Genomic DNA, 115,343 nt, shown 5'->3' on the forward strand with positions numbered 1-115,343 from the left:
ATGGATAAGTCTACTGGTGAACTTATTACCCTCACTCCAAATTCTAATAATACGGTTCAGCCAGTCGCGCTAATGCGACTTGGTGTTTTCGTCCCAACACTCAAATCACTGAAAAATAGTAAAAAGAATACGTTATCAAAAACTGATGCGACCGAAGAGCTGACGCGTTTGTCCTTGGCCAAAGCGGAGGGTTTCGACAAAGTCGAGATCACAGGTCCGAGGCTGGATATGGATAATGACTTTAAAACTTGGGTGGGTATTATCCACTCCTTTGCCAAACATAAAGTGATAGGCGATAAGGTTCAGCTATCATTCGTTGAATTCGCCAAACTCTGTGGGATCCCATCGAGCCAGTCCTCACGCAAACTCAGGGAGCGCATCAGCCCCTCACTGAAGCGTATAGCAGGCACGGTAATATCATTCTCCCGCACCACTGAAAAGCATACCAAAGAGTATATAACTCATCTGGTACAATCTGCATTCTATGATACCGAACGTGATATCGTGGTTCTGCAGGCGGATCCGCGGTTATTCGAACTCTATGAATTTGATAAAAAAGTACTTCTTCAGCTTAAGGCTATAAACGCGTTGAAGCGCCGCGAGTCTGCTCAGGCGCTATATACCTTTATAGAGAGTCTGCCAAAAGATCCTGCCCCTATATCGCTGGCACGCTTAAGAGCAAGATTAAGCCTGAAATCACCAGTATTCTCACAAAATCAGACCGTTCGCCGGGCTATGGAGCAGCTCAAAGAGATTGGTTACCTTGATTACACCGAGATGCAGCGCGGACGCAGCGTGCTGTTTAACGTACATTACCGTCGTCCCAAGCTCAAAGCACCTAAAGACGCTAGCGAAGAGAATCCTAAGCTGACTGGCAGTCCTGCAAGCCCTCCCGATCAAGAACTTACCGAAAAACTCCAGCTCCTTGAAAAGCTTGGCATCACCATGGACGACTTGGAAAAACTCTTCCGTAATAAGTAATCGAATAAGCGAGAACAATTAATCACACTTCAATTCTCATCGCCAGTGAGTACCGACGAGGTCAGTGCTTACTACAGCTTATACATATTATTTGGCGAGTACTTTTGCAAACCCTGTCCTTCGGTCAGCCGATCCTGGCTGCTATTTAGTCGCTATAGTTTATGTTTCACTCATCATTAGGTGATAATCCTCACTATAGCTTATGTATCAACATGCCAGAATTAGCTCTGCTCCCTATAGCTTATTTTTCTATGTTTGTAAGTGCTTGCTACCTCGTTGGCTAATGAATTAGTGGCTTACGTTAGGGAAGGGAGTGATATCTATTGAATAACATAAACTATAGCGAGATAGTAACTTGCTATAGTTTATACTTCTCGGCCTGTGGTTCATCTCACTCGCCATAACTTATGACATAAACTGTAGTAAGCACATGCTTGCTACAGTTTATATTTTCATTAAGACAAATGCAGGAAATAAGATGGTAATCATCCAGATGCAAGCAAAATGCCTCCATTTGCATCGGAATGAGCAGCCTATCTTTCGCTGAATTTACTCACTGGTAAGCATTGAGAGAACGCGAGCACGTAGTGATGCTGATGTTGTTCTGCATCGACCTTTGCGCGAGATAAGGGACAAGAGGTGGGCAGCATGGATGAAGGTATTACTTTATTAAACTTGGATAGCGCTAGTATCCTGGCAGACTAATCTCTATGCACCCGTGGTCTGCGCGCTGTTAACCGGAGGCTTGACCCCCTTAATCGATAAGATTCATGAAGATGCCAAAAACATGTCTCGAGAAAGTTTTATCCAGTTCCTGTGGCCAGGGGGGAGGATCAGTCTGCAGCAAACCCAACTCACGCATGCCTTTGTGCTGTTCCGCCTTTCGCTCGCAGTAATCATCGTCGGTATATCCCATCGTTTCGATCACCACAGTATGATGTTTTCCGCCCGACTTGCTGGCTGTAACTATGAAATCCGGCAGAACAAACCCTTTTTCGCCGTTCAGGGTCACTTCAAGATCAAAAAGCGGTTTTTCCAGACTCAGAGCCGGCGCATCAGGTTTTTTTGCAACCCAGCCCGCAACTTCAGCCAAGCTTTCGATGGTAGTGCGCTCAAGTCCGCTGTCGACTGGTACCGGACATCCACGGCGGAATAAGGCATGTGCATATCCTTCGCTGCAGATAACCCTGCCATCCATCCCCCGGCGAAAGGCCAGAATGACCCAGTAGGGGGGGCGCGCACCGTCCTGGGCTTCGCCATTAATACTTACGCCGCGCTCCGGACGAAACTGCAGCTCTCCGCCCGGCCAACAAAACGAGACTTCATCGCGGGTTACCTGATCGGACATAAAAATCTGAAAGAACATCCGCGTTTTGCCTGCTGGCCAGTGAGTGTCTGGACGCTCCAGTTCCTGCATTAGCTTTTCCTTGCCGTTCTCACTCATCGCTGGCGAAAAACGTACAATCTCCGAGAGTCTGCGAGCGTGGATAAATTCGATATTTTCGGCGACAGCCCGAAGTGCATTAATGGATTCCATCACTCCAGTCACAGGGAGGGGGTGTAACGTGGCCAGACGGTTAAGTCCTGCGTCCTCTATCAGCGAAAGCAGCAGGCGCGCAATACGCGAACGTCGAGTCCGGCGAGTACGCTCACCTGCCGGAGCGACCAGACGCCCCGGAGACTTAATCCTGGTTTCGGAGTCGTCAGGCGGCAAAAAACTTCGGTAACTGATACGCTTGCTGCCTGCTGTTTTACGGGTTCCAGAAGATGTAGCATCAGTATCTCCACTGAACGGACGGAACATCGCGCAGTCAGGCGCATGCTCATGGTTAAATCCGGCCAGAAAAAGAGTACCAGTGTCCTGCATCAGGTTAGCGCTGTTCATCGCCGGCGAATCGCCCGGCACACAGTCACACTGCAGCCAGGCTTCCCTTTGGCGCATTTCCAGGAGGATCTTTTCTGCCAGTACGTACTGATCACGCCCGGTAAAAATCCGCCGTCCGGACACGTTCTTTAGGGCGGTTTCTTCGTCCTTGTCCAGCCAGCGGATGAGACCACCCCGAGGTGATTTCTTACGGACAAGTTTCATGGCCATACAGAACAGTTTCCTTTTCTGTGTGAGTAAGTCGCTGATGGGATTGATGTACTGGAGATTAACACATTGAGCTGCTCAGTAAGGAGCGAGCCAGTTGTACATGACCATTATAATTAGTTCATAAATATCTAAATGAGATCTGTATGTTAAAAGAATTCTCAGTTTTCACTGACACTGCAACGCTTTCAGTATTTGACATTGATGCGGTTAAGCACAGAGTTCCTGATTCACCTGACTGGTGGACCATTGAGGAGAATGAGATCCTTGAAGTGAACAAGGGCAACATCGCTTTTCTTGGGTTGGGCGCTGATGGTGACTACATCGTTAAGGTGACGGAATCTGTTGAAGGTGAAGCAGGTACACTGAATCTGCACTTCCCGTCAGGCAACGTTTTTATCGGGGCAGGCGAGGACACGTCCGGAGGCGATCTGGAGCCCGACGGATCTGATGTCATCGAAGGAGAAACCTTGAGCTTTGCGCCTGGCTACTACAGCATGAAATATTCTCGCGCAGGAAATGTAATAGAACTTTGCTTTGAGCCGACCCGGGAAAGATATAATTCTGTAGAAGAGCCTGTCCGGATATAAAAGATGGAGCCTTATGTCCATTGACAGGTCATAGCTCCATCTAAATCGCGCTGACGCAGGGAGCCGTTAACGTATATCAGCCCCTGTTAATGCCCCTGAGTAAGGCGACAGCCTCTTCACCCGGCATTTCAAACCGGACGCGGTGGCGTGCGGCGACATCCAGGGCAAAGACTTTCGTATATACCTCCGTCGAGCTGACGGACTTGTGCCCCATAAGGGTCTGCAGGATCTTGAGGGGGATGCCGGCATACAGCATGTGCATGGCATAACTGTGCCGGAACGTGTGCGGGGTCACCGGCACGGAAAAGGTCACACCGTCTGCCGCTGCGGCCTCAACCGCCTCATTCAGCCAGGTCCTGACTGTCCTGTCGGTGATCTCCCAGATACGTGCCTTTTCCATTCTGCCGGTGCGCTTATTTCTCCGCTCCAGCGGGATCTTCAGCGTGGCCACCATCATCTCCAGCTGGCTGACGTAGTGGCTGTCGGACAGGGGAACAATCCTGTGACTCGTGCTGCCGGCCGGCGCACGGCCTGCCGTCCGGGCTGCCTTTTCCGTGCGCTGTTTCAGTGTGGCCAGCTGAACAAACGGGGAGGGGGACGTCAGGTTAAAATCAGCGCGCGTCAGGGCCAGCGCTTCGTTTATGCGGGCACCGGAATTCCACAATGTTGACAGCAACATCCTGCGGTGCAGATCCGGGACGTAATGAAGCAGGGCACTGACTTCCGGGGCCAGAAGGTACTTTGGCAGTTCCTCCTGAACAAGTGCCATCTGGCGCAGAGCCAGGGCTGCCGGATAGTCTATTGGTACCGGGAGCTGGATTCTCTCTGTGGCAGGCAGGTGTCCGTAAGGGGATGGAAAACTCATGATACCTCTGGTGTTTCGCCATTGTCTTCCGACAGCTTCTGCCGCTTAACCGGCGCAAGATACTGGTTTAATTCATCTAGCATAATCAGTACACGGCGACCCGTCTTACGGGGAAACATCCTCCGCATTTCAGGCGTGAGCTGCTTACGTTCCCATCCGTAAGGGAAAATAATGCTGTATCCTGGTTCTCGGTGCGCATCCCTGTGGTCTGGGCCTGCGACAATACGTGCAACTTCCTGATTCAGGCGTTCTCCGCGCCAGCCCCACGCCGCGAGTCGCTTGCGGATCCGGCCCACCGGAAAACGGTTATCGGAGTTGCGGGGGAACATGATTTTCCCGTCCTCATCCCGTCTGACCACAAACATATCCAGCGACTGCTGAATCAGCACATTCCGCACCGGAAAATGGCTGCGCATTTCTTTCATCATGCTGTGCATTACTCTACTCTGTATTGTTACGACCAGCAGCTGCACTGGTGCCTTAAATTCTGCCTTCTGTTATTTTCGTTCCAGACAAATCCCGCCGGTCACGAGATCGCCGCCCATTCCCATAATGTCATGAAAACCTGCCGGGCCTTCTCCTGGGAGGGCAGTTCAATCATATCCCCCTGCCGCAAATCGAGCTCTTCATCAACCGTTTCGTTGTCTCGCATATGCAACCGCCATCCCGTCTCCGGAGGCGCGTTCTGTATGGCCAGCACGCGTCCTTCCGGAGACAGCAGTTCGCGGAGGATGTAGCAGGTGCCAGTCCGGGTCAAATTCCGCAGGCACATCACGGGGTACTCCTGAACCAGCTGGTCATACACACATTCTGCAGTATGGAAGTAATTCCGGTCCGCCTTACAAAAAACACACATACGCCTTCCTTATTGAAAAATCCCGCCTACCATTTTTCCTGCCTGCCCGAATTCATTCAGACATAACCTGTCAGAAAGAAGCACCCTTTTGCTTGAGCGCTGTCATTCAGATCAACCCATCTCATGAGGACTTCAGCATTATTGCCTGACCTAACCCCTTGCCAGTCGACCATTGACCAGCCGTAACTTTCCGGAGTATGTATCTTTCTGGCAACGATATCTCCGCTTTCATCAAGTACGAGATATTCCCCAACAAAGACTTTTTCATCGTCGGTAGGACGTTTATTTGAAACGAGGGATATTGTTTTTTGACCATCAGCAATGAGGGTATCAATCATTTCCACATAATCCATTCGTTACCCCTTCTTATAGAATAGCCACTCAGGGTAATGATAACGCGCAGCACAATCAGCGGAGCACAATCCTGCGACTGTCACTCGAATGATTTTCACCTTACGCAATCATTACCTAACTGATAATAAGCATAAATATAAACACACAGGTAAATTACCGGATGACCGTTCCGGTGTGATCCGGTTTTCTGCGTATTCACGAATATCCGGAAGTGTACCACGGTCAGGGAACAAGCAAAGCGCCCTTTTATGGTGGTGGGCACCGGGGTCACGATCATGGCCTAAAACACAACATATGGAAGAAATAGCAGCTGATGATATGGCACATGTTGTGTTTCCGGGCCGGCGGGCAGCGGGTGACGATCTGCAGATCCGGAACTCACAGAAACCGGATCTTTGATAAAAATGAAGGAAGTAATGATAGGCTCGGCCATGAAGCCATAAACAGCTGGACAACATACGAACCGTATCCATTTTTAATAACGGTAATAACCGCGCCATCCGTTTCCCCGCGATCTGGATTTTGAGGGAGTGAGAAAACTGGAGATCGTCCGGCTTGTCCTGGTATTTACTCAGTATATGTACTCGTTCAATCCCTTTACATAGGACATGAATTAATGCCACCTTTGTATTTCAGCCACTTTTGGTGATTATATGGCAAAATTACAATAATCAGGAAGATATACTTCACGTTTTTAACGTGACTCACCATAATTAGAGTTATCACGGAGATATATATTCGTGACGACCTAACTATATAAACATCCACGCAAATATAATGTGGTTAAAACCCGAACCAAGGACAATAGAACTAAGTTTTATATAAATATAATACACCTAGAGTGCAACACATCTAAATAATAAAAAGAAGATAAAACAATCAAACTTTCTTTGTGACGTGGTTAACAAATTATAAATTGATATATTTTATTATTTGATATTGTTCAGCCTGGTAGTGGTAACCTCATGAGTAGATTGATATTAATTCAATGGATGGTTGCAGGGTAAAAAGAGAGGAATTGAAATGAAGAATGAAATGCATCAAGAAACCATAATATCTGAAATTGGTTTCTGTTGTTCTGATTTTACAGTTGAATATGCACTGTTGGTCAAGGATAAATGCTATGTTGCCTATTATGATGAAAATCATACTATAACGGTAGCAAGTCGTAATCCTGACGAGAAAACATGGAAGCTAAGCCATCCGGAAGGTGAATGGTTACCAGAAAAAAAACGATTTATGCATCAAACTGAATATGATAGCCACAATTACCTCACACTGGCAATGGACAGTAAAGGACATATTCATCTCTCCGGAAATATGCATAAAGACAAACTGGTCTGGTTCCGCTCAACAAAACCTTATGATATTCATTCTCTTGTTCAGAGGAAAATGACTGGAATAAGGGAGGGGAGTTCCACCTATCCGTTATTTTTCTATGGCAGAAATGGAGAGCTTTTTTTTCGTTATCGCGATGGAGAAAGCGGAAACGGTGATGATATCTACAACTGCTGGAACGAAGATGAAAATAAATGGTTCAGATTACAGGGCAATCCATTATTAAGTGGTGAAGAACTCAGAAATGCATATGCCCGTTTACCCGTCTTTGGTCCGGATAATCAATGGCATATGATCTGGATGTGGAGGGATACACCACACTGCGAAACCTGCCATGATCTTTCCTATGCACGCAGTCCGGATCTGCTCAAATGGTATTCGCACGATGGCTATCGTTTACCCGTGCCGATCACCTTGCAGAAGAGCGATATTGTTGATGGCAGTTCTGTAAAACACGGGCTGATTAATATGAGCCAGAATATTGGTTTCAGTGCCAAAGGTAAGCCGTTAATTACCTGGCATCGTTATGATGAAAAAGGCTTTTCTCAGGCCTGGATTGCCAGACCGGAAGGGAATAAATGGCTGATAAAACAAATCAGTGACTGGGAATTCCGCTGGGAGTTTAGTGGGATGGGTTCCATTCCTCCGGATGTCATTATCTCTGCACCCTATTTAAAAGATAATTATCTCAGTGTTGATTTCAGATTATCCACTGGCGAGAGTGGAAACTGGTTGCTGGATCAAGAAACATTGGATGTCATAAAGACTTTTTCAGGCCCTGTCTCACCTCTTCCTGAACATTTTTATAAACCTTGCGAAGGCCTTGATGCGGAGGCAAAAGTGCAGATCATACCTGAGCTGTATCAATCATCTCCATCTTATTTTTTGCGCTGGGAAGCGTTACCTATTCGAAGGGATATCTCTTCAGGGAAAAATATACGGCCAAGTATGTTAACACTGATAACTACCAAATGTTTCACGGAAGAGAAAGGAGATTAAAATGATTTCGTCAGCGTCAAAAAACGCTTACATGCGGATAAGCTTATGTTTGTTTCTTTTTTATTTTTCATGGTCAACAACGTGGTCATTTCTGGCTATCTGGCTTGGAGATAATGTCGGCTTTACCAGTACACAGATAGGCTACACGCTGTCTGTAAATGCGCTATTTGCGCTCGCAATAAAGCCGGCGTTTGGCTTCATCATGGATAAACTTGGATTAAAAAAATCTTTATTAACCTGCGTGGCTATTGCTTCGGTATTCGCAGCTCCATTTTTTATCTATGTATATCAGTATCTGCTGATGACCAGCATGGTTTTGGGCATGCTCCTCGGAGGGTTGTATCTGGGTACAGCTTATCTTGCTGGTGTACTGGTTTTTGAAACATACGCAGACCGATACAGCCGGGCATTCGGGTTTGAATTCGGACGGGTCAGAATGTGGGGATCTCTTGGCTGGGCAATAGCTTCTATTTTTGCCGGGCAGTTATTTAATATAAATCCTCACTTTAACTTTATCATCACTTCCTGTGGTGCAGTTGCTGTTTTACTCATTCTTTTTACCCTTAAAACACAGGGCGACGGCATTGACTGGCAGGCAGTGAATGCATCAAGAAAAGATCCCGTAAACCGCAAAGATGTCCGGATGCTGTTCCGGCATGCCAGTTTCTGGGTTCTGATGCTGTTTTATGGGGGGATTATCTGGATGATGCAAAGCGCAGAACAACAATTTCCACGTTATTTTGTGACGTTCTTTGCCGACCATCAGACAGGTAATGCCGTCTTGGGGTATATGGGATTTGTGCAGTCAGCATGTGAATTTTTGCTGATGTTCTCGATCCCTTTTCTGGTAAACCGGATAGGAGCCCGCAACGGTCTTCTTCTTGCTGGATTCGTTATTGGGCTCCGTCTTGTGCTGTCTGCCCTCGCAACTCATCCCTGGATGATTATTGTCATTAAACCGCTTTATGGTCTGGAAATGGCACTGTTACTGGTTTCAATTTTTAAATTTCTCGCCGAGCATTTCGATAAGCGTCTGACCGGAACCATTTATATGGTACTCGGATGCTTTAATTACCTCGGAATTACAGCAATAAATCCACTGGCTGGATATTTTTACGACAAGCATGGCTTCGCCTCCACATATATGGCTATGGGCTGCGCGGCGTGGTTAGTTACGCTTGCAGGGGTGAAGTTTTTAGGAAAACAAAAATCTTTATCGACGGAGAAATCAATGCACAATGCGACACAAGACGTTAACGCAATGAAATAAAAAATTATTTTTTAATATTAATGCCTTTCAACAGGACTGGCGTCACAACAAATTACGCTCAAATTTCAGGAGTAAAAATGAAAGCAAACCTGCCTCTCCTTTTTATTATCAGTGCTATTCATCCCATTTCAGCCTTCGCGGCTGGTGCGTGGATTGAAGGTCGTGAAGCTTTTAACACCGCCTCAGAGCAGCATGAATTTGTTCTGCGGGGAGGATATAACTTTGATGGTGGTGCAGGCATTATGCTTACTAATGCCTACAATACCGGTAAACTGGATCAGTTTAAGCACAGCTATAATGAACTCGAAGGATGGTATCCGCTTTTTAAGCCTACCACGGAGCTCACTATTTCACCCGCGCTTATTCTCACAGACAACGCTGATGGTTCAACTGTATCGCCATATGTTGATTTTAACTATAAATTTATTCCTGATTTTAATGTCACGTTAAGATACCGATACAATAATAAAAACTACGACAGCGTGGATCTTAATGGTAATAAAAATAAAGACAGCACACATCAGTTTGTTATGTACTGGAACCTCAAAATTAATGAAGAATGGGCCTATACTTTTGAACCGGATTATTTTATTCATGTTAAAGATTTCCATAGTAAAAACGGGAAAGATCATAACTGGGAGCTTAATAACAAGCTGACTTATACCCTGACACCACGGTGGAAGCCCTACTTAGAGGCATCATGGCTTGATCGATGGAATCAGTACGAACGTGAACAATATCGTTTCAGGGTTGGGATAAGATATTATTTTTAGGTAATTATTTGAGTCAGTAATGTATCCCGTCATAACGATGGGATACGCTATGCTTCATAGCAACATATTCAGAATGCACCGGCTATATCGTGAAGCAGATTGTTGCGGAGTTTCTGAGTGATCGCCACCGGAACTTACTTTTTTCGGATCTGAGTGCAGAAAAGTGAATGAAGGAAAAGTGAATTACTATTCAAGACATGATGTCATATTTATTTCGTGCGTGCTTTTTTATTCATGTTGATGCATTATTTCTATAATCCAGCAGCATTAAGGAAAAAAGCATCATGCTCAGCCAACTGACATTACGGTTTCCGAAAAAACTCATTGAGGGGCTCAAGTCCCGCGCGTCCGCCGAGGACACCTCGGTCAACGCCCTCACCGAACGCCTGCTCGACGGCGCGCTGAAGTCCGCCCCGCCGGACGATGCCTTTTTTGCCCTTCAGGCCGATCCGGGCGGCACGCGGGAGACGCTCTACCGGAAGGTGGTTCGCGGTGAAACCTTCGGCCGCCACTCCCTGAAGCCGGCCGAGCTGCGCTGGCTGTTTGTTCAGGCGCATGCGGCCTGTCAGACCGGCAGCGCGTTCATGAGCTGGTCCGCGATGGAGGCCCTGCTGGGCATCACCTTTGACGCTCTGATTTACGCCTCGGAAAACGGCATTCCCGTCGATACTTACTACATCAACCGGGCCTTCGATCTCGCCGGCGTGGACTACCGGGCCGAAACAGACGCCTTTATGGCGGCCATGCCGCACGGGGTGGACGCCACCTGGGCGGAGTTCCTGCTGCGCCCGCTTTCCTCCGGTGCCCTGAACCTGAACGCCTTTCCGGATGAAGCGATCGGGCGCATCTGCACGCCGGCGCGCCTGAAGGCCGCTTTCCCGCTGGTCGTCCGGGCGCAGCGGTCAGACGGGGAAAGCCTGAAAGCCTGGGCCGCGGCCACCGGGCTGGTCACGGACGATCTTATCCTGACGGCGGAGGTGGCCGACGTCACTCTGCGCGCCGAGATTCGCGGAAACCGGCTGCCACAGCTGCCCGGGCAGCCCTGGCAGGCGCCGCAGTTCAGCCTTTTCGTGATCGCCGGCCGGGTGTCGCTGGCGCTGGGCTGGGAAGTGTTCAGCGCGCTGGTCCGCTATATGCAGGCCCGCGCCTGGCAGGGGAGTACGGACAGGTGGAGCGCCCGCGACAGCCTGGTGTCCCTGTACCTGCCACACGCGGAGGGGGGCAGGGCGGTTCTCGGACTGGATGGCACCCATATCGCCATGACGACGGAGGAATACCTGCAGCTGGAAGAAGCGCTCCTCGACGCGGTGGCGGATGCTGGGGCGGCGCCGGTGCTGGATGAGCTGCGCGCCCTGTACGGGGATCTCTGACGTGCGCGCGGGAGAGAGAAGGGCCGGGCAGGATGCGCCGATTTCTGCCGATGACGACGATCGCTACGGGTTCACGGCGGTGGCCGACGGCCTGGCGGAAAGCATTCATGCGCTGGAGGATGACGCCGGAACGGTGATCGGTATTGAGGGCCGCTGGGGCGCGGGTAAAACCAGCCTGCTGAACCTGCTGCTCGCCCGCCTCAGAGCCGCGAGCCCGCCCGGCACGCACGTGATCCACTTTTCACCCTGGCTGAGCGGACCGGGTGGCAACCTTGCCGAGGCGCTGCTGCTGCCGGTGGCCGGCATTCTTCAGCAGGTCGAGTCGCAACGTGAAGAGGCTGACAGACGCCTGAGAAAGCGCATCGCGCGGTGGTGGAAAAAGCAGGGGAAGAGCCGCAACGCCGGCGCCGCCCTGAAGGTGCTGAAGTACGTGCAGCAGACCTCCGGCCACCTGGCGCCGCTGGCGGATCTTGCCGGCAACGTCGTACCGGGGTTTGGGCTGGCGGCAAAGGGCATGGACGCGCTGGCGAAGCTCGACCTCAGCGCGCGTGGTAAAACGGCCGCCGAGCTGCGCGGCGAGATTGAATCGCGGCTTGATGCGCTCGGGCTAACGTTTGTCGTCGTGATTGACGATCTGGACCGGCTGGAGCCCTCGCAGGCGGTGGAGGTGCTGCGCCTGGTGCGCTCGGTGGCGGATTTCACGCGCTTCCGCTACGTCATGTGCTACGACCGCGACGTGCTGGCGCACGCCGTTCATCAGGGGCTGGGCGTGCAGGACGGCCAGCTGTACCTGCAGAAAATCGTGCCGATCTCCTTCAGCCTGCCCCGACCCGAGTCGTTCACGCTGCGCAGACACTTCCGTGACGAAGCCACACAGCTTTATCGCGAGGTGCACGGCGACGCGCCGGATGCTGAAACCCTGTCTGCGCTGGAGCGGGCAACGGATGTCTATGGAGAGGCGCTGGCTACGCCGCGCGAGGTCGGTCAGGCGCTCAGCGCCATTCGCTTCCGCTATGCCGGCATGAAGGACTACGTCTGGTTCCCTGATCTGTGCCTGCTGCAGCTTATCCGCGTCACCAATCCGGCGCTTCACGACTGGGCCGAGCGCTACCTCTCGGAGCGCGCCATCGAGATGTCGGGTGACGCCACACTTGCGGATGAGGAAAAGCAGGAAATCACTGTGGCCCTGGACCACGCGCTGGCGCAGTTTCCCACTCACGCCGCCCGGTCCGGGTGGGAGCTGGGGCGGTGGGTGCCCGGGGTGCAGGGGCGCAGGGAAAAGGGCGTCGCTGCGTTTCAGGATGAAGACAAACACTCAGCCCATGCGGCTACGGCACGCCGGCGCCTGGCCAGTCCGGTGTACTGGCGCTACTACTTTGCCTTCTCGGCTCCCGGCAACGTGCTGTCTGAGGGCTACGTGCAGAATATCCTCCGCCTTGCCTCAGAGGACAAGGAGGCGCTGGCGAAGCAACTGCTGGAAAGCGTCACCGACAACGGCGTGTCGTCCCGCACCTGGTTTGAGCACATCCTTACGCGGCTGACGCCCGCGGTGACGCTTGCCGCAGGCGCGCAGGCGCGCGCTGGGCTGCTGGCTTTCCTGTTCGTTCACGCGGATGAAGTCATGCTCTACTACTACCGGCAGCGCGGCCTCATGTACCGATATCAGTCGATTGGGATTGAGGAACTGGCCACGCAGCTGATCGCACAGGCTCTGGACACCAGTCGTCCGGAAGCGCTAGCCATGCTGCAGGAGCTGCTCGAAGAAAGCGCCGGTTCGACGTGGGCCGCCATCTATTTTCGTGACGTGATGCGGCTGCACCGGGCGGCAGGTAACCGTCCGGGCATGGAAAGCGAAAAGTTCCTTTCCGCCGTTGAGCTGGAAAGGCTGCGTCAGGGAATGGCAGAAAAGATGTCGCCACCGGCGTTGGACCACGACGTGGATAAGCTGGACGAAACGGGCAGCTACCTCTGGGCGTGGCGGGACATTGCCGGCATGGAAACCGTGGACCGTTGGGTGGAAGAAGAGTGCAGCGAGGATGCAGCATTCCTGCTGTTTCTACTGTGTATGCGCTCTCCCGTAACCAGCAGCGACAGGGGGCGTTATTTCCGGCTCGATATCACTACCGCTGAGAAACTGACGGATCAGCCAGGCCTTTACAGGGCGAGGCTTGATGAGATTGTCGCAAAAAATGACCCTGCCCTTTCCGGCCTTCAGAACGACGTGCTGGAGGCTATCAGTAACGGCAGGGACTACTGAACCGACAACAGCAGCTAAGAGGCTTCCCCAAGCAGGTATTCTGGTACCAGAGCTGCGGGCAGCTACGTGCGCTGAGTGGCCGCGGTCATGGACACGATGCCCTGACGCGGCCCCCTCGCGCCACGGCGGCCTGGCGTAAATATTCGGCCAACTGACCGCGCCCTTCCGGATGCGTCACAGATCCGACGCGCTACTCTTCTGTGTTTCCCCTGCGCCCATGTTCAGACCCTATTTGCATCAGCAAAAAACATTTCCCATACGACCGCCATTTTCTCCGCTTGATGAAGATCCGCTTCTGCCAGAAATCGGATCTGAGTGGAAAAGAGAGAAACTAACATAGGCAGGACATATCCATATGTCAGGCATCTGCATATGTTATGCATATACACTTGCAAAGCATCTGCTTATACTAAGCATATGCGCACACCCGACGCATACTACCGTCCGGAAAGGTCCGGACTCAGGGAGAACTCATGAGAACCGTATCCATTTTTAAAAACGGCAACAACCGCGCCATCCGCCTTCCCCGCGATCTAGATTTTGAGGGGGTGAGCGAACTGGAAATCGTCCGGGAAGGGGACAGCATCATCCTCCGTCCCGTCCGGCCGACCTGGAGTTCATTCCTGGAGCTCGAAAAAGCCGATCCGGATTTTATGGCTGAGCGCGAGGACGTTGTCAGCGACGAAGGACGATTTGACCTGTGAACAAAACGTATATGCTGGATACTAATATCTGCTCATTCATCATGCGTGAGCAGCCGGAAGCGGTGCTGAAGCGCCTTGAGCAGACAGTGCTGCGCGGTCACCGCATTGTGGTCTCGGCCATCACTTACTCCGAGATGCGCTTCGGTGCAAACGGCCCGAAGGCCTCTCCCCGCCACGTGGCGCTGGTTGACGCATTCTGCTCCCGCCTTGATGCTGTGCTGCCCTGGGACCGCGCCGCTGTGGACGCCACCACGGAAATCCGGGTTGCGCTGCGCCTCGCCGGCACGCCAATTGGCCCGAACGACACGGCGATTGCCGGGCACGCCATCGCGGCCGGTGCAGTGCTGGTGACGAATAATATGAGGGAGTTTGAGCGGGTGCCGGATCTGATCCTGGAAGACTGGGTTAAATAGACTCAGTCAGATTTGAAGTAATAAAGGTCCGCTTTGTGCCAGATATAGTCATTCACACCCTGAGAGTTACACTTTTAAGTGATTCAGGGTACGCGCTTATTGGTTACGAATATTGTGCCAGAATCATGTGATTTGATGATTGCCGCTTTGCTTTCGAGCCAGTAAGTGCTCCACGTTCGCTAACGAATACTCAGGGCATGCAGAAAAACTGCTGACTATATTCTTTCGAAGAGCGTGGAATGCATACAAATCCCCGATAAAAGGAGTTGGTGATGACTGCGAAAGATCAGTTTGCTGCTCATGTTGGTCTGGACTGGGCGGATAAAAAACACGATGTCTGCGTTCAGTTTAAAAACGGTGATCGCATATTTCATGTGATTGAACATACGCCTGAGGCACTTGATATCTGGCTCAATGAGTTACACCAGAGGGTGAAAGGCAGGATTGCTATTGCCATTGAGCTGAAGAAAGGCCCGGTGGTTTATGCACTCCAGAAGTACCCATTTGTCACTGTTTTTCCAGTACACGCCTTGTCACTGGCCCGCTACCGACAGGCTTTCTGGCCCAGCGGTGCGAAGGATGATCCGCAGGACGTTGAGCTGGCATTAGACCTGATGCTACGTTATCCCCACAAGATAAAAGCCATTGAAGCCGACAATCCGGATATCCGATTACTCCAGCAATTAGTTGAGCAGCGCCGACTGCTGGTCGAAGACAAGCGTCGCTTTGTTAATCGGCTCATCAACACACTTAAGCAGTATTACCCCCAGCCCCTGGAATGGTTCTCTCATCGGGACAGCTCTCTGTTCTGCGAGCTAATCATTCGCTGGCCGAGCCTGCAACGACTCAAACGGGCTCGCAGCGATACTGTCCGTCATTTTATGAACGCTAAAGGTGGTCCTGCTGTTGCATATACCGAACAGCGGGTTGCAAGTATTGCCAGCGCTATTCCCCTGACCACAGATAAAACTGTCATCGAGGCAAATGCATTGATGGCAACAGCACTTGCATCCCAAATCAAACTGACAGGCGACCTAATCAGAACCTACGACGAACGTATTGAATCCTTATTCGATACGCTTCCGGATGCAGAACTGTTCAAATCACTCCCTGGAATGGGACCGTGTATGGGCCCACGGATGCTTGCCGCACTGGGTGATAACCGCGACCGCTTCAATAGCGCAGAAGAAATTCAAAACTACGCTGGCATCGCACCAGTAACCGAGCGAAGTGGTCAAAAATCCTGGGTACACTGGCGTTGGCAGTGCGCAAAGTTCGTCCGACAGACATTCGTGGAATGGACTGCGAAGACGGTTAACTCATCGTACTGGGCCAGACTTTATTACCAGGGCCAGCGAGAAAAAGGGAAATCGCATCAATCAGCTATCCGGGCTCTGGCGTTTAAATGGATAAGGATCATTTACCGTTGTTGGAAGACCAAAACCCGGTACGACGAAGCGAAATACTTGCTGGCACTGGAAGCGCGAAAGTCCCCCTTACTGAAGCCATAAAAAGCTTGTCGAATGTCTCAGGGCGTGAAGCGGACATTTCATTAATCGCATTGCCTGAAGTTTAGTAAGATGCCAAAAGGAAATTCATCATGGAGTTAGCTACAGGTAAAAGTATGGAAGCTCTGATCAAAACGTATATAGAAATCCTTAAAAGTCTTAACGCTCAAGCGTTTGCACTCATGGAGGATAAGTATTCAGGAGTATTTCTTCCTGTTCCCTCTGAAGAGTACTGGCACTCCCCGGTAAAAATCATGCTGGTTGGGCGTGAAACGGCAGGATGGAATACTGGAAATCATAAAAATAAAATTGCTCGGGTTCTGGGCCTGATGCCCAATATTACTGTCGAACATGTAGTTGAAGAAGCGGTAACTCGCTACAAAGAGCATCAGGATAAGTGCACTCCTAATACGAAATCACGAAGCCGTTTTATGCAGTATTATTTCTTGCTGGCGCGAAAACTAGAATTACCCCCTAAAGCAATAGTGTATGCAAATTTATTTGCATGGGATTATGACCGAAAGAGCCCACTGCTCCGCTCTGAAAACGAACTTCAGGAAATAGCGTCTGTTTCATTAAGGCTTCTGGCGACCCAGATAGGGCATTTAAAACCTGATTTTGTAATATTTGCATGTGGTTCACTAACCGACCATTTTATAAAGTGTTTATCAAATAAATATTTGGGCGGTTCTAAGACTCTATCAGTCACTCCTAAAAAAATATGGAAGTTTGAGGCTGGGGATGCGACCTGCTTCAGGATTGCTCATCCCAGAGCAACCTATGGGCATCAGGAGTTCAGGGCAGAGGTGATCGAACAGATTAAACAAGCGGCTGTACGCTTATCCTGTCATCGAAAGCAAAATTGCGAGTCTGAAGGAGCTTAGAGAAATGGAAAGCTGTCAGTCGTCATTTCTAATCGCGATGACATGTTCCCTTTTCTTTAATACACAGCAAAACTAATTATCCATGTGCCGACTCGATTGCTAACTTCCGCTCCTCGCTCACAGCGGAACTTTCACTCAGGTAACTTGTCCGCATTGTGCCAGGAGCGGACATTGCTAAGAACTGAACGTACTAAGCGGTGGGGGAGGTCAGAGCGGCTATGGCAAGTGCTGCATGACACGATAACCCACAATTATCAGCACCTCTCAATGTGGCAATTGTTGAAAAAAGTCCGTCACTTTATGGATACCGTCAGTCTGTTCCCAGGTAGAAAACATGGACTGACAAAAGCGTAGCGGTATTAGGACCACTTATTTAGATTATCCCTTGCGATTCATAAATTATGGTGACGGCTAAATAAGTCACAATTTAACAGGATAATTTTCGAATAACTTCGTTCTGAACTTCTGATGGTAAAGATTCAACCATATTAACTATAGCAGTAACAGTCTGTCTTTCTGTTGTCGTAAGATTGATGCCATCATCATCTCCGGTTGGCAATATAAAAATCTTGGCGTTTATGTGAAGCGTACGATTTGCATGGAAAAAAACTTCTTCCATAACTTCGTGAATTTCAGATAATTGTGCTTTATTTGGTGCCTGGCGGAATCGCTGGAGAACGCGCTCAGTTTTCTTACCATCAAGGTCATCAGCCACAAGATATGAATCAAAATCAATGTCTTTGTAGCCAATATATTTGCTCGGAGCGAAATACCACTTCATATTAACATAGCATGCATACCAACACCGTACAAAACTCAAACGCTCTGTCATTTCATGTTCTGGATACTTTTTAATTTCATCATACCAGTAGACAATGTTACGAACAGCTTCGGAAGGACAATCGATAAGTTCCATAATTTTAGGCTATTAACTCTGTGGGGTGTGCGATCACTCTATACAGAATTATGAATGCCGTCAATGGTTCATAATGTACATAATTTAATTGACTGATCTCTATGTCAATTTTATCATCAACGAGCCAGATGTTTTAAGCTCACGCGGTCGTGTCATGCACACAGACCTGAAAGAGCAGGAAGTTAGAAAGTAGGCATACACGTTTTAGTTCCACGTACATTGAATTACACCTGTTTGTGTAGTCAATTTGAGCAGACCACAAAAGTGGCTACTTCCGCACCTCGCTCATAGCGGACTGACCTGCTACCCGTTGATTAACGCACCACGATGTTAGTAATGTCTTCATAAGCCACATGAGGACATCCCCATGAAGAAGCGTTTTTCCGACGAACAGATCATCAGTATTCTCCGCGAGGCAGAAGCCGGGGTTTCAGCCCGGGAACTCTGCCGTAAGCATGCTATTTCAGACGCTACCTTTTACACCTGGCGCAAGAAGTTTGGTGGCATGGAAGTTCCCGAAGTGAAGCGGCTCAAGTCGCTTGAAGAGGAGAACGCCCGCCTCAAGAAGCTGCTCGCTGAAGCCATGCTGGATAAGGAGGCGCTTCAGGTAGCTCTTGGCCGAAAGTTCTGACGACAGACCAGAAGCGGGAAGCCGTGGAAGTCATGTGTGAGGCCGCAGGTCTGTCGCAACGTCGTGCCTGCAGGCTGGCAGGTTTGTCCCTGTCGACCTGCCGTTACTCGGCTCAGCGTTCGGCTGCTGACGCGCAGCTGTCTCTACGCATCACAGAGCTGGCACTTGAGCGCCGCCGCTTTGGTTACCGGCGCATCTGGCATCTACTGCGTCGGGAAGGCCTTCACGTCAACCACAAGCGGGTATACCGCATCTATCATCTCAACGGCCTGAGTGTAAAACGCAGGCGACGCCGCAAGGGACTGGCGACTGAGCGGCTTCCGCTTCTTCGTCCGGATGCGCCGAACCTGACATGGTCGATGGATTTTGTCATGGATGCACTTGCCAGCGGCCGCAGGATGAAGTGCCTGACCTGCGTGGATGATTTCACGAAGGAGTGTCTGACGATCACCAGGGCATTCGGGATCACAGGCGTTCAGGTGACACGTATTCTGGACAGCATTGCGTTGTTTCGTGGCTATCCTGCAACGATAAGAACCGATCAGGGCCCGGAGTTCACCTGCCGCGCGCTCGATCAATGGGCCTTTGAACATGGTGTTGAGTTGCGCTTAATCCAGCCGGGCAAGCCAACGCAAAACGGATTTATTGAGAGTTTCAATGGCCGCTTTCGGGATGAATGCCTGAATGAGCACTGGTTCAGCGATATTCTACATGCCCGGGCAATAATTAATGACTGGCGGCAGGATTATAACGAGTGTCGACCACATTCATCGCTGAATTACCTCACGCCGGCTGAATTTGCAGCGGGCTGGCGAAACGGGAAATTTGAAGAAAAACCAACTGACATTACTAACTGAAGGTTGTATCTAATCCTAGGGGCAGGTCACCCTTAAGCTAAATATTATCCTTTCATATAAAGCGCTTTCTCAGCGCGGCCAGTAAAAGAAAATCCTCTTTCTTTCATGAATATTTCAGTGCGTTATTAGAGACGTCCTCCATAAAAACAGCCTGCTGTTCTCCGGAATTTATGCCAGCTATCAATACTTGTTTGTACTGGAATCAGAATAATCTGTATATGCAGAATAATGGTGGTTTTCCGGGAAGTTTCTTATTGGTATATTTGCACCGCGCGCGCGTCGTTTGTATATGGCCTTTATTGCCGCTTCGCTACCTGACATTTCCTGATAGGGCTTAACCTCTGCGGAGGCTTCGCCGGCGGTAGCCATATTATGAAATTTCAGCCCTGCAATATGAAATTAACTAAAACTGCAATGAGTTTCTGCTGTGCGGCCGGAAGCGTGAAAGTATGCGTCATTTACTGCTGTGCTGTGATCTACGGGGCATAGCCAGATGGATGTCTCCGGCTCTGGTTTGCAGCGCATATACACATAGGGATGGAAGTTATGCTTAACCGAATCACCGTTCAGCTCCCGGTCGAGGGGCTGCTTTTCTGGAAGCTTACCGGGCGCGAGTCGCTGTCGGAGCCGTTCATGTTCACCCTGGCGCTGCTTGGGACTGACGCGCGTACCGACCGCAGCGCGCTGCTGGGCAAGCCGGTGACGGTGACCATCCCGACTCAGGCCCTGATGACGCCGCGTTACCTCAACGGTAAGGTGACTCGAGTTGCGGTAAGCGCGGTGGAGATGTCGGGTACCCGCTATGCGGCCTACGAGCTGACGGTGGAGCCGGACCTGTGGCCGATGCAGCGTGACCGCAATCTGCGCATCTTCCAGGGGCAGACGGTGCCGCAGATAGTGAAAACGCTGCTGGGCGAGAGCCAGGTGAACGTCGAGGAGCGGCTCTCCGGCAGTTACCGGGTCTGGGAGTACTGCGTGCAGTATCAGGAGAGCAGCCTCGACTTCATGAGTCGCCTGCTGGAGCTGGAGGGCATCACTTATCACTTCCGCCATGAGCAGGACCGCCACACGCTGGTGCTTACCGATGCCCCCGGCCAGTACAAGCCTTTTCCCGGCTACGAGGCTATTCCGTACCACGTGACGCCATCAGGCGGTACAACGGATGAAGAGGGTATCAGCCAGTGGGCGCTGCAGGATAACGTGACTCCGGGCATCTACAGCCTCGACGACTACGACTTCCGCAAGCCGAACGCGTGGCTGTTCCAGGCGCGGCAGAACCCAAAATCGCCACAGCCAGGGAGCATTGACGTCTATGACTGGCCGGGCCGGTTTGTGGAGCACGGTCACGGGGAGTTCTATGCCCGCATCCGCCAGGAGAGATGGCAGGTGGAGCACCGCCAGACGCGGGGCGCAGCGACAGCGCTCGGCATCGCGCCGGGGCACACATTCGTGCTGCACAACGCCCCGTTCTTCGGTGACAACGGGGAATACCTTACCACGGCGGCGCAATATCACTTCGAGGAGAACCGCTACGCGAGCGGGGCGGACAGCAATACGGTGCACGAAACGCATTTTGAGGTGATACCGGCGGACGTGCCGTACCGCCCGGCGCAGAAGACGCCGTGGCCGCGTACGTACGGCCCGCAGACTGCGAAGGTGGTGGGCCCGCAGGGCGAGAGCATCTGGACGGACAAATATGGTCGGGTGAAGGTGAAATTCCACTGGGACCGGCTGTCGAAGGGCGACGACACCAGCTCGAGCTGGGTGCGCGTGTCGAGCGCATGGGCGGGTCAGGGCTTCGGTGGCGTACAGATACCGCGCGTGGGTGACGAAGTGGTTGTGGACTTCATCAACGGCGACCCGGACCGCCCGCTGATAACGGGGCGCGTATACAACGAGGCGAGCATGCCGCCGTGGTCGCTGCCGGCGGCGGCGACGCAGATGGGTTTTTTAAGCCGCTCGAAGGACGGCTCGCCGGACAACGCCAACGCCCTGCGCTTCGAGGATAAAGCCGGTGCCGAGCAGGTGTGGCTACAGGCCGAGCGCAACCTTGATACGAGCATCAAGAAAGACGAGACTCACAGCGTCGGCGGTTCGCAGTTGCTTTCCATCAAGCAGGACTACACCGGCAAAGTGGAAGGAAAACACGAGCACGCGATTCAGATGACCCGCAACGAGCTGGTCGGCGGCCAGTACGACATTAAAGGCCAGGGGATGGTGACTATCTCTTCCGCAACAGGCATCCGTCTGGTGACGGGCGATTCCGTGCTGGAGATGGGCTCGAACGGCCAGGTCAACCTTTACTGTACTAAGTTTGCGATCAATGCCAGCGGTACGGGGCAAATCAACACCGGCGGTACGCTCGATCTGAATCTCAAGGATCCGGACAAAGCGACAAACGTGGCGCCGACACCCGCAGATATTCAGAACGAAGTGGCAAAAACTTTTACCCCTGACGGAGAAGGGCAGGCATGAGCAACGTGAAATATACGCTATCAGAAGGGACGCTGACGCTGCCGGAAGCGGTGCAGGATCGCAGCATGACAATATTGTCACTACCGAAAGCGGGCGCGTCGCTGGTGCTGACCCGTGCATGGGACGTGAAGCCTGGCGACGAAGAGGCGTACCTGAAAAGCCAGGTCGCTAAAATCAAACGCGACATGAAGAAGTTTACCGGCGGAGAGGTGCAGGCCACCCAGGTCGGTGGCCGGCCCGCACAGGAAGTCGCCCTGCGTTTTGAAAACCACGGCGTAACGGTTCATGAACAGCTGGCGACCACGATGCTTGACGATCATCTACTGGTGATGGCCATGAGCCGCACCGCGCCGTTTGATGAAGACGCGCTGGCGTTATGGGAATCCATTAAAGCGGGTCTGGAGTTTATGCCAGGGGAAGGAGCATAAGCGTGTCCCAACCGTTAGCTGCCCGTTATCAGGATCCACTCATCCATAGCTCTCTGCTCGCCGACGTTGTCAGCGGTGTGATCGAAGGGGCCATCTGTCTTGCCGCCTTTACCGCGGGTACGGCAATGATGACGACCGGGCTTGGCACGGTCGCGGGCGTTGCATTGATTGCCGTTGTCTTCACCAGCGGCGTCGCGGAGGAAGCAGGCGATATGGTCGGCCAGGGTGTCGATGCCGTGCTGGATTTCTTCGGCTGGCGTGGACCACCGGATGCCCTTATTACCAGTGGCTCGCACAACGTTCATATCATGGACCTCCCTGCCGCCCGTGCGGCGGGCACGGTCGATCATGATTATCTCAATACACCTATCCCGGAAGAGAGCTTTTCCGATAAAGCGAAAGCGTTTGCCATAAACACGGCCGTTACCATTCTCGAAGTGGCGCAGTTTACGCTGCACCCGGTTGATAATCTGGCGGCGGGAGTAAACGCGATTGCCAGCAGTGGCTGGCAGGGCGTGAAAAATTTTGCGGGCAGCGTCTGGGATAACTTAACCCAGCCGGTCGTGGCGGGGGCCAGCCCTTTTGCTAAAGAAGCGCCGCTGGATACCGTTGAGTGTACCAAAGGCCATACGGTTACTGGCGGTAGCTTCCTGGCGGAAGGCTCGAAAAAGGTGCTGATCAACGGTCAGCCTGCTTGTCGTGACGGCGATCGCAGTACCTGCGAAGCAAAGATAAAAGTTAAAGAGAACACGCGCGTGCGCATCGGCGGCGAGAGCATTGTGGTGCGCGATATCCGCAGCGGTGAAAATTTCTGGGCGCGGCTTATTGGTAACGCCATCGGCAGCCTCGGGCCGGGAATTATTCGCAATCTCAGTAAAGGCCTGCTGAAGACGATTTTCAGCCGCCAGATACTCAAGGCGTTTTGCTGTCAGCTCGCCGGCGATCTCGGAATGGGACTAGCCACGCTCGGGATGATCCAGGCCGGGAAGGTTGGCAGCGAAGCGCGCCACACGCAGCACCCGGTGGATATCGCCAGCGGTGCGAAAATTCTTGCGGGCGAGGAAGACCGCGATTTCACGCTCGAAGATCGTATTCCGCTTATCTGGCAGCGCATCTACAACAGCCGCAATCTCGCGACCGGTATGCTCGGCACCGGCTGGCTGCTGCCGTTCGAGACCCGCTTCTTCCGCCTTGAGGACAATACGTTTATCTGGCGCGATATGTCAGGCCGCGATCTGGGCTTTGGCGAGCTGACCCCCGGCGACGTGGTGGATTATCTCGAAGATGGTATCACGCTCTATTACACCGTGACCGGTACGCTGATGCTCCAGATGGCGAACGGTGAATACCATGTCTATGAGCCGGACCCGACGAACCCCGGCGAATGGCGCCTGTTCCGCATCTACGATCGTCACGAGAACTGTCAGCACTACGCCTGGGACGAGCACGGCAAACTGGTGCGGATTTCCGGTGACAATGAATCGCTGGATGTCGAGCTTGCCTATGAGAAACAGCATGGCCGTCTCGCCAGCGTACATCAGGTTTGCGCAGGCGAGCGCCGCCTGCTGGTCACTTACGGCTATAACGAACACGGCCAGCTAACCGACGTGACCGACGCCGACGGCATCGTCACGCGCCGCTTCGGCTGGGACCGCGCCAGCGACATGATGGGCTGGCACAGCTACTCCACCAACCTCAGCGTGCATTATCAGTGGCAGCCCGCCGCCGATGCGCCCAACTGGCGCGTGTGCAGTTATCAGGTGCTGGATGACCAGGATAACGTGCTGGAGCGCTGGCGCATCGATGCCGACGAGGCGAAACGCTGCGCGACGGTGAGCTGCGACGCGGGCTTCTCAACGCGCCACTGCTGGGATTTCCTCTATCGCATCACCGAGTTCACCGACCGCAACGGCGGCGTGTGGCGCTACGAGTGGGCGGACTACGCCGAACTGCTGAAGGCGGCCACCACGCCGGACGGCAGCCGCTGGGAATACGGCTACGACGAGCACGGCAACCTGACGGAAGTGCGCGACCCGCTCGGCAACAGGACGTTCACCACCTGGCACCCGGTTTTCGCGTTCCCGCTGAAGGAGGTGCTGCCGGACGGCGGCACCTGGCAGTATGAGTACAACGCGCGCGGCGACGTGGTCTCGCTCACTGACCCGAAAGGCGGCGTGACGCGCTTTGAGTGGAACGAGCAGGGCGACCTGGTGAAGCAGACGGACGCGCTGGAGAACACGCACCGTTTCTGGTGGAACGAGCGCGGACAGCTGGTGCGCGACGAGGACTGCTCCGGCAACCAGAGCCACCGGCTGTACGACGCGGCGGGACGGCCGCTGAGCGCGGGCGACGCCGAAGGCAACACCGACCGCTGGACGCTGAGCGCGGCGGGGCGTCTGCAGACCTGGCGACGGGCGGACGGCCGCGAGACGCACTACGAATATGACAGCGCCGGGCTGCTGTGCGGGCAGGACGACGACGGGCTGCGCGAGCGTAAAGTCACGCGCAACGCGCGCGGGCAGGTGGTGAGCGCCGCCGACCCGGCGGGTCATCTCACGCACCTGCGCTACGACCGCCTGGGCCGCCTGACGACGCTGATTAACCCGAACCGCGAGAGCTGGCGGTTTGAGTATGACGCCACGGGCCGGCTGACGGGCCAGCGCGACTACGCGGGCCGCCTGACGGAGTACCGCCACGACGCGCTGGGCCAGGTGACGGAGGTGATTCGCCATCCGCTGCCGGGCAGCCAGGAGGCGCCGCTGGTCACCGCGTTTGAGTATGACGTGCTGGGGCGCCTGACCGCGCGGGAAACCGCCGACCACCGCACCGAGTACCGTCACGACACGCTGTCGCTGGAAATTCGCCGCGCCACCCGCGCCGAATGGCGCACCGCGCTGCTGGAAGAGCGCGAACCGCAGTGGGACGCCGTACTGGTCTTCACCCGCAATGCCGCGGGCGAGCTGGTGAGCGAGGAGAACCACGGCGGGACGTTTGAGTACGAGTACGACGCGCTCGGCAACCTCAGCAGCACGCGTTTCCCGGACGGACGCGAGCTGGCGGCGCTGCGCTACGGCACCGGGCACCTGCTGGAGATGCAGCTGCGCCACGGCGGAGCGACGCACACGCTGGCGGCCTATGGCCGAGACCGCCTGCACCGGGAAATCTCCCGCAGCCAGGGCGTGCTCTCGCAGGAGACCCGTTACGACACCGCGGGGCGCATCACCCAGCGTACGGTGCTGGACGCCCGCCGGGAGCTGGTGTTCGAGCGCCGCTACCGCTGGGACCGCACCGACCAGATAGTTCAGCAGATACACACCGATACCACGCCGACAACGCCGGGTGAAAAATACAGCCAGTACCTGTGGGGCTACGACGCGGCGGGCCAGGTCACAAAGGTCGTCGAACCGCAGAAGGAAGAACGCTTCTTCTGGGACGCCGCAGGCAACCGTACCGAAGAACACCGTAACCCGGTGTGGCACAACCTGCTGCTGCGCCTCGGCGGGCTGAAGCTCGATTACGACGGGTTCGGGCGGCTCACGCGCCGTCAGGATAAAAGCGGCGTGGTGCAGCATTTCATGTATGACGATGAGCAGCGGGTAAAAGAGATTCGCTTTGAGGGGAACAGCGAGTTCAGCAAAGTGGAATACCGCTATGACCCGCTGGGCCGCAGGACGCATAAGGTGCTCTGGCGCTACGGTGATAAAGACCCGGAAACCATCCGCTTCGACTGGCAGGGGTTACAGCTGGCAGGTGAACAGAGCGACCGTGAGCCGGACCACTACGTCCAGTACGTTTACACCGAAGGCAGCTACGAGCCGCTGGCCCGCATCGACAGCGTCTTCGACGACTGCGGGATTTACTGGTACCACACCGAACTGAACGGCCTGCCGGAGCGGGTAACGGACGCTGACGGCCAGACCGTCTGGCGCGGGCAGTTCAGCACCTGGGGCAAAACGGAGCTCGAACTCAGCGTACCGCAGTGGCAGGTGCCGCAGAACCTGCGCTTCCAGGGGCAATATCTCGACCGCGAGAGCGGGCTGCACTACAACCTGTTCCGCTACTACGACCCGGTCGCCGGTCGTTACACCCAGATGGACCCGATTGGGTTAGCGGGCGGGCTGAATACCTACAGCTATGTGGGTGATCCTCTTACGGAGATAGATCCTTTTGGACTTGCGCCATGTCCAGTTAGAGAAGTCAATGGAGTTAAAATATATGGCAAAGGGCAAGTCGATAAAACGCCTGGCCATGATCAATTCTCAGAAGTTATTGCAAATAAACTTGCTATGAGTGGTAAGTTTAAAGAGATTTATTTGAACAGGTCTTATAGCTTTGCGCATGGACCTGGTGTTTCCGGAAGAAGACCTGACATTATGGCCGTTGATATAAACGGAAAAACACACTCGATAGAACTTGCATCAAAAACAGATATGGGCAAAAAGTTACCGACATTAACTACTCGGAACCAGACGGCAATGAGTAACCTCCCTCCTTCACAACAGGGCGAAATAATTCTGTTTAAACACCATTATGATGCTTACCATATTAAGTCTGTATTAGATGATTTGATTGAAAGTATATAGGAGTTAGCATGACTTTCGGTTTCGCTATTTATGGTACACAAGAGATTACACCTTCCAGTGCGCTTAATGAAGGTATTCGTTTTTTTGAAACTATAAAATCTGATATAAATGCACAAGGTTACTATGCGTTTCGAAGAGATCGAAGCCAAGAGGATATTGATTTTATAGAGAAAAGTCTGGATGAACTCAAATATGCGCTAGATAAAGGTGAAGCTAAAGATTTCCGGATTTATCATGAAGGTCTTAAGGGTACCCCCTGGGAAGCGGCTTTCGGATATTCAACAAAAACATTCGGAGGCTTTTTCCATATAAATATTCAATACAATGGTGATAGTCTTGAAGATTTATTTTTATTTTTAGAAAGGTTTTTTGAAAATAATGCTGCGTCTTATGCAATAGGCTATAAATGTGCCGATGTATATGATGCCTATCATTATGCAATTGGAGAGAATATGGTCAAGCTTTTTCCATGGGAAAATGCAATGGCCTTTAATAAAGAAGTTGATGGTCGATTTCAGGGGCAGGCAAGGTTTAATTCAACAAAATTACGGTTAGTATACCCCGTCAATGTCATTAATCCCTCTCATTTAGATATTATGATTGGCGAATCAACATTGTGCGAAGCCATACAAAAAAATGAATGGGGTATACTAAAAAAAATTAACAGTGTAAATGAGAAATGGTTTTGGATTGTTCAGGACAATCAATTGGAAAGTATAAACAATGAACTCGGGATGCATGGGGTTTTAATTTCTTGGAAAAAATGTAGTCCCAGAAGAGGTAGCAACAGGTTGCCGTAAGATTCATAATATATATTGGAATACATGAGTTATTCTTATCTTTAAGGCGGGGAGACCATTGCTGCACGGCCATGAATCGAGGAAAAGTGTGACAGCCTGCAGGGAGGCAGTAAGACCCGGAGACGCGGTCATCGGCAGGACGCTGGTTTTATTGATGTCCGCACCTTCAAGAATGGTCATCAGTATCCGTCCAAGTGCAGGTACAGGCTTCAGTTTTATCCGGCGACGTCTGCCCTCTTCAGCCCCCCCGCTGCCCACCTGACCGGGCGTGGTTTTACGGGTGAACAGATCGTCCGGCCCTGCAGGAACCAGGGGCGCTATGCGACCGTTCCTGCCGTCATCGCCACCGGCGTGTTTACCCGGCTTTTTAACATGGTACAGAGGGCATCCCTTATCATGCCGTGCCGACGTTTTAAGATGCCGGATGAAGGTCTTTTCAACCTTGCTGTTATACGGCCGTAAATCACCGGTAATGCAGTCACAGGCGATCAGCAGTTCACGCTTGTCCATTTCCAGCAAAATGTCAGCCGCTATTTTTTTTTCCTTCGCGGTACTCTGCTTACCCCCGCCGAACACATTTATGACAGCGCTGCGTTCATCGGTAGTGAGCGTTCGTACATGAAGCCCCCTGGGGGCATTTTTGCGGACCATCTCCATATCTGGCTCCGTGAGGTATCAGATTTGAATACAAGTGTAATACATAAGTAATCTTTTCATTTTTACTGACCGCTGGCCTGCCCTGTACGATGAGTCATGACAGCGCGTTCTAGTGCATACATACGTATGTCTCTGGTATTCATATTGTAATACATAAGAAATACAAAATCATTGGCAGCAAGCTTCATTGCTGTTCTGAGCGAACGGCTTCAAAGAGAATACTTATGAAATACAATGGTAATTCATTTGTAATTCATTTTCCGTTTGGAGTTTTCTGTCATTCGTATGGTTCTGGGGCAAAATGATTAGTCATCATCCCACGCGTCCCGGTGCCCTTCACAAAAATTACATCCGCCATAAGCGCTGAATTCACTCACCTCACTGCTGTAATAGCTGCAGTGTCCGCACTGCTCAAGCGCATCAAAATATGTCAGGCACGCGGTACAAAGATAACCCTCTCCGAATTCACAGACAGTATCATAACCGTCGCATTCGCAGCATCCGGCCGGCACTGGCGCATGGGCTCTCTCGTCAATTCTGTAGGAGGAAGTGTCCAGCATCCTGTAGCGTGTCTCTGCATGTCCGCAGTGCGAACACTTAAAATTGTCATCCCCGTCGTCGGATAGCAGAAGCGCAGGTGCATCGCAGCGTGGACAGTGAAATTGCAGCTTGCTCCCGCCTAACATTGTGCAGACCAGACAATGGAATGAAAGCAACCGTTGATTGTCATGCTCTGCAACCTGTTCCTGGATAACCGCTTTCTGCCCGCAGACATGACATTTACTTATATGGTGACCGGTCGACTTGTATGTCTTGATATCTTCTTTAATCTGCTCAAATTTTTCGGCAGCATAGAAATTATTCTGTGTCAGGAGACGGGTCTCATCTCTGGCCAGAAGATTTCCCAGCGCACCCTCGAACAGATCTCTCCAGTCATCCCGCATCAGTCTGTTGAGTGCAAACCAGGCGTTGGCCTGCTCAGAAAGAAGCCTGTTAATCTCTTCCTGGGTATAGGCATCATGATAAAAATGCACCACGCGGTTACGGTGCTTGCGAACGGCATTGAAGGCTGTAAGGGTTGTCTGGGGAACCGGTTTTTCCAGTACGTCCCTCAGCTTCTCACAGGACTCCTTAAAGGTGATCGACTGAAACTCTCCGGACACATAGTCATTCCGCCGGGTATTCCTTCCGCTGCAGACGAGCGTCCAGTGCTCCTGTGCCAGAGGCACTTTCAGCATAATTTCCACTGCCGTCCAGAAACTGACGACAGAGAATTTAGGCGCAGTTTTTAACTCCCTTATGGCCTTATCAAGAAAAGCCATGCCATTGTTTATCAGCGCCACGACTTCAGGAGACAGTTCCGGCGCGGGGTGATCTTTCCTGTTGTCTTCTTTCATACCGTCATCCATTCCTCATGCCAGTAGTCCGACCGGGAGTAGCAGCTTCAGACAGTTCCCGGGAAAAAGGCTGTAACTGAAATTCATAAGCAATACATTTGAATTCAAAAAAACTACATAAGAAATACATATGTAATTCTTTTTTATTCATTTTCACCGGCTTCATCAGGCAGTTTAAGGCTGTCCAGGATCTGACCGTCAACTGAGACGATTAAGTGACGCACGGCACTGTCAAGTCTGATAACTTCCGGATGACCAACCGCTACCGGTTTACCACTCGTCTGTCTGCCGTTGCGGTGAACAATATCGTGACGCACCCCAACAGCATGGTTCAGGAAAGCGCGCTCCTCAGACGGGAAGGTAACCAGCAGCACATCCCTGAAGAGCCCTCTTGCCATTTCCAGATTATGGAAAGAGAGGGAATCAATCGTGTCAGCAATCGTTCTGTCGATCTTATCCAGCGTAATGAACAGCCGGGACATGTCCAGCTTCATGTCATTCTGAAAGGGTTTATAGCGTTCCACAAACCTGCGTCTGATGGCCTCTTCCTGAACAGAGCGCTTCATGATGTCTGCGAGATACGCTTCCAGGGCAGTGATGATGCCCGAGTAACACATTCGCTGTAATACCTCATTACCGGGCGCGCTGTCAGAGAGCCTGCTGAAGTCTTCAAGCGAGGCCAGAACGCTGCGGCAGGGGAGGCTGGCCTTCGCACTGATTTCCTCAAGGTCGTGAAAATCATCAACATACCCGTTCTGAACCAGCTCGGTGATGTCCAGGGTACACGTCGTGTCGTCACTGAACAGACTCAGGACAGCCAGGTCATAAAAGCACGCATCACTGCAGGGAAAGTTGAAATCGCCTTCTGTACAGTAGGGTGACGCGAAAAAAGGAAAACTTATCATCACAGTGAGAAGGGGCGTGCCGGTTTCGCGCCAGTTACTCTCCCACGTTCCGCCGGCAGGCCAGGCTTTTGCGGTGGGAAGCAACGCCAGCCAGTCACGGAGTGTGGTACCGGTAATAGCGCCCAGCGTTTTCTCCAGGAACGGGATGATGTCATCGTAATATGCAGCGGTGCCTCGCTGTGATACAGCCTCATCCAGCTGAGACTGGAGGCTGGCGACTGCCCCGGCAAGCTGCTCAGTGAAGTGGGCGTCAAGTGTGGCCATGTCATAGCCCTGCAGCGCCATACGCCGTCGGATCTGTCCGGCCGTGGCACGGTAACCAATGAATGACCCTTCAGGGAATTTCTGCCCGCTGCCGTCCTGCTTTATCTCCCTGACACGGTCACCGGGCAGAAAAAACCAGATGCCGTAGCTGTTCTGCACCTCTTGCAGGGAAAACCCCCGACTTCAACACCGGACCAGGTGGACATAAACACTCCTTAACCATCATCAAAGGAAGAAGGCCGGTTACGCAGCAGCGCGACGGCCGCGGATGCGTCCAGTGTAAACCGGACCTGCTGACCGGCGGCCACGTCCAGCGCAAAGATCCGCAAATAAACCTCTGTCGACTCAGATTTTTCATGCCCGAGCAGCCCCTGCAGGATTTTCGGATGCACATGGCCATAGAGAAGGTGCATGGCAAAACTGTGCCGGAAACTGTGCGGTGAGATTTCCGTGCTGAAGAACACTCCGTCACGGCCGGCAACATCGACCGCGCGGTTCAGCCAGTTGCGCACGGTCCGGTCAGTGACCGCCCACACCGGCATCGCCCGGCGTTCACCGGTAATGGGGTCATCCTCAAAACGCTCTTTCGTGCTGGCGAACAGCCGGCGCATCTCGTCCACGTAAACCGGATCGGAGAGCGGCACCACCCGGTTGGCACTTTTGCCTTTCCTGGGACGGCCGCCGCCGGCGCGCCGCTGCTTGGCTGTACGGATCACCACATGGGGTATTTCGTCGTTGAGATGAAAATCCCGGCGGCGCAGCGCGAGCACTTCATTGATGCGGCCCCCGGTGTTCCACAGGGTGTTGATCAGGGCGTGCTGGCTCCAGTCGGGAAGGTAATGCAGCAGGGCCGCAATTTCCGGTGCCAGCAGGTAGCGGGGCAGGTCAGTGTAGTGCCGCGCCATTTCGCGCAGCGCCAGTGCCCGGCCGTAATCGAACGGGGCAGGTAAGTGATCACCCGCATGTGCAGGGTGAGCGGGATGCACAGTCAGCTGATTCATTAACCCTCACAACAGGGAGATGACGCTGCGTGAAATCTGGCAGGGAATCCCCCTGCCGGCGCTGTATTTTTCACGTAGCGCAATCTGGTTACGGTATGGCGCTATTTTCACCACTCCGGCGTCAGGCCGCTACTGAAAAAACCCGCAGAGCGGTGCGCGCTGATTTTCCGGTTTCTGGAAATATACCATAAAACGGAAATAAGTTTTTCAACGAGATGATCGTAAAAGGATCCGGAAAGGATCCTTTTTGCCTGGATAAGGGACTGCGGAGGCAGGGGAGGCACAACATATCGTGGCAGCGCGCGAAAATCCGCACAGGCGTACCGGTTGCCGGAAATAGCGGAAAACGGAAAGCGGAAGAAAGACGACCAGAGAAGATGCGGTCGTATTCACAGGTGTGGACATGTCGGACATTTTTTCGTTTTGTCATAACGGGGCCGTGTCGTATGGTGAGTGCATAACCCACTGACCTGTGAGCGAATGCAGCAGGTATGAACCTAATCCTCTGAAAATGGTATAAAAAATGGCTATACACAAGCTTTCGAAAACGTTTTACGACTGTCTGCAAATTGAATGGCCTTGCCCGAACTGCGGACAACTGACGCTGCAGATAAAAAAAGAAACGCTGCATCAGGCGCAATCGTATGAATCCCAACAATTATGGAAGGAAGAATGGTCTGAACCCGATATATTATCAGGTGTGTTTAGCTGTATGGCGGAATGCTACCGCCCACAATGCGGAGAAGTGGTGATCTGCTCAGGGACAAGTGGCAATGAAGAAGACTGGGATGAAGAGGGCCGACAATATTATCGTGTATATACGCCGGTGAACTTCGTTCCTCCACTTAACCCTTTCATAATTAATCAAAAATGTCCCCTTGAAATTTCAAAGCCGCTTGTTGCATCCTTTGATGTTTATCTGGCTCAGCCCGGCTCTGCAGCTAACCTTATTCGGATCACTGTCGAACGTCTGCTGACTGCCATCGGGGTTCCCGAGCTGAATGAAAAAGGCAAACGGATTGTGCTACATGATCGACTAGAAAAGCACCTGCCCGGCAACTATGCAGATTATGCCGGACCGTTAATGGCCATCAAGTTTCTTGGAAATGCCGGCAGTCATACCTATGACGAAGTTAAGATCAGTGATATCGAGGATGCATTTGAGATAATGGAATATGTCGTGAGTGATATTTTCTCAGAACGTAAAGAATCCATTGAAGTACTGACCAGAAGGCTAAATGACAGGTTCGGAAAGAAAGAATGAGACATTTGAAGGTGGTCGAGGTAGTGAGAAATATAGATTAAATAAGAAATAGTACAGGTACACTGAAAGAGTAAATATACAGAACTGATTATGGTTATATTCAGAACCTGTGTATACCGTTCCCGTTAATGTGAAGAGAGAGTATTCAGTAGATACAGATAGAAAAAGAAGAAAGAGGAACAAACTCAATCCAGCCTCATTTAGTACATGTTAATCACATTAGTCAACACCACAAACTAAAATATAAGTTTATTTTTGGTTAAAAATCGAGCAATCAAACCAAAAAAGGTATTGACTTCTTGATTTTAATTTCTGGAAGAAGTACTATGTATTTATTCTGAAGGACTGATAGAAACAGTCCAGGGTCAACAGACCAGGGCAACCCAGAATAATAATAATAACGTCAGGTGTCCTGTTGCTGTTGACTGAAATAGTCAACACAAGCCCCGGCGTTCGTCCGGGGCTTTTTTTTGCCCTTAACTGGCATCGCGCGATTTAATATTCCAGTATGAGCGGAAGGATTAGTGCGTCCAAAACAGGAATCTCATTTATGAGATAAGGAGCTTTAAATGAAGTAGATATTGATAGCAACATTATACCGGCGGTAATCGCCATTTCTTTAAAAACATCAAAAAAGGTTTCTCTAATGAAAACTTTGTATGTACGAAAAAATAAAGTCTTTAAAATAAACTTAATAGGAGAAGTATATGAATATTACAATAAACGTGAATACCCACCACTACCATGCGCCGGTTACGGTGGAGAACAGTCCTTCTGGCTTCCCCCATAACAGCCATGAACCTGAGCATGGTTCTGGCGGAAGTAAACCAGGCAAATCTGGCGGGAAAAAAGACTTCATTGTCGACGTTTTTGCCGGGGCTATCTTCGCGACCATCCAGAGTTTCTGGAATACACCAATGGTGGCCTGGGTTGTTCAGGTATTACACTGGGCTGGTTTACCAGAGGACCCGGCAGGTCTGGCAACAGGAATCGCCACATTCGCGATTGCTGCTTTTGTATGTACCTTACCTGCCGGCTGGCGTTGGTTAATGCGTAAGTTTTATTGCTGAAGATATGGTAAGGGTATTGTGGAGATACCCTGCCAACTATAATAGGGGGAGACTGATTAAAGATCAACCCCTGTTATTACAAAAGAAATACTGATGTATTTCAAAAGTAATACATCAGATGTTTTCTTTTATTGCTTTTAATACCTTTTCAGGTCCTGCACTTTGCGCGAGGTACAAGCCTGCACGCAAGAGCGTGGAAACGGTAATGTTTTTATGAGTAAGCGCCTGGATTTGTTCAACCAGCTCCTGCGCCAGCATTTTCTCAGCCGGAGTCATTCTTACCGTCTTCGGGCTTTCACCTGTTGTGTTCTTCTTTTTTGTGCTGATGTTAGTCAGGCGGCCGTTACTGCCGGGAGATGAACGGTCAGGCTTTACCATTGCAGGGCGATTAAGTTCTTTACTCATTTAGGCCACCTCTTTTTCAAACAGCGCTTCTATCTCACGCGCAAGCTTACGATAATCATTCAGCGCCATAGCGCTTTTCTGGTAGTAATAAAGCGGAACGCAGGATACCTGTGACTGTACAATCGCCTGGTCAGTTCTGATGCGTGTTTCAAGCATTCTTGGGGCAATACGGGGGTGTTCAGTCAGTGATCTATCAATGAAACTGTTAATTTTCTTGTTGGCAGCATTATAGTTATTACGGAATACGCTGAACTGAGCGTAATCCTGCTCAGATATTTCATCCATATAGTCGAGCATGATTTCAAGACCACTCAGCGAGAAACTTCCCCCGTCAACTGGAACGAGTACATGGTCTGCAATATAGATCGCATTGCCGGTTGCGATGTTCAGGCCAGGGGCGCAGTCAATAATGATGTAGTCATATTCATTACGCACTTTCTGCAGATGTCTGGAGAGAATTTTTTCGCGGTGGCTGCGAGTCAGTGACTGCTCAATAATTTTCTCAAATGACGGATCTGATGGTATCAGGTCAAGATTCGGTATTTCTGTATCGCCTGCAACTGCAGGGATAATGACGCTACTGATATCTAAACGGGGATCGTTGTACAAATCGCATATGGTTGGTCCAAACAGAGAATAATACTTTTTCCCGTTCGCCAGCACCTCAGTCGAGTTGGCCTGTTGGTCTGAATCAATCGCAAGTACGCGTTTACCGGAAAGTGCCAGTGTCACGGCCAGATTGGTGGCGGTGCTCGTTTTTCCTGGTCCGCCCTTATTATTCATAATCGCTATGATTTTGGTGGAGCGGGGTGGAGTTTGTAAGCCCATCAACTGTTCCTCTGTGAAGAAAGAAAAGAGTACGCCTGTCATTCAATAGCACTACTATAGCGATACAAATGTAATACACAAGTATTTCATAAACATTTGCCAGATAATTGTATTTGGGGTCAGTTTAGAATATAGAATTATTGTACGGTAAGCCTGTTCAGAAACAGGCTTACCTCTCGCAATAGGGGGCACCCTTATGCGATAACCATTTTTGTTAAAAATACCGCATCGAATAATTTATGAGGGAAACGATATGGCAAGGAGGCAGATTCTTTCTCTGTCGGAAAGAGAATCACTACTGGCATTGCCAGCTGATGAGATACGCTGACCCGAATGGCCTGTTTCAGTGAGCATGATGTGGCACTTATCAGTGCTCACCGTAAACCTGGCAGCCGTTGTGGTTTTGCCGCCCTTCTTTGTTACCTGAAAAATGTCGGCTTTGCCCCGGATAAAAAACCCCACCTTCTGATGAGTTGCTGAAGCATATCGCCAGCAGTCTAAAGCTTACCGGGGATCTCTGGCCTGCTTACCTTTCCGGCTGGGATACGACCCGGCGTGAGCATTTGACCGAACTGTACCGCTATCTTGGCGTAAAGGCGTTCACCGGTAAAATACAGCAGGAGTGTATTACGCACTTGTTGTCGATGCCGACGCGCACCGATAAAGATCTATTTTTAAATACAGGGCGAAAAGGCAGCTACGAAGAAGTCTCCCGTAGTTGCCTCTTTAGCATAAGATCATTGTGTGGAAAATATATTCTAATTAGATTATTTTAATTTTTGGAAGCACCTCATCCATTACTTTTACTCTTCCTTTTTCATTGATATGATAATGGTGCCAATTAGCTGATTTAGCCATGGCATCATCTCGTATCCCTTTCGATATGGCAAGCAAATCTGTATTCATCCATGAGAATATCCCTTCATCAACGAATTCATTTGATATTAATTCATAGTAACTATTCTTTTTAACGGCAACGTAAAGAGGGTATTTTCTTTCTATATTTTCTGCCAAGCTATCAAAAGATATTATTGAAAAATCATCTCTTTGCTGATTTCTAATTAATGAAGTCTTAAGGGCATTCCCCTCATATTCCGATCTGCGTCCATGAACCAATACGTATTTGAAATAGAAAGGATTTCTGGCCATATGAGCTGGCTCAATAAACCCTTGCAATGTATTGTTTTTAAAGTGACTTTTATTGGATTCTTCATCAATCCATGCTCTCCATGTGTTTATTTGCTGCAGCGCAGCATTAAAATCCGCATGGAATTCTGTAGATTTTTCCTTGAAATATTTTGAGGATGGCTTTTCTATTTCAACAAAAATCACATTCCAATTATCTGAGCTTTTTGCAAGATATACGAAATCTGGTTTATAATCACTAGATAATGGTAACTTTCTAAAAACGGTACAAAAATGAATCCCATGATTTTGCTCAAACTCTCTTGGGATAAACATAGTATTATTTTCTAAGTAATTTTGATATACTTGTTCTACTTGATTGCTATCAAGTAACTGCAAATATTCATTTCTTTTCTGCTCCGCTTCTTGACCATTCATGTACATAGCAGTTCCATCTTAAATTAGTTGGAGTCATATTTTGAGGAACCGAATTTTAGCGGCTAAAAAATTCTATCATGCCACGAATCGGTTCGGGGTTCTGTAACAGAAGGATTCCCTTTCTATATCATACCATTGATTCAGTTTTATTTTACCAAAAATGCTGTGTACAAAAAGATATGCACAAATGACTACGGTAAAAAAGGTCAGCGACTGTTGCACTAAGCTTTGACGCAGATTATGACCTGCTCCCCGTTGATTAATACACCGCGATGTTAGTAATGTCTTCATAAGCCACATGAGGACATCCCTATGAAGAAGCGCTTTTCCGACGAACAGATCATCAGCATCCTCCGCGAGGCTGAAAGCGGCGTTTCTGCCCAAGAGCTCTGCCACAAGCACGCCATTTCCGACGTCGCCTTTTAAACCTGGCGTAAAAAGTATGGCGGTATTGAGGTGTCCGAAGTTAAGCGCCTGAAGTCCCTTGAGGAAGAGAACGCCAGACTCAAGAAGCTGCCTGCCGAAGCCATGCTGGATAAGGAGGCACTTCAGGTGGCTCTGGGGCGAAAGTACTGACGACAGACCAGAAGCGGGAATCTGGGTATTCAGTTTCATACTCATGATGGTTTCTCCGTCAGTTTAAATTTCGTCTTCGTATCGCCTGACGGTTCGTTTTTTCGGAGTTGTTCTGTTTAGCTCGCGCACAGCGTTCATATATCATTGCAGAACAGGTCGTGACGGATAACAATTACTGTAAGTTGATTCGAAAGAGAAAGGAATCCAGGAGAAAATGTCAGAAGGCATTATCCTGACTAATCGCCCTTTAAACTGTGACGGTGAAATTATTTTGACTTAATTTAAAATTAAAAAGCCCGCATTTGCGGGCTAGTAATTTGATTAAATGGATTAGATTAGATCAAGAATGCTTTAATAATTCTCTTCTAGCCAATTCAGCCAGAAAGCCGCTTCTACTTGTGTAATCACCATTACTACTGACATATGTATCAATTCTACTTAATAAATTCTGAGGTAACGTAATATTTAATTTTACGGCTTTACCTTGATATTTAGAAGTATCTATATCAACGAGCCCCCAGATGCCGCCACGACAATCTTCATCATCTTTATAATCATTTATTGTACCAGCGTCAGGCACTTCTCTGCCTTTTTCACTCTGATACTCCAGATACGCATCGATGGCTGCATGAGCATCGGCGATTGCTTCGTCGATGTTATCGCCAGCAAAGTAGCAACCTGCAATGTCTGGTACAAAACCAGAGAACGTGCCGCTTTCTGCCTGATGTAAGTAAACTGGATATTTCATAGCCTTTCCTCTTTTAAAAAGCGGCGTGCGATTACACGCCCCCCTTACTATTTTTCGCCCAACTGCTTCAGTATCTTGTGTAATGTGCCTACAGCCAGATCCTTGGTCGGATGGGGTACCACTTTTGGATTTAACTCACCATCTTTTTCAAAGATATGATGAGAACCTTTAGTGCGGACATGAACCCAACCCGCCTGTGTCAATTTCTTTATTAGTTCACCACTACTCATTCATCACTATGCCTCCACGTAATCAAATCGTGGGTATTATAACCACCACAATTTGATGTGTCAAATTTATAGTAGGTATAGTGGTTATTATTAGAAGGGGAGGGTCAAAAGCTATGTATTTTAACAAGTTATAGAAAAAAGCTGGCCTAAGCCAGCTTTTTGAGCGCCAGTGTAATCATAAAAAATGCGGTACAACCATCAGTGCCAGCAAGATCAGACACAGAATGACTGTCAGCACTTGAGTTGTGAGAAGCGCATTTATGAAGGCCGTTAGCACTTCAGTCATAGCTCAACTCCAAACAAACGATATGGAGTACCGGCTCACGTTGACGTTGACGTCAAATTACCCAGAAGGTAACATTGACTTGTTATTGAGATAACGAATTACGTGAACAATGGTACGTTTTTCGGGCTAAGGCAGCGACTGCGAATCGTTGAACGAAGCAAAAAAAGAGAACCTTCGGGTTCTTTTTTTGCACCTTTCCTTAGCACGCAGCAGGTATCTTTTCTGACATGACATATTGAATCTGCGAAATCCAGTAATGCCATCTGTCTTCTTAAATCCTGCTGTTAGTCGATTTTACCATAACTGACATAGTGAAGTGGCTGTGTCAGTTGTAAAAGTTATGTATAACAATCAATCTGGTTACTCCCTACGTTCCTGTCTCGTTACTGTTACCCTTTGTCACTCTGATTTTTTTATTACCTAACGTCTAATCTACTATCTGGTCTGAGTTTGTCTTCACCCTGAGAATTGTCTGCCGTGTCGTTCTGAGCTCCCGCGCAATGCTACTGATACTTGCCCCAGACTTGATTCGTTCTAGTACGCTTTTTTTGCTCTTAATTTAGTACAGGTGGACGACCAAAGCGTTTACCGGCAGCTCTGGCACGTATGATGCCTGAATGGGTTCGTTCCAATAGCAGATCACGTTCAAATTCTGCTACCGCTGAAATTACCTGCATTGTCATCTTTCCGGCCGCACTGGTGAGATCAACACCGCCCAGAGCAAGGCAATGAACCCGGATATCTGATTCCGGCAGTTGCTGTACAGTCTTTCGCACATCAATTGCATCACGTTCCAATCGATCCAGTTTGGTGACAATCAATACATCGCCATTTTCCATACGGTCAAGCAGACGGGAAAAACCAGGGCGTTCACTGGCGGCCACCGAGCCACTGATTTGCTCTTCGATCAGTCGCTGAGGTCTGACGATAAATCCAGCAGCTTCAATTTCCAGTCGCTGGTTCTCAGTGTTCTGCTCCAGGTGGACACCCGGCAGTAGGCAAAAACGCGTGACATGAAGTTATTTCCTGTACGAAACAGGTCGGTTTCGTACGCAAAGTATACATTGAAATAATAAGGGAATAAGAGTAAAAAGTAGACAATGAGGTCAGAGCAGTTATCTCTTACTTTTGCAAAGGAGAATCACCATGAGTCTGAAACCTGGTCCTAAACGTATTGCCGAATCAACAGGGGAACCGGATAAACGCCAGCGCGATAATAAAAAAACTCCGGGCAATACTGATAAGCTGAAACCGAGTAAATCCTCAAATAAGTAAGCCAGTAATTTAAAGCCCTGCGGGGCTTTTTCTTCTTTCAGAGCGGCAGTTCTTGTTCACCCTACTCCACAAAATCACTTTACTGGTGCTCCGCGTTAGCGGCTCGTCAGAGCTGGTTACGAGCGTGTATGAATGTCTGTCCGTGGTCTTTGCTGACGCATCCGGCGACGGCTAACATGCAAGCTGTTATCCCTCGTCGGATTCCCGTTAAACTGCCCCGCGCTCCAGTTTCACTGAGTATCTAACCCTGACTTCTTATCAAAAATCGACCAGGTTTCAGGTTTATCCATCTTGTTTTTAATCAGGAAACATTCAATTTCTGATCTAATAGCAGGTGTTATTTCTAGAATATCAAGCTGTTCAGAAATGTTATATTTCTCTGGCTCGCCATTTAATTCACAACCTGCGCGATGTATAACTATTGTACTTAAAATCATCATATAGGGTGTTTCATCATAGAGGAATCCAGGAGATTCGGAGTTTTGCTCTTCGAAAAGCTCCATCAATCTTAGAATTTCATTTTTACACTCACCCTCTTTAGACATTAGTAAGGCTTTCCGTCTGGTTCCCTCTGATTTGAGGGACATGTCCGCCTTCTCCATAGCCTGTCGTTTTTGTGGATTTCCAGAGATTTTTAAACCACTTCTCTTCTTTTTACTCACCTTGAAACCTCATTTAAGATAATAATTTATCTATAATAAAGTAACGTAAATTTTAGTACAATGCGGAGAACGTTTTAACCCCGCCGGGATAATAATTATCTGCAATCGGCGACTTACTTTTGTTAAGAATATAACCTGACCTGTCGCAACTCCTTGTATACGTAGCAATTAATAATAAATTTTTTAAGTTAAATGCCGAAAACAGTTATTATTAATTTTCTATACAGTGCATTATGAACAGTTTCTGGTTACTGAGAGCGGCAGTTGATAACAAAGATAAAATGAAGGCAATGTTAATACTGCGGGATAAGCCAGAATCCGTTGCCCGTAAAATACTGGAGAAGTCCGGCGCATCTGTTCCGCCTTATAAAGGCAAAGCATTCTGGCGGTGGGCACAGGATTATATTATCCGTGCCTGCCGGCCTGATTCATCACGGGATAAATATCATGCACACACTGAGTGCGAAAATACAGGCGTTACCGGAACAGATCAGGGCCGGACTGAACTTAAGCCCCGCAGCGGCGGACTGGCTGAAAGTGCTCGCCCTGCTGGCCATGCTGGCCGATCACACGAACACACTGCTGCTGCCACACCTGCAGCCGGAACTTTACGCGCTGGGACGCATGGCCTTCCCCTTGTTCGTGCTCATCTGGGCGCGCAACGTGCTTCACAATCCGCACCGGCTCCAGACGCGGGCAAACAGGGTGTGGCTGTGGGCGATCGTCACGCAGCCGGTCTTCTCCTTCGCCTTTGCCGGGCACGACCCGTGGTATGCCCTCAACATTCTGTTCGTATTCGCCGGCGCGACGCAGCTGCTTGCGTGGTATCACCGCTTCCGGATGCGCGGTCTGGCTGCCGGGCTGGTTTTGCTCAGCCTGATGGTCTGGCCGCTGTCTTTCGCCAGTTACGGTCTGTCGGGGCTGGTTCTGGCTCTCTCGCTGGCAACGTTCCTGCATTCACCACCGGGACGCCTGTCCGGAGTGGCTGCCCTGATGGCGATCGTCGCGCTTATGGCGATCAACAGTCAGCATGCCACACAGGCACCGGCAGCGGTGGTAATACTGTCCATCCTGCCCACTTGTCTTCTGCCGGCCGCCGCGGTCGGTCTGGTCCGCACACTGACAGACGGCCGCGATCGGCGATTCATGCCGCCGAGGTTCTTCTACATGGCTTATGCCGGTCATCTCTTTATTCTTGGGCTGATAACCCGGCTATGCTTGCTGTAGACGCGGAACTGAATGTCCGGATGAGGCGCGTTATCACCGGAACGACATGCATATTTTAAAAGCGGGAGTGAGCCAGGATGACAATCTACAAAATAACGTATGAGCACAGCAGCAACGGGGAAACGCAGACAGAAGACGCCCTGCTTGAATGCGATCATGAGCCTACCAGCGAAGAGCTGGAGCACGCAGTCAGCTGGGACACGCTGAGGTTTCATCGACAGGGGCTGGCCAGCTGGGTCATCATATCGGTTGTTCCGGTGATGTGAGTTCTGTCCCGCAGTTGTTCAGACAGTGCCGGGTATTCAGGCACTTTTCTTCAGGGTAAGATAAACAAAAATAATATGTGTGGGTTCAGGAGGCAGCATGACCGGGTTTGAAAAAGACCTGATCGAATCAGGTTTTACGGAAAGGGAAGTATATTACCTCAACAAAAATATTGAGCGATACGGCTCATCGCTTCAGAGCGTTGTGACCGAGCTTGGTAAACGTTTCAGGGTTGTGCTGGGCATCACGCTCGGGGTTACGCTGATGTTCATCGCCTTAATCGCCTTTGCTGCAAGGCACAACATCATTTCCGGAGGCATTTCTCTGGCGATAGTGTTGCTAATCGCCTGGTTCTTTCAGCCTCCGGTCGTTACATACAAAGCATGGCGTTTTGAAAAGCAGCGCCTCAGTTCTTAGCCGGCGAGTTTGACATAAGGTCAAACACGACTTTTGCCGAAACGCCCCAGCCCATAACCTTCATGGTGAGTTTCGCGCGGTTCATGCCATCTACTGTGCGATAAAAATCCAGCGGGAGCCACCTGAAGAGCTTCCATGCATCCGGTTTTCTTATTGCACCAAAAACGGTGGTAATACTGGCTGCCAGATTGATACCTTCGTAAACCCCCAGACCTGACTCACGGCGGAATCCCATGAACTGTGCAATGTCCATTACACCGTCGGCCACCATACCTTGAGACTGAGGCATGTCCAGAAACTGGCGGTTGATTTCACGGGAAATATCATTGGCGCCATCAATTACCAGAATAGCCCCGGCCAGCATACCCACGGGCATCATGGACATCATAGCCCCGACGCCCAGCGCAATCTGGACGCCCGCCGCGACGACCTTAAGGGCCGAAATCATATAGCCCACGATTTTGTTGTCTTCTTTGACCAGCTCAACTTTTGCATACAGCTGCGCTGACCTGTTTCTGAGCATCTGGCTCTGCTGCAGGAGACTGTCATTCTCGGCACGAATATTTTGGATACACTGCATGCACTCATCATTGTTTTTTGCTGCACGTGCGGCGCTGAATTGCTCAGTGACGAAAGACTTTATGTCATCCATAAACTTGATGCGCGCAAGACCATCGCGGAGATGATTCCCCCCAACAATATTTGCAGTATTAACCAGCTTGCGGACCTCGAGGTTGATCATGGTGTCTGCCCATTGTCGACCCTGCTGTCCCGGAAAGAGTGCAATATCCATTCTGGATTCCTTGTCAGTGATGTGAGAGTTAAAGATATCCTTCCTGACGAGTTTGGCAACAGTGTGTCAGGAGCGCGAGCAGTGCGCAGCGCGACCTGGAATGTGCCGCTTGCGGCACATACAGGCGGAAATCAGGCTGAAGATGACTCCGTTCCTGCATCCGCCGGAGTGCCCGGCGCAGCCGGCAACGTAATAGCCTGTGGCTATCAACCCCTCCATCCCTGCCAAGCCATAACCCGCTAAAAGCGATTCAGAACCTCCTGTGCGCGGCCGGAGTGGTCACGTCGAGGCTTTGCCGAAGACGGGGCGTATCTCCGCGTTAGCGTCCCGTCAGGGCGCTTACGAGCGTGTCACTCAGTACTCACCGCGAAACCACGTGCAGCAGCTCAGTCCCTTAGTTACATCATCCCCTTTAAAAGCGGCACTGTTCCGGGCCTGCGGCCCGGGGCGGCGCGGCTTTTCAGGGGCTAAATGGCCGCATGGTGCCCGGATTCTGGCGCTGATGGGACCCGCCGCTTGCGGTGGGGGGAAGCGTATCTCTGAGCGGCGCGGCCGTCAGGCTGCTGTAAGCGAAGGCCTCTGTGACTTGTCCCTGTTATCCACCGTTTTTATCCAGTGAATAAGGTGCATCTTTTATGAATATAAGTAAGGACGAAGTCCTTAATATATTGCGCGTTTCCTGACTGGGGTTGCAGGAAAGGGCGTTATCCTGTTTGCGAAAATCTGTGGATAAAAGAAAGTGATGGCCGTAAGACGCTATTTCGCGGCATGCCGGCAACGGGAAAGGCCTGTTCGTTGTGTAATATTTGACCGGATATTTGTGACAGACGTGCGGAAGCCTCCGCAGCAAAGCGGAGGTTTAAAAACGTCGGGCTAGTGAGGGGGCGATGTTCCCGGCGGCTCCAGGCTGACCAGCTCCAGCTGATACAGCTGCGACCAGACCAGTTTCTCGAACTGCTGATGTGTCATATGGCCGGTCTGACCTTTCATGCTGCGCATCAGATCCTCGGACACCTGGCGCTTGCGCTCGTCAAAGGGTAGCCCCGCGAGTTTTTTGCGTTGCTTGCCCTCGAGGGCGCGGGTTCTGCGCGACAGGATGGTCTGGTGCCGGCAGCGTTCGTACCAGCGACGGCGCGCAGCTTTCAGGCTCAGGGTTTCGCCCGGTGACAGCTGGCCGTCCTGAATGGCGGCCCGGCGTGCTTCCTGTTCGGCCCGGAGTTTGTCCATATCCACACCGGTCAGTCGCCAGCCGGCTTCGGTGATGATGATGTGTTTCGGTAAGCGGCAGTTATTGATGACATCCCACTCAGTCTCCGGCTCCTCGATGACACCGAACGGCACCAGAGCGGTGATGAGGCGTGAAACGCGAGAGACGGTGACCGCCTCCTCAGGAATAATATTGCCCTGTTCATCCCTGGGACTCAGCTCTTCCGCCAGCCTGGTGGTATTGATGGTCACGATGTCGGTGGCCAGATCAACCTTATTCATGAACAGGATGAACAGCGCATCAAACAGGTTCCGGCGCTCAGGATAAAATGCCCGCTTGCGGCCGGTCTGCGGTCGCAGGAAAGTGAAGAGGGGATCGGCAGAGACCCGGCGTCGTATAACCCATTCCCCGGTTGTTTTGTCCCGGGCGATCAGGTTGCGCAGGGCGCGGCCATGCTCTTTGCTGAGGGCTTTATAGTGTGCCGGGCGGATATACTCCGGAGCCGGGCATTTACAGGTCGTGGAATGGGTACCACGGTGGCGACGATCGTCGCGTGGTTTCAGATTGTCATTCACGCCGGCCTTTTCTTATGGCGGCCGGGTGTTGTTTTATGTGATGCATGCGTTATAATCCTTCACAGGCGCTGCGCCTGCTTTTGGACCCCCTGATATCTGATGATTCCGCCAAGTTTCAATGCAGATTTCGGGGGGTTTTTGCATTCAGGCTCCGGCAAACCTGCCGTCACCTGCTCCCGGGCGTCTTTCGGACACGCCCCATCCATGAATTCCTTGCGCTTTTCGCCCGCTCGCATGTACAGACGAAAAGCATGAATTAATCCTTTCTCCCTCAACCTTCCGTCCCACCACAAGACATCAGATCAGGTCAGCACGCTGATTTGAGATAAGTACATAATTCAGAGTTGTAACAATGAAAACACTTCACCACAGGGTTTTCATATCTGGCAGAGTCTACCCAATTGGCGTTGAGTTTTCCAGTTGAAAAGGATCCCGGTACCCCTGACAGGATCGCCAGGATATAAAGATGATTAACAGAATGTAATGAAACAACAGGCACGAGTAATCGCGCGCTCTGGTAAAATGTGCCGCTATCGAGGTCGATACGTATTCCGGAGAACAACGTGGACGATAAAAATTCATTTAAGGAGTTGCAGCATTCCTATTTAATGAAATTCAGGAAATGTTCAACAACAGACACGCTCGAGAGAATTTTCGAGCGATTACAGGATAAGCTTACAGGACACGAACTTGACGCAATGATGGGTGCAGCAGATCACCGCAGAGCAGAACTGAGACATAAATGCTTGTGGGACAAAGTCCCGGCCACTGCATGGAAGAATGTGTGATGTTTCCATTAAGTGTCGAATGTCGAATTTATTATGTGCATGAAAAGAAATATCGATACTTTGCCCAGAAAATAGTGAAGTGGATAGTTAACCCTAGTGTTCCAGTAAAATAATAGAAACTGAATGACGCATAAATAATATAAATCATCTTGTTACAAGAAAGTATGGGTTTACCCAATCACTCGTCAAGAAAATATAAAGGATCGCTGTAGAGCGAGAGCCAGTCATTATATCTCTTGCGGAAATAATCACGCAACATCAGAGGTTGCTGGTTTTCTATTCTTAAAATTTCTTCCTCTGTACCTCCTTTTATTTTTAGCCACGCAGCTTTGTAGGCCGCCATGTCAGTGACAATGCGGCATTGTTGGTCCACAGATATCGTGATATATTTTTTCATCACATAACCACACTGTAATGTTTATAAGTGTCACTAAAGTAAACCTGATACAATTGAATTTGTAATAATCCCACGTTCTATAATTATCTAAACGCGATGCAACTGGTGAAGGTTATGGTCCATACTCCACGTCGTGTTATTTTCATAACCTATGTTCTGATTAAGACTGGTTAAATTAGCAGCCTGCCGGTTTCTTGCCTACAGGCTATGATAACGGCGATTCAGCGTATTCATTTGACCATAAAAACGAGCGACATATCAGACAGTTCATTATGCCTGATATGTCGCAACTGATGAGCTAGAATATATACTTCACGCCAACAGCCGCCCGGCTGTCACTGTAGCTCTTGTCGCCAATTTGTTGTCCAATTGCTGCCCATAAATTCACGTTATTATGCAGCTTCGCTTCGATACCAGTTTTTACTTCTCCAATATTATGAGTTCCGTTCATGTCAGCATTATAACCATTGCTGGAGACGCCATAGTTTTTACTGTTATAAATCCAGCTGGCTTCGATGAAAGGTTCAAATACAAGCCCCGTGCCTTTATCCGCGCTATTTGAGCCTTTCAAATACGTCCTCATGCCGAGACGTGTCTGGACATTGTCGTCACCTTTGCTGGCGATGGTCGTTCCATCCTTCAACTGAGTATCGTCAGCTTCCACTCCCATATAAGTGACCTGAAGCGAGGGTTCGACGTAGAGGTTTGAATTGGTATAAGTCGCTACCGGAAGAGTATAGCCCCCCTCAACAGAGGCTGTGATACCCTTCGAGTCGTAGCTGATGCTTCCCTCATCGTTGCTTTTAACTGTGTTATTAAACCAGTTATAGAGGGCCCAGCTGTCTACAAAGAATCCTGTCTTGTCGAGGTCGTTCTGATACCAGATGCCATATAAACCAGCGCTGTAACCGCTCACCTCGCTTTTCGCGCTTAAACCAGTCCGGCTGGCATCCGTATTGCTTTTCTGATTACCGTATCCGCCCATTACGCCGATGCGTAAACTGCCCTGATTGCCATCGTTCCATTGGCCGATATCACCACCAATCTGTACCACATAGCGATTAGCGGTAGTTTTTAAACCGCCATCCATAGAGAAACGGTTGTGCCCACCGCTATTATGGATCCATAAGCTTGTGGTTATTAACTGGCCCGTTTGAGGATCAATGTAGCGGGTCTCACCCAGTCGGTCATGAAGCGAAGTGTTGAACAGCGTGTTATTTGCCTGGATATTACTGGTAAAACCGCCAATTTCCGGACGGTAACCAGCAGAGTCCAGATAGACGCCGTCGGTTTTTTGATCAAGCTTATAATCAAAAAGACCCGCGCTGATTCGGTTTCCCTGGATGAAGGTCGCATTTTGACCCTGAGCGTAAGAGATGATTTGGATCCCGTCCTCTGTCTTACCGCCCTTACCATTCTCATTATTGACGATAACAGTCGATGTACCGGTAGCTGCCCCCCTGATTTCCAGTTTATCGGTCAGGGAGTCGCCGCCGCCCAGTATGGTACCGACAGAAATGACGCTGTTTTGCTTGCCGTCGTAACTGGCTACCGAAAGCGTATTGCCGGCGCTGTGCGAGGTTGGGTTAAGAATGAGAAGATTGTTATTTACGAAATGGGTATTGAGACTGGTTAACCCACCATCTTTGATGGTATAGGTTGCATCGTTTGTCAGGGTGAAAGTTTCACTGGAATCAATATCCCCGGTGATAGCGCCTGTGTTGATTAACTCACCTTTGAAATTGCCTAGCGAAAGTCCGTCATTTATTATACCTGTATTAGTAAACTTCCCGTCTATTCCCCCTGTGTTTTTGAAACCGCCATTGATAACACCGCTGTTGACAACTCCGCCTTTTATTGTGCCGCTATTTAGTATTCCATTTTCGACGGTACCGGTATTGATCAGGCTGCCGTCTATCTGTTTCTTATTAAAGATGCCATTTTCAATTTTTCCTGAGTTAGTCACGCTACCGGAAACCTGGGCATTATTGACTAGCGAACCCAAAATAGTACCGGTGTTTGCAATGCCGTTTTCTTTACCGTTGATCTTGCCGCTGTTTATCAGGTCACCTTTGATAGTACCGTCGTTTTCAATCGACTGGTTAACCGTTCCTTTGTTTTCAATATCACTAACAACGATGCCTTTATTAAGGATGTTACCGACGGTACCATTGTTCTGAATGACATTAACCTGACCATTCCCAGCGTCGTCACCATTAATAATAGAGTTGGCGATAACGCCATTGTTTAATATTCCACCATTAATCAATCCCGCGTTCTGGATACTGTCAGCTGTCCCGCTTTGATCAACGAAATAATTGCCCTGCAACACAGCATCTTTTTTGATTAACGTTGTTTCGAGATTGCCGTAGTTAGTGATAACGTTAGCGAGTTCAGACGATTTTCTTGGGTTAATTGCCATTCCATCAGGGTTAAATTTAGGCTCTGAATCTGTAATGCCGTATTGCGTGCCAGAATCAATTTCTACAGTACCAATTTTTCCTGATGCCTGATTCACCAGATAGTGATCGGCTTTATTAAACTGATCATTGATATCATTTTTTTTATTTGTTTGGTATGTATCAGCAGAATGATCATTGTAAACATTCTGTATAAAATATCTATCCGATTTACCGTTTTCAAGGAATTCATTGGCGGCATACGCTTGCGTCGTTATTGCAAGAGTTACCGAAGCCGCCACCAGCTTTTTATTATATTTCATACTTCTCTCCGTTACTCAGTGAAGCGTTGTTTAATTACCTTTTAAACAGAAGAAGCAAATATAAGACATCATCATATGCCTGCTTTCTATAATGCCCATGTGAACACACTTATCTTTCTTAAAATGATATAAGAATGATGATGTTTTATTTAAGAATTACCTTAAGGTAATATTCAGATTGTTCGCATGTCAAATGAACGCGTTATCGGCATTTGTAACATTAAATTTTTCTATATCAAAAAAATGTCCGGCTAATAATTACCATGCTTATTAATAGGGAGAAAATGACAGTTTTATCTATGTTATTAGTTTATTCTTCCATAACGTAAAACTATATGTTAATAAAAATGTGCATATGTTTATTTTTTGCTATTTAGTTGTTTGATTTGTTTATTACTTCTTATTAATAAGTAACATATATTTTTATACATAATTGATTATTTTTTAAGCATCAAATGAAGCTGACATGCTCCCTGTTGTTTATCACACTGCAATGTCAGTAATGTCTTCATAAGCCACATGAGGATACCTCCATGAAGAAGCGTTTTTCCGACTAACAGATCATCAGTATTCTCCGCGAGGCTGAAGCCGGAGTTTCTGCCCGTGAGCTCTGCCGTAAGCACGCCATTTCTGACGCCACGTTTAATACCTGGTGTAAGAAGTATGGCGGAATGGAGGTGCCTGAGGTTAAGCACCTGAAGTCGCCTGAGGAAGAGAACGCCAGACTCTGGAAGCTGCTTGCCGAGGCCATACTGGATAAGGAGGCGCTCAGGTGGCTCTTGGGCGAAAGTACTGACGACAGACCAGAAGCGCGAAGCCGTGGTGTTGATGTGTGATACGGCCGGTCTGTCGCAACGTCGTGCCTGCAGACTCACAGGTTTGTCCCTGTCGACCTGCCGCTATGACGCTCAGCGTCCAGCTGCTGATGCCCATTTATCAGGGCACATCACTGAACTGGCACTGGAGCGCAGGCGTTTTGGCTACCGTCGCATAAGGCAGTTACTGCGCCGAGAAGGGCTGGCAATAGAACGTCTGCCGCTGCTCCGCCCGGCGGCGCCCAACATGACCTGGTCGAAGGATTTCGTCATGGATGCGCTGGCTACAGTTCGCAGGATCAAGTGCCTTACCTGCGTCGATGACCTTACAAAGGAATGTCTGACGGTCACTGTTGCCTTGGGGATTTCAGGCGTGCAGGTCACGCATATTCTGGACAGCATTTCGCTGTTTCGCGGCTATCCGGCTACGATAAGAACCGATCAGGGCCCGGAGTTTACCTGCCGCGCGCTCGATCAGTGGACCTTTGAGCAAGGCGTGGAGTGGCGACTTATCCAGCCCGGCAAGCCAACGCAGAACGGATTTATTGAAAGTTTTAACGGACGCTTTCGCGATGAGAGTCTGAATGAACACTGGTTCAGCGATATTCTTCATGCCCGGAAAACGATTAATGACTGGCGACAGGATTATAACGAGTGCCGTCCCCATTCATCGCTGGATTACCAGAAACCAGCTGAATTCGCAACGGACTGGCGAAACAGGAAATATGAAGAAAAACCAACCGACATTACTAACTGAAGGTTGTATCCAATCTTGGGGGCAGGTCAGCCTGGCTACCTTACAATGCACGAATTTTCGCTTAAAAAACGAACAGCAATGTAGACAAATGTTACTCCAGCTGATTTAACAGTGCTACTAAATTATTTCAAAGCATGATTAACATCTCCCGGTTTTTTACTGACTTTTTCAAAAAAAAAATAATAATACCGACGGCATTTTCAAAAATCTTGAATGAGTCCTAAGCAGATAATTCACAGATGAAACTGCATGCATGCTAAGAAAGAAAAATGTTACATAGTTCTTATATATATTTGTTTGACATAGGAATTACCTTAAAACTATCTTATGAATATTCTTAGAACACATGAAAAAATTTATGGAAAAAATATTACTCTTTCTGAAGTTGCGAGTATCTAACTCAGAAAACTGGGCAGCAGAATAATAAAAATTAAGTGCCCTCTATGTATGCGGGCGAAAATCATCATGCGCACTGAACAGTAGCGCTAGACTCATCAGCCAAAAAGGCACCAGGGAAATTCTTTACCAGACGCATAATGTGATATCAGAAGATAATCACTATATAGCAATTCCTATACACTAAAAAAGGCACATGGAAGGATGATTAACGTTATAAGAACCATTAGCAGGTCACAAAGAAAGAAGTTAGTCTCTTGGTTGCGAAGGATAACTTTCACAGAAAACCAGGTTGCCGCCGCATCGTTATTGATGATTATTATCCCGTGTGGGGCAGTGGGGTTGTTTTTGTACAATGCTTATGCGGATTAATTCCCCCATATATTCTCATCACAATTCAAAAATAATAATACGGAAACTATATTAATGCCGAATAATCACATTAGAAAAACAGGCATCTTCAGGTTAACAAAGAACATGGCCTGGATTCTTGTTTTTTTGATAAGCATTGTTTTCTGGATTGTCGTAGGGGTGATTATTTATTATGTGTAATAAAAGCAAAATAAAAGATGATCATAAAAAAGATAAAACGCAAAATAAAAAACATGACCATCTTGATCTGTCACTCTTAACAGAAGAACAAAAAAAATTCATTACTGATTTAATAGATGATGAGCATTGTAGTGACCAAAATTCATAAATTTAATTATTTGCAGGCATATAAAAGCACATCTAAAAAGATGTATAGTCTATGTATCTTCCTTACCTCGCATCCTGAAATAAATCAAAAAATTACTATAAAATTAGGGTAACTATGAAGTTTGTGGCTGCAGTCCCCCGCATGAACCGATTTACATGCTTTGAATATCTACTTATTAAAATGTACGTTTGAAAAAGTAGAGATGTGCTGATACGATTTGGGCAGGCCATCCGGTACCAGATTTCATGCAGCGCACCGGAGGATTTTGCCGGCAGCCGCCGGTTTTTTTACTCACGGGGTTACGGAGCACGATGCCAGGCTTACCTGACGACGACGACTTTCTACCATTCTCTGCTCCGGTGCGTCCCGGCGCGGAAGCAGACCTGTTGCCGGCCCTGTCAGGTGACACTGTCACCCGCGTCAATCCGGCCCGGGCCTACCTCATTTCCCTGAATTCACCCCGCAGCCGGCAGACCATGGCATCGTTCCTGAACACGGTGGCCCGGATTCTCGGCGCCCGGGACCTGACCGACTGCAGCTGGGCGTCGCTGCGCCGGCACCATGTGCTGGCCCTCACCGAAATGCTGCGGGATACGGGGCTGGCGGTGGCCACTATCAACACCTATCTCTCTGCCCTGCGCGGCGTGGCGCTCGAGGCCTGGATGCTGAAGCTGATGAGCGTCGAGGATTACCAGCACATCCGGGCAGTGCGTTCAGTGCGGGGCAGCGCACTGCCGCGGGGTCGCGCCCTGAGCCCGCAGGAAATCCGTCAGTTGTTTGGCGCCTGTGAAGCGGACCGGAGCAGCAAAGGCGTGCGCGATGCTGCCCTGCTGGGCGTCCTTCTCGGCTGTGGTTTACGCCGCTCGGAAGCCGTGGCCCTGAGTTACGCAGATATCCAGCCAGGCGACCGCGCCCTGAAAGTGCTCGGCAAGGGGAACAAGGAAAGGCTGGCATATGTCCCGGCCGGCGCCTGGCAGCGACTGGAGCTGTGGGTGGACCAGGTTCGGGGCGAGGCTCCCGGGCCGCTGTTCACCCGTATCCGCCGGCACGACTGCCTCACGGAGGAGCGGCTGACCGACCAGGCGGTGTACCATATCCTGCAGGTGCGCCAGCGTGAGGCCGGTCTGGACAGATGCGCCCCGCATGATCTGCGGCGAACCTTTGCCACGGCGCTGCTGGATAACGGTGAAGACCTGATTACCGTCAAGGATGCCATGGGGCATGCCAGTGTCACCACCACCCAGAAATATGACCGGCGCGGGGATGAAAAATTGCGTAAGGCGAGGGAGCGAATGGATTTTGGGAGCTGAACTGTCCATGTCGCGCTCAGAAGAAATGCTATGCGATCCCTGAATCTGCTGGCCTGACGTTTTGAAGGCGCATCAGTCCGCCTGTACCTGTTAAGGCCGCGCGCGTTTCAACCGTTTGTCAAATCTGAAGGGAATTTCTTCAGCATGTTTTATTACGCTGGAAAATTCCGGGTGCTCAGGATTTAGCAGATAGTTAAATTCAACGGGGGATAATGCACTGGGAACACGCAGCGCTATTGAGGAACCCGTAAAGCACCATGCATCTCCATATGCTGCCAGCTCTGATGGCGCTTCTTCATCAGCCCAGTTACCCGGAAGTTCGCCCATGTCTGCTTTCTGGATCTGCTCGTCTGGTACATCAATCCGCAGTAACGTGAAGTAATCCATGATGTGTGACGCATGCAGATGTACCAGTGTTTCCAGCATGGTGAGCGATGCCACGTCTGATACATAAACCATTGATGTACCGACACTGTTCCACCGGCCTCCGGCTTCTTTTGCTCCGTATCCCGTCCAGGCTGTAGAAAGATACTTTGTCTTGGTCAGCCGGTAAAGAATCAAGAGTACACCCCGTGTTCCAGACGGGTGATCAGCTTCATGACTTCATAAGCCCCGGTTTCGGATGCCATGAGCTCAGCTGGCACTTTCCAGCCCAGGGCACGGTTTGGTTCCTTCAGCCACTTCTGGGCTTCCTCCTTGTCCCCTTCAAACAGGTCAACTGCCCGATCAATGACACGGATGATGCGAACCAGTCGTTCGCTCTGATCTGGACTAAATCGCGCTTTCAGGCCCCGTCCATACGTCGTGGGTGGTATGCCTGACATTTTGCGCAGGTCATTCTGCGTGATCTTTGCCCAGTCAGCGATCACGGTAGCGACCCTGCCATCCAGGCCATCATTAATCTGGCCCACTAATGCAACTCCGTCCGAAGTGTTTAACCCTGCCACCTGCCATAAGCGGGGTGGCCTGGCCTGAATCGTGGAAAAGTTGAATGTTTTCATGAGAATCCTCCATATGGATATTTAATTATATCCATATGGTGAACTCCGGGCAAATATTAACCGCTAACGCTACAAAAAACATCGTGCCGGATTTCATGTAATTGTACGGGGTCCGTAGCGACGATTTTTTCCACCGACAGGTTGCACAGACCGGGCATAAACCTGTGGATAACGATCCGCCGCCCGCGCCGGCAGTGAAAAAAAGAAATTGGTCAAAAATCAATCAAATTTGTTTTCCATTTTGCTCGTTACTTTTTTCATTTCGTCCGCGCGCCGGTAAGCTTCCAGTAACTGCATGTTCGTATGTTCCGTATTTTTTGAACTGGCGGATCTCCGGCACAGTTTGTCTTTTGTCATGTTTCACAGTCGCAGATTAAGTTCATAACTCGCCTCTTCCATAATCGTTGTTCTCGGCTGGCCGTGGCTGCGCTGGGTTATGAAGCTACGCCGCCCAGAGCGCGCGCCCTTAAAGTGCCGTGCAAAGGTAACAAGGAATGGCTGGGGTATGTTCCGGTCGGCATCTGGCGTTGTGGGTGGACCAGACATACGGCAGAACGCTCCGCGCCCCTATGAACCCGCATCCGCCGGCACAACTTTCTGACTGAGGTACGCCTGACGGAGCTGGCGGTGCACCATATCCTGCCGGTTCTTAAGTGTGAGGCCGGACTGGAAAATGTGCCTGTGTATAACGCAGGTCATCTGAACTGGATTTACTGGCTAGAGTCCATCTCCGGGACTGCGTGGTTTTGAGCCAGTTTTCCGGCGCTACCGGAGTCAATGGCCGGGAGAAATAGTATCCCTGTGCCTCATCACATCCGTATTCCCTAAGCAGTTAAAGGTTTGCTCATCTTCCACGGCTTCGTCCACCACCAGTCTGTCAGGCGGTGCATCAGGCTGGAGAAATGGACAACAGGTAGACCATCAGCAGGTAAAAGCTCACCTCTTTCAGGATGACGCCAGCGGCTCAGCGCTGCCACACTGACCGTCAGACCTGAGGTAAACGCTTGTTGGCATGAACAGGTCCCCCAAGTTTTGTAACTAAGAATGGTCGTTTACAGATTTGGAATCGTCTCTTAATCCTCTGCCATCGAGAACAAATCTTAGCCAAAACGATAGGAAGCTTGTCTGCTTGATTATGCTAAAGACGACATCTGAGATAACGGTAACCCGGAAAAGGCAGGGTCATCCTGCTTTTTTTTCGGGTTGGACAAGCCCGGAGGGTCCGGGCGCGTCAGTGCTGTGCTTTATCGCTCGCTGCCAGAATATGCTCCGATGATACCAGCCCCGCAAACACAGTGATGGTTTCGGTATTGGTATCACAATCAGTTCTGGTGTACGCGTACCAACCCGGAAGTTGCTGCCTGGGGTCTATCCTCTGGTGATTCTGCAACTTTATTCCAAATGGTCATTGCCAGGGTAAACATTCAATCCCTTGACCTAAAGTATGCTTAAGGTTTTAAAGTAAAGCTTCAGGCGCTTAACAGGAAAATCTTGGATATGAAAGTGATAGACATTGGTTTTACGCACGTCGCTTTTGTCGTAAGAGAATTAGATAAAAGTATTGCGTTTTATGAACGCTATGCCGGTATGTCTGTTGTCCACCGGCGCGAACCTGATGTTCCGGATGCCCGTAAAGTGGCATGGCTAAGCGATCACACCCGCCCATTTGCGCTGGTTTTAGTTCAGGCAGACAAAGTGACTGATACCCCGTTGGGTCATTTCGGTCATCTGGGCGTTGCCTGTGCCGACCGCGAAGAAATTGACAGGAAAACATGTATGGCCCGGGCTGAGGGCGTGTTACGCAAAGAGCCTGAAGATGTCGGAGAACCTGTGGGTTATTACGTTTTCTTCGCAGACCCTGATGGTAATACTCTGGAGCTTTCTTATGGACAGCAGGTTGGTCTTGAAGCAATCCGAAGCAGCACTTCCGACTAACCTGAGCATTGATGGAGATTGGCCGTATTGAACGAACGCTGTTTATGCTCGACTGGTTCCGCGATCCGGCACTTCGTCGGCTGGTCCTGGCGGGTGGCGGGAATGAATAAAGGTGAAGTCCGTAACTCGCTGGCACGTGCGGTATTCCTGCACCGTCTGGGTGAAATCAGGAACCGAAAACCGGAAAATTAGAGCTATTGCGCCGGTGGACTGATGCTGCTGAGGGCAGCTATCTCGCTCTGGAATACTGTCTATATGAAAAGGGCGAAGCGTAAAGGGCTGAAAATCAATGAGCAACTGCTGTCACATTTGTCGCCGTTAGGCTGGGAGTACATCAATCTGACAGGCCATTATATCTGGAAATGCAACAGGATACCGGCTTCCGATAAGTTTCGTCGCCTAAGGCCAGCTAAAGTCGAAAGGTGAAAAATAACCTCAATGTACAATAATTTTCGATATCCAAACTGACCCCTGATATGTTGTCGCCAAAGTGTGCCTTACTCATCACTGGCAGGCGAATTGTGTTTAAGATACTACAAACCGCAGGACATCCCGGTATCCGGCGGCTATGCTTCCTTGGAGGGCTGACAAATCTTGTGATGCTGAACCGATAGCTAATTCTGCCACAAGAAGACGATCGCTTACGTTCTCGGGTGATGCGCTGCTGTGCTTCACACCACTGAATATGCTCCTTTACAGGCACTTTCGGGTCAGTACCGCCTCTGTGCTGGCGTTCTATTTTTGTTCGCGATGCAGGTATAAGGTCAGGCCGCAACTGGGCAGTTGTAAACCTCCTTACAGCAGGGAATATAATGTCTAAAACACAATGGTTTGTTCGTCGGCTTACTCGTCAACTCTGGTTTCGCAGCTCATTATTCGCCGTTTTGGCTGTTATCACGGCGCTAGTTGCCATCGCCATTAAACCTTTTATACCTGTCTCGGTATCCGGCGTTGTCGGCAGTGACGCTGTTGACAAAATACTAACTATCCTTGCCTCCAGTATGCTGGCAGTTACTACATTTTCTTTAAATATTATGGTTTCTGCTTACAATTCTGCCAGTAGCAGCATCACCCCACGTGCCACTGTGCTGCTGCTTGAAGACGGTACAACTCAAAATGTTCTGGCTACGTTTATTGGCTCCTTTCTTTACAGCCTGGTGGGGATTGTTGCGCTTGGGATGGGGGCGTATGGCGCGCAAGGGCGCGTTGTTTTATTTTTTGTGACCCTGGCAGTCATTAGTATGATTGTTGTTACCCTGCTGCGCTGGATACAACATCTGTCACAGTTTGGCCGCATGACAGACACCTCGCAGCGTGTGGAAGAAGCCACGGCGACGGCCCTTCTCAACCGGCTCAAGGAGCCCTGTATGGGCTGCTCACACTGGAACGGTATCCTGCCGAAGAAAGCTTCCCGGCAGGGCGTGTTTCCGCGGAAGGCCGGCTATCTACAGCACATTGATTTGCAGTATCTTTCCGACTTTACTCGAGAGAATGACTGTTATCTTTACCTGACTGTGCAACCAGGTAGTTTTATTCATCACGGATCGCCATTGCTCTGGTGTAACCATGCACTTTCTGATGCTGATCTTCAGAGGCTTCATAGTGCTTTTACGCTCGGTGAACAGCGCTCCTTTGATCAGGATCCGCGTTTTGGACTGTGTGTGCTCTCCGAAATTGCCTCTCGGGCTTTATCGCCAGCCGTTAACGATCCCGGTACTGCAATCGATATCATCGGGCGGGCGATCAGATTATTCAGCCAGCCTGTACCAGCCGAATCTGCCACAGTGCGTTACACGCAGCTCTTTATGCGACCCACGCAGATTAGCGATATGTTCGACGATATATTTACCGGCATTGGGCGCGATGGTGCCGCGCTGATTGAAGTGCAGCTACGCCTACAGAAAGCCCTGCAGGCACTGGCGCTCATTGCCCCACACCGTTACGCCGTTGATGGCCGGCGTCATTCACAGCTCGCGCTAGCACGCGCTCATCACGCAATGACCTGTGAAACAGACAGGGTTGCTGTTGAACGTGTCAGTCATTGGTAGTGTTAGCGGGTGGTTGCATACAGATGCGTACGAGACACCATTAATAGTGACCAACATATAGCTCCAAAATATATTGGTTCATAACTTTGGCTGGTTGAAACGATACAGGAGGTTAGAAACCTCCTGTATGATAAATTAGAATACCAGATTTGATCCTCATCCTGATACCGAGGTAAGAATGAAAATTGAGAGAGAAGGAGTTGAAGCTACACTGAGCTTTCTTCAGGATTTTTACCCATTACCAGTAGAGAGCTTTGAACCGCTTATCAAAGAACTAGGTGGAACTATCGAGCTGAAAGGATATCTTATCTATCTGCATGATCATGGTTTTATTGAGGGGATATTCGACTGTAAACTTGAACCTCCTTCAACACCATGGGCTATCAAAATGGATTCAATCCGCATTAATGCATCTGGTATTGATCATCTTTCTAGGTTAAAAGAAACACTACCATTTTCACCTTGATGAAAGGTACTGGTATCTTATGAAACTAAAAGTTGTCATTCAACACAGCATTATGTTCATTTTTTAAACACTTAGGTTTGCATTTTAAAATATCCGTGCGATAGTTATACAGACAGGCATGAACCTGACATTGCCTGTTTTTGAAAGTGACTAAGCATTGTACCATCAAAATGTTAAGCGTTCATCTTTGCAGCCCTTAATCATAAGGGCTTTTTTTTGGCTAAAAAAAAGTCATGAAATAATTCAATTTTTTTTCAGCACCTTATCTTCTTTACTTTTGCGTAGACTACTTTTTAGCATTTTAGAGCAATGTGTTTGATCCCTGCTGGAAGCACTAAATCCTTCAGGAATTCCACTAAACTTAATATCGCTAATTTATGAGGTTATGGATATGGGCGCTCAGGATAAAATCAATACTATCTTATTATGCGAAATCGCAGTCAAGCTCGGAATAGATACTTCATTTGATCCTAAAATAGTTAATTATGCTGTATCCTCGGGAAATGAGTGGGTGCTGGAGCATAAGTATCCTTCATTAGCCTCAAGATCTCCCTCACAGGCAGAGAGAGATTTTGTAGCAAGCATATTCAGTATGTATCGAGGATTGTCTGTTGCATTCAGTAATCTTTCGATTGCTGAACAAACGGAATTAATTGCAGCTCATAAGCTGAGAGTGGAGGATGGCACCATACAGATCCCTGGTTTTGATCGTAACAACGAGTCAAACTATTTCAGTATCGCCAATGTATTTTTAGAAATAGAGCAGTTCCCGGAGCAGAAAATGCCTCTGACCGACACTCATTCTCATACCAAGAAATTTTATGAAAAAATGCTGCAAAAATTTCAGGAGATGAGAGTTGCACAGAAAGATTTTAATCTTACAGTCTATGAACTAAACACTTTGCTGATGAGGGCTCCTTCATATTCATAATGAGTTATGTATTGATGCTGTGCTAACCCACTAACCTGTGATTAGTCTCAAAGTTTACCGCTTACGCTTGTATTTTCGGGATGCTGTGCAACAGTTAAAGAACGCCCAAGCGTGGCTCCTACCCACACCAGGGATAGCTCAGGGATGAGCGCGTCGACGCAATGGGACGTGACTTTTCATAGCCTGTATTTTTGCAGCCCTCACATCTCCCTAAGTTGTAACGAAGGCGGACTTGCACTTCCTCCCGAAGTGCTGAGTTTCATTTCAAAGGCGAGTCTGTACTTTCGGCTACCCTGCCCCGGACTATTAGTCATTCACACGGATGATGCACGAAAGTGAGAATTTGCTAAGGTTAAAGTCCAGTGGAGAGACTGTGTCCGAGCCTCATGGAAGAGACTCTATCTCAGGTACGATAATGTCTTTAAGAGAGATAATTTATCTTTATTTACGGAAGCATCTGGGCTGGTCATGTTTCAACCGGGTGTCGAACCTGAAAGGAATTCTTCGGACATTTTTATGACGCTAAAAATTTTGGATGTTTAAATCGCCACAATCTGTCCAGTTACTCCCTTATCGCTCAGTTCTTCGCGGCTAAGATGATTTTCGATAATAGATGCTTTGATATCAAAATAACATCAACATCATACTGTTGAGCAGGTTTAATATTTATAGCCATTGTTTTTCTCCATGTTGAGAGGTGGCATTTAGCCAGGCTTTGAGTGCTGCCGCGGGCAGTGGTCGGGAGAAATAGTATCCCTGTGCCTCATCGCATCCGTATTGTCTGAGTAGCTCGAGTGTCTCCTTATCCTCCACTCCCTCGGCAACCACAATAAAGTTTAGTGCTTTAAGCATGCCAATGATGCTGCTGGCAATGATACGGCTGCCTGGATCATTTATCAGACCGGCGACCAGAGATTTATCCAGTTTGATAATATCGGCTGGCAAAAGGCGCAGATAGCCAATATTGCTGTAACCGGCACCAAAATCATCCAGCAGAATCCTGAATCCTCGTTCCCGCAACACTGTCATATTGTCCATAGCCTCTGTATTCTCGGTGACGATTTCGTTTTCGAGGCATTCCAGTCCGAGCAGATGTGCGGGCAGGCCGGCACGGTGCATTTTTTCGAAAAGGGTTGCAGCAAAACCTTTGCGTGAAAGGTCGCTGACGCTGACGTTAATCGATACAGGCAGTAGCGGTAGACTGGCCGACCAGACTGTCAACTGACGCACGGCTTCGTCCACCACCCAGTCGGTCAGACGGTGCATCAGGCTTGAGAAATGCGCAACAGGCAAAAACTCCGCCGGAGAAAGTTCTCCCCTTTCAGGATGGCACCAGCGAATGAGCGCCTCCAGACTGACAGGAAGGCCGGAGGTCAATGATACTTTAGGCTGATACACGAGATATAACCCACCCGTGCTGCTGCGTAATGCATTATCCAGATCATTCATTAGTTTAAAATCACTGTTACGCCGCGCATCGCTAAGTTCATCGAACTCCTGCGCATCCACGTTCTTATTAATGGCATCATGCAGCGCGCTGACGGCCCGTCTCAGGCTCTCCTGGGGTGACAGTGATCCCGGTGCAAAGCAAACCTCACCGGTGCGGATGGTCAGGTTCATAGCCACCCCGTTCTTGAGATTGACGCTCAGGTCATGCAACTTATTCGCAACATACTGTGCAGTGAACCGATCACTGGCTGGCGCCAGAATCGCGTAGCGGCCCACAGCCACTGTATAGACTAGCTCAGCAGGCAATAAGGACAGTCTGTCCCGGAGAAGTAATCCAGTATCACGAAGCATTGCCTCGACGGGGGCCATGCCCAATGCGCGTGCCAGCTCATATGCCCGGGGGATATCAATGCAGTCTATTAATGTCAGGCGTAGCAGGCTGTGAGCATCATCACGGAGTCCTTCAAGGTGACGTATCAGCCGCTGACGGTTTGGCAGACCTGTCGCGGCATCCGTGAAACCCGCTGAGTGCCAGACTTCCAAAAATGCCATCACAAGACGGGCGAGCATTTTCAGCCTGTTGATTTTATTACGGGAAAACGAATGGGGCACGATGTCTGTTACACATAACGTGCCGAGGACGATGCCCTCCCGGTTAACCAGTGGCGCGCCCGCATAAAACCGTATACCCGGCGGTGCCACCACCAGAGGATGTGTAGCGAAACGTATATCTCTAAGTGTATCGTGGACCACCATGACTTTTCCGCTGTCCACCACGTAACTGCAGAAAGCATCCTCGCGCGCAGTCCGGCAAAGGTCGATATTGTGTGCAGCCCGGATGACCTGATGACTGTCGTCGACAATAGAAATAAAGCTTCCGGAGATCCCCAGTGAGTCGCTGGTCAGACGGACAAATTCTTTCAGCACCTTCCCCCTGCTTTCGTCGGAAGTTTTAAGTGCGTCCATGGCCTTCTGCCGTCTTTCTTCATCATCTCTGAGATTTACAAGCATAAACTGACTCCGGTGATGCACCTCACAGGTGGCTGAAGGAGGAAAAAACAAATGTTTTAACCGAATCGTAAAATAATGGTTCAGCATACGCTTAAATCGACAAAAAACAGAGCGTCTGTGCCCTGCTGTATACAGGTCTGCGCCTGCCACGGCCTTGATGCGGTTACCGTATTTCATCAGTATTCAGCCTGGTAACCGGCCTTCACTGAACTAGCAACGTCCCAGACGGCAATCTCAACACCTTGTGCATTCTTTTCAATGTTCGCTATCACCTTACCGGCATCATGCATAAGGGCAACGCCCTTTGTGGTATTCACCAGCGTGCCTTCAATGCCGCCCAGCACGTCTTTTGCGAGTTTGTTATTGCCGGCGACTACCCGTTCTATTTCTTCCGTGGCGATGCTTACCCTGGCGGCCAGATGACGGACTTCTGTGGCGACAACCGCAAAACTTTTTCCGGCCGGTCCAGCTTTTGCAGCCTCAATAGCAGCATTTAAAGCGATAAGCCTTGTCTGCATCGAGAAGCTTCGTATGGTTTCAACCATCTCGTCAATACTTTCAGACTGGCTGTTGAGACGGGAGACATCTCCGGAAATAACGCCCATTTCCTTCGCTATAATACCCATCAGGCTTATACTGCTCTCAATAACACGCGCCCCGGTCTGAGCACTTGCGCGCGTCTGTACAGCCATATCCCATGCATGTACAGCAGCATCCTGCTCTTTGTGGTTGTGTAATACCTGCTGCGTAACATCTGTGGCAAATTTCACTATCTTGTACAGATGCCCTTCATTGTTAAATACCGGATTATAAGTGGCGCGGAGCCACAGGGGCTCTCCACGACGATTCAGGCGTGGAAACTGGCCGGAAAAAAATTCCCCCTGATTCAGTTTCTGCCAGAACTGCCGATACTCCTCGCTGGTGTACAGGGCTTCAGAGCAAAACATGCGGTGGTGCTTACCTATGACGTCTTTTCGCTCATAGCCAGTGGACACCAGAAAGTTTTCATTTACATCCAGCACAACGCCAGTCGTATCAAATGAGATGATGGCCATGGATCGGCTTATCGCATTTATGATTGACTCCTGCTCCAGCGCAGACTGCACACGTTCAGAAATATCAGTAGCTATTTTTATGATCCTGCAAACTTTGCCCCGCTTGTCGGTAACCGGAATGTAACTTGCTTCAAGCCATACCGGATATCCGCCCTTGGCCAGACGCTGATATTTACCACTGAAATGCTCACCCGCTGCCAGCCGTTCCCAGAAATGGTTGTAATCAGGTGATCTGATGAATTCAGGGGAACAAAACAAGCTGTGATGCTTTCCTGTAATTTCTTCAGCGTTATATCCCATCGTTGTCAAAAAAAGGGGGGTCGCCTTCTGAATGATACCCGAGGGGCTGAATTCGATGACAGGCATTACCTGCACTAATGCGTTAAACGAAGCAGCAGAAGACAGTGTTTTACGTGAAAAAAATTTTCTGAGTGAATGCGTGCGCATCATAGGTACCGGATAAAATGATTACTTCCTCCGGTTATCGGCAGGGTTTCATTAATACATTATATTTTACTGTGATAATTTGAGTTGGTGAGCGCCTGCTCCCGGTGCGATTATTTTTTGCGCAGATAGCGTGCCTGGATAATTACACCGTGCGTTTCAGGAACCATCGTGAAAAAGGGCTGAATGTTGCACTAACAGGCAAAAAACCGGCAATGGATTCGAAAAAAATAATATATAACAGTTAGTTATTTGCTCGCTGCATAAAGTCAGAGCCAGTGCCGGTCTGTTGCAGGCCACACTCTTTCACCGCTAATTATCTTTCTTTCTGAACTTTAAGTGCCTTTCCCCCGGAATGAATTCTGATCGACACTCGTAGTTCAGTATGCTGCGCTTCACCACGGAAACGGCTGCTTGCACTTCATGCGATACCGGCAACTGAAAGTTGCTGGTCGGTATGGCTTAACTTTTTTTATCAGCCATCATGCTGAACCATATTTTTGATTCGTGGAACAACCCCAATTAAATTCATGCTTAAAAGAGTACTGGCTTCGTTACGTGCAGGAGGCATTTATCGTGAAAAGATGTGATAAAGAAAGGATTTCGGGCGAACTCATTGCACGGGCGGTGATGGTTTTAATGGACAGGAATGATGATGTCACTCTGGCTTCCGGACTGAAAATACTGACAGATTTCCAGATGAAGATTTTCAGCGCAGAACAATTGAATACCTGTGCCCTGGCAATCGCTGACATAAAGTCAGCCATAGCAGCCCATTTAAGGGGAAAGTCAGTCTTGGGGGGACAAAAAGTTGACCGGGACTATCACTTACTCCCGGATGCCCGTAAATAACTGCTATCTCCATTGTTCCTGACCAAAAAAGCCTTCGGCTGATGGAGGAAATATCTGGAAAATCAGGGGAAACTACAATTTTTTCAATGTGATATAAACGATTATCTCAAGCGCATTACGTAAAACATCTTTCTGCACGACATTGTTTTCCGTTTCGAGACGACTAATAAGTGCGAGCATCAGGTCTTTGTTGGCTATAGCATCGTTTTCAACCTTTAATGACCGTTTTATCTCATCAATAACACGCTGTTCATCTTCGTGAGCATCGTGGGTGTCGGGCGAGACCAGGGGCAACACGAAAGTAGAGTTAGCCATTATAAACTCGCTAAAAAGAGCCGTAATCCATTATAGCGGGCAGTATGCAGTTGTCGGTTGTGCAATTTTTTAGTAATGCTTGTACAACTCCTGCAAGTTAGCGAGAAAAGAAATTTTTTGCAATAAATGGCAAGGATATATTTTAGGTGTTAGTAGTACGATTCTGCTGCAGTATGCCTCTTTACCGCCTGGCCTTTTATCATAAACTCTGGTACAGCCTGTTTGCGTAATGTGGTAAAAATTCACCTGATGAATATTCGCTATCAAATGGCTTAGCCACTTTTTGCAAAACCTGAAGAGGTTCAAAACTGCAACGAAGTCTGAAGACAAACTGGCAGTGATCTGGCCCCCCTTTTCACGGTCTGCATAGTTACGTCTTTTCGATGACCGATTTCTTTAGTGTCGATAACTGAAAACAACTTAAAAGCCCCCTGTCCGGTATGCAGGAATGGCTGTGAAGTAAGCTGGATAATTTTGCCTATATTTTCAGGCAATTTTATTTGGCTACTTTTAGATCCGGAACGGTCGCTGACAAATTCCCCGCATTGATGGCTATATTCTGTTCATCATACTGGTAAACTGCTGCATCTTTGTAATGCTGATGAATGGATAACCATGCTCAACAGGAAATACCGTCTTCGCACCCTCATGCTGATGCTCTCGGTTGGCGGGATCCTGCTGACTTCTTTACTGCTTCTGGGTTCGCTCACACTTTTTCAGAAAGGTAATATTGAGGTCAGTCTTCTGGAAGGTAATATCGCCTATGCCCGGAAACTGGCGGATACAACAGATCGATACCTGGTCACGGCACAACGCGAACTTGCGTACAGCGCCAGCCTTATCACACAGCTGAATGACAAACCCCGGCTGGTTCAGGAAACAGAGCGGCTGCGGCTACAGTCCGGTTTTTTCAATTCGGTTGTTATCGTTAACGCTGATGCTGTCATAGCCGCGACCTCACCGGAAAGCCTGGATCTTATAGGCGTCCGGCTCAGCTCTGCTGCAAGTAAGCGGGCTTTAAAAGACAAAAAAGCATTTATATCAGAACCGTTTGTTTCTGCTGCCGGTAATTACGTCGTATTCCTTTCCCAGCCGTTATTCTCGACTGGCGGTGAGTATCTCGGTTACATCGGGGGCACCATTTATCTAAAAAAACAAAGTATGCTCAGCGAGATACTGAGTCAGCATTTTTACGGTAAGCAGACTGAAGTCAGTGTGGTAACCCGAGGTGGAAGCATAATTTTCAGTCAGAAGCCGGAACTGGTTGGTACACATATTCAGTCTGATCCTGCACTGCTTAAACGTCTGGCCAACGCCCGAAGCGGGCATTTCGTGGATACCAGTAGCAGGGCGGGGCTCATCGGGTTCGCCAGCCTGAACCAGGCCGACTGGCGCGTCCTGATATCCGGCACATCCGACAGTGTCTCGCATATCCTGTACCGGAGCGCTCTTAATGCAGGCTGGTTCACACTCGCTATCATTGCTCTTACTGTGGCCATTGTGACGTATTTCTCGGCACGGCTTTCTGCACCTCTTGAAAAACTTGCTGAGTTCACCCGTACCAGTGACAGTGAAGGCACGCTCCGGCAACTCGCAATGCTTAATCCGGGCTATCAGGAAGCGGAACGGTTGCGGGAGTCTGTCAGCCACCATCTCAAGCTAATGACCCGCCGGGTGAGCGTCCTCAGTGAGGAAGCCATGAAAGATCCTCTTACCGGCCTTTACAACCGCAAAGGTTTCAGTTCACAGGTCAATGATTATCTTCTCTCAGGTAATCACAGCATCGTCGCCATTGATATCGATTATTTCAAAAGAGTTAATGACCATCACGGTCATACCGGAGGAGATGCGGTGCTGGTTGCCCTCAGTAATAAATTACTGAGTGTATGCCGGAGCTGCGATATTGTGAGCCGTTCCGGTGGTGAGGAATTCATTATTTTCCTCCCTGATACCGGACGTGAAGCTGCTGCGGCTGCGGCAGAACGGATACGGGCATCTGTTTTTAACGAGATATTCCCTTTTACGGGCCATCTTACTCTTTCTGCCGGTGTCGCGGCGCTTGATGACTGTGGTGACAATCTCAGTCTCGCATTACACCAGGCTGATCTTGCACTTTACGAGGCGAAAGGCGCAGGCAGAAATGGGGTGGTGGTCAGTGCTCCGGATGGTATGTCGCGCTATCCGAAATATAGTAATTGATAAAACGACATCAATGGCATCACTGACACCCCTACCTGTTTCATGCTGCTTTCTGTAAGGTGCCGCCACATTTCACAGGCTCAGAAGGAATGAAGATATGTAAAAGAATTCTTTCCCCTTCTGGAACTTTGTCGGGGAAATAAGCCTGCAAAAGGCGTTTTTTTCATCAATCACCCTGTCTTTTTACTGATATTATCAGTGCAGATCATATTTGCACCTGGCTAACAGTGCCTGCCGGTATGCTTCCATCCTGCTGTAACAACCCTGTCGTTTTCAGCAACTCCCCAATATAAGACCCACCGTCCACAGCCGGTTGGGAGGCAACAATGTTACTCAATATCGGCGACGACAAAGAACGTCATTTTCTGGCGTTACAGGCACTACTGAACCCGGATGACAGCCGCGATGATGTACTGCGCAAAATCACGCAGTTAGCGGCAAGAATGTTAAAAATCCCTGGCAGTTTTATTTCCGTGCTGGATGATGAGAACCAGTATGTGCGGGCAGCAATCAACTTTCGTCTGGAGACCTCTTCACGGGTTAACTCTTTTTGCCGTTACGCCGTCGACAGCGGTAATCCGTTTATTGTTCCGGACACCCTTCAGGATGCCCGCTTTGCCGCGCATCCGCTGACCCTTTCCACCCCGTTTATTCGCTTCTATGCGGGCGTGCCACTAACCACACGTGATGGCATCAAATTAGGCACACTTTGTGTAGTGGACACTAGCCCCCACATGATTACAAAAGAGCAGACTGATACTCTTCAGTTGCTGGGTGAACTGGCGATGTCGTTTCTTGAAGCCTGGCATTATGCCGGTCTGACGGATGCCATAACCGGGTTGCCCAACAAGTTGCATCTGTTACGCGATATCCAGTTGTTGGCCACAACGAATGACATTGCCGAACGTAACCTGATCCTGATTGACTGTATAGATATGCCCCGCGCGCATGAACTTGCGCGCACCCGAGGGATGGCACCGGTTGAGAACCTGCTGCGCGATATGGCGATTATGCTGCCCCTGCGCCTGCGCCCGCTCAGGTGCGGAAAACTCTACATGGTCGCAACAGGCCGTTTTGCCCTTCTGACTCATGTTTCCGACAAAATCTCAGCCAGCGTCGTTGCCAGTCGCTTACAGGGTGTCAGCGCCGAGCTTGAGCCGGGATTTTCCGTTGAGTTCAGAGTCCACACAGCTGGTAAGACATTCATACCGGGAGAGTCATCCGCCAGAGAAGTTTTGAATAAGGCAGTCAGTGCATTACACGATCGTATTCGTCAGAATATTCTACTGTTACCAGAAAGCACCTGGGCAGACGAAGACGCGCCCTCTACACCTGCGCTGATGGATGAACTGCGACAGGCTATACAGGGAATCATCCCCGGGCTTTACCTCGTTTATCAACCAAAAATTTGCCTGCAGAGCGGTTTACCGGTAGGAGTTGAGGCTCTCATTCGCTGGCGACATCCGCAAAAAGGCGAGCTTTCACCGGGAATGTTTGTTCCTGTCGCAGAGCATGCCGGCCTGCTACCCGATCTGACGAGCTGGGTTATTGCCAGTGTCATTACCCAGCTCAGGGGCTGGCACATCGCCGGTCTTGCAATACCCGTCTCGGTTAATGTGAGTATTCACGACATCTCAGCATCCGGTTTTGCAGACAGCCTTGAAGAACGAATGATTCGTGCCAGCCTGCCCACTCGTCTGTTGGGCATTGAGTGTCTGGAAACCGAACGGATCATTGAAAGCACCGCAGCAATCGAGGGGCTGGAAGATCTGAAACTGCGCGGGTTTCCTATTTCTCTGGATGATTTTGGCACCGGTTACAGCAACATCAGTTATCTGCGCCGTATGCCGATTGACATCATTAAACTGGACAGGAGCCTGATTTCCCGGCTCTCGCAGGATACCGGGGCGCGTATTATCGCGCGAAGCATCATTGCTATGCTGAAAGAGCTGGATTATGTCGTGCTGGCGGAAGGAGTGGAGAATTCACAGACCGGCGAGACCCTGCAAAAATATGGCTGCGATCAGGCTCAGGGCTATCTGTATGCCCGTCCACTCCCTGCCGAGGAAATGAGCAACTGGCTTGAGCTGAAGTTGACCAGTCTGAAATAACGTTATCTGTCTGCCACTTATTGCTTCCTGCTACATTTGTTTGAGAGACCACGCTGGACCTCGACAATTCAGTTGCACGAAGCACGAAGCACAAGCGAAACGACGGTGAAAAAGCAAAGTCTGAAAAACGGTGCGCTCCCTATAAGATCATAATCAGCAGGCAGCATGAACTTAGACTGCGCAACCAGAACTGCCAGGTCGTCAGCCCTTGCGCTGTGATCTGCTATTGTCAGAAAACTATTTAATGAGCGCTGGTCTACCGTAATAAAAATCTGATACGGGTTCGTTTTTTCAAAAAAACTGCGCCGATTAAAGCCCAAAGAAAGAATATTTGGGATCAGACAATTGTAATGGCGACCCGTCTTCATGCGTGACAACATGGTTCCAGACACAGCACCCTACTGAATTTGACATAAGTTGCGATGATTTGCCTATAATAGGTAAAAAATAAATCACCGTTATAACTTGATGGTGTCAGTGATGTCGCTGGCACCTTTTTTTTGTGAATGACTACAGGAGCTTATGCTCTTCTCTCACTGCAAAATCATTAATTAAACGGGTAATCCACTGAAATACGCACGTTAAAACACGTCTTTCAATCCATTGCTTCAGAGCTGGAGGTGTATCCTTACTACCAGATAAAACGTGACTTTTGATTTGCCGCTCCCGTGAGCGGCTTTTTTTATCGGCTTAAAGTACAACGCAGAAATTATTGCCACCTCTTCAGCCAGTCTGGCCCGATCGTCACCGTTTATCTGACTGTGATGCCCGTAATTTTCATCAATAATCTGCGGGCCCGGTGATGCAGAAGAGGTTTTTTACTTGCTTAAAACAGCCAAAACCTCGACGTATTCTCTCCAGATTCAGCAGCTTTTCCTTTCCCTCACCTAAATTTTCTGTCTTCGTTGCCGAAAACAAGTATGTAACAACTTCTTTTCTGTTTAGTTTTTTACAACACTGGTGGACGACTGATGACAATTACACAGCGGCTTTTTCTGAGCTTTTCAATGCTTGCCATATCCCTTATTTCTGTAGTGTTAATCGCGGTTCTTGTCGTGACGGGGTTCCAGTCACGGTTTCAGTATGTTCAAGGCAATGCGATACCTTCAATTATCGATTTAGGCAAACAAATTGATGCTGGTAATGAGCTGATTATATGGCTCTATCGACATCAAAGTGCCACCAAGTCAGATCGGCAGACTCAACTTGAGAATGAAATCAAGCGTCAGATAAATAACCTGAAATCCCTTAACCAGTATTACCTTGACAATGATATTTCCAGCGATGAAGACAGGATTTTGACACAGGGTGCATTCGGGACTATCTCCCAGATTGAACAGAAATTACCCGCTTTCCTGAAAGGATCAGCGGCGCAAAACGACGTTGTTTCATTGTCAGAGCTGCAAGGTAACTCGGGTGTCGGCCAGCAAATTCGCAATTTGATCCAGGGTTATCAAAAGCAGCTGGCTCTCAACGTCAGTATCGGTGAAGGGCTCAAGAGAGAAAATCAACACATTTACACAATGACGTTCTGGAGTCTCATTCTGGGCTCTGCTGCTGTAATACTTATCCTCGGTGCTGTGGTGATAAAAACTATCATCAGTATCCGAAGGAGCCTGGAGGCAATGCGTCTTACCATGGAAAAGACCAGTTCCTCTTTAGATCTCACAATACGGGCAGATTCGACACGCAAGGACGAAATTGGTCTGACGGCATTGTCATTCAATCATCTGGTAGAGCGTTTCGCTACTTCTCTGTCAGAAGTCAGTCATTCTTCTTATTCAGTAAGCGCGGCTTCCTCACAAATATCTGCCGGTAATGAAGATCTGTCTTCACGCACGGAAGAGCAAGCAGCCTCACTGGAGCAAACGGCAGCGAGCATGGCTGAGCTGTCTGAAACGGTACGACAAACGGCAGAAAATACTCAGGTTGCAAGTCAGCTGGCTAAAAACGCGCGCGCGATTTCGGATAACAGTTCAGTCAGGGTTAAAAATCTGCAGGATACAATGACCGACATTCGGAACAGCTCAGCAAAGATTACAGACATTATTGCGCTGATCGAAGGGATAGCTTTTCAGACCAATATTCTCGCCCTTAACGCAGCGGTGGAAGCGGCTCGTGCAGGCGAACAGGGTCGGGGATTTGCCGTCGTGGCAGGTGAAGTCCGTAACCTTGCTCAACGTTCCTCATCTTCCGCTAAAGAGATAAAAGAACTAATCGAATCATCTATGAGTTATGTTGAAGCCGGGGCAAATCAGGCAGAGGATGTAGGTCGCAATATGGTTGATATGAATGACGCAGTTCGCCAGGTTGCCGATTTGATCGATGAAATTTCCATTGCCGCGCAGGAACAAATGCAGGGCATAGGGCAGGTTCACCAGGCTGTGAACCAGATGGATGATGTGACGCAACAGAATGCGGCTCTTGTTGAAGAGGCCTCAGCAGCATCACGCTCATTGATGGATCAAGCCGATGGTCTTAAACAGCTGGTTTCGGCGTTTGTGATAGTCAAATCAGAGATAACAAACCATGATAAGGAAAAAACAAGAAATAAGCCGGTTAGTTTGTTAACTGCCGAAAACGCTAAAGAAGATCAGTCGGAAAACTGGAAACGATTCTGATACCAAACCCGCCCCTTTAGGGGGCGGGTTTAACTGTTTGTTTTGGATTCTTAAAAAAGGTGTTACCTGGCCAGCGATACCATCTCTGCCTTAACGTCTGTTAATGGTCAGAAGCGGAACGGCTTATCATACACTCAGCCAGAGAATGAATTCCCTTCTCTTTCTTCAATCCATAGAATTAGCTCCGGGAGCTGTTCTTCTGAGAATACGGCTATACCATGCCTGGCAAGTAGTGATGCGGCTACGCCCATACCACTTTTTCGGATATTGTTAAAAGACCCGTCATAGATATTCTGACTACCACATGTTGGGCTTCCGTCAGTTAACAAAGCAGCGCGACAACCAGATTCCTGGGCCGCACGTAAAGCCAGCCAGGCTGCAAGCTGATAATGTTCAGTAACATCGCGCCCGGAATTCTCAATTATTCTGGCGCGACCACGCATTACCTCGTTCCCGTCACCAGACATGATTTCAGCTGGTGGGCGAGGTATCGTCAACCCGGCCGCCAGTTCAGGGCAGTGCACCACTAACCGCTTTTCCTGTTGCCACTGAGAAAGTTTATCTGTCACCTTAGCTTTATCACTTCCGTTGTAACGAACCTTGAAGCCCATCAGGCAAGCACTTATAAGAATTTTATTTATCATCTTTTTTCTGGTTCAAATGATGAAAGATGTAGATTGTACCATTTCTCATATATGATTTATCGAACTTTTAAATTCACCCTAAAATCAAATTTGCTTGCAAGGGGTACGCATTAAATGGTGCTCGCTTGAGCCAGAAGCCGGCCTTAGGTCTTGACACGTGTTTGATGTATACCAAGAGAAAATGAAATTTTTGCTCTATATATGCATTGCCATCATGCCATTAAATAGTTTAAGTGCAGTCGCAGATACATCGTAGTCTTCAATATTGGATAATATTACAAGAGTAAAGTTTTCATGTTGCGAACGTATAAAATAGCTTTCTCTACCAAAAGTAGAGCCAAGGTGGCAATAGATTTCACCTGAAGCATTTTTATCCAACTCAATGCCAAAACAGTAAGAGCTATGCTCTTCAACCATAATACCTGCATCAGTAAGTCCAGGAAGCGGAGTAAGCATTTTCCTTATTAATTCATCGCCCCCTACCAAACCAGAAGAAAAATTTAGCCCCCATTTCATTAAGTCACCAGCAGATGAATGGACAAGGCCTGCCCCCATCACTCCCCATGGGCTGAAGACAGGAGAAAATACGTTATTTTCATTTTTATGATAACCACTCACTGCTACTTCCATCCTGGCTAACCCATCAGAAACAAAAGAGTTATGCATCCCTAAAGGATAGAATATCTCTTTTTTCACAAAATCAGCAAAGCTTGTTCCGGAAACATTTTCAACCACCTGAGCAAGAAGTATATATCCAGTGTTACTATATTCATGCTTCGTGCCCGGAGTAAAGTGAAGGTGCCTCTCTTCGAAAATTCCAGCAATAATTCCTTCTGATTTAAATTCAGAAAAATAATCTATCCCTTTTTTCTTGGCTATATCAAACAGGCATGGAAGTCCTGATGTGTGATAAATGAGATTCTCAAGACTTATATCACCTTCAATTACAGCAGCTTCAGGGATGTATTGAGAAAGCAGATCGTTTGATTTTAGCGCCCCCCTTTGTTCAAGAAGAAGAATACTGAATGCTGTAAATTGTTTTGATACAGATGCAATATCAAATATACTATTTCGATCTATTGGTGAGTTAGTCAGTGTATCTTCAACGCCCTCGCTGAACTGAAAAGACCTTCCATCATCATATTGCATAAGGGCGATGACCCCGGGTGTATTGATTAATGATTTTGTCATAGAGATAAACTGAATCCGCTTTATTAGTAAACAAATGATTGTAGCAGATAATAGCATGTTACTGGAGTAACTGCTTCTTTCCCTGGCTGCTATGGTCATTCTTTACAGGATAATGTCCGCTTAAACCGTGCATGTTTAATCATTATTGTGCATAATATCTCTGTTAATGTCCGCTTCTTGCACGAAGCGGTCATACATCCTCATTATCCCAAACTGTACATTGCCTCCAGCTACTCGTTGCTAATCAGAAAACCTATACAGATAACGAATGGGTTGCAGAGTATTAAATACCACCTCGTGCAAGCTGCGCAAGATCGACATCATTGTTCACCACACGCATACCTTCGAATATTGTATTAGGTTGAAGGTGGAAACAGATTTGATAGATTGATGAAGCAGACGCGAGTCGCTTAATTTATTAAGCGTGCTGTTTTAAAAGTAAGTCAGGAGGCTAATTTATTGTTGCCTCCAATAACATTGATTTATTTAAAAACATATCTCACCAAAAACAAACAGATTCCTCCGGTGAAAGCCAGAAAAGAAAAAATAAAATGCATAGCAATAACAAATTTAAAATGACGATCGTTCTGATTGAATATTCTCTTTTTCCTGTTTATGTACATAGTTACAGTTCCTGTCCTGAAGCCCTTCATGGCAACATAAAACTCAAACATGCTACCACTAAAGAATCCCCACAACTGCCAATCCATACATCCACCATTACTGTTATTAACTATTATATTTATCCAGTCTTTTTATATCATAGCGAAATAAATAAATTAAGAATTAAATCACAGAAGAAACGACCCCAAGTCTCTTCTCAGTTACCATAGTCACATGCAGAGCATGTTAAGCGTAAGCTTGTTATTGATCCTGTAGTAGTATGCTGGGTGCTGTCAGTCACTCAGTCACTCAGTCACTCAGGGGAGTTTTGAGTTGCGCAACTGGCTGGTGAGCATCTTAATCGTATGGCGCATTATTACGTGAGTGCATGGCCTGCCCCCACAGATTTTTACATTCCAATATTAGTAACGTCCGCTTTGAGCGAGCATTTGTGTTTTTTGACAGAAAATTTAAGGCTTCACTAACGAAGTCAGTTACAAATCAATGGGTAACGGACTATCATTGCTTGCATGTCAGTTTTTTATTCATCCACTCTTATTTTGAGTTCAATGCACAACTCTTTCAGGATATTAGTGACATGGTTTAAAAAAAGGACTGCCTGAGATGGAGGTTCATATTCGAAAAAAATTTCGATGACCTTTTTTGTCGTATGAACGGCAGGTGGAAAACTTTGATAGATTTCTTCCGATTCGATAAATCGCAGATATGTGTTTATTTTTTCCTGAAGCATATACAGGTGCTCATCAAATGCCCCCCAGTCCAGATGATCAGAAATCCCAAGGGTCACTTCATAAGGAGCTTCTATCGGTATACCAATACTGTCAATTGTTTTAAGGTTTCTACTGACATAACTTACCTGCCTTTATTACCTTCATGGGGTTTGCTTTCGTTGGACTGGCAACGCTAATGCTGGATTCACGTTACTATCTCTTAGGGGCATTAAGTGGCTTTCAATCATTAATAAAACTAATAGCGGCTCATTTGAGCTGATTAGTTTTTGGCTTTCCGCTTGAATACGTAAGAGGCAAGCTGACTGGACTAAATTTCGCGTGCGCGCGGATAGCAAATATTAGCAGTTTAAGATTTATGTCTTCTCCTTGCCCTCCAGTAAGTAGGACTATAGTCCGACCGCGCTAACCGGGCTGCAAGGTTATTCAGGTGATTTTGTGACAAAATAGTCAGTCGTGACAGCTGAAGTGGACGAGGTATCTGCCATACTGTGCTTCAATGACAAACTCTTCGTGCAGGGAGCCATACCACACTGGCGGGCTGGTGATGAGATTAAAGAACAGTGCATTACCTGTCATTTCATTGAGGTCATCTGTAAAATTGGCGAGGAGATTCTGCTTGAGTGAGAAAGGCAGAAGTTGCATATCTTCATGCTCAAAGAACCATAAAGCCACTGTCTTCATAAATGTTTTTTGAGAGCATGCTTTAAGATGCGGGTGCCAGTATGCAGCCGGAAACTTATCAGTGATGGACGAGTGATACATCGCCAAAGACGTCAGCATGCTGTCACTTTCCTCAAGTCTAATCACAAAATAGTCAGACACGCGGTTTGCCGCATCATTCATACAGCCTACAGCCCGCATAAATCCTGAAAGTCGTTCCGCATATTTGTCCATTTTGCCTCTCTAAGCGCGTTGCCCTATCCGAACTGGTGAATATAATTACATATTAAGAGTAACTTTTCTGGACATCACAACACTTCCCTTAGTGCATATTTTAAGGAGCATTAGGGGATATTAGAACCTTGAACCGCCCCTCAATTGACCAAGACAAATTGTCTGTAACAACTTCCGCTTCTGGCACAAAGCGGACGACCCTTGATATTCTTCTGCAGCATACCCAGTCTTACAGCGCCAGACCCCGAACTCGGTCAAATTCCCGCGAATTGTTCGTCACCAGAATGGCGCTCACCACAACCGCATGTGCGGCAATCGCCGTGTCGTTCATGCCGATTGGCATACCAGCCAGCCGAAGTGCCGCTTTGCCGTGGTCACATCGACCGCTACGCAATCCAGGCCAGGATGGCACCGAGGCAGGCGCAGAACGCGTCACGCAGCTAAGCGTGGCGCGACGGAGCCATCATGCCGGTTGAGCCGAAGTGCATTTCGGAACAGGTGATGGCCGGGAAAACGTTATGCTGATTACATCAGAATGTGTAGTTCACGCTTACCGAGACGCTACGCGGTTCGCCATAAACGGCAGAGTCATCGAGGTAGGAGTAGTATTCGCGATCAAACAGGTTGCGGACATTTGCCTGCACCGCCAGCTGTTTTGTCAGCTGATACTGCGCGAACAAATCGACGAGCGGATAGCTGCCCTGGTAAAGGCGCTGCGTCTCGCCGTCCGGACCAGTAACATCTTTGTACACCCGATTCTGCCAGTTCACGCCGCCTCCTACGGTCAGATCCGGAAGCTCCGGGACGCGGTAGCGGCTGAACAGCTTCAGCTGTGTCTGCGGCGCGAAGCTGTTGAAGCGGCCATCTGAATCACGGACAACGTAGCGGGTCGCGCTGAAGGTAAGCTGCAGGTTGTCGCTAACGGCACCGTTCACCTCAAACTCCGCCCCTTTGCTTACTGCGCCTTTGGTTGCGCGATAAGCCTGTTCGGTGGATCCATTAACGAATTCCCCGCTGATGGCTTCTCCCGCATTCTCCTGTTCGATGCGGAATACGGCAACGTTGGTGGTCAGCCTACTGTCCATCCAGTCTGCCTTCAGGCCGGTTTCATAGTTTTTACCGGTGGCGGGTGAGAGCCATGCACCCTCTTTTGTGCGTTTGGTTTGCGGGGCAAAAATTGAGGTATAGCTGGCGTAAGCGGAAAGGCTGTCGTTTATGTCATACACCAGTCCGCCGTAAGGCGTGGTGTTATATTTACGCATATCGCCGCTGCTGCCGTCTGAGCTGTACTGGGTATAACGTGCGCCAACGAGCAGTGACAACGGATCCGCCAGCGACAGGCGTGCCGCCATATACGCCGATTTTTGCCGCACGATATCATCCGCATTTTGATACCAGTCGCCCCATTCCGGCTCGGCCACGCTCCCGTTCCAGCTATTGTTGAAGATTCCAATGCGATCGCTGTCCATCGGCCCGTCTTTACTGAAGGTGGCATTATGCTGACGGCTATAGCTGGCCCCGGCCATCAGCTGATGTTGACGCCCGAGCAGTTCGAAAGGCCCGCTGGCATAGGTGTCAAAGGAGTCCAGGGTGCGCTTGCCGCGATCCTTACTTCCCCAGCCTGAAGCACCTTCGCCGGTGGTAACCTCCGGATTGCCCATCACGTAAAGCAGGGTGTCGCTGAACGTTTGCTCGCCGTGGGTTCCATTAAAACGAACCGACCAGCCGTTATCCCAGCTTTGGGTGAGGTTAGCGAAAACTTTACGCGATTCAACGGCGTATCCCGTCCAGTCCGCCGAGGTATTGACGTTGCGATCGTAACGGGTGCGGCTGCCGTTACTGTACAGGCTGGGTAATCCGCCCCAGGTCGGATTGGCGGTGTTTGTTTGCTGATAATCCCAGCCCAGTGAGGCCGTAGTGTGTTCCGTTACATCGCCTTCAATTACGCCATAGAGAAATTTCTTGCGCTTGCCATATCTGTCGAGCCAGCTGTCCTGGTCCTGATAACCTGCCACTACGCGCCCGCGCAGGGTACCGTCGGAATTGAGCGGCGCGGAGATGTCGCCCACATAGCGCTGTTTGCTCCAGCTTCCGTAGCTTGTGCTGACTTTGCCCCTGAAGGTTTTACTGTCGGCACGTTTACGCACCATGTTCACCGTTGCTCCCGGATCGCCAGCGCCGGTCATCAGGCCGTTTGCGCCGCGCACAATCTCTACACGATCGTAAATGGCGGTATCTTCCTGCGCGTCGCCAAAGTTCCACGCGTCGCCCATTGATGTGGGGATCTCATCGTAGGCGAAATTGGTGATTTCAAAGCCGCGGGAAAAGTAGCTGGAACGTTCGCTATCAATCTGCTGCGACGAAACGCCGGTGGTGTTGGTTAATACCTGATCGATTGTTTGCAGGTCTTGATCCTGAATGCGCTGGCGAGTGATGACGCTTAAGGACTGGGGGACGTCACGCGGTATCAGCAGCATTTTGGTGCCTGAACGAGTGGTTTTTACCGCATAATCCTGCTGCGAATCGGCGCTCCCGTTCCCGTCGCCGTAGACAATCATCTCTTGTTCTTTCGTATCCTCATCCGCCATTGCCGGGTGCATGACGGCGGACATCGCCAGTGCAAGCAGTGAAAGTGAGAAGGGAGTATGAATTAACCCTGATGGCGCTTTCGCGCGATTAATCCTGCTGTTAAGAATCATCATGTTACCTGTCAGTTATTGTCGTTTTTGCAAATCATTTATATAAATAAGAATGTAAATGATAATTATTTACTTTATTATGCATGGGTTATTTTGTAAGTTAAATGTAAATAAATGCATATTTATAAAAACGCCACGTTTCCAGTATGACGGGACAATAAATGAACAGATTTCAGTGGATAAAAGGAAAGACATGGGGCTTCAGCGTCCTTACTGCGGCGTTAACCCTGAGCGCAACGGCGTCAGCTGCTACCGCTGATTCGGCTGCGCTTAAGCAGCGCGAACTCGCTGACGGTCTGTATGAGATGGTTTACTCCCCAACGGCAAACGCACTGTACGTCGCGAGTGCGCAGGGTTTCAAAAATGTCAACGGTGGGGTGCTTTATAAACTCGATCCCACAACGCTTGCCACACAAGGTGAAACCCACACCGACCTGAAAAACTTCGGCATGGCGGCGGACGATAATGGCAAGGTCTACTACACCACCAACACCCTCGATGGCGGGGTGTCGAAAGTGGACGTGCAAAGTGGCAAGGTGCTGCAGCGCCTGATGTTTCAAGGCAAAGATAAGGATGGCGACCCGGTTGGTGCGCGTGAGATCCTTTTCCACAAGGGACAACTGTTTATCGGCGGCGTTGCCGACCCTGGGTTCATCTCCGTGGTTGATGCCAGCACCATGACGCTAAAAGCCCGAATCGAGAATGCCGGAAAATGGGTGACGGGGATTATCTATTCCCCGTTGACAGATCGCATTTATGCCGCCAATGGCGGCGGTGAAGTTCTGGTGATTAACCCGGGCACGCATAAAATCGAACAACGCTGGACACCGGGAGATAAAAAAACGTATTTGTTCCTGAACATGGCAGAAGATCCGGCCACTGGGCGCCTGTTCGTGACCGATGATTCAAAAGCCAAAACCACGCTGGTATTTGATGAGCGCAGCGGGAAAGTTATCAAGTGTCTTGAAGGCGATGCGCTGGGAATTAAGTTTAACGCGAAGCGTAACGAAATTTTCATCAGCCAGCGTGAGTCAAAGAAGGTGCTGCAGCTTGATGCCGGCAGCTATGCTGTGAAAAACAGCTGGAGTTTCACCAGCCATCCCAACAGTCTGCTGGTAACACCGGACGGCAAAACTTTATACGTAACAGTGAAGCAGGACTTCAATGACGACAGCACTACGAAAGGCCCGGATAGTGTGGTTCGTATTTCGTTAAATTAAAAAATATACAGCTATCCTGTCAGGGATGGCTGACATATAAACGTGGACGTTGAAGCAGTATCTGAAGTCCGGCTGACCTGCCCCCACAGATTTGTACATTCCAATATTAGCGGCGTCCGCTCCTCGCTCAAAGCGGACTGTTAGTCCACTGAACTCACAGCCAGGCTCTGATGCCATCAAAATATAAGTTTTCAAGAAGCAGGGATAATTCATTCCATATTGGCCGCACTATAAATACAATATTTAATTATTAACTGAGGCATAATGGTCATTAATTATTTGCATAAGAACAACTCTGGATGTTTCCTCAGTAGAAAAACTAAAACTTTTGCTCAACTTCTAGAATATCATTGAGCTGAAGAGAGGTACACCCTGATAGGAAATTACCATTTTCTTCGCCATGTTTTCTTCAGTTATTTTCGCCATTTCCTTACTGCAGGCATCATTGAAATTGAACGAAAGGTGCTCTGATCTATTTCGCTCCGCTTGGTATGTTCTAAGGATTTAATACACGACGGTTGGAATACGTATTTTTGTGAATCGACCGAAAGCTCAAACGCACTTTTTTTCAGCCTGTGCAGTCGCTGTGAGCAGCATAAAAACGCATAGAGCTCTAACTTTGATAAACATTTATACTCCAGTATGAAATTCAGTTTGCCATCTAGCTAAGTCAAATTTTCGCTAGGTTACCGATGACATGCCCCCGGCATTAGATAAAAGGCTCAGTTAGTAATGTCGGTTTCTTTACCTTCTAATTTTCCATTTCTCCAGCTTACTGCAAATTCAGCCAGCGTCTGGTAATTCATCGATGAATGAGGTCTGGACTCGTTATAGTCCTGCCGCCAGTCATTAATGATTTTCCGAGCATGGAGAATATCGCTGAACCAGTGTTCATTCAGGCATTCATCCCGAAAGCGACCGTTGAAACTCTCAATAAATCCGTTCTGCGTTGGCTTACCTGGCTGGATAAATCGCAACTCTACACCATGCTCAAAGGCCCACTAATCGAGTGCTCGGCACGTAAATTCCGGGTTCTGATCGGTTCTTATTGTCGCCGGATGACCACGAAAGAGCGCGATGCTGTCCAGAATACGCGTGCCCTGAACGCCTGAAATACCGAAAGCAGCGGTGATCGACAGACACTCCTTAGTAAAGTCATCCAAACAGGTCAGGCACTTAACCCGACGGCCGCTGGCCAGTGCATCCATGAAAAAATCCATCGACCAGGTCAGGTTCGGCGCATCCGGGCGAAGAAGCGGAAGCCGCTCCGTTGCCAGGCTTTTACGACGCCGTCTGCATTTTACGCCCAGCCCACTGAGATGATAAAGGCGGTACACGCGCTTGTGATTAACATGAAGGCCTTCATGGCGCAGTAACTACCAGATGCGTCGGTAACCAAAACTCCTGCGCTCTAGTGCCAGTTCAGTGATGCGCCCTGATAAATGCGCATCAGCCGCCGGACGCTGAGCCTTGTAGCGGCAGGTCGACAGGGGCAAACCTGTAAGCCGGCAGGCACGACGTTGCGACAGACCGGTCGCATCACATATCAACACCACGACTTCCCGCTTCTGGTCTGTCGTCAGTACTTTCGCCCGGAGCCATCTGAAGTGCCTCCTTATCCAGCATGGCTTCGGCAGGCAGCTTCTTATGCCTGGCGCTCTCTTTCTCAAGCGACTTCAGGCGCTTAACCTCGGGCACCTCCATACCGCCATACTTATTATGCCAGGGTAAAAGGTGGCGTCGGAAATGGCGTGCTTACGGCATAGCTCATGGGCAGAAACACCGGCTTCGGCCTCGCGGAGTATACTGATGATCCGTTCGTCGGAAAACGCTTCTTCATGACGATGTCCTCATGTGGCTTATGAAGACATTACTAACATCGCGGTATATTAATCAACGGGGAAGCGGGTCAACGAGCGTGTTGAAGCAATGAAACGCTTTCCTGTCCCGGCTTTGTGTTATTGCACGAATGCCACCACAGGTGCTGATAAGTACGCTATGAGCGATAAGCGTAAACTATTCCTATACATTTTCATCACGCCAGGGTCCCGTTGCAGAATCAGATCTCCTGAGTACCGATGACAGTGATCAATAGAAGACTGATGCTTAAGGTTTTCAGAATATGGAGGTAGGAAGGGCTTGAGTGAGCAGTTAGAATCAGCCCTTTAACTGGAGCTGAAGCTATGAAAAACGTAGTACTGAGCATGCTGGCCAAAATATCTCATATTGATGCAGACATGAAACAACTGACGGCGCGCGTCGAGGCACAGTCGCTGCTGATCAGCGCACTTGTTATGGCGGTGAGCCGGCAGGGCGGTGTAACGGAGATGATTGAAAGTGCTAACAAGGCCATCAATACCGTGATTGACTCTGCTGAGTCCGATGAAATGCTTAAATCAGATGCCACCACTCTATTAAGTGAGCTGCAGAGTCTGCTGAGTATTTCGACTGCGGTCGATGCCGCGGATAATAAAATCAATCATGAAGGCCTTGATAAACTGTCTGGCGTGACATCGCTGAGTGGACAATAAATTTGAGGGCAGCAATGGTGCGGTTTTAAAACCCTTTGATATACAGCAATCCTGCTATTGGTTAATTTGCTGACTTCAAACTATTTTACCGTGTGCAAATACGAGGTTTGATTTGTGCTCCCCATTAGTACGTATGAAATACTAATTACTGGTCCGCTTCGTGAAAAAAGCGGACCAGTGAGCAATGCTGTCTGCCAGGTTGCAGATTGGGTTAAGAGCAGATAAGGGTATTGAGCGGGTTTACCTGGCCATCGGAGAAAGGTTGAAGTTAACCAGCAAAATGCATCACTGGCTCAAGAAGCCTTTTCGGCTTCTAAATCCCCGCAGGAGCAGGCTGAAACCTTGTCGAGCCTGGTCTCTACGTTTATGCTTAGCGAAAATCCAGGGTATGTCGGATTCACGGCAAGTGCTCCGTTCGGCAGAACACAACAGCTTCCAAAAAAACTGCATCGGCTGCCGGTCAAACCCGTAATACAGACTTGAAAAGTTTATAATTTTTGACTTTTACACCTGATATATCATCTACATGAAAGCGCTGCTGTATCAGCGCTTTTTGTTTGGTTAAAAACACATAGTCTGTCGTATCTTTGCTGTAATTGTCGCTAAAGTATATTCCTGATACGCCTGCCCGACATTATGCCTTCCTGCTTATAGTGTACAAGTGAGCTCAAGGAATGACCGCTAACTGGATAAAAAACAGAGCATTATCATGCCGTCACCGGGCTGAACAAGCCCGGCGGATCCGGGCGCGTCAGTGCTGTGCTTTATCGATCGCCGCCAGAATCTACTCCGGTGACGCCAGCCCGGCAAAGACGGTGATGGTGTCAGGTGAGGCCTTCTCCACCGGCATCACAATCAGTCCAGGCGTACTCGTGAGTCCCAGCGCCTGCGCGAGCGCATCGTTTTTTTTCCAGAACAGGGGCATGGTCCACGGCATTCAGCGCATCCACGCCGACGGCGTGAGCTGCCGCCTTAACATCCTCTGTCGTCAGGTCACCCTCGATGTGCCCAGAGTGATAAATCTCGTTATGGCAGGTCAGGTAGCCTGTTGCACCTTTCGCTTTCCAGACCCCGATACCGTACAGCGCCGCCAGGGACGACGTCTCCCACTTCGCTGCACATATCTTCCACTCCTTAAAGATGTAACGCACGTCAGGGCGGGTTTTCATCACCGGTTCCATGCCCGGTGCCAGCATGCGGCAGAAAACACGGGTAATCAAAATCCTCAATCACGGCCACTTTCCTGTCCCCCGGGTCTGTCACTGACCGCACCAGTATTTCCGGATGTGCCAGTACATAATCTGCCGCAATTATTTTGTCCTGCCCTTCCTGCCTGGCGTGAATATAGATATTATCTTCATGGAGGCGTGGCTTTAAGCCAGGTTTTGAGCGCCGACGGAGTCAGTGGCCGGGAGAAATAGTAGCCCTGAGCCTCATCGCATCCGTATTCCCTGAGCAGATCAAGGGTTTGCTTATCTTCCACGCCTTCGGCGACCACCATATAATCCAGATCTTTCAGCATCCGAATAACGCTGCTGGCAATGATGCGGCTGCCCGGGTCATTTATCAGTCCGGCGACCAGCGATTTATCCAGTTTGATAATATCGGCAGGCATGGTGCGCAGGTAGCCAATATTGCTGTAGCCTGCACCAAAGTCATCCAGCAGGATCCTGAATCCGACCTCCCGCAACACGGCCATATTGGCAAGGGCCACCGGATTCTCGGTAACGATTTCATTTTCCAGGCATTCCAGTCCCAGCAGGTGTGCAGGCAGGCCGGCACCGTGCATTTTTTCTGTCAGGGTGGCGGCAAAGTCTTTTCGGGACAGGTCGCTGACGCTGACGTTAACCGATACCGGCAGTAGCGGTAGCCTGACAGACCAGACTGTCAGCTGGCGAACGGCTTCGTTCACCACCCAGTCGGTCAGGCGGTGCATCAGGCTGGTGAAATGTGCGACAGGCAGGAATTCTGCCGGAGAAAGTTCACCTCTTTCAGGGTGGCACCAGCGGATAAGGGCCTCCAGACTGACCGTCTGACCGGAGGTCAGTGATACTTTGGGCTGATACACCAGATACAACCCGCCTGTGTTGCTCCGTAATGCATCGTCCAGATCATTCATCAGGGAAAAATAACCGTTACGCCGGGCATCGCTGAGTTCATCAAACGTCTGGGCACTTACATTCTTGCTGATGGCATCATGCAGCGCGCTGACTGCCCGCCTCAGGATCTCCTGGGGTGGCAGTGATGCCGGCACAAAACAGACCTCACCGGTGTGGATGGTCAGGTTCATGGCTACCCCATTTTTGGGGTGGCCGCTGAGATCACGCAGAGTGTTTGCGACAAACGGTGCAGTGAACCGATCACCGGCCGGCGCCAGAATCGCGTAGCGGCCCACTGCCACCGTATAGATTATTTCAGCAGGTAATAAAGACAGCCTGTCACGGAGCAGTAAGCCAGTATCACGAAGCAGTGCCTCAACAGGAGCCATGCCCAGGGCGCGGGCCAGTTCATAAGCCCTTGGCATATCAATGCAGTCAATTAAAGTCAGCCGCAGCAGGCTTTGCGCGTCATCCTGCAGTGTCCCCATGTGGCGTATCAGCGCCTGACGGTTTGGCAGGCCTGTCGCGGCATCCGTGAAGCCCGAATAAGCTGATGGCTCTCATCAACCACAGAGATAAAGCTTCCGGAGATCCCCAGTGAGTCGCAGGTAAAACGGACAAAATCTTCCAGCACCTTATCCCTGTTTTCATCGGACGTTCTGAGTGCGTCCATGGCCTCCTTCCGCTTCTCTTCATTATCTCTGAGATCGACAAGCATAAAATGGCTCCGGAGATAGAGTTCACGGGTGGAGTAAGACCGAGAAAGCACGCGTTTTAACTGACCCGTAAAATTAAGGCTCAGCATACGTTTAACCCGGTAAAAAAACAGAGTGTATGTGCCCATCAGTATTCTTCTGAATGCCCCCGCCGGGACTGAATTCTGCTTCAGGCATTACCCGCACCAACGGGTTCACTGAAGCAACGGAAGCCAGCCTGTTGCGTGAAAGAATTTTTCTGAGTAAATGCGTGAGCATCATGTGTACCGCATGAAGTAATGACTTTTCTGGTTATCGGCAATACTTCAGAAATGCATTATCTATTTTTGTGATAGTTTCCGTTGTTTATTGTTTGTATTTAATCATGAGAGTCATAACCAGACACGCTCTGTTCAGGTATAAACTTTTGTCACAACAACCAGGCTGAGCCATAATTCTCCGGAGAGTTATCTTAAGTTGAATTCACTCGTGAAGTCAGTTGGCTTCATTACGTACAGGAGGCGTTAATCATGGGGCAGGGAGAGACCGAAAAGATTGCAGGAGAACTGATCAGACAGGCTGTAATGCTTTTAATGGACAGGAATGAGGACATCACCCTCTCTTCTGTTCTTAACATACTGGCAGATTTTCAGATGAGGGCTTTCAACACCGGGCAACTGAATGCCTGTATTCAGGCAATCGCTGATGTAAGCGCCGCCAAGTCTGGCAGTTTACGGGAAGAATCAGCCCTGAAAGACAAAGTGGCCGGGAAGTGCAGTAGCTGCAGAAGCTCTGATAATGTCACTACCCTGCACTGATCAGGATCCTAAAAGCCTTCGGACATGGAAGGCTTTTCCTGTTCTGTCAGAAAGGGTTAAAGATCATCCGGCGTAACACGAACAATCATTTCAAGTGCATTCCGTAAAATGTCGTTCTGCACGACATCGTTTTCCGCTTCCAGACGCCCAATAAGGGCGAGAATAATCTCTTTGTTGGTTATGGCATCTTTTTCAGCTTTTAATAATAGTGTTATTTCATCAATAACGCGTTGTTCATCAGTGTGATCAGTCTGGTTATCTGTTGATACGGAGGGAGAAGGGGCATTAGAATTAGCCATTATAAACTCGCTAAAGGGTGCCGTAATCCTTGACAGCGGGCTGACTGCAACATGCAGCTTCAAATTTTTCAGAATGCTTTGAACTAATATAAAGCTCCAGCAATGTAGCCGGGAACACCATAATGCGCAATAAGTAGCAAAGATATATTTCAGCCAGTGACTGTACAACTTTCATACAGTTCATTCGCTGCTGTTCTGCTTTTGGTTAAACTGCTTTGTCCGGATAAGTTTTCACAGCTCTGGTGTCGCTTCTCGCACAGTAATGAAGAAGGGGGTTTACGTTTCAACATCCACTCCCGTAGTGATGCTGATGATTTCCAGTCAATGGCTTTCCTTAAATAAAGGGACCGGAATGTGTAAGTGTGGACCAGAACTGAATTACTGTATTCCCGTTTAAGCCGTTAATGGTATAAAACAGCCACAATGCCGCCGGAAGAATCTGGCGGCAACATTTTTCAGCATACCCTCATCAGATGCGGAAGGTTTCCACCATGGCGCGCAGGCCATGTGCCTGCTCAGACAATGACAGGGAGGCAGAGGAGGATTCTTCAACCAGAGCGGCATTATTCTGGGTGACACCATCCATCTGGTTAACGGCAATGCTGACCTGAGAAATACCCTGCATCTGCTCAGAAGAAGCCAGGGCAATATTATCCATGTCTTCCGCCAGCCGCCCTACCCTGCTCACAATATTCAGAATACGCTGGCCGGTAACGGCTGCCACCTCCACTCCGTTTTCAACCTGCTTAACAGCCTGCTCAATAAGCTCCTTTATGTCCCGTGCGGCGTTGGCGCTACGCTGCGCCAGTGTTCTTACTTCACCTGCGACCACAGCAAAACCCCGGCCTTCCTCGCCAGCCCGCGCAGCCTCAACCGCAGCATTCAGAGCCAGAATATTGGTCTGGAAAGCGATGCTTTCGATAACGGAGGTGATGTCCTGTACCTTCGAGGCACTCAGGGAAATACCGTTCATGGTCTCAGACATTCTCTGTATGTCAGCCTCACTGGTACGTGCAAGGTTTGCCGCTTCACGTGCTGATCCTGCAGTCTGCTGGGCACCTGCAGTGTTACTTTTGACTGTTGCAGTGAGTTGTTCCATGCTGGCTGCGGTTTCCTGCAGGGCCGCAGCCTGCTGCTCAGTACGGGAAGAAAGTTCCGTATTTCCCTGAGAAATCTCATCCACAGCAAGAGCCACGGAGACGGCAGTAGTCTTAATCTCAGACACCAGACCACGCAGATTCGTCTGCATACCGTTAAGTGATGCCAGAAGGCTGGTAGTGTCATTACCTCGCAAGGGTACCGACGTTGTCAGATCCCCCGATGCAATAGCCGCGGCAAGTATCTGTGCCTGAACGGGCTCACCACCCAGCTGACGCATCAGAGTACGGATCAGCAGCCAACCTGTGATCACAGATATCACAATTGAAAGTGCTGCCAGAATAAGCAGAATGCCTGCTGTTTTCTCTGTTGATGTGCTGTTTTCAGCCACAGTGTCCCGGCTTAACTGCATCTCAACAGCCGTAAGCGCATTCAGCGCATCCAGAAGCTTGAGCTGGGCAGGGCTGGCCGTGTCCATCAGGTAGACAGTAGCTTCATGCTGGCGGTTCTCAAGTCCCATATTGCCGGCGGCAATCAGGGTCTGCATGGCCGCATCTTCCGACGTCAGGACTTTTGTCAGCGCTGCTTTTCCATGAGCGGATACACTGTGCGACATGCTTCTGACCAGCTCCTGGCGTTTTTGTATATAATTCCTCTTCTGCAACATCAGTTTCTGCCACTCGGGCTGCATTTCTTTCGGGTCATTCAGCAGCGCCAGATTACGGACGGCAATTGCCATATCTTTTGCAGTACTGCGCATATCCAGCACGAGTGCAAACCGCGCCATTTTGCTGTTCACGGTATCATTCATCCCGTCGCGCGCCTGCCACAGCGCGTTAAGGGCAATACCTGTACAGAGGATAAAAAGCAGGATGAGGATGCCAAACCCCAAAGCAAGGCGCGTTGATATTTTCATATAAGTTCTCTGTTACACGTAGGAGATAACTGAACGTTATCGGCAACAGAGAACAAATATTAAGTACCTCTGCATTATAATTTAAGTAAAACAGAAATTTAACTATCCCGTTTCCCACAAGAGTCCTGTTGCAGGCTGCCAGCTCAGGTATAACGGTGTCCCCGGAATTAGATCCCCCTGAACAGACAGGGTGTCATCCTGCTTTTGCCGGGCCGGACAAGCCCGGCGGGACCGGGCGCGTCAGCGCTGTGCTTTATCGATCGCGACCAGAATCTGCTCCGGTGACGCCAGCCCGGCAAAGACGGTGATGGTGTCAGGCGAGGCATTCTCCACCGGCATCACAATCAGTCCAGGCGTACCCGTGAGCCCCAGCGCCTGCGCGAGCGCATCGTTTTTTTCCAGAACAGGGGCGTGGTCCACGACGTTCAGAGCATCCACGCCGGCGGCGTGAGCCGCTGCCTTAACATCCTCTGTCGTCAGGTCACCCTCGATGTGCCCGGTGTGATATATCCCGTTATGGTAGGTCAGGTAGCCTGCTGCGCCTTTCGCTTTCCAGACCCCGATACCGTACTGCGCCGCCAGGGACGACGTCTTCCACTTCGGTGCAAATATCGGCCATTCCTTGAAGATGTAACGCACGTCAGGGCGGGCTTTCATTACCTGCTCCATGCCCGGCGCCAGTCTGCTGCAGAACACACACTGATAGTCAAAGAACTCAATCACGGCGACCTTCGCGCCGGCCGGGCCGGTCACCGGCGTGTCAGCATCCCTGAGCAGTGCCGCCTGGTTATCCATGATATTCAGGCTCATGGCCAGCTGCTCACGCGCATGCTGTTGTTGCTGCAGCTTCTGGCTGACCTGCACCAGGACGTCCGGGTGTGCCAGCAGATAATCGGCGGCTATTTCCCCGATGCGGGCTTCCTGCTCTGGCGTGAAAGCTGGCGCAGATGCCGCATGGAGTGGGGTGAAAACAGATAATATGATTGTTGTAACTAATGACAGTGTTGTCTTTCTTGCTTTCACGAGTGCTCTCCTGATTAACGTTCTTTCTGAATGGTACGTGGGGGGGCGTGTTCCTGATGCTCTATCTCGCGTCCGCGCTCCGGCATATCGCGCGGCAGCGGCATGTCACGCTGGTGCTCAGCAAGCTCCCGGGCCACCTGCCCGGCAACGGCACGCTCGCCGGTGGCTTTATCCTGCGACAGTGCCGGCAGCGGGCCGGTACGCGCTTTATCCGCCTGAAGTTCCCGCTCCTCGCCGGCAATGCGCGCAATGTCCTTCCCGTCAGGTGCGGGCTGGCGCGCCTGTGTGGCGTCGTCTTTCAAACTGAGACGGATATCCGCGACACGCTCTTCTTCAGGCAGCACAATCCGGCTCTGGTACTCCTCATACGCCTGCATCTCCTGCTGACGCTGTGCCTCTGCAATCGCATATTCATCGCTTCCCCGCAGCGCCTGAATGGCCTGCTCAATAGCACGGGCAGGAACAGGTTCATCGTCACGCACGGGGGCGATTGCCGGCAGCGTCACGGCCTCTGACTCAGAAAGCCTGATCGTCTGTGCACGGGCAGCCTCTTCCGACAGGGCTGCGCCCTGGCTGACTTTCAGCATCCACGGTGAAGGCTTCTCGTCGCCGGTCTGCCACACCACGCCGTCTTCCGGATGCTCCCTGACCGCCTTAAACGCCTCGTCAGCCGTGCGTACCACATGGGTGTTCCCGCTGCGGCTGCGCTGCATGACTGCCCCGGTCGCGCCCTCGGTGGCCACCATACGCACGTCACCCCGCATCAGGCGACCGGTGTCACTTGCTACCAGTGAGACGAGCGCCAGTCCGGCGCTGCGACCATTGTTGTCATACAGGGGCAGCGCCAGGGACGGGTCCGGGAAACGCCGGGTGGCCGGGATCACTCTCGCGGTGAGGTTATGCTCTCCCATCGCCTCATGCCGCGACCACGCGCGCCCTGTCGCGGTTTTTCCGACAGGCTGTCCCATCGCCCAGATGACCTTCGCCTGTTTTCGCTCAGTCTGCGGGCTGAGGGCATCGTGCGCCGTCTTGAGATCGTACTCGGTACGTTTGATGCTTTTGACCCACTTTTCCGTCCCGTCCGTGTAGACCTGCACATGGTGTTTTGCACGCGATAACGAAATGTAAAAGGCACGTTTGTGGGCCATCGCCTGGCGGCTTCCCTCCGTCCCTTCCAGCGCCAGTACCGACCCCTCACTGGCACCCTGTGCGCCATAGCCTGTGATGGCCCAGGCATAATCCAGATGCTGTTCGGCTCTGACCTGCACGGGATTGATGGTTTTCCTGCCGTCCGCGCCCTGCAGCACGATGTCCCCGCTGTCGGTCACCTTCTCAACGGTAAATTTCTGGTTGGCAGCCTGACCCCGGTTACGGTCGGTGACGGTGAAGCGCACCACGGCACCCGCTGCGAGTATTTTCTCGCTGCGTTTAAACAGCTCCACGTCGCCGGTGAGCAGCTCGCGGGGTGAAACCATCGCGATCCGGTCATTCTCGTTCCGGACGGTAACAAGCGAGCCGTTATAATCGACGGCCACCACATCCTGATAGGTGTCGCCGCGCTTCAGCACCATCCCCGCTTCCCAGGCTGCCAGCTTGTTGAACTCGTGCCGGGTATGCTTAATTTTTTCCAGAACCGGCACGCTGATTTTTTTCTCGCCCAGTTCCTCACGCGCGTCCAGTGCGTCAAAAATCTCCCGGTTAATGGCTGCGCGATCGTCGTTCAGCTGGGCAATAATGAGCGTTTCGTCCCGTGCCTTCGGCGTGCGGCTGAGCCAGTCAGCCACCAGGTCACTGACCGGGTTGTCTGACTCCGCCAGTCCCTCAGCGGGGGGCTGCCAGTCCGGTTCCTGACGGGCAACGAGATCCGCAGGCTGATGCTTCAGCCGCTCAAGCGCGGCATCGATGCGGTTATCAATGACGTCATGTACCGCGTCACGCAGGTTGACTTCCTTCTGGCGGACAATCTGTTTCATGATGGCCACATCCATCGGGCTGCGCTCCTGAACCAGCCTGAACGGTGCCCCTGATTCCGGGGATTCAAACTGATCGATGTCCCCCATCGACACGCCCCGCCCCCCGCCGGCCTGAATGGCCAGATACGCGGCGGCAGTGTCCTGGTTGCCCAGCATCGAGGATTCATCAATAAGGAACACGCGGTTGCTGAAGTCGGGCTTTTCGCCGGCGGCCTTCATCTGGTCATACTCGACGAGGAAGGATTTGACCGTCTGCGCCTCGATCCCCACCGCCCGCAGCTCCTTCACCGCCTGGTGCGTGGGTGCAAGGCCATGCAGCGCGGGACGAGCGGATGCCGGCAGGGTGTCGAGTGCGCTTTTCACCGCACGCACCTGGGTGGTTTTCCCCACCCCGGCATACCCCTGTATACCGGTAAACTGGTCCCGGCTGTTGAGGACCAGCTGCGCCGCCGCCTTCTGTCCCTGCGTCAGGCCGTCGGGCAGGGTATTATCCACCTGCTCCATCAGGGGTGCCTGGGTGTCCTTGCCCGCAACAATGGCGCTGATGATGGTTTTCTCCATCTCCCAGGTCGCGCGGGCAACCAGCAGGGGCTCTGTTTTGTTCGGGACGCGGATAAGGCCACCGTTTTTGATCATCGCATTGATTTCACGCGTCACCGCCGTAAGACCCGGATGAAACGCCGTCGCGGCCTCGGCCAGTTTCAGCTCGTTGAGGGTGACTGACTGTTGATCGGCAATGGCACGCCGGACCGCCAGCGCGGCGTCACTCAGCACACCGGCCTGAAGTGTCCTGACGGCGCTGCTGATGTCGGCCTCACCGCTGAGTTTCGTGACAAGCTGCACCGGCGAATTGTCGACACGCATTCGCTGCAGCCGTGCCTCCGCCCGGTCCTGCGTCTCGGCCGTAAATATCTCGGCGCGGCTCCCGGACTGCGCCAGTGAGTTCATGGTCTGGGCAGAGATATCACGCGAATTGAGAGCGGCCAGCACCACGCCGGTGTCGTTGTCACGGTTGCCCGGCCCGGCCACGTAGCCGTGGGTCACATACAGCGGCCTGTCTGCCGGTAGCGTGACGGCCTTTCCGTCCCGCATGACCCCGATGCCCTCCGGGCTGATGCCGGTCACGGTCAGCCTGTCTTTTGCCTTCAGGCCTGCGCTGCGGTCGGCGGCCAGCGCAATCAGTTTGTCGCCGCCGGCAACGTGCAGCTGCTCGCTGTTGAAGAGTCGCCAGTCGGCAGTCAGATCGCTGATTTTCTGTCTGACCAGTACCCCGTCGCTGTCGATAAGCGACAGCATCCGTGTCTCCTCATGCACCCTGTCGATGATGAAGTGCCGGGCTTCACGCTCCGTGCGGTCCTCCAGTACCTGACCGGCACGGTAAGACCCGGTCATGCGGCGGGTTTTGCTGTCCAGCCACACCGGTGTGCGGGCCTCAATGGTGACACCGTCACGCTCAAGCTGTCCCGCGTTCTGCAGGGCATCGCGGATAAGTCCGGTCAGATGCTTCTGCTCGCGCTGCCCAATCACCACCGCCGTCACCGGCTCCGTGCCGGGATTCAGCTCCGCAAAGCGGGTGGCCAGCGCACTGTACCGATCGCGCTTGTCAGCAATGCTGACCACCTCCGCCTCAAGACCCGGCGACGGCTCCGTGCGGCGGCTGCGCCTCACACCGGCAGATTCCAGCACTGACATGGCATTCCCGTTTGCCTGGCGGCCCGCGCTGTCGAGAAAGACCAGCTGGGCGTCTTTTTCCCGCGCCTCACCCAGCAGGATCAGCGTTTCCTTCAGCCCCAGACGCTCTGCACCCTCAATAATGAGCGTGCTCTGTGGCCGCAGGCTCAGTTCCCCCTTCAGCAGCTGCTGGCGCCCGGTGATGTGTTCCCGCAGTACGTCTGATTTTGCCAGTGAAATGGCACGTTCAGCCGAGCTGGCCAGCACCTTCACTTCGCGGCCATGCGCGGCAGAAATACCGGCCAGCTGCTCCGTCAGTTCACGGATGCCAGCCACGCCCTTCGGGGCATTCATCAGTACCAGGGCATCCTTCTCAACAGGCTCAAGGGCGGGCGGCGCGTACTGTGCCGGACGGGTGAAGCTGACAACGTGCGTTTCGCTGAGGTGCTCCTTTCCCAGCGCCTGAATGGAGAGCTCATCGAGGAGGTGATGGCGGGAAGTGAATACTCCTTTCTCCGCATCAAGCGGTACAATCAGCCCGTCCTTCAGCGCCTCATCCAGTGCCAGTTTGATTTCTTTGACGTCGGGTATTTTGTCGCTGAATTCGGTGGTGCTCAGCAGCAGTTCACCCCAGGTAAACCGGGTTTTGCTGTCGCTCAGCTGGGAGACCGCCATGCGCACGGCATCCGTCACCTCCTGACGGACGTCGGGCTGCTGCGAATCTGCCGTTTTCACGTTCCCGCCCCGCTCTGCGCTCGCCGGTGCGCTGCGCTCCGGAATACTGCGTGCAGGCACAGGCTCAGCCGGGTCACGCCCTTCTGCAGACCGCGCCGGTTGTTCCGCGTCGCGCTGCCCGTAACTGCGTGTCACCTGCTCATCACGGGCAGGCTGTTCTGCGGGCGACGGCGCTTTGGTTGCGTCCGGTTGCGTGGTGTCACGAACGGGTTGCCGGTGCGCTGCAGGGATGGCCACCGCCCCGGCGTCCGACGCATCGCGCGGCACCACGCTGTCCTGGTAGGCTTTCATATCCCAGCCCTTCTCTTTCATCTGGGTCTGCCAGCGCTCCATCAGGCGAAGACGGGAGGGATCAACTTTGGCTTTACGGGTGTTCTTGGCGGCGATATCGAGGCTTTTCAGCGTGGCCTCGGCACCGACGGCACCGCGCACTTCCCGGCCGCGCGAGGAATACTCTTCCCGGACCGCTTCCGGCACGGCCTTAATTTCCCACATCCCGTGTGGCCCGACTTCCTCAATTTCATGCCCCAGGGTTTCCACGCGATCACGCAGGGCGGTGCGGTAAAGTTTACCCAGCGTGACCTGCATTTTCATCACCGTCTCGATAAAACCGGCGTTGTGGATGTAGTCCGTGGCCAGCGCCTTCCATTTGCCGTTCAGCTCCGTCATGTTGGCAACCAGCATGTGTGTGTGCAGCTGCGGATCGAGGTTACGGGACGTGTCGTGTGTGTAGAGCGCGGCCACCATTTTCCCGGTGGGGATGATGGAGGTTTTGCCGTCCACGGTTTCGCGCGCGGAGATCAGTTTTTCAACGTAGCCTGCCGCCACCCGGACGGCATGCTGATGGGCTTCAAGCATTTCTTTGTCCCCGCCCACCAGGGCGAGGATGGAGACACTTTTCGGGGCCGAAAACGTCAGGTCATGACCGGGGCGATGGGAGTGGATACCGTTGACCTCCTTACCGAGCCGTGAGCCGTCAGGCAGGCGGCCCTCGAGCACGGCCGTCAGCTGGTCGCTGCGCACCGGCCCCTCCAGCCCCAGCGCACTGGCCCCCTCACCCAGCCACTCGCTCTCCAGCTGCCCGAGGAAATAGTAGTTGTCTTTATTGCTGTAGTAGCCTGCCGCATCACCGGCAGACACGATGGGTGCGGGTGACATCATCGTTCGGGTTCTCCGTCATAATCGCGTTCAAAATCGGCTTCATCAAAGCCGGGGTCTTCGGGATGGCGGTTAACGAGGATGTATTCCTCCTCGCGCTCCATCCGCTGGCGGGTATTCCCGTCTTCGTTGTGGTGTCCGGACGCGGTTCCGGGCTGGCCGGCGGTCTTCAGCTCCAGCCCACCGTTTTCCAGCTGCGTGACCTGCATTCTGAGTTCCTGTGCCTCACCGCCGCTTTCCTCGGGATCCCCGTCCGTTGCTGCAGGTTTACGACGTGCCCGGTTAAGCAGGTCAAGTGCGCCACCAGGCGGTGTCCCGGCATCACGTTCCCTGCCGGTTGCGCGCGCGAGCACACTGAGCGCATTGCCCGGCAAAGGTTCAGGCGTGGGTCTGGCAGCGACCCGGACGGGAACGGGAGTTTCAGAAACGGGTGCCGGCGGCACACTCATAACGCCACGCTGCGTCTCAGCGTTGTCACGGTGTGGTTCAGGCGCAGTAATGCGGGGTGCCGGTGCCGGCACAGACTCAACAGGCTCAGGGGCCGGAGGCTGCACGGCTTCTTTACGGGCTGGCTGTGCCCGCTGCGATGGCGTGGCAGCAGGAGCCGGACTGACCGGCTGACCTGACGGCTGTGCATCTGGTTGTGCCGCTGCTTTTTCCAGGTGCTCTTCCCCGGTCGGGAATACCAGGCCGGCCAGGGCCGCATCGCGCTCGTTCTCCCTGATGACCTTTTCCAGCTCGGGGCTGAGGGCGTCACGGATATTGCGCTCCTGCAATGCGGTGTTTATTTTTTTGATGTTGCGGTACTTCAGCGCCAGCTTCACCACCGGGTATTCGCCCGGCAACCGCACATAAAACTTCAGGTTACGCAGCTGCATGACGTCTTCATAATCAACGATGGGCTGGCTGACCTTGTCCTTGCCCAGGGATATCCCGTCACGCACCTGATCGAGGCCGTAGGAGTTCTGCTCGCGTGCCTCGCGGCGTCGCTGATTCCCCAGCTCTTCCTCGACCATTTTCGCCACCTCAGCACTCGGTGAGCGGCCATACATGCGCGTGTTGAGCAGGTCAAAAATCGCTTTGGCCACTTCCCGGCCATACGAGTTGATAAGCTGCGGCATGTTCTGGATACCGATGACAAAACAGCCACCAAACTTACGCCCTTCCGCCAGGGTCTCCTCAAACTGCGGGATGCGCTGAAGGCTTGGCGCTTCATCCATGATGAACCACACCCGGCGGTCGGCGTTCTCCCCCATGCTCTGCAGGTAGAGGGTGGCCATCGACATCCACATCGAAATCAGCGGGCGCACGCTTTTGCGGTGACGGGCCTGGGTGGAGATAAACAGCCAGCTGTCACTGTACTGCTCGCTGGTCATCCAGTTACGGATAGTGAATGAAGGCCGGGTGCCGTCATCCAGCCCCTGGAGAAACCGCAGCGCCTTGGCGTAGTTGGTGACGACCGAGCGGATGGAAATGGCCGTTTTCTCGATTTTCTCTTCGACCAGGTTCGCCGCCGGCGTGTTGGCCAGATACTCGCGCAGGCTTTTCATGCTCAGTGACAGCAGTGTTTTGAGGAATTTCTCGATACTGCGCTCAGGGTCTGCTGACATGCGGATGGCAAGGTCTGAGGCAATCGTCCGGGAACTGGAGACCCAGAACGGATCGGACTCACCTTCCACGGGGATAAGGCTGGTTGCAAAGTTTTCAAAGTCGATAACATCCACGCACTCTTCCCACAGCTGCCAGTTGGCGCAGCGCTCATCATGCGGGTTGAGGATGAAATCCCTGTCCGGGTTGTAGTGGGTCTCGATGAAGGTACAGCCGGAATCGTAAATGATGGCGCGATCGCCGCGCCGGCGGATGATATCCAGCAGCCAGCGGATTGCGGTGGACTTGCCCACCCCGATGGTGCCGTGTATGAGGAAATTCATCACTTCGGCGTTTTTAACCAGGTGCAGGTCGCCGACCCGCAAATCTGACAGCTCGCCATTTTTACGCAGCAGGGCATTGACCTCCGGTGCGAACTCGGTGAGTTTCATGCCGGAGAGGTATTCGTCCTCGCTCTCCTGTTTACCAATCCGCGCGATGTACCAGGCGACGCCGGCGAAGACCGCCATGCTGATCACACCCGCTATCGCTGCGGCGGTCTGCAGATGCCCCGCCAGCCTGTCACCCATGAACTGCATGTACGGGTCTTTCAGCATCTGCTGCAGGGTCATTTTGAGCGTCAGGGTGGTGCTGGTCGGCGCGTGGAAGTAATGAATCTCATAAAACTTCCCCTGACCGGCCGGCATCAGGTCGATGAAACTTTCGTTAACCCGTGCAAACCAGTACCAGCTGCCGTTATCCAGCATTTCCTGGGGCGTCAGCCAGAAGAACAGGCATGCCGTGATGGCACCAAACAACAGGAATACCCAGTAGCCAATCCAGTTGTTCACCTGCAGAAACATGCGCCAGCGGTAGGCGGTCATCTGCCCGCCCTGTGTGAGGTTTTTTCCTTTAAAGCTCATAGATTTTGTCCGGCCGTTATCGCATCACCGGTGTGGTGATGTGCGTTATCAGGGAAGAAAAGTTGAAGCAGGTGTGATTAACCTGGTACTGCGGGGGAGGTCGTTCTATGCCAGCTGGCTCAGCTCATACCCTGCCTGATGACATCCGTCCTCCCAGTCCTGTTCGTTAATGCTCACTGCCGCAGAACGGACAGCGGCGGCCAACTCTGTATAACCGGGTGAATGTCCCGCCCGGGGTTCCAGACCATAGAGGGTGAATACGTAGCCGGCCCAGTACGCAATGTGGGTTTTGTCCTTCTCATCCGGAAGCGAACCGAACACGTTCAGACAGGTGGCTGTCATCAGCAGCTCACTTTCAAGATGGATAAGCGACCATAATCCGGGCAGGTCATGCCGATTGTTTTCAGAATTCATGATGGAAACAGTCCTTTGACGTTAAACCCGCAGCGCTCGCCGCAATCCGGACACCGGCGCAGCCGTTTGTCCGGTGAGGAAGCGAAATATCCACTGAGGGTGAGAAAGGCACATACGCGCCGGGCTGAAAGACATGCAGAAAGGGGTTATGGCGATGAGACTGAACGATAATGCCGGTCCTCCTCCTGCTGTTTAAGTTCATACGTCGCGTCCCTGATGCCGGTCCGCCACGCCTGTTCATCCATTTCAGTGGCCAGGCGTCTGACAGACAACGCCACATCCGCGCAGGCTTCAGAGTCCCACAAACTGGCGTCCAGGCCCTCCAGGGTCATAACGTACCCGGCCCACCACTGCGCAAGCGCCAGCCGCTCATACTCTTCAACGCTTCCGGACTGGCGGATAATGGCCAGGGCATGAACCAGATCGCTTTCCAGCGCAATCAGCGCCAGCAGGTCTTCAGAGCCACCCGGTCTGCGATACGGGATATATACAGACACTATTGCACCTCATCATGTTGCGCCCTTCCGGATACAGCAATGCACCCGACGGCGCTGCGCGCGACAGGTAAGCGGAACCGGAAAGGCGTTGTTAACAGTGAAATCGGGCAGGAGGCCCGGAGAAGAATGCGGGGTTACATAATGCCGGCGATGGACCTGGCCAGCTGCGCCTCGAGCACCGGTTTTGCCTCGTCAAACTTGAGGTTAACCTTGTTGGCGTTCGAGACCACGCGGGTCTGGTATTTCGCCCGGTTGCCCTGCTCTGTGCTGGTCTGCAGCTTCACACCGGATGAGCCCTGTTTCAGCGCCGCCACATTGTCTGTGGTCACGACAGCTTTACTGCGCTCGGAGATTTGCAGATCGGTCACCATCGTGTAGTTGACGTCCTCGACCAGCGCATCAGCCGCCATACCGACAAGGCCTGCCGCCAGACCCGCGCCGAGTGTTGCGCCAGCGGAGCCGGTGTTATAGCCCGTAATGCCCGCACCCAGTGCAGCGCCCGTCACTGCCCCTTCATAACCGGAACTGAGGAAGCCCTGCGACTGGCGTAAATCCATTTTTTCGGCCTTGAGTACGTTTGCCTGTACCCAGAAATACGCGGCGTCCGGAGAGGCTGACACCTGATACCCTTTTGCGGTGAGTTCTGAGGCAATTTTTGTCTGCAGCCCCGACATATCTTTGTCCGACGTATTTCGCACCTGAATATATACCGTTCTTTCAGAGGCAGGCTCAAGCCAGATGGTTTCACTCATTTGTGTTCTGACGTCCAGATTGCGCTTTTTAACTGCTGTGCTCATGGCACCGCAGCCGCTGAGGGCAAAAACAGACAAAGCGATACCGCAAACTGCAAATTTATTCAGTTTCATATTTATTCCTGAAGTGTTTTATAAAAGAAACGCTAACCACCTGGGCAGTGGTTAGCGCTTAGTGAGAAAAGGATGAATTTGAGGGCGACGATTACGTGTAACGGGATAAACTTTTACTTCGTCTAGTATCCACGAGTCGAATCATAAGGTTGATGATTCGTCGGGTCATTAAAATTAGTTCCCCAGCTATTGCCTGCAACATCCAACCCCGACATGCCACCTTGCATGGGAAGGCCCGATGAAGGGTTTATATAATTATCTGTACCACTAATCGAACCAGTATAAACATGAGCATTGATTTCATTTGAACTTAAGTCATTAGACATGCCTACAGATGCAAAATGTCCTTTATATGACTCTGTTGCAATCAGGCCAAGATTTGGGATGCTCTGCACTTGCTCGTTTGTAAGCTCATGAAAGCGTCCATCTTTGACTTTAAAGTACTTGCCTGAATCTTTATCAAAAAAGTATTGGTTTTTGGATATCTTGGCACTACAAACAAATACAAATACAAACGCCAAAACAGAGTGAATTGCGATCCCACAGATTAAAGCTGTTTCACGATCTTCACCTACAGTTGCGGCCAGCCCCCCCAAACAAGCTAACAATGCCAACGAAATATACGTTACCAAGGAGGTTGAGCACATTAATTTACTTTTCTTAAGAGAGAAGTAAATCGCGAGATATATCAAAAAAGCAAGAGAATTCAATATAAGTGACATATATAAGAATGATAAGCCGAAGCGTAGACTCATAACGCCAGCGTAACCTAAAAATATTACCATCGGCATAAAGCAATAAATATTATTTATTGTTCGATTCATAATAGTCACCTCTTGATCCCATTCTTCTTCATATCGTCAATTTCATCTTTGAGCTTGCCAGGGTCTAACTCGTTAAACGGATTGAAATTACTCGACTGATCATATTCTTTCTCTTTACGCTCGAGATTGAATTTTCCTTGAGCGTTATTAGATTCATCCTTAAGCATATCACTGGATGCCTGAACAGTGGATTGTTTTTTGCCTATTTCCACAGAAGATCTGTTGATATTTTGCTCGTTGGCAGATCTTTGTGCTGCCACGCGCTGATGCATCTCTTCCTGTGGCGCAAAGCCCTGTCCTGCCTGCTCCTGAAGTCGTGACTGGTTTTGCTGGAATGCTGTCTGCATATCCTCACCTGGAACCTTGCCGCCACGCACCTGCTGCCCTGAACCGCCCACATTATTTACCGGGGTCTGAGGCGCTGAGTGGCTGTGCCCCGTCTGCTCAGTATGATGGTGTTGTATATTATTTCCACCCGCACGATGGGTTTCCATGCTGCCGGACTCACTGAATCTGCCTGAAGGACTGTTCGTAACCGGCTCGTCAGGTCCATTAGCACGTGCATGGCTGCCCGGAGTGGTAACACCTGACACACTGCGATGCTCAGTATTCCCGTAACCGCTGATTTCAGAACCTGCCGTTTGCGACCCGGTGGTTAACGGAGCACTGCCACTTTCATTGCGATAGGTCTGGCTGCCACCCGTTTCGCTGCCTGCCGCATGATTACCACCGCTGACAGTATGATTACCGCTCTCGCTGGCAAAGTGCTGATTGCCGGAGGATGCAGGGCTGTAGGTACCGCCTTCAGACTGTCCACCGTGCGAAGACATTGCGGCATTAAGCGGCTGCGGTTCACCGGCGGTGCGGACGATGTGCTCTCCGCTGAAAGCGGCGTGCTCATTGCCGCTCTGCAGATCGCTGCGCCCCTGTCCATAGTCGCCCATAATTTCAGGCTTGAGGCGTTCGTTAACAAATTCCATCGCGGCCTCTCGCGCAGTCGGGGCGCTGGTCAGCATGGACTGCGCCTTGTCTCCATAGCGGTTGGATGCCCAGTCCACGAACTCCTGCGTATAGTTGGTATCAAGCGATGCACTCTCGTTCTGAGCAAGTGTGGCCATGCGGCTGAATTCGTTGCTGTTCGTCGAACTGGTCGTGAACTGATGGTACTGGCTTTGCGCATCGTTAAGCGTGGCAGCAAGCTGCTGAACGTTACTGGTGCCAGCATTTTCGGAATGGATCGCAGACTCGTTAACGCGGCTGCTGGACACCATATCCATGCCTTGTTTAAAGTCACGTACAGCTTGGCTGTTTTCATCATGACGATGTTCGTTTGATGACATACCACTATCCTGTATGCCTCTAGAACTACCAGTAGAATGACGCAAATCTGCGCCGAGATGCCCCTCTGCGCCAAATTTCACTACAGCAAGGTTAACGCCTCCACTTGCTGTAGCTTTAACGCCTGCGGAAAGTGAACCTTGGTTACTGATATCCATCAGCTCGTTATACGCCTGCTGGGTAGAGATATTTTTGGCTTTAGCATAGTTCTCCGCTGCAGACATCATCATGTTCGCTCCGCGAGAAGCATTCACGGCCTGGCTGTTCTCACTGCCATTGCTGATATTTTCCGTGCTGCCCGACTGCTTAGTCACCTGCTCCAGCTGTGACCAGCCACTGGTGACGCTGTGGTTGTAGCCGTCGAGCGCCGTCTGCGCCTGCACCTGTGACATGCGCGCCTGCTCCTGGAAGCCGGAGCTGGCCAGCTGGCTGAGACGCATGTTCACCGGCAGGTTGGACATGGCACCGGAGCCGTCGATCACATTCTGTCCACTGGACGTCAGGGTGTGACTTGAGCCGTTATCTGCCTGCCAGGTCTGCTGTCCCTGACGCTGCACCATATTGGTGTCCATCTTGTTCTGGTTCAGGTTGTCCATCGACATGTTATTGAACGACCAGTTGCCGTCTGCGGTAGTGGAGGCCACGCCGGCAGAGCCAAACGCCATCGAGCTCATCACGCTGCCTGCCAGCTGCGATCCCATTGCCGCCGCCCCTTTGGTCAGGAAAAACGACAGCACCGGAATCGACATCGCGCAGTACCCGGCAAGGTTGGCGACATCGGAATGCTGGAGCGCGACCGCATCCCGGTTGGACAGCACCAGGGGGGTTCCCCCTGTTTTTGTCTGCAGCCAGAATGTCGCGGCGTAATTGAGGATGGCGAACATCACCGGCCACATCTGGAAGTACAGAAACCCGCCGATATACAGCTTCAGGGTGTTCAGCCCGAAGAGACTGTGGTTTGCCGCCGCCAGCGCGATGACCAGCGGGAACAGGCAGACCAGGATCAGCATCATGAGCGACTGCAGGAACGGTAACTGCCGCGTGGCCAGTGTACTCCCTGCCGCCCAGCTGAGGCGCTGCTTCGTGGCCGCACTTTCGGTGGCCAGATTCAGCAGGTTCGCGGTGTCCGATGAGCGGGCCGCAAAGCCGCGGATGCCCTGACGGATGGCAGAGTTGGTCACGTTGTTTTTCATGATCTGCGCCGCACTCATCCCGCCGGCGTAGAAGAAGCCGTAACTTTCATTCATCGCGTTGGCCAGCATCACCGCCCCGTTCATCCGGTTTCCGAAGATGCGTTGCGTGAGCATGGAGAAGGTCGGGCTGGTCAGCTGACTGTCCTGGCCTGCGAGCGTCTGGATCTGCGAGGCGGCCTGCTGACAGGTCAGAAACTCGCGGTTCGTCGACGTTGTTTTGAAAATCCCCCGCAGCGGGCTGGGGTTACTGGTGATAAGCCCCAGCGGGTCAGTGGTGTTCAGCAGCTGGTTCACGGTGTATTTGTGGTTCAGCAAAATATCGCCGATGACACAGTTTTCCACGTAGTCAGGCAGCATCTGCGCCAGCTCCGGGTTCTGCGTCTGGATGTCACTGCTTTCCGCCACGATACCGGACCCGAACAGCATGCCGGTTTTGGTGTAGGTCACCGAGTCCGGGCGCGCCATCATATAGTCGTAAAGCTGCGCAAGGCGATACCCGATCCCGGTTGTCACCGAGGCAATGCCGGCCAGCCCCACCGGCACATTATCCGTCACCCACACGGCCGCCGGATCGGTGATATCAATAATCTGAACCGAGCGTTTCGGCACAAGCAGCACAGAGGTGATCAGCATGAATATCGCCAGCCACTGCACGAACACCATCGGGTTACGGCTTTTGGTAAACGTTGCCAGTACGCCGAGCACCGAGAAAGTGCCTGCGATACGCAGCAGGGTGCTCCACGTCCCGGTGCCGAGGATGCCGACGACCGCGTCAAACGCAGACTTCCACATCCCGCCACCGTAGATGGTATAGATTTCAAGCATCAGGGGTTCCCCCACTTGTAGTTGCTCTGGTATGAGCCGGAAACGATGGTTGAGACCTGCTGCTGCAGGTACTGCATGTTGCGGTCGATGCCGTCCAGCGCATTCTGGTCAGCTGCTGACTGGAGTTTCATGTCAGCCAGCAGTCCCTGAGCATGGAGGACGTTGTCGCGCAGTTTTGAGGCCGCTTCTTCCGGCCAGTTTTTCCCGGCCATCGAGAGCGAGGCCTGCTTGACCAGCTCCTGGAGGTACTGAATCATCAGGTCCTGGGCAATGAAGTCACTGACCTGCAGCAGGTACGTCGCGCTCTGCCCCATACTCTGGGCGTTGGTGAGATACTTCAGCACCGGCACGGAGGTGGTGTTCACGAACCCCTTTTCCTGATCCGACAGCGGGGTGTCATTGACCAGTTTCGACTGCATTGAGAGCATCAGGTTTTTCACCAGCGTGACCAGCCCGTTCTGCTCCTGAACGTTGATGCTCACCACCACCGGCGTCAGGCATACCGACTCTTCGTCGCAGCCATACACCTTCGCGGTGCCGCCCCGCATCAACACCTTAACCAGATCGCGGTTATCAACCAGCGGCGTCAGGATGGTCACCTGCCCTTCCTTGTTGAAGATGATGGAGCCGACAGCGCTCATGACCAGTTCTTTCAGCTGGCGGTTGTTGTCAAAAAGCCGGTTGCGGCTGAGCGCATCCCAGATAAGGTTTTTGTTTTTCAGGACCTGATCCTTGTCCTTGTCGCTGGCACGGCTTGTCACACTGTCACTCTTGCCGCCTACAGTGCATCCCTGACGGGAGGCTGCCCAGTCCGCGAACATGTTGCTTTCGCCGGCGATGTCCTGACAGATTTTCTGCTGAGAGACCTGGGTGACCGGCCACAGACCGCCGATGATGCCCTGCGCAGCCTGACACGAACTCATGTTCATGGAGTTGACGTCGTTGGCCAGCTTCTGCAGGAAGTCCTTCGCCTGCTTCAGCTCCGGCACCATCGTCTGCAGCGCGAGATCGAAGGCGTAGCCCTGGGCGTTGCTCATGATTTGCTTCACGAAGCGCTGAATTTCTTCCCCGCTGATCATGGAGAAGGAGCCGAGATAGGCATCGATACCGCCGCAGCCGGCGTTCAGGGAGGGCACCTGCATCGAGATTAGCTGGACGTTTTTGACCGGGTTACGCAGATAAACCGACCCGCCGGTGAAGTACCCGGCGGCCTGCCCCTGCCACGCCTGCGCCTGGGTGACGTTGCCGCTGTAGCCGAGGCTGCCAAAGAAGCCGTTGAGATCGCCGTTCACGTCAGCCTGTGCGGGTGTGATGACCATGCCGGTCAGGAAGACGGCTGCTGCCGTCAGGAGAGGCTTAATCATGGATATTCTCCTGCACAGCGGGCTGACGTGTGAGACGGCGGTGAAGCACGCCGGCGAACTCTCTGGCCACCATCACCAGGACGCTGAGGCAGAGCAGCACCAGAACCCCGACCAGAAACGACAGCACCATGTAGTCCGGGTAGTGAATGAGGATGGAAAGCGTAAACTGCTCGCCGCGCGTCACATCCGGGCGCAGTGACATCAGCGTTTCCAGTGTGAGGCCGGTGCATCGCAGGTAAACGACATGCACGACAAGCAGAAAAATCGCCGCACTCAGCAGTTGCCAGAAGGCTTTCTCTGTGGCGGCTTTTCCCGGCTCGTCGCTCATCATGATCTTCATAACAGCAATTAACCCTGTTCTGAGGCTGTTCATTACGCGCACTCCTTCAGCTGAGCATCCGTAAATCGGGCATCGAGTGGATCGTCGACCGGAAACGCCCTGCTGTCCTGCAGGCATGCGCAACCGGTACGCGGTGAAGCATACGGTGTTGTGGTCATTCTGTTTTCCGTGTGTATTACTGAGGTGTTACCTGCGCATTTGCCGGCAGCGGGGGAAGTGACTGTGGATCAATCTGGTCCATATCAGCCTGAATCAGGCTGGCGTAGCGGCTCTCCAGCGTGCCGATATCCATCACACCCTGCGTCAGGGGGTAGGCCCGCAGGGTGTGGACGTTGACCATGAACGCGGTCGGCGTGGCTATGGGCAGCCCGTTGCCAAAGAACGTCATGATTTCGTCCGCCAGGGGCAGAACCGGATCGCTTTTGCGCGGAATGAGCGGCACCGGAAACGAGGCATCGCCACCGCCATCGAGCGTGTAGGGATACACCCGGATGTTGTGCTGGTCGGCCCAGCTCTTCAGGTCAGGATCAAACTTCGCGCTGTACTGACAGTGTGCCTGCATGAAGACGACCACGGCGTAATCCGTCATGTTGACGCGGCGGCCGTCAGGCAGCTGCATCAGGCTCTGCGGGTCGGCCGGTTTTACCGGCGTCTCCGTCGCGGGTTGCTGCTGTGTGATTTTTGCCGCATCGAGGGCAGCAATTTCATCCCGCGCACCGGCGCTGGCCAGCAGGGGAAACAGCAGTAAAAGCGCGGTCAGGGCATTACTTTTCATCCTGCACCTCCGGGATAACGTCATGGCGGTGTCGCCAGTACCACCACCGGTTACAGGCCAGAAGCAGCGCGGAGAGCGCCATCAGGAGATAGCCTCCCCACAGGCACATTAACTGGGTAAGCCAGGGGTATGCCCCGGTGATATCGCTGAGGCACTTGAACATGATGCCGGCAAAGAAAATGACGACAATCTCAGACAGGGACAGGGCTTTCATCATTTCACCTCTGCCGTTTTTTTATTCTTCTTTGCCATCAGAAGATGAATGAGGCCGCCGGCAAGCAGCAGTGCTTCAATGACGCATAACGGTACCCACAGGCGCTGTTCTTTCACTGTAATGAGGACGGCACTGATATTTTCTGACACGGTGACGGGCACAACCACTTCGGGAGCAAGGCATCCCGAATGGCTGACAGGGCACATCTCAGCGTAGGCATCACGCACCTGCCAGAGAGTGGCGGTATCGGTCAGTGCATATGAAACGTATTCAGACAGCCAGATACTGAACATCAGTCCGGAAGGCAAAAAGAAGAAAAACAGGAGCGAGTTTTCCAGTATCCAGGAAAACCATTGAGGAAGTTTCATGAAATGCCTCGTTTAGCAGGTAACGAAATGAGTGTTGAACAGGAGAAACAGACAGCACACCGACCGGCACTCAGTGCATGCAGAGCGGTGTCAGCTGAAAGCTGAATCTCAGAGGGACAATGGTTTCATGGTGCTATTCCTTCTCCTGCAAAGTCTTACGCAATGATTTCACCTTCCGGCCTGCCCACTCAGCGGCCTCCGGAACGCCAGGCTTACTGCCCAAAAACCACCAGAAAAACGCGCCGGCAAACGCAACGGTCACATACAAATTGCGTATCAGACGATCCACATTTTTCTGCCAGGCAATGGCATCAACGGCCGCGCGCTCACACCTGACCGGCGGCGCTGCAGCGATACCGTTCCCCTGTGGCATAACCGTTTCAACGGGCGTGCTGAGGGGCGGCGCACAACCCCATATTTTTCCGGGCGGGGCGTCCACGACCAGATCGCGGGCGGCATCCAGAAACGTACCGGTAACAGAGTTATTGAACGTAAGCAGCATAAAAAGGAGGAACAGAACCAGTGACGGCGCGGTGACTAAACTGAACCAGGCAGCACGCCAGCAGGCGCGCAGGCTCCGGGCAGCACGGTATGTACTCATGGGTAATCCTCAGAAGAAAGGGTCAGTGACCTTCACGCCGGTTAGCAGATGAAGGCATGTTTAACAGGCACCACACGGGAAAATTCAGTAGCGCGATAAGCAGGTAAAATTTCACCAGGAACCGATCGCCCTTCAGGATGAAATCTGACTCAGGCGTGACGCGCTGCAGACACGGTCGCGGCCAGGGGTCATCCAGCGGCACCACCGCGCAGTCGTGGCTGACAGGCTGTGCGGGTGTCACGGGCACTGTCTCGCTGAACGTTCTCGCCGCGCTGACGAAAAACGCCGACGGCGACGGAACGGACAGCACCAGTGCCAGCAGTAAGATGCCGGGGGCAGTGATAAAGCAGAAAAACACCGCCTGAAGCCCCGACAACACGTTTCCGGCGATCCGGATTTTATTCACGGGAGACTCCTCAGAAGTTGGGTTTAAAGCCGGTGGACACATTCAGGAAGCGCTTCGCCAGGTCATCCTGGGTCATGAAGCCGTAGACCAGCGGCTGGAAGTTGCGGCTGCGCGGGTCAACCAGAAACAGTGCCGGGAAGTGCGAGATACGCATGGCCTGTATCTGCCCGTTGTCCGGGCGACTGTCCGGAAGCGACGGTGCCACCTGCCCGTCAACCGAGACCGGAATAAGGGACAGATGGTTAATCTTCGCAAAATCGGCCACCACACCGGCCATCTGCGCATCGATCGGGTCACTGCCCCGGTAGAAGTAAAACAGCCCGTACTGCTGCCCCATCTTCGCAATCGCCTCCTGACGCTGCGCCTGATCGCGGGACTGTACCAGCGGTGCCATGCTGTTGTAGTGCGGGTACTCCAGGTTGTAGTCCAGCTCCGGGTGCGTCAGCTGCGCGGCGGCAAACGACTGACTGAACATGCTGCTGCGGTCGGTCCAGAACTTCTGCCACTTGAGGTACGTGGCCGTGTTCTCCCGCGTCGGGTACAGGATGGCGCGGTTAAGCGCCTCCATTGTGTACTGACGCAGCACCTTCGCCTGCTCCTGCGCCGTCATTTTGCTCAGGTCCGGCACGCGCGGCTTCTGAGGCGGGGGCTGAACCGGCGGCGGCGCGGGGGCTTTTTTCGGCTCGTTGTACCAGGACCAGCCCGTGAACGGCGGTGCCGGCGTGACAATCTCTTCGGCGAATGCCGGGAGTACCATCAGCATCAGCAGCAGGGAAATACTGCGGCGCATCATTTTGTACCTCCTGTCTGTTTCACCTGCGCGGCGATGCGGTCTTTCACCTGCTGCACCATCACCGACGAGTTGGGGACTTTCTGGTTAGCCATCAGGTCCTCGTAGAAGTCAGCGAAGTTGATACGGTCAAAATCGATACCCTGCAGCTGGGGAACGGTGATGCCGCCGCAGTCGGGGCTGCTGCCGCTGCCGAAACTGACACCCAGCTGATCGCGTCGCCCCTGCTCCTGAATGATGCGCGCCAGCTTGCCGTCAAAGACGCAGTACACTTTGCTTTTCTGCACGCACTGGCCGAGGACTTCATGGTCACAGCGTTCGCCCACGCTGACGGTGATTTTCTTCGCTTTTGCTTTCCCCAGCGCCAGCTCATCGTCATTACAGGCGGACAGCCCGGCATCCTGTCCCCAGCCGCTGTCCTTACAGCAGTTGGAGAAGCCCGCAAACGCCTTACGACAGCTCATCGCCTTACCGGTGAAGGCTTTGACATTTATCTGATCGTCCTTCACATCGGCGGCGGCGGAGGCGAGACCGGCCAGTTTCGCCACGGCAGTATCAAACCCGCTGTCACCCGCGCCATCGGTGTCACTGCAGTTCCCGGACTGGCAGAAGTACGTCCCGCCGCAGATAAGCCCGGTGGAGGAGAAGTTGCGCTGGCACTCGTAGTTCACCACCTCATGCTCACAGTAAGCGCCGGTGGCGGTCTGGCACTGCGTTCCTGTGACGGTGCAGGCGGGGTTATTCATCAGCGAAGCGCAGGTGCCGTTTGAGCCGGTTTTCTGCAGGTACTGGTCTTCATACTCCCAGCAGTCGCTGTAAACCTGCTGCGTCTCGCCGTCTATCACCACAGGGCGGTTACCGCCGGGCACGGTGCAGACGCTGGAAACCGGGACGGCACCGTTTTTGTCGAATCCGCAGGTTTCACGCCAGACCACTTTCGGTACGCTGCTGGTTTTTTTCACCCGGATGACCAGGGAAATTTTCAGCTGCACATGCCGGTTCTTGAAGGTCTGGCTGCCTGACCCGGAGTGAATGCTGTGCTGATGTTTTGAGGTGAATGCCACGCCGGCCGTCAGCGTGGCAGGAACCGGGGTGAACGCCACATCCTGCGCGCTGCCCTTGTTGTGCCAGGGAATTTCCGCCCCCAGGACAGAGATGTTCATGTAAAAGCGCGGCTTGTTCCCTAACCGGTCTGACCAGGTGTACGTGGCGCGGACAATCTCGCCGCTGACGGTCGGTACAATGGTGACGATATTCATGCCGTTGATCTCCTGCACCGGCTGCTGACTCATTTCGTACTCCACCGTTTTCGTTTCCCAGGTGGTGCCGCTGCCATCCACCTCAACGGTCGCGCTGCGTTTACAGCTCTGGTTAACCCACACATCCCGCTCGCAGGTGTATTTGTCGAACACGGATTTCGTGACCGTGCCCGGCTGACACTGCTGCGGATTACCGGTGCCGTTGACGATATTGTCGGCAGCGCCTTCCGCGTTCTTGCCGGCGGTGATGTAGGGGGCTTTCGGGTCAATCACCGGCAGCGGGTTTTTCGTGCCGGCTTCGATGACGGCCTGCCCGGCCCCGCTGTTCTGCAGCGCCTGCTGGCCTTTACTGTTCAGGCCACCGTCGCCGCCTGACACGCCGCCGTAGTACCCCGTTTCGGGCGGGCTGGCGGTATAGCCCGGAATGCTGCCCTGCACCGTGCCGGGATTTTTCAGGGACGAGGTGCCCTGTGGGGCCTGTCCCTTACCAAAGCCGGCCCCGGCACTCCATGCATCCTGATTCGCATCCGCACGGACCAGGCCACTGGCAAGCAGCGCCAGAAGAAAAATGACCGGTTTCATCGGGCGGCCTCCAGCAGCTGGCGTGCCGTGGCGGCACAGTCGCCGTCAGACGCCACCTTCTCCAGGGCCTGCTGCAGCGGGAGACTGCCGCGAATGACGTCGTAATGCCCCGGACAGGTGACGACCAGCGCCGGCACGGCGGTGATGTGATAGTCGCTGTACAGCGTCGGATCTATCTGAACGCCGATGTCCTTGTCCTCTCTGGCCAGCTCAAACATGGCCGCCGCGGTCTGGCGGAAATCGTTGTTGCGAAGCCCGCGCAGGGTGGCCGGAATGTTCAGGCGGTGAGCATCCTTCAGCATCGGCACCAGGCCTTCGCGCGGCAGCCCCAGGCTGACAAAGTAAATGGCCGGAAAGGTCTTTTTCTCACCGTCAGGATGTTCTGCCGCGATCCCCTGCTGAAGACGCGACATCAGGTCCTGCTGCTGCGCCGGCAGCGTCACCGTCTGCCCGGACAGCGTGTCTTTGAAAGCCTGTAAATTATCCTGCTGCTGTTTCATCCACGCCCGGTCACGGGCGGAAACGTCAGCCTGCTCACTGGCTTCGGCGCAATGGCAGAGCACCAGGCTGCCGGCAAGCAGCGCCCGGAAAAGAGTATTTTTCATGGAAGACCTCAGAGAAAGACGCAGTTACGTTTACGCCAGAGGAGATAACCGAAGTTTTTCTTCGACGACGGGGAGTTGTGGGACGTGCCCCAGAGCTGCGTACTGGCCCCGAACGGGTGGCAGTTTGACGCCTCCGGCAGCATGTTCACCATCTGATAGCGCCAGCGCTCTTTGGGAATAATGGGGGACGGGTACTGGTTACAGACGGCGTTGTTGGCACCGATCGAGTTCCAGACCAGCCCTTCCCGGTGCATTTTGAACGCCATGCGCTCGGTCACCAGAACTGACGTCTCCAGGGGTGAAAATTCCCCGGTGGTATACCCGGTCAGGGGATACATCGACCCCTGCGCCCCGGCGCACCAGAACAGCGGCGACAGCGGCAGGCCGGCGGACGCGGCAGCGGCATCTGCCGAACAGGCGGCCTGTGCCACCAGGTTACCGAAGAGCGCGGCCTCCGGGTTAATCAGCATCGAGAGCGTACTGTCATTCCAGAGGGGATCGACCTCGGAGAGGTAGGCGATATCCATGTCCCCGGTCTGCAGGCAGCCGATACTGGTGATGATATTCAGCCACCATATCAGCGGGTATTTGTACCAGTGAACATGGTAGAACGCGCCGGCAGCGGGTCTGTCGCTCTGTCCGGCCGTCCCGGTCCCGGTCCGCCCCAGATCGATTTTAAATCCGCCCATATTGACCATCACGCCCGGCTCGCGGGTCACGTCCGTCATGGCCATCGGCTCCCAGAAGCCAATGGCCAGCCCGACGCGGTAAAGCACCCCGACCGGGCATATCTGCAGCGGACTGGACGGGTTACTGGTGTCAGGCTGTGGCCCGGAGGCCAGTTTGATGTTGCCGAGCGTCATGGGAAAAAGACACTTCCAGCACACGTCCGTGATGGGGTTCACCCAGCGTCCTTCCCCGGCATTGCTGGCGGACGACACGGGCAGTGCCGTACCGGCCAGGACAATACCGAGCAGAAAGAAAACCGCCCTCAGCCTGCGTCGCATGGCACCTCCCGCCGGCGCAGCCAGATACAGGCGGGACCGTAATCCTCGTCGTCGAATATCGCGCCGGTAAACCAGCCCTCGCCGGGCGGTACGGGCGGCGTCCAGTATGAAATATCGGCGTTGCGGGCATAGGCCTGCGCCGCCGGCGTGTCTTCGTCAGTATCCAGACAGACCAGCGTGTCTTCCAGGCCGTTGTCCGCCAGCCAGTGGTCATATTCAGCCTGCGGGACACAGTCCCGGTCACGGTAAAATGCAGTCAGTGCGGGGTGGCACCAGTAGCCGTCAGGTGTGCGGACAACCGGCACCGGCCCGACAGATTCAGGAAGGTTCATGTTATGCCTCAGCGGGGTATGCCACGGCCACCGGTCGGCGGGAGGGCGGATAAATGGGGAAATCAGTCGTTGGGCGCGGCTTCGATAATCAGCTGCTCACGCGCGGTCTTGTCCATCCGGCGCAGCCCCACAATGGCGGCACGGATGACTACAGAGGTTTTGTAGAGCGGGTTTTCGCCGAGGATCTCTTTCAGGCAGGCATCGGAATCCGCGTTATGTCTGACGGAAGAGATGATCAATCTGTGTGCCCCGCTCCGTTCAGGGTCTTTAAGCATGGGTCCACCTTTTCAGGCTGTTTTGTACATGGTTTCAGGAACGTGCGCCGTGAATCCGTAACCGGCATCACCGTTAACTTCAACGTCCTCCGCGCTCCCGCAGTTCATTTTAAAAATCGCCTTCTGCAGCAGGTTCGCCATAGTGCCCCGGTCATCCTGAGCCGTCCCCTGGACGATGATCCGGGCAACAAAATGTCCAGGAACAGGCTCGGCGTCCTTTATCTCCTGCAGCGCCGGGGGCAGCGCCATCATGCCGGTCTGCGGGAAGAAGCCCGCGCCTTTTGTACAGAGCCGGGTAGTGGCGGACCACCGGACGGGTGAGGCGTCATTGCCGGCGATACCACTGTGCTCAAACCCGCCGGTGACCGTCTGCTGCTCCACTGAAAAGAGGGAGCGGTCTTCCCGCCAGGTGCTGCCGATACGGCCCAGCGCCCGGGAGATACTGGCATACGGCACGCCTTCGTCGGCCTCCACGTCCAGAATCAGCTGCCAGAACATCGGCGCAGCGGTTTTTTCCGGTGTCGCAATCCGCTGTAAGCGCCAGCCACGCTTGCGCAGGCTTTCGAGCAGATCTTTCAGCATTATCTCGCCGTAGCCGGTTTTCTGACTCTGCCGGACCGCGTCCTCCACCATTTCCGCTGTCTGCTTCGGTGCCCAGTATTGTTCCCTGGCACGGATAAGGGCGGCGGCAATCTGCTGCCGGTCCGTGAATGGCATGGATCGCATTGCCAGTATGCCGGGCAGCTGCCCGGTCTCACTCGTCAGTGCATAACCGGCGTCATCAAGCGCGCGCTCCAGACTTTCCAGCATCCGGAGCATCGAACTGAGCCCGCCTTCCTGCCAGAGATAAATGGCCGTGCTGAGATCGGTCAGCGTCTCGTTTTTCGTCTCTTCAACAGGGGTGCCGTAGCGCCAGGCCTTTTCTTTTCCTGAGCGCTGGCGACTCATGTAAATCATGAGGCCCAGCAACAGGAACAGGCAGGCAAGCATAAGCAGCGCCCAACGGTTAAAGACCTGGACTCCGCTCGCGGGTAAGCCCACACCCAACATCAGCAGGAACAGTAAGGCAATGAGTATGGGTTTCATGCGCGGCTCTCCCGCTGTTTATCGAGAAAGGCGTTGATCAGAAAGTCGGTGAACCGCTCATCGCGCTTCTCTGCCTCCTTAACGATCACGCCGGTGGCGCGCTGCCAGCCCACAAAGGCTTTGGTCACGAGATGACTGGCCCAGCCATCAAGTTCGGGGTAAATCTCTTTCAGTTGATTGCCGCTGACACGCAGCGGCCTGGCAGGTACCGGACCGGTACTGCTGTTCGAGTGAGTTACATTCATGTTGTCACCACGGGCAGAAATAAAAGAGGGCTTACAGGAGCGCTGGATTTTTGGTTACCAGGGTAGCTGTCTGAACATTAAACCGGTCATAAGCCACCAGGGTACGACGTACACCAGAGAATTCTTAACGACGGAGAACAGTGCAGGGTGCGGACGCCTGGACACATCTTCTGGTCCCCATCCCCTCGCTGTATTCATCTGGAAAATGACCTGTGTCTGACAAAACATATATGAAAATACAAAGAGAACGGGTTTTGCTGTGATGTCTTTCCAGAGAATCGCAATAGCAACACACTGGATAAGAAACGTAATCACTGAGGCACATATCGACAGCCGCCGGTCCTCTTCCCTGACCATACGGGCAATGAGCCATACCTGCAGTGGTGTCAACAACACTGTGTAAGCTATAAGAAAATAAGTGCCATTCATTGACTCACCTCCGGTAAACGTATTTCTTCAATCTTCAGAACCTGACCGTCACGCGTGATACGCACCGGGGTGTGCTCAAACCCGAATTTCGTTGTCAGGACACCGGCCTGATCGAAGTAGATGCGCTCGTTCAGGGCATCGCTGGTTTCTTTGATGTTTCCCTTCACCAGGATGATTTTGAAATCCGTCGCGCCGGTCAGCTGCTGCTTCATCCAGGCCACCTGGTCGCGGTTGTCGCCGTCGAGAAAGTAGAGCGTCTGGCTGTAAGGCACCCGGTCGAGCGGATTCACCTGATCGCCCTTGCGGGCAATGATGTTGCCCTGCATATCGGTGATGGTTTCGTTGACGGTGAAGGTGGGGTCATAACTGAAAGCGCGGTACTTTTCGGCAGGCGTCAGGCCGGCAACGGGCGGCGGCCTGACGGCGTTACGCTTAACGCGCTCAACCGCCTCGTTGCGCAGCTGGTTCAGCTCACCGCTCTGCTCCATCGACTGCAGGCGCTTCTGGATAAAAACCAGCATGTCCTGCTCCTGCGGCTCAAACACATTCCCCCAGGTGCCGAGGTCTTTTGCCCCGGCACCGGCCGTGATGCCCGCCAGGAGTATCCCGGCCAGACAGCGGGTCAGGTTCATTTCACCTCCCCGGCAGGCGACTGCATCCGCGCTGCGATATCGTTGCGGATGGCCGTGGTGATGTCAGGCTGCACACTCACCACGGCCGGCTGCACCAGAATCACCGCGTTATGCTTCTGCTGCCACGCGGCCAGGCTGTCGATCATGGCCTGGTTGAAACGACTGACCAGGGCTTTCGCCCGCACCTCATCGAGTTTCTGCTGCGCAGACTGCTGGATGAAGATGTCCATCGTGCCCTTCATGTCGAACGTCACGACCTGCGGGGTCACCAGTCTGGCCACGCCCCAGGCAATGCCGGTCACAATCAGCAGCGCGCCCGCGCCGCACGCCAGAAGCTTCGGCCAGCGCGACGCCATACTGCCCGCCAGCGTCACACCGTCACGCACCACCTCCGCGTCATAAGGTTTGTTATCACTCAAGCTTTTTTCACCCATTCCTCAAGCTCCGCCAGTTCCTGACCATATTTGATGCCTGCCAGCCGGTATGCTGCCTCTTCGGAACTGGCCCCTTTTTTCTGCTCTTCCTGCATGAACGCGAAGTCCTCGCCACGCGAACTGAACATGGCGCGCGTGACCGGGTCGACAAACAGGCGATGAAACGAGCTGCGCTCGCCGATCGTGATCAACAGCGAGCTGTAGCCGGTGTCGATGGCGGGCTGGAAGTACT

95 protein-coding genes and 9 pseudogenes (1 of these 104 running past the window's edge) are annotated in these 115,343 nt (G+C 51.5%); 41 read left to right on the forward strand and 63 right to left on the reverse strand.

All coding sequences use genetic code 11. The features are described from left to right. Complete coding sequence (locus HF650_RS24285) at positions 1-981, forward strand: RepB family plasmid replication initiator protein (RefSeq protein WP_042716117.1); 981 nt, start codon at positions 1-3, stop codon at positions 979-981. 754 nt (positions 982-1,735) lie between these two features. On the opposite strand, the gene HF650_RS24290 is transcribed toward HF650_RS24285, so the two are convergent. Further along, the gene (locus HF650_RS24290; protein WP_187802886.1) at positions 1,736-3,076 is read right to left on the reverse strand and encodes a hypothetical protein; all 1,341 of its coding nucleotides are present in this window, start codon (positions 3,074-3,076) and stop codon (positions 1,736-1,738) included. A 143-nt stretch (positions 3,077-3,219) separates the two neighbouring features. Between HF650_RS24290 and HF650_RS24295 the strand changes: the two genes are divergently transcribed. Further along, positions 3,220-3,663 (forward strand): DUF6386 family protein, encoded by a 444-nt coding sequence (locus tag HF650_RS24295; RefSeq protein WP_187802887.1) that lies wholly within the window; start codon positions 3,220-3,222, stop codon positions 3,661-3,663. Positions 3,664-3,739: 76 nt separating this feature from the next. Here the strand turns inward: HF650_RS24295 and HF650_RS24300 are convergent, their stop codons facing one another. The 4 genes from HF650_RS24300 to HF650_RS24315 all read right to left on the reverse strand — a co-directional run bounded on the left by HF650_RS24300 (position 3,740) and on the right by HF650_RS24315 (position 5,737). Next, positions 3,740-4,528 (reverse strand): site-specific integrase, encoded by a 789-nt coding sequence (locus HF650_RS24300; protein ID WP_187802888.1) that lies wholly within the window; start codon positions 4,526-4,528, stop codon positions 3,740-3,742. Beyond that, a complete protein-coding gene (locus HF650_RS24305) occupies positions 4,525-4,965 on the reverse strand; it encodes a hypothetical protein (RefSeq protein ID WP_187802889.1) in 441 nt (146 codons plus the stop codon). The genes HF650_RS24300 and HF650_RS24305 overlap by 4 nt, the downstream gene beginning before the upstream one ends. A gap of 89 nt (positions 4,966-5,054) precedes the next feature. After that, positions 5,055-5,384, reverse strand: coding sequence for a hypothetical protein (locus HF650_RS24310; protein ID WP_187802890.1), 330 nt, complete (start codon positions 5,382-5,384; stop codon positions 5,055-5,057). Between the two features lie 56 nt (positions 5,385-5,440). Continuing rightward, a complete protein-coding gene (locus HF650_RS24315) occupies positions 5,441-5,737 on the reverse strand; it encodes a hypothetical protein (RefSeq protein WP_187802891.1) in 297 nt (98 codons plus the stop codon). A 457-nt stretch (positions 5,738-6,194) separates the two neighbouring features. On the opposite strand from HF650_RS24315, the pseudogene HF650_RS25440 reads away from it, so the two are divergent. The 11 genes and pseudogenes from HF650_RS25440 to HF650_RS24365 all read left to right on the forward strand — a co-directional run. Further along, a pseudogene (locus HF650_RS25440) lies at positions 6,195-6,292 on the forward strand (AbrB/MazE/SpoVT family DNA-binding domain-containing protein); the annotation flags it as partial. 469 nt (positions 6,293-6,761) lie between these two features. Then, complete coding sequence (locus HF650_RS24320; RefSeq protein ID WP_187802892.1) at positions 6,762-8,075, forward strand: BNR repeat-containing protein; 1,314 nt, start codon at positions 6,762-6,764, stop codon at positions 8,073-8,075. A gap of 1 nt (position 8,076) precedes the next feature. Next, complete coding sequence (locus tag HF650_RS24325; protein WP_187802893.1) at positions 8,077-9,345, forward strand: oligosaccharide MFS transporter; 1,269 nt, start codon at positions 8,077-8,079, stop codon at positions 9,343-9,345. Positions 9,346-9,422: 77 nt separating this feature from the next. Beyond that, on the forward strand, positions 9,423-10,118 hold the full coding sequence (gene ompL, locus HF650_RS24330) for a porin OmpL (RefSeq protein WP_187802894.1): 696 nt from the start codon (positions 9,423-9,425) through the stop codon (positions 10,116-10,118). A 284-nt stretch (positions 10,119-10,402) separates the two neighbouring features. Beyond that, positions 10,403-11,488 (forward strand): hypothetical protein, encoded by a 1,086-nt coding sequence (locus tag HF650_RS24335; RefSeq protein ID WP_187802895.1) that lies wholly within the window; start codon positions 10,403-10,405, stop codon positions 11,486-11,488. Between the two features lies 1 nt (position 11,489). After that, on the forward strand, positions 11,490-13,745 hold the full coding sequence (locus HF650_RS24340) for a P-loop NTPase fold protein (protein ID WP_187802896.1): 2,256 nt from the start codon (positions 11,490-11,492) through the stop codon (positions 13,743-13,745). Positions 13,746-14,218: 473 nt separating this feature from the next. Continuing rightward, positions 14,219-14,449, forward strand: a complete 231-nt coding sequence (gene vapB / locus HF650_RS24345; protein WP_187802897.1) for a type II toxin-antitoxin system VapB family antitoxin — start codon at positions 14,219-14,221, stop codon at positions 14,447-14,449. Further along, a complete protein-coding gene (locus tag HF650_RS24350; protein ID WP_187802898.1) occupies positions 14,446-14,862 on the forward strand; it encodes a type II toxin-antitoxin system VapC family toxin in 417 nt (138 codons plus the stop codon). The genes vapB and HF650_RS24350 overlap by 4 nt, the downstream gene beginning before the upstream one ends. A gap of 272 nt (positions 14,863-15,134) precedes the next feature. After that, positions 15,135-16,373: an IS110 family transposase gene (locus HF650_RS24355; RefSeq protein ID WP_187802899.1), complete on the forward strand. Its 1,239-nt coding sequence runs from the start codon at positions 15,135-15,137 to the stop codon at positions 16,371-16,373. 113 nt (positions 16,374-16,486) lie between these two features. Next, entirely contained in the window at positions 16,487-17,254 is a 768-nt protein-coding gene (locus HF650_RS24360) for a hypothetical protein (protein ID WP_187802939.1), read from the forward strand. Positions 17,255-17,464: 210 nt separating this feature from the next. Beyond that, positions 17,465-17,608: pseudogene (locus HF650_RS24365) on the forward strand (IS630 family transposase); the annotation flags it as partial. A 73-nt stretch (positions 17,609-17,681) separates the two neighbouring features. Here the strand turns inward: HF650_RS24365 and HF650_RS24370 are convergent. Further along, on the reverse strand, positions 17,682-18,170 hold the full coding sequence (locus HF650_RS24370; RefSeq protein ID WP_187802900.1) for a hypothetical protein: 489 nt from the start codon (positions 18,168-18,170) through the stop codon (positions 17,682-17,684). A gap of 367 nt (positions 18,171-18,537) precedes the next feature. Between HF650_RS24370 and HF650_RS24375 the strand changes: the two genes are divergently transcribed. The 5 genes from HF650_RS24375 to HF650_RS24395 all read left to right on the forward strand — a co-directional run bounded on the left by HF650_RS24375 (position 18,538) and on the right by HF650_RS24395 (position 27,944). Further along, a protein-coding gene (locus tag HF650_RS24375) for an IS3 family transposase (protein WP_187802901.1) occupies positions 18,538-19,658 on the forward strand; the annotation gives its coding sequence in 2 pieces (ribosomal slippage) (positions 18,538-18,796 and positions 18,796-19,658; 1,122 coding nt in all). 546 nt (positions 19,659-20,204) lie between these two features. Continuing rightward, on the forward strand, positions 20,205-22,133 hold the full coding sequence (tssI, locus tag HF650_RS24380) for a type VI secretion system tip protein TssI/VgrG (protein ID WP_187802902.1): 1,929 nt from the start codon (positions 20,205-20,207) through the stop codon (positions 22,131-22,133). After that, positions 22,130-22,561 carry a DcrB-related protein gene (locus HF650_RS24385; RefSeq protein WP_187802903.1) on the forward strand — a complete coding sequence of 144 codons (432 nt, stop codon included), beginning with the start codon at positions 22,130-22,132 and terminating at the stop codon, positions 22,559-22,561. The genes tssI and HF650_RS24385 overlap by 4 nt, the downstream gene beginning before the upstream one ends. A 2-nt stretch (positions 22,562-22,563) precedes the next feature. Further along, the gene (locus HF650_RS24390; protein ID WP_223284353.1) at positions 22,564-27,144 is read left to right on the forward strand and encodes an RHS repeat-associated core domain-containing protein; all 4,581 of its coding nucleotides are present in this window, start codon (positions 22,564-22,566) and stop codon (positions 27,142-27,144) included. 8 nt (positions 27,145-27,152) lie between these two features. After that, positions 27,153-27,944: a hypothetical protein gene (locus tag HF650_RS24395; RefSeq protein WP_187802904.1), complete on the forward strand. Its 792-nt coding sequence runs from the start codon at positions 27,153-27,155 to the stop codon at positions 27,942-27,944. 3 nt (positions 27,945-27,947) lie between these two features. On the opposite strand, the gene HF650_RS24400 is transcribed toward HF650_RS24395, so the two are convergent. The 4 genes from HF650_RS24400 to HF650_RS24415 form a co-directional block, all read right to left on the reverse strand. After that, positions 27,948-28,601, reverse strand: a complete 654-nt coding sequence (locus HF650_RS24400; protein ID WP_187802905.1) for a hypothetical protein — start codon at positions 28,599-28,601, stop codon at positions 27,948-27,950. Between the two features lie 305 nt (positions 28,602-28,906). Then, positions 28,907-29,998 carry a hsdR gene (locus tag HF650_RS24405; RefSeq protein WP_187802906.1) on the reverse strand — a complete coding sequence of 364 codons (1,092 nt, stop codon included), beginning with the start codon at positions 29,996-29,998 and terminating at the stop codon, positions 28,907-28,909. Between the two features lie 143 nt (positions 29,999-30,141). Next, positions 30,142-31,326, reverse strand: coding sequence for a HEPN/Toprim-associated domain-containing protein (locus tag HF650_RS24410; protein WP_187802907.1), 1,185 nt, complete (start codon positions 31,324-31,326; stop codon positions 30,142-30,144). Positions 31,327-31,382: 56 nt separating this feature from the next. Continuing rightward, positions 31,383-32,168, reverse strand: a complete 786-nt coding sequence (locus HF650_RS24415) for a tyrosine-type recombinase/integrase (RefSeq protein ID WP_187802908.1) — start codon at positions 32,166-32,168, stop codon at positions 31,383-31,385. A 523-nt stretch (positions 32,169-32,691) separates the two neighbouring features. On the opposite strand from HF650_RS24415, the gene HF650_RS24420 reads away from it, so the two are divergent. Then, positions 32,692-33,432 carry a DUF4145 domain-containing protein gene (locus HF650_RS24420; RefSeq protein WP_187802909.1) on the forward strand — a complete coding sequence of 247 codons (741 nt, stop codon included), beginning with the start codon at positions 32,692-32,694 and terminating at the stop codon, positions 33,430-33,432. Positions 33,433-34,139: 707 nt separating this feature from the next. Then, positions 34,140-34,502, forward strand: a complete 363-nt coding sequence (locus HF650_RS24425; RefSeq protein WP_187802910.1) for a hypothetical protein — start codon at positions 34,140-34,142, stop codon at positions 34,500-34,502. Between the two features lie 114 nt (positions 34,503-34,616). Here the strand turns inward: HF650_RS24425 and HF650_RS24430 are convergent, their stop codons facing one another. Together HF650_RS24430 and HF650_RS24435 are read right to left on the reverse strand one after the other, a co-directional pair. After that, positions 34,617-34,907 carry a hypothetical protein gene (locus tag HF650_RS24430; protein ID WP_223284354.1) on the reverse strand — a complete coding sequence of 97 codons (291 nt, stop codon included), beginning with the start codon at positions 34,905-34,907 and terminating at the stop codon, positions 34,617-34,619. After that, positions 34,908-35,735, reverse strand: a complete 828-nt coding sequence (locus HF650_RS24435) for a ParA family protein (protein ID WP_187802911.1) — start codon at positions 35,733-35,735, stop codon at positions 34,908-34,910. Between the two features lie 253 nt (positions 35,736-35,988). On the opposite strand from HF650_RS24435, the pseudogene HF650_RS24440 reads away from it, so the two are divergent. Then, a pseudogene (locus HF650_RS24440) lies at positions 35,989-36,412 on the forward strand (DUF4158 domain-containing protein); the annotation flags it as partial. Between the two features lie 85 nt (positions 36,413-36,497). Here HF650_RS24440 and HF650_RS24445 read toward each other — a convergent pair. Continuing rightward, the gene (locus HF650_RS24445; RefSeq protein WP_223284355.1) at positions 36,498-37,298 is read right to left on the reverse strand and encodes a Shedu immune nuclease family protein; all 801 of its coding nucleotides are present in this window, start codon (positions 37,296-37,298) and stop codon (positions 36,498-36,500) included. Positions 37,299-37,610: 312 nt separating this feature from the next. Here HF650_RS24445 and HF650_RS24450 point away from each other — a divergent pair. Next, positions 37,611-37,897 (forward strand): annotated as a pseudogene (locus HF650_RS24450) (transposase); the annotation flags it as partial. A 317-nt stretch (positions 37,898-38,214) separates the two neighbouring features. On the opposite strand, the gene HF650_RS24455 reads toward HF650_RS24450, so the two are convergent. The 3 genes and pseudogenes from HF650_RS24455 to HF650_RS24465 form a co-directional block, all read right to left on the reverse strand. Then, positions 38,215-38,622 (reverse strand): type II toxin-antitoxin system HicB family antitoxin, encoded by a 408-nt coding sequence (locus HF650_RS24455; protein ID WP_187802913.1) that lies wholly within the window; start codon positions 38,620-38,622, stop codon positions 38,215-38,217. A gap of 47 nt (positions 38,623-38,669) precedes the next feature. Beyond that, a complete protein-coding gene (locus HF650_RS24460; RefSeq protein WP_187802914.1) occupies positions 38,670-38,852 on the reverse strand; it encodes a type II toxin-antitoxin system HicA family toxin in 183 nt (60 codons plus the stop codon). 713 nt (positions 38,853-39,565) lie between these two features. Beyond that, positions 39,566-40,153: pseudogene (locus HF650_RS24465) on the reverse strand (recombinase family protein). A gap of 131 nt (positions 40,154-40,284) precedes the next feature. Between HF650_RS24465 and HF650_RS25510 the strand changes: the two are divergent. Beyond that, positions 40,285-40,413 carry a hypothetical protein gene (locus HF650_RS25510; RefSeq protein ID WP_256433042.1) on the forward strand — a complete coding sequence of 43 codons (129 nt, stop codon included), beginning with the start codon at positions 40,285-40,287 and terminating at the stop codon, positions 40,411-40,413. A 230-nt stretch (positions 40,414-40,643) separates the two neighbouring features. Here HF650_RS25510 and HF650_RS24470 read toward each other — a convergent pair whose 3' ends face one another. Beyond that, complete coding sequence (locus tag HF650_RS24470) at positions 40,644-41,075, reverse strand: hypothetical protein (RefSeq protein WP_187802915.1); 432 nt, start codon at positions 41,073-41,075, stop codon at positions 40,644-40,646. A 447-nt stretch (positions 41,076-41,522) separates the two neighbouring features. On the opposite strand from HF650_RS24470, the gene HF650_RS24475 reads away from it, so the two are divergent. The 3 genes from HF650_RS24475 to HF650_RS24485 all read left to right on the forward strand — a co-directional run bounded on the left by HF650_RS24475 (position 41,523) and on the right by HF650_RS24485 (position 42,983). Beyond that, positions 41,523-42,302 (forward strand): TraX family protein, encoded by a 780-nt coding sequence (locus tag HF650_RS24475; protein WP_187802916.1) that lies wholly within the window; start codon positions 41,523-41,525, stop codon positions 42,300-42,302. 77 nt (positions 42,303-42,379) lie between these two features. Further along, on the forward strand, positions 42,380-42,568 hold the full coding sequence (locus tag HF650_RS24480) for a hypothetical protein (RefSeq protein ID WP_187802917.1): 189 nt from the start codon (positions 42,380-42,382) through the stop codon (positions 42,566-42,568). A gap of 97 nt (positions 42,569-42,665) precedes the next feature. Continuing rightward, positions 42,666-42,983, forward strand: coding sequence for a hypothetical protein (locus tag HF650_RS24485; protein ID WP_187802918.1), 318 nt, complete (start codon positions 42,666-42,668; stop codon positions 42,981-42,983). Here the strand turns inward: HF650_RS24485 and HF650_RS24490 are convergent. Next, positions 42,973-43,776: a DUF4225 domain-containing protein gene (locus tag HF650_RS24490; RefSeq protein WP_187802919.1), complete on the reverse strand. Its 804-nt coding sequence runs from the start codon at positions 43,774-43,776 to the stop codon at positions 42,973-42,975. The genes HF650_RS24485 and HF650_RS24490 overlap by 11 nt on opposite strands. 873 nt (positions 43,777-44,649) lie before the next feature. Then, a complete protein-coding gene (repA, locus tag HF650_RS24495; protein WP_187802920.1) occupies positions 44,650-45,558 on the reverse strand; it encodes a plasmid replication initiator RepA in 909 nt (302 codons plus the stop codon). A 608-nt stretch (positions 45,559-46,166) separates the two neighbouring features. Between repA and HF650_RS24500 the strand changes: the two genes are divergently transcribed. Beyond that, positions 46,167-46,346, forward strand: a complete 180-nt coding sequence (locus HF650_RS24500; RefSeq protein ID WP_187802941.1) for an Hha/YmoA family nucleoid-associated regulatory protein — start codon at positions 46,167-46,169, stop codon at positions 46,344-46,346. A 178-nt stretch (positions 46,347-46,524) separates the two neighbouring features. Here HF650_RS24500 and HF650_RS24505 read toward each other — a convergent pair whose 3' ends face one another. Then, positions 46,525-46,743, reverse strand: a complete 219-nt coding sequence (locus HF650_RS24505) for a hypothetical protein (protein WP_187802921.1) — start codon at positions 46,741-46,743, stop codon at positions 46,525-46,527. 298 nt (positions 46,744-47,041) lie between these two features. Next, positions 47,042-49,465, reverse strand: coding sequence for an autotransporter outer membrane beta-barrel domain-containing protein (locus HF650_RS24510; protein WP_187802922.1), 2,424 nt, complete (start codon positions 49,463-49,465; stop codon positions 47,042-47,044). A 560-nt stretch (positions 49,466-50,025) separates the two neighbouring features. Here HF650_RS24510 and HF650_RS24515 point away from each other — a divergent pair. Together HF650_RS24515 and HF650_RS24520 are read left to right on the forward strand one after the other, a co-directional pair. Continuing rightward, positions 50,026-51,037 (forward strand): integrase core domain-containing protein gene (locus tag HF650_RS24515; protein ID WP_223284357.1). Its coding sequence is split into 2 segments (ribosomal slippage): positions 50,026-50,252 and positions 50,251-51,037, totalling 1,014 coding nucleotides; the frame shifts between segments, so codons are not numbered across the junction. Between the two features lie 1,407 nt (positions 51,038-52,444). Further along, entirely contained in the window at positions 52,445-53,443 is a 999-nt protein-coding gene (locus tag HF650_RS24520) for a tyrosine-type recombinase/integrase (RefSeq protein WP_187802923.1), read from the forward strand. 90 nt (positions 53,444-53,533) lie between these two features. On the opposite strand, the gene HF650_RS24525 is transcribed toward HF650_RS24520, so the two are convergent. Beyond that, on the reverse strand, positions 53,534-54,004 hold the full coding sequence (locus HF650_RS24525) for an RES family NAD+ phosphorylase (protein ID WP_187802924.1): 471 nt from the start codon (positions 54,002-54,004) through the stop codon (positions 53,534-53,536). Continuing rightward, on the reverse strand, positions 54,001-54,444 hold the full coding sequence (locus HF650_RS24530; RefSeq protein WP_187802925.1) for an antitoxin Xre/MbcA/ParS toxin-binding domain-containing protein: 444 nt from the start codon (positions 54,442-54,444) through the stop codon (positions 54,001-54,003). The genes HF650_RS24525 and HF650_RS24530 overlap by 4 nt, the downstream gene beginning before the upstream one ends. A 1,497-nt stretch (positions 54,445-55,941) precedes the next feature. Between HF650_RS24530 and HF650_RS24535 the strand changes: the two genes are divergently transcribed. The 5 genes and pseudogenes from HF650_RS24535 (at position 55,942) to HF650_RS24555 (ending at position 59,824) form a co-directional block, all read left to right on the forward strand. After that, positions 55,942-56,379, forward strand: a complete 438-nt coding sequence (locus tag HF650_RS24535; RefSeq protein ID WP_187802926.1) for a VOC family protein — start codon at positions 55,942-55,944, stop codon at positions 56,377-56,379. Beyond that, a pseudogene (locus HF650_RS24540) lies at positions 56,352-56,828 on the forward strand (Tn3 family transposase); the annotation flags it as partial. The gene HF650_RS24535 and the pseudogene HF650_RS24540, both read left to right, overlap by 28 nt. Positions 56,829-57,191: 363 nt before the next feature. Then, positions 57,192-58,427: a DUF2254 domain-containing protein gene (locus tag HF650_RS24545; RefSeq protein ID WP_187802927.1), complete on the forward strand. Its 1,236-nt coding sequence runs from the start codon at positions 57,192-57,194 to the stop codon at positions 58,425-58,427. A gap of 178 nt (positions 58,428-58,605) precedes the next feature. Continuing rightward, the gene (locus HF650_RS24550) at positions 58,606-58,893 is read left to right on the forward strand and encodes a hypothetical protein (protein ID WP_187802928.1); all 288 of its coding nucleotides are present in this window, start codon (positions 58,606-58,608) and stop codon (positions 58,891-58,893) included. A gap of 391 nt (positions 58,894-59,284) precedes the next feature. Then, entirely contained in the window at positions 59,285-59,824 is a 540-nt protein-coding gene (locus HF650_RS24555) for a YfbU family protein (RefSeq protein ID WP_187802929.1), read from the forward strand. A gap of 666 nt (positions 59,825-60,490) precedes the next feature. Here HF650_RS24555 and HF650_RS24560 read toward each other — a convergent pair. Both HF650_RS24560 and HF650_RS24565 read right to left on the reverse strand, forming a co-directional pair. Beyond that, on the reverse strand, positions 60,491-62,284 hold the full coding sequence (locus HF650_RS24560; RefSeq protein WP_187802942.1) for a sensor domain-containing phosphodiesterase: 1,794 nt from the start codon (positions 62,282-62,284) through the stop codon (positions 60,491-60,493). Positions 62,285-62,460: 176 nt separating this feature from the next. Next, positions 62,461-63,705, reverse strand: a complete 1,245-nt coding sequence (locus tag HF650_RS24565) for a PAS domain-containing methyl-accepting chemotaxis protein (RefSeq protein WP_249118883.1) — start codon at positions 63,703-63,705, stop codon at positions 62,461-62,463. Between the two features lie 654 nt (positions 63,706-64,359). Between HF650_RS24565 and HF650_RS24570 the strand changes: the two genes are divergently transcribed. Next, positions 64,360-64,635, forward strand: a complete 276-nt coding sequence (locus HF650_RS24570) for a hypothetical protein (RefSeq protein WP_187802930.1) — start codon at positions 64,360-64,362, stop codon at positions 64,633-64,635. A 72-nt stretch (positions 64,636-64,707) separates the two neighbouring features. On the opposite strand, the gene HF650_RS24575 is transcribed toward HF650_RS24570, so the two are convergent. Further along, the gene (locus HF650_RS24575) at positions 64,708-64,950 is read right to left on the reverse strand and encodes a biofilm development regulator YmgB/AriR family protein (protein ID WP_187802931.1); all 243 of its coding nucleotides are present in this window, start codon (positions 64,948-64,950) and stop codon (positions 64,708-64,710) included. Positions 64,951-65,565: 615 nt separating this feature from the next. Between HF650_RS24575 and HF650_RS24580 the strand changes: the two genes are divergently transcribed. The 3 genes from HF650_RS24580 to HF650_RS24590 all read left to right on the forward strand — a co-directional run bounded on the left by HF650_RS24580 (position 65,566) and on the right by HF650_RS24590 (position 71,881). After that, entirely contained in the window at positions 65,566-67,149 is a 1,584-nt protein-coding gene (locus tag HF650_RS24580; RefSeq protein ID WP_187802932.1) for a sensor domain-containing diguanylate cyclase, read from the forward strand. Positions 67,150-67,475: 326 nt separating this feature from the next. Further along, a complete protein-coding gene (locus HF650_RS24585) occupies positions 67,476-69,260 on the forward strand; it encodes an EAL domain-containing protein (protein WP_187802933.1) in 1,785 nt (594 codons plus the stop codon). A gap of 971 nt (positions 69,261-70,231) precedes the next feature. After that, complete coding sequence (locus HF650_RS24590) at positions 70,232-71,881, forward strand: methyl-accepting chemotaxis protein (protein ID WP_187802934.1); 1,650 nt, start codon at positions 70,232-70,234, stop codon at positions 71,879-71,881. Positions 71,882-72,015: 134 nt separating this feature from the next. Here HF650_RS24590 and HF650_RS24595 read toward each other — a convergent pair whose 3' ends face one another. The 6 genes and pseudogenes from HF650_RS24595 to fhuE all read right to left on the reverse strand — a co-directional run bounded on the left by HF650_RS24595 (position 72,016) and on the right by fhuE (position 78,664). Further along, positions 72,016-72,525 carry a DUF523 domain-containing protein gene (locus HF650_RS24595; RefSeq protein ID WP_187802935.1) on the reverse strand — a complete coding sequence of 170 codons (510 nt, stop codon included), beginning with the start codon at positions 72,523-72,525 and terminating at the stop codon, positions 72,016-72,018. A 195-nt stretch (positions 72,526-72,720) separates the two neighbouring features. Continuing rightward, on the reverse strand, positions 72,721-73,716 hold the full coding sequence (locus HF650_RS24600) for a serine hydrolase domain-containing protein (RefSeq protein WP_187802936.1): 996 nt from the start codon (positions 73,714-73,716) through the stop codon (positions 72,721-72,723). Positions 73,717-74,860: 1,144 nt separating this feature from the next. Further along, positions 74,861-75,127 (reverse strand): DUF6572 domain-containing protein, encoded by a 267-nt coding sequence (locus HF650_RS25590; protein WP_346014262.1) that lies wholly within the window; start codon positions 75,125-75,127, stop codon positions 74,861-74,863. Between the two features lie 391 nt (positions 75,128-75,518). After that, positions 75,519-75,965 carry a hypothetical protein gene (locus HF650_RS24605; protein ID WP_187802937.1) on the reverse strand — a complete coding sequence of 149 codons (447 nt, stop codon included), beginning with the start codon at positions 75,963-75,965 and terminating at the stop codon, positions 75,519-75,521. A gap of 229 nt (positions 75,966-76,194) precedes the next feature. Beyond that, positions 76,195-76,453: pseudogene (locus HF650_RS24610) on the reverse strand (type II toxin-antitoxin system VapC family toxin). Positions 76,454-76,495: 42 nt separating this feature from the next. Beyond that, positions 76,496-78,664, reverse strand: coding sequence for a ferric-rhodotorulic acid/ferric-coprogen receptor FhuE (gene fhuE / locus HF650_RS24615; RefSeq protein ID WP_187802944.1), 2,169 nt, complete (start codon positions 78,662-78,664; stop codon positions 76,496-76,498). A gap of 161 nt (positions 78,665-78,825) precedes the next feature. Between fhuE and HF650_RS24620 the strand changes: the two genes are divergently transcribed. Then, complete coding sequence (locus HF650_RS24620) at positions 78,826-79,884, forward strand: hypothetical protein (protein ID WP_187802818.1); 1,059 nt, start codon at positions 78,826-78,828, stop codon at positions 79,882-79,884. A 722-nt stretch (positions 79,885-80,606) separates the two neighbouring features. Here HF650_RS24620 and HF650_RS24625 read toward each other — a convergent pair. After that, positions 80,607-81,698: pseudogene (locus tag HF650_RS24625) on the reverse strand (IS3 family transposase). Between the two features lie 369 nt (positions 81,699-82,067). Here HF650_RS24625 and iraP point away from each other — a divergent pair. Further along, the gene (gene iraP, locus HF650_RS24630) at positions 82,068-82,415 is read left to right on the forward strand and encodes an anti-adapter protein IraP (protein ID WP_187802819.1); all 348 of its coding nucleotides are present in this window, start codon (positions 82,068-82,070) and stop codon (positions 82,413-82,415) included. Positions 82,416-83,199: 784 nt separating this feature from the next. On the opposite strand, the gene HF650_RS24635 is transcribed toward iraP, so the two are convergent. Both HF650_RS24635 and HF650_RS24640 read right to left on the reverse strand, forming a co-directional pair. After that, positions 83,200-83,352, reverse strand: coding sequence for a hypothetical protein (locus HF650_RS24635; RefSeq protein ID WP_187802820.1), 153 nt, complete (start codon positions 83,350-83,352; stop codon positions 83,200-83,202). A 420-nt stretch (positions 83,353-83,772) separates the two neighbouring features. Then, a pseudogene (locus HF650_RS24640) lies at positions 83,773-85,232 on the reverse strand (GGDEF domain-containing phosphodiesterase). A gap of 507 nt (positions 85,233-85,739) precedes the next feature. Between HF650_RS24640 and HF650_RS24645 the strand changes: the two are divergent. After that, complete coding sequence (locus HF650_RS24645) at positions 85,740-86,027, forward strand: hypothetical protein (protein ID WP_187802821.1); 288 nt, start codon at positions 85,740-85,742, stop codon at positions 86,025-86,027. Between the two features lie 56 nt (positions 86,028-86,083). Here the strand turns inward: HF650_RS24645 and HF650_RS24650 are convergent, their stop codons facing one another. From HF650_RS24650 to traC, 28 genes are all read right to left on the reverse strand, one after another. Continuing rightward, entirely contained in the window at positions 86,084-86,326 is a 243-nt protein-coding gene (locus HF650_RS24650; protein WP_187802822.1) for a biofilm development regulator YmgB/AriR family protein, read from the reverse strand. Positions 86,327-86,795: 469 nt separating this feature from the next. Continuing rightward, positions 86,796-88,340 (reverse strand): methyl-accepting chemotaxis protein, encoded by a 1,545-nt coding sequence (locus HF650_RS24655; protein WP_187802823.1) that lies wholly within the window; start codon positions 88,338-88,340, stop codon positions 86,796-86,798. Positions 88,341-88,580: 240 nt separating this feature from the next. Further along, complete coding sequence (locus HF650_RS24660) at positions 88,581-89,363, reverse strand: thioredoxin domain-containing protein (protein WP_187802824.1); 783 nt, start codon at positions 89,361-89,363, stop codon at positions 88,581-88,583. 14 nt (positions 89,364-89,377) lie between these two features. After that, positions 89,378-94,903, reverse strand: coding sequence for a MobF family relaxase (gene mobF, locus HF650_RS24665; RefSeq protein WP_187802825.1), 5,526 nt, complete (start codon positions 94,901-94,903; stop codon positions 89,378-89,380). Beyond that, complete coding sequence (traD, locus tag HF650_RS24670; protein WP_187802826.1) at positions 94,900-97,410, reverse strand: type IV conjugative transfer system coupling protein TraD; 2,511 nt, start codon at positions 97,408-97,410, stop codon at positions 94,900-94,902. Before traD ends, mobF begins: the two co-directional genes overlap by 4 nt. A gap of 105 nt (positions 97,411-97,515) precedes the next feature. Then, a complete protein-coding gene (locus HF650_RS24675; RefSeq protein WP_187802827.1) occupies positions 97,516-97,824 on the reverse strand; it encodes a hypothetical protein in 309 nt (102 codons plus the stop codon). 146 nt (positions 97,825-97,970) lie between these two features. Continuing rightward, positions 97,971-98,321, reverse strand: a complete 351-nt coding sequence (locus HF650_RS24680; RefSeq protein ID WP_187802828.1) for a hypothetical protein — start codon at positions 98,319-98,321, stop codon at positions 97,971-97,973. Positions 98,322-98,455: 134 nt separating this feature from the next. After that, positions 98,456-99,187 carry a complement resistance protein TraT gene (traT, locus tag HF650_RS24685; RefSeq protein WP_187802829.1) on the reverse strand — a complete coding sequence of 244 codons (732 nt, stop codon included), beginning with the start codon at positions 99,185-99,187 and terminating at the stop codon, positions 98,456-98,458. Between the two features lie 122 nt (positions 99,188-99,309). Next, positions 99,310-100,011, reverse strand: coding sequence for a hypothetical protein (locus HF650_RS24690; RefSeq protein WP_187802830.1), 702 nt, complete (start codon positions 100,009-100,011; stop codon positions 99,310-99,312). A 5-nt stretch (positions 100,012-100,016) separates the two neighbouring features. After that, a complete protein-coding gene (gene traG, locus HF650_RS24695; RefSeq protein ID WP_187802831.1) occupies positions 100,017-103,367 on the reverse strand; it encodes a conjugal transfer mating-pair stabilization protein TraG in 3,351 nt (1,116 codons plus the stop codon). Next, a complete protein-coding gene (gene traH, locus HF650_RS24700; protein ID WP_054804355.1) occupies positions 103,367-104,731 on the reverse strand; it encodes a conjugal transfer pilus assembly protein TraH in 1,365 nt (454 codons plus the stop codon). Before traH ends, traG begins: the two co-directional genes overlap by 1 nt. After that, a complete protein-coding gene (locus HF650_RS24705) occupies positions 104,724-105,104 on the reverse strand; it encodes a hypothetical protein (protein ID WP_187802832.1) in 381 nt (126 codons plus the stop codon). The genes traH and HF650_RS24705 overlap by 8 nt, the downstream gene beginning before the upstream one ends. A 142-nt stretch (positions 105,105-105,246) precedes the next feature. Beyond that, positions 105,247-105,846: an F-type conjugal transfer protein TrbB gene (gene trbB, locus HF650_RS24710; RefSeq protein WP_187802833.1), complete on the reverse strand. Its 600-nt coding sequence runs from the start codon at positions 105,844-105,846 to the stop codon at positions 105,247-105,249. After that, entirely contained in the window at positions 105,836-106,063 is a 228-nt protein-coding gene (locus HF650_RS24715) for a hypothetical protein (protein ID WP_223284351.1), read from the reverse strand. Before HF650_RS24715 ends, trbB begins: the two co-directional genes overlap by 11 nt. Next, positions 106,060-106,428 carry a hypothetical protein gene (locus HF650_RS24720; RefSeq protein WP_187802834.1) on the reverse strand — a complete coding sequence of 123 codons (369 nt, stop codon included), beginning with the start codon at positions 106,426-106,428 and terminating at the stop codon, positions 106,060-106,062. The genes HF650_RS24715 and HF650_RS24720 overlap by 4 nt, the downstream gene beginning before the upstream one ends. Positions 106,429-106,561: 133 nt before the next feature. Next, on the reverse strand, positions 106,562-107,029 hold the full coding sequence (locus HF650_RS24725) for a hypothetical protein (RefSeq protein WP_187802835.1): 468 nt from the start codon (positions 107,027-107,029) through the stop codon (positions 106,562-106,564). A 22-nt stretch (positions 107,030-107,051) separates the two neighbouring features. Further along, the gene (locus tag HF650_RS24730) at positions 107,052-107,435 is read right to left on the reverse strand and encodes a hypothetical protein (RefSeq protein WP_187802836.1); all 384 of its coding nucleotides are present in this window, start codon (positions 107,433-107,435) and stop codon (positions 107,052-107,054) included. A gap of 10 nt (positions 107,436-107,445) precedes the next feature. Next, a complete protein-coding gene (gene traF, locus HF650_RS24735; protein ID WP_187802837.1) occupies positions 107,446-108,228 on the reverse strand; it encodes a type-F conjugative transfer system pilin assembly protein TraF in 783 nt (260 codons plus the stop codon). Further along, positions 108,225-110,066, reverse strand: a complete 1,842-nt coding sequence (traN, locus tag HF650_RS24740) for a type-F conjugative transfer system mating-pair stabilization protein TraN (RefSeq protein ID WP_187802838.1) — start codon at positions 110,064-110,066, stop codon at positions 108,225-108,227. The genes traF and traN overlap by 4 nt, the downstream gene beginning before the upstream one ends. Then, positions 110,063-110,671: a type-F conjugative transfer system pilin assembly protein TrbC gene (gene trbC, locus HF650_RS24745; RefSeq protein WP_187802839.1), complete on the reverse strand. Its 609-nt coding sequence runs from the start codon at positions 110,669-110,671 to the stop codon at positions 110,063-110,065. The genes traN and trbC overlap by 4 nt, the downstream gene beginning before the upstream one ends. An 8-nt stretch (positions 110,672-110,679) precedes the next feature. Next, positions 110,680-111,678, reverse strand: coding sequence for a conjugal transfer pilus assembly protein TraU (gene traU, locus HF650_RS24750; RefSeq protein ID WP_187802840.1), 999 nt, complete (start codon positions 111,676-111,678; stop codon positions 110,680-110,682). Further along, the gene (locus tag HF650_RS24755; RefSeq protein WP_187802841.1) at positions 111,663-112,010 is read right to left on the reverse strand and encodes a hypothetical protein; all 348 of its coding nucleotides are present in this window, start codon (positions 112,008-112,010) and stop codon (positions 111,663-111,665) included. The genes traU and HF650_RS24755 overlap by 16 nt, the downstream gene beginning before the upstream one ends. Positions 112,011-112,072: 62 nt before the next feature. Next, positions 112,073-112,285 (reverse strand): hypothetical protein, encoded by a 213-nt coding sequence (locus HF650_RS24760; RefSeq protein WP_094419028.1) that lies wholly within the window; start codon positions 112,283-112,285, stop codon positions 112,073-112,075. 12 nt (positions 112,286-112,297) lie between these two features. Then, entirely contained in the window at positions 112,298-113,371 is a 1,074-nt protein-coding gene (locus tag HF650_RS24765) for a hypothetical protein (protein WP_187802842.1), read from the reverse strand. Then, positions 113,368-113,616, reverse strand: a complete 249-nt coding sequence (locus HF650_RS24770) for a hypothetical protein (RefSeq protein WP_187802843.1) — start codon at positions 113,614-113,616, stop codon at positions 113,368-113,370. Before HF650_RS24770 ends, HF650_RS24765 begins: the two co-directional genes overlap by 4 nt. Before the next feature lie 425 nt (positions 113,617-114,041). Further along, positions 114,042-114,677 (reverse strand): type-F conjugative transfer system protein TraW, encoded by a 636-nt coding sequence (gene traW / locus HF650_RS24775; RefSeq protein ID WP_187802844.1) that lies wholly within the window; start codon positions 114,675-114,677, stop codon positions 114,042-114,044. Further along, the gene (trbI, locus tag HF650_RS24780) at positions 114,674-115,111 is read right to left on the reverse strand and encodes a type-F conjugative transfer system protein TrbI (RefSeq protein ID WP_187802845.1); all 438 of its coding nucleotides are present in this window, start codon (positions 115,109-115,111) and stop codon (positions 114,674-114,676) included. Before trbI ends, traW begins: the two co-directional genes overlap by 4 nt. Then, positions 115,093-115,343, reverse strand: the final stretch of a protein-coding gene (traC, locus tag HF650_RS24785; RefSeq protein ID WP_187802846.1) for a type IV secretion system protein TraC. Its footprint extends 2,392 nt past the window's final position; 251 of the gene's 2,643 nt are visible here — the last part of the coding sequence; its start codon lies beyond the right edge, outside the window — the gene reads right to left on this strand; it ends in the stop codon at positions 115,093-115,095. Before traC ends, trbI begins: the two co-directional genes overlap by 19 nt.

This window comes from Kosakonia sp. SMBL-WEM22 (assembly GCF_014490785.1).
Taxonomy (GTDB): Bacteria; Pseudomonadota; Gammaproteobacteria; order Enterobacterales; family Enterobacteriaceae; genus Kosakonia.

Bases quoted from the DNA above. Each gene is read 5' to 3' on its own strand.
- HF650_RS24425 (WP_187802910.1), top strand. From the start codon at position 34,140: ATGAATATTACAATAAACGTGAATACCCACCACTACCATGCGCCGGTT.
- HF650_RS24565 (WP_249118883.1), bottom strand. From the start codon at position 63,705: ATGCCTGTCATCGAATTCAGCCCCTCGGGTATCATTCAGAAGGCGACC.
- HF650_RS24315 (WP_187802891.1), bottom strand. From the start codon at position 5,737: ATGGATTATGTGGAAATGATTGATACCCTCATTGCTGATGGTCAAAAA.
- HF650_RS24725 (WP_187802835.1), bottom strand. From the start codon at position 107,029: ATGAGTACATACCGTGCTGCCCGGAGCCTGCGCGCCTGCTGGCGTGCT.
- vapB (WP_187802897.1), top strand. From the start codon at position 14,219: ATGAGAACCGTATCCATTTTTAAAAACGGCAACAACCGCGCCATCCGC.
- HF650_RS24310 (WP_187802890.1), bottom strand. From the start codon at position 5,384: ATGTGTGTTTTTTGTAAGGCGGACCGGAATTACTTCCATACTGCAGAA.
- HF650_RS24605 (WP_187802937.1), bottom strand. From the start codon at position 75,965: ATGGACAAATATGCGGAACGACTTTCAGGATTTATGCGGGCTGTAGGC.
- HF650_RS24415 (WP_187802908.1), bottom strand. From the start codon at position 32,168: ATGAATCAGCTGACTGTGCATCCCGCTCACCCTGCACATGCGGGTGAT.
- HF650_RS24445 (WP_223284355.1), bottom strand. From the start codon at position 37,298: ATGAATGGTCAAGAAGCGGAGCAGAAAAGAAATGAATATTTGCAGTTA.
- HF650_RS24490 (WP_187802919.1), bottom strand. From the start codon at position 43,776: ATGGATATTGCACTCTTTCCGGGACAGCAGGGTCGACAATGGGCAGAC.
- HF650_RS24485 (WP_187802918.1), top strand. From the start codon at position 42,666: ATGACCGGGTTTGAAAAAGACCTGATCGAATCAGGTTTTACGGAAAGG.
- HF650_RS24760 (WP_094419028.1), bottom strand. From the start codon at position 112,285: ATGCTTAAAGACCCTGAACGGAGCGGGGCACACAGATTGATCATCTCT.
- HF650_RS24420 (WP_187802909.1), top strand. From the start codon at position 32,692: ATGGCTATACACAAGCTTTCGAAAACGTTTTACGACTGTCTGCAAATT.
- HF650_RS24475 (WP_187802916.1), top strand. From the start codon at position 41,523: ATGCACACACTGAGTGCGAAAATACAGGCGTTACCGGAACAGATCAGG.
- trbC (WP_187802839.1), bottom strand. From the start codon at position 110,671: ATGAAAAATACTCTTTTCCGGGCGCTGCTTGCCGGCAGCCTGGTGCTC.
- ompL (WP_187802894.1), top strand. From the start codon at position 9,423: ATGAAAGCAAACCTGCCTCTCCTTTTTATTATCAGTGCTATTCATCCC.
- HF650_RS24360 (WP_187802939.1), top strand. From the start codon at position 16,487: ATGGAAGCTCTGATCAAAACGTATATAGAAATCCTTAAAAGTCTTAAC.
- HF650_RS24595 (WP_187802935.1), bottom strand. From the start codon at position 72,525: ATGATAAATAAAATTCTTATAAGTGCTTGCCTGATGGGCTTCAAGGTT.
- HF650_RS24770 (WP_187802843.1), bottom strand. From the start codon at position 113,616: ATGAATGTAACTCACTCGAACAGCAGTACCGGTCCGGTACCTGCCAGG.
- HF650_RS24290 (WP_187802886.1), bottom strand. From the start codon at position 3,076: ATGGCCATGAAACTTGTCCGTAAGAAATCACCTCGGGGTGGTCTCATC.
- HF650_RS24460 (WP_187802914.1), bottom strand. From the start codon at position 38,852: ATGAGTAGTGGTGAACTAATAAAGAAATTGACACAGGCGGGTTGGGTT.
- HF650_RS24535 (WP_187802926.1), top strand. From the start codon at position 55,942: ATGAAAGTGATAGACATTGGTTTTACGCACGTCGCTTTTGTCGTAAGA.
- HF650_RS24645 (WP_187802821.1), top strand. From the start codon at position 85,740: ATGGGGCAGGGAGAGACCGAAAAGATTGCAGGAGAACTGATCAGACAG.
- HF650_RS24335 (WP_187802895.1), top strand. From the start codon at position 10,403: ATGCTCAGCCAACTGACATTACGGTTTCCGAAAAAACTCATTGAGGGG.
- HF650_RS24285 (WP_042716117.1), top strand. From the start codon at position 1: ATGGATAAGTCTACTGGTGAACTTATTACCCTCACTCCAAATTCTAAT.
- HF650_RS24580 (WP_187802932.1), top strand. From the start codon at position 65,566: ATGCTCAACAGGAAATACCGTCTTCGCACCCTCATGCTGATGCTCTCG.
- traW (WP_187802844.1), bottom strand. From the start codon at position 114,677: ATGAACCTGACCCGCTGTCTGGCCGGGATACTCCTGGCGGGCATCACG.
- traN (WP_187802838.1), bottom strand. From the start codon at position 110,066: ATGAAACCGGTCATTTTTCTTCTGGCGCTGCTTGCCAGTGGCCTGGTC.
- HF650_RS24520 (WP_187802923.1), top strand. From the start codon at position 52,445: ATGCCAGGCTTACCTGACGACGACGACTTTCTACCATTCTCTGCTCCG.
- mobF (WP_187802825.1), bottom strand. From the start codon at position 94,903: ATGATGTCACCCGCACCCATCGTGTCTGCCGGTGATGCGGCAGGCTAC.
- trbB (WP_187802833.1), bottom strand. From the start codon at position 105,846: ATGAAAAGTAATGCCCTGACCGCGCTTTTACTGCTGTTTCCCCTGCTG.
- HF650_RS24355 (WP_187802899.1), top strand. From the start codon at position 15,135: ATGACTGCGAAAGATCAGTTTGCTGCTCATGTTGGTCTGGACTGGGCG.
- HF650_RS24690 (WP_187802830.1), bottom strand. From the start codon at position 100,011: ATGAATCGAACAATAAATAATATTTATTGCTTTATGCCGATGGTAATA.
- HF650_RS24395 (WP_187802904.1), top strand. From the start codon at position 27,153: ATGACTTTCGGTTTCGCTATTTATGGTACACAAGAGATTACACCTTCC.
- HF650_RS24400 (WP_187802905.1), bottom strand. From the start codon at position 28,601: ATGGAGATGGTCCGCAAAAATGCCCCCAGGGGGCTTCATGTACGAACG.
- tssI (WP_187802902.1), top strand. From the start codon at position 20,205: ATGCTTAACCGAATCACCGTTCAGCTCCCGGTCGAGGGGCTGCTTTTC.
- traH (WP_054804355.1), bottom strand. From the start codon at position 104,731: ATGATTAAGCCTCTCCTGACGGCAGCAGCCGTCTTCCTGACCGGCATG.
- HF650_RS24430 (WP_223284354.1), bottom strand. From the start codon at position 34,907: ATGAGTAAAGAACTTAATCGCCCTGCAATGGTAAAGCCTGACCGTTCA.
- HF650_RS24405 (WP_187802906.1), bottom strand. From the start codon at position 29,998: ATGAAAGAAGACAACAGGAAAGATCACCCCGCGCCGGAACTGTCTCCT.
- HF650_RS24530 (WP_187802925.1), bottom strand. From the start codon at position 54,444: ATGAAAACATTCAACTTTTCCACGATTCAGGCCAGGCCACCCCGCTTA.
- traU (WP_187802840.1), bottom strand. From the start codon at position 111,678: ATGCGACGCAGGCTGAGGGCGGTTTTCTTTCTGCTCGGTATTGTCCTG.
- fhuE (WP_187802944.1), bottom strand. From the start codon at position 78,664: ATGATTCTTAACAGCAGGATTAATCGCGCGAAAGCGCCATCAGGGTTA.
- HF650_RS24300 (WP_187802888.1), bottom strand. From the start codon at position 4,528: ATGAGTTTTCCATCCCCTTACGGACACCTGCCTGCCACAGAGAGAATC.
- HF650_RS24650 (WP_187802822.1), bottom strand. From the start codon at position 86,326: ATGGCTAATTCTAATGCCCCTTCTCCCTCCGTATCAACAGATAACCAG.
- traG (WP_187802831.1), bottom strand. From the start codon at position 103,367: ATGCTTGAAATCTATACCATCTACGGTGGCGGGATGTGGAAGTCTGCG.
- HF650_RS24555 (WP_187802929.1), top strand. From the start codon at position 59,285: ATGGGCGCTCAGGATAAAATCAATACTATCTTATTATGCGAAATCGCA.
- HF650_RS24385 (WP_187802903.1), top strand. From the start codon at position 22,130: ATGAGCAACGTGAAATATACGCTATCAGAAGGGACGCTGACGCTGCCG.
- HF650_RS24560 (WP_187802942.1), bottom strand. From the start codon at position 62,284: ATGCTTGTAAATCTCAGAGATGATGAAGAAAGACGGCAGAAGGCCATG.
- HF650_RS24585 (WP_187802933.1), top strand. From the start codon at position 67,476: ATGTTACTCAATATCGGCGACGACAAAGAACGTCATTTTCTGGCGTTA.
- HF650_RS24705 (WP_187802832.1), bottom strand. From the start codon at position 105,104: ATGAACAGCCTCAGAACAGGGTTAATTGCTGTTATGAAGATCATGATG.
- HF650_RS24590 (WP_187802934.1), top strand. From the start codon at position 70,232: ATGACAATTACACAGCGGCTTTTTCTGAGCTTTTCAATGCTTGCCATA.
- HF650_RS24320 (WP_187802892.1), top strand. From the start codon at position 6,762: ATGAAGAATGAAATGCATCAAGAAACCATAATATCTGAAATTGGTTTC.
- HF650_RS24545 (WP_187802927.1), top strand. From the start codon at position 57,192: ATGTCTAAAACACAATGGTTTGTTCGTCGGCTTACTCGTCAACTCTGG.
- HF650_RS24600 (WP_187802936.1), bottom strand. From the start codon at position 73,716: ATGACAAAATCATTAATCAATACACCCGGGGTCATCGCCCTTATGCAA.
- HF650_RS24505 (WP_187802921.1), bottom strand. From the start codon at position 46,743: ATGAAAAAATATATCACGATATCTGTGGACCAACAATGCCGCATTGTC.
- HF650_RS24720 (WP_187802834.1), bottom strand. From the start codon at position 106,428: ATGAAACTTCCTCAATGGTTTTCCTGGATACTGGAAAACTCGCTCCTG.
- HF650_RS24435 (WP_187802911.1), bottom strand. From the start codon at position 35,735: ATGGGCTTACAAACTCCACCCCGCTCCACCAAAATCATAGCGATTATG.
- HF650_RS24575 (WP_187802931.1), bottom strand. From the start codon at position 64,950: ATGGCTAACTCTACTTTCGTGTTGCCCCTGGTCTCGCCCGACACCCAC.
- HF650_RS25510 (WP_256433042.1), top strand. From the start codon at position 40,285: ATGAGTCTGAAACCTGGTCCTAAACGTATTGCCGAATCAACAGGGGAA.
- traD (WP_187802826.1), bottom strand. From the start codon at position 97,410: ATGAGCTTTAAAGGAAAAAACCTCACACAGGGCGGGCAGATGACCGCC.
- HF650_RS24500 (WP_187802941.1), top strand. From the start codon at position 46,167: ATGAAATTCAGGAAATGTTCAACAACAGACACGCTCGAGAGAATTTTC.
- HF650_RS24325 (WP_187802893.1), top strand. From the start codon at position 8,077: ATGATTTCGTCAGCGTCAAAAAACGCTTACATGCGGATAAGCTTATGT.
- traF (WP_187802837.1), bottom strand. From the start codon at position 108,228: ATGATGCGCCGCAGTATTTCCCTGCTGCTGATGCTGATGGTACTCCCG.
- HF650_RS24620 (WP_187802818.1), top strand. From the start codon at position 78,826: ATGAACAGATTTCAGTGGATAAAAGGAAAGACATGGGGCTTCAGCGTC.
- HF650_RS24295 (WP_187802887.1), top strand. From the start codon at position 3,220: ATGTTAAAAGAATTCTCAGTTTTCACTGACACTGCAACGCTTTCAGTA.
- HF650_RS24655 (WP_187802823.1), bottom strand. From the start codon at position 88,340: ATGAAAATATCAACGCGCCTTGCTTTGGGGTTTGGCATCCTCATCCTG.
- HF650_RS24370 (WP_187802900.1), bottom strand. From the start codon at position 18,170: ATGGAACTTATCGATTGTCCTTCCGAAGCTGTTCGTAACATTGTCTAC.
- HF650_RS24305 (WP_187802889.1), bottom strand. From the start codon at position 4,965: ATGCACAGCATGATGAAAGAAATGCGCAGCCATTTTCCGGTGCGGAAT.
- HF650_RS24635 (WP_187802820.1), bottom strand. From the start codon at position 83,352: ATGCCGTGGACCATGCCCCTGTTCTGGAAAAAAAACGATGCGCTCGCG.
- HF650_RS24715 (WP_223284351.1), bottom strand. From the start codon at position 106,063: ATGATGAAAGCCCTGTCCCTGTCTGAGATTGTCGTCATTTTCTTTGCC.
- trbI (WP_187802845.1), bottom strand. From the start codon at position 115,111: ATGGGTGAAAAAAGCTTGAGTGATAACAAACCTTATGACGCGGAGGTG.
- traT (WP_187802829.1), bottom strand. From the start codon at position 99,187: ATGAAACTGAATAAATTTGCAGTTTGCGGTATCGCTTTGTCTGTTTTT.
- iraP (WP_187802819.1), top strand. From the start codon at position 82,068: ATGAAAAACGTAGTACTGAGCATGCTGGCCAAAATATCTCATATTGAT.
- HF650_RS24480 (WP_187802917.1), top strand. From the start codon at position 42,380: ATGACAATCTACAAAATAACGTATGAGCACAGCAGCAACGGGGAAACG.
- HF650_RS24755 (WP_187802841.1), bottom strand. From the start codon at position 112,010: ATGAACCTTCCTGAATCTGTCGGGCCGGTGCCGGTTGTCCGCACACCT.
- HF650_RS24675 (WP_187802827.1), bottom strand. From the start codon at position 97,824: ATGAATTCTGAAAACAATCGGCATGACCTGCCCGGATTATGGTCGCTT.
- HF650_RS24550 (WP_187802928.1), top strand. From the start codon at position 58,606: ATGAAAATTGAGAGAGAAGGAGTTGAAGCTACACTGAGCTTTCTTCAG.
- HF650_RS24510 (WP_187802922.1), bottom strand. From the start codon at position 49,465: ATGAAATATAATAAAAAGCTGGTGGCGGCTTCGGTAACTCTTGCAATA.
- HF650_RS24455 (WP_187802913.1), bottom strand. From the start codon at position 38,622: ATGAAATATCCAGTTTACTTACATCAGGCAGAAAGCGGCACGTTCTCT.
- HF650_RS24765 (WP_187802842.1), bottom strand. From the start codon at position 113,371: ATGAAACCCATACTCATTGCCTTACTGTTCCTGCTGATGTTGGGTGTG.